This window comes from Pseudomonas sp. ASL3, from assembly GCF_056680425.1.
In genome coordinates this window covers 4051051-4165630 of the sequence record NZ_CM155281.1, presented here as the reverse complement: position 1 = coordinate 4165630, position 114580 = coordinate 4051051, and the positions used below count along the sequence as shown (strand labels likewise).

Annotated in this window: 97 protein-coding genes and 1 pseudogene (2 of these 98 running past the window's edge); 54 read left to right on the top strand and 44 right to left on the bottom strand. The window is 59.7% G+C overall.

The features are described 5' to 3' along the window. The 3 genes from thrC to AC1MEE_RS19295 form a co-directional block, all read left to right on the top strand. On the top strand, nucleotides 1-1055 hold the 3' portion of the coding sequence (gene thrC, locus AC1MEE_RS19305) for a threonine synthase (RefSeq protein ID WP_480411183.1). Its footprint begins 370 nt before the window's first position; only the last 1055 of its 1425 coding nucleotides appear in the window; the start codon falls outside the window, past its left edge; the stop codon is at nucleotides 1053-1055. Nucleotides 1056-1182: 127 nt separating this feature from the next. Beyond that, nucleotides 1183-4767 (top strand): transporter substrate-binding domain-containing protein, encoded by a 3585-nt coding sequence (locus tag AC1MEE_RS19300; RefSeq protein ID WP_480411182.1) that lies wholly within the window; start codon nucleotides 1183-1185, stop codon nucleotides 4765-4767. A gap of 87 nt (nucleotides 4768-4854) precedes the next feature. After that, the gene (locus AC1MEE_RS19295) at nucleotides 4855-6111 is read left to right on the top strand and encodes an EAL domain-containing response regulator (protein ID WP_480411181.1); all 1257 of its coding nucleotides are present in this window, start codon (nucleotides 4855-4857) and stop codon (nucleotides 6109-6111) included. Here AC1MEE_RS19295 and AC1MEE_RS19290 read toward each other — a convergent pair. Continuing rightward, complete coding sequence (locus AC1MEE_RS19290) at nucleotides 6080-6742, bottom strand: response regulator (protein ID WP_480411180.1); 663 nt, start codon at nucleotides 6740-6742, stop codon at nucleotides 6080-6082. The two genes, AC1MEE_RS19295 and AC1MEE_RS19290, sit on opposite strands and share 32 nt — an antisense overlap. 266 nt (nucleotides 6743-7008) lie before the next feature. Between AC1MEE_RS19290 and AC1MEE_RS19285 the strand changes: the two genes are divergently transcribed. Beyond that, nucleotides 7009-7305 carry a DUF3509 domain-containing protein gene (locus AC1MEE_RS19285; protein ID WP_480411179.1) on the top strand — a complete coding sequence of 99 codons (297 nt, stop codon included), beginning with the start codon at nucleotides 7009-7011 and terminating at the stop codon, nucleotides 7303-7305. A gap of 275 nt (nucleotides 7306-7580) precedes the next feature. Here AC1MEE_RS19285 and AC1MEE_RS19280 read toward each other — a convergent pair whose 3' ends face one another. Together AC1MEE_RS19280 and AC1MEE_RS19275 are read right to left on the bottom strand one after the other, a co-directional pair. Beyond that, complete coding sequence (locus AC1MEE_RS19280) at nucleotides 7581-8417, bottom strand: TIGR02285 family protein (RefSeq protein ID WP_480416275.1); 837 nt, start codon at nucleotides 8415-8417, stop codon at nucleotides 7581-7583. Between the two features lie 91 nt (nucleotides 8418-8508). Then, nucleotides 8509-9708 (bottom strand): CaiB/BaiF CoA transferase family protein, encoded by a 1200-nt coding sequence (locus AC1MEE_RS19275; RefSeq protein ID WP_480411178.1) that lies wholly within the window; start codon nucleotides 9706-9708, stop codon nucleotides 8509-8511. A 201-nt stretch (nucleotides 9709-9909) separates the two neighbouring features. Between AC1MEE_RS19275 and AC1MEE_RS19270 the strand changes: the two genes are divergently transcribed. The 3 genes from AC1MEE_RS19270 (at nucleotide 9910) to AC1MEE_RS19260 (ending at nucleotide 13478) form a co-directional block, all read left to right on the top strand. Continuing rightward, complete coding sequence (locus AC1MEE_RS19270; RefSeq protein WP_480411177.1) at nucleotides 9910-10452, top strand: YaeQ family protein; 543 nt, start codon at nucleotides 9910-9912, stop codon at nucleotides 10450-10452. 84 nt (nucleotides 10453-10536) lie between these two features. After that, a complete protein-coding gene (gene recJ / locus AC1MEE_RS19265; RefSeq protein WP_480411176.1) occupies nucleotides 10537-12252 on the top strand; it encodes a single-stranded-DNA-specific exonuclease RecJ in 1716 nt (571 codons plus the stop codon). Nucleotides 12253-12371: 119 nt separating this feature from the next. Next, entirely contained in the window at nucleotides 12372-13478 is a 1107-nt protein-coding gene (locus tag AC1MEE_RS19260) for an NADH:flavin oxidoreductase/NADH oxidase (protein ID WP_480411175.1), read from the top strand. 30 nt (nucleotides 13479-13508) lie between these two features. On the opposite strand, the gene AC1MEE_RS19255 is transcribed toward AC1MEE_RS19260, so the two are convergent. Further along, complete coding sequence (locus AC1MEE_RS19255; RefSeq protein ID WP_480411174.1) at nucleotides 13509-14216, bottom strand: cupin domain-containing protein; 708 nt, start codon at nucleotides 14214-14216, stop codon at nucleotides 13509-13511. A 45-nt stretch (nucleotides 14217-14261) separates the two neighbouring features. Further along, nucleotides 14262-15119 (bottom strand): GNAT family N-acetyltransferase, encoded by an 858-nt coding sequence (locus AC1MEE_RS19250; RefSeq protein WP_480411173.1) that lies wholly within the window; start codon nucleotides 15117-15119, stop codon nucleotides 14262-14264. 253 nt (nucleotides 15120-15372) lie between these two features. Here AC1MEE_RS19250 and AC1MEE_RS19245 point away from each other — a divergent pair, with 253 nt between their 5' ends. From AC1MEE_RS19245 to AC1MEE_RS19185, 13 genes are all read left to right on the top strand, one after another. Beyond that, nucleotides 15373-16848: an aldehyde dehydrogenase family protein gene (locus AC1MEE_RS19245; protein ID WP_480411172.1), complete on the top strand. Its 1476-nt coding sequence runs from the start codon at nucleotides 15373-15375 to the stop codon at nucleotides 16846-16848. Nucleotides 16849-17433: 585 nt separating this feature from the next. Further along, on the top strand, nucleotides 17434-18102 hold the full coding sequence (locus tag AC1MEE_RS19240; RefSeq protein ID WP_480411171.1) for a haloacid dehalogenase type II: 669 nt from the start codon (nucleotides 17434-17436) through the stop codon (nucleotides 18100-18102). A 38-nt stretch (nucleotides 18103-18140) separates the two neighbouring features. Then, entirely contained in the window at nucleotides 18141-19415 is a 1275-nt protein-coding gene (locus tag AC1MEE_RS19235; protein WP_480411170.1) for an NAD(P)/FAD-dependent oxidoreductase, read from the top strand. Between the two features lie 255 nt (nucleotides 19416-19670). Beyond that, nucleotides 19671-21308: an ABC transporter substrate-binding protein gene (locus AC1MEE_RS19230; protein WP_480411169.1), complete on the top strand. Its 1638-nt coding sequence runs from the start codon at nucleotides 19671-19673 to the stop codon at nucleotides 21306-21308. A 33-nt stretch (nucleotides 21309-21341) separates the two neighbouring features. Continuing rightward, nucleotides 21342-22298 carry an ABC transporter permease gene (locus AC1MEE_RS19225; protein ID WP_480411168.1) on the top strand — a complete coding sequence of 319 codons (957 nt, stop codon included), beginning with the start codon at nucleotides 21342-21344 and terminating at the stop codon, nucleotides 22296-22298. After that, entirely contained in the window at nucleotides 22295-23170 is an 876-nt protein-coding gene (locus tag AC1MEE_RS19220; protein WP_480411167.1) for an ABC transporter permease, read from the top strand. The genes AC1MEE_RS19225 and AC1MEE_RS19220 overlap by 4 nt, the downstream gene beginning before the upstream one ends. Nucleotide 23171: 1 nt before the next feature. Further along, complete coding sequence (locus AC1MEE_RS19215) at nucleotides 23172-25013, top strand: ABC transporter ATP-binding protein (protein WP_480411166.1); 1842 nt, start codon at nucleotides 23172-23174, stop codon at nucleotides 25011-25013. Beyond that, the gene (locus AC1MEE_RS19210) at nucleotides 25010-25318 is read left to right on the top strand and encodes a (2Fe-2S)-binding protein (protein WP_480411165.1); all 309 of its coding nucleotides are present in this window, start codon (nucleotides 25010-25012) and stop codon (nucleotides 25316-25318) included. Before AC1MEE_RS19215 ends, AC1MEE_RS19210 begins: the two co-directional genes overlap by 4 nt. Further along, complete coding sequence (locus AC1MEE_RS19205; protein WP_480411164.1) at nucleotides 25300-26676, top strand: FAD/NAD(P)-dependent oxidoreductase; 1377 nt, start codon at nucleotides 25300-25302, stop codon at nucleotides 26674-26676. The genes AC1MEE_RS19210 and AC1MEE_RS19205 overlap by 19 nt, the downstream gene beginning before the upstream one ends. Further along, complete coding sequence (locus AC1MEE_RS19200) at nucleotides 26673-27827, top strand: NAD(P)/FAD-dependent oxidoreductase (protein ID WP_480411163.1); 1155 nt, start codon at nucleotides 26673-26675, stop codon at nucleotides 27825-27827. The genes AC1MEE_RS19205 and AC1MEE_RS19200 overlap by 4 nt, the downstream gene beginning before the upstream one ends. Continuing rightward, nucleotides 27824-28984, top strand: coding sequence for an acetylornithine deacetylase (gene argE, locus AC1MEE_RS19195; protein ID WP_480411162.1), 1161 nt, complete (start codon nucleotides 27824-27826; stop codon nucleotides 28982-28984). The genes AC1MEE_RS19200 and argE overlap by 4 nt, the downstream gene beginning before the upstream one ends. 388 nt (nucleotides 28985-29372) lie before the next feature. Continuing rightward, entirely contained in the window at nucleotides 29373-30830 is a 1458-nt protein-coding gene (locus AC1MEE_RS19190; protein WP_480411161.1) for an NAD-dependent succinate-semialdehyde dehydrogenase, read from the top strand. A gap of 40 nt (nucleotides 30831-30870) precedes the next feature. After that, on the top strand, nucleotides 30871-31950 hold the full coding sequence (locus AC1MEE_RS19185; RefSeq protein ID WP_480411160.1) for a tartrate dehydrogenase: 1080 nt from the start codon (nucleotides 30871-30873) through the stop codon (nucleotides 31948-31950). A 115-nt stretch (nucleotides 31951-32065) separates the two neighbouring features. On the opposite strand, the gene AC1MEE_RS19180 is transcribed toward AC1MEE_RS19185, so the two are convergent. Beyond that, nucleotides 32066-32992, bottom strand: coding sequence for a 2-hydroxyacid dehydrogenase (locus AC1MEE_RS19180; protein ID WP_480411159.1), 927 nt, complete (start codon nucleotides 32990-32992; stop codon nucleotides 32066-32068). Nucleotides 32993-33285: 293 nt separating this feature from the next. On the opposite strand from AC1MEE_RS19180, the gene gabT reads away from it, so the two are divergent. The 3 genes from gabT to AC1MEE_RS19165 all read left to right on the top strand — a co-directional run bounded on the left by gabT (nucleotide 33286) and on the right by AC1MEE_RS19165 (nucleotide 35867). Further along, complete coding sequence (gabT, locus tag AC1MEE_RS19175; protein ID WP_480411158.1) at nucleotides 33286-34578, top strand: 4-aminobutyrate--2-oxoglutarate transaminase; 1293 nt, start codon at nucleotides 33286-33288, stop codon at nucleotides 34576-34578. 96 nt (nucleotides 34579-34674) lie between these two features. Further along, a complete protein-coding gene (locus tag AC1MEE_RS19170; RefSeq protein ID WP_480411157.1) occupies nucleotides 34675-35331 on the top strand; it encodes an HAD family hydrolase in 657 nt (218 codons plus the stop codon). Nucleotides 35332-35378: 47 nt separating this feature from the next. After that, nucleotides 35379-35867, top strand: a complete 489-nt coding sequence (locus AC1MEE_RS19165; protein WP_480411156.1) for an Lrp/AsnC family transcriptional regulator — start codon at nucleotides 35379-35381, stop codon at nucleotides 35865-35867. Nucleotides 35868-35915: 48 nt separating this feature from the next. Here the strand turns inward: AC1MEE_RS19165 and AC1MEE_RS19160 are convergent, their stop codons facing one another. From AC1MEE_RS19160 to AC1MEE_RS19100, 13 genes are all read right to left on the bottom strand, one after another. Then, nucleotides 35916-36248, bottom strand: a complete 333-nt coding sequence (locus tag AC1MEE_RS19160) for a type II toxin-antitoxin system HicB family antitoxin (protein WP_480411155.1) — start codon at nucleotides 36246-36248, stop codon at nucleotides 35916-35918. Continuing rightward, nucleotides 36245-36499 (bottom strand): type II toxin-antitoxin system HicA family toxin, encoded by a 255-nt coding sequence (locus tag AC1MEE_RS19155; protein ID WP_480411154.1) that lies wholly within the window; start codon nucleotides 36497-36499, stop codon nucleotides 36245-36247. Before AC1MEE_RS19155 ends, AC1MEE_RS19160 begins: the two co-directional genes overlap by 4 nt. A gap of 137 nt (nucleotides 36500-36636) precedes the next feature. After that, nucleotides 36637-37851, bottom strand: coding sequence for a type II toxin-antitoxin system HipA family toxin (locus tag AC1MEE_RS19150; RefSeq protein ID WP_480411153.1), 1215 nt, complete (start codon nucleotides 37849-37851; stop codon nucleotides 36637-36639). 21 nt (nucleotides 37852-37872) lie between these two features. Next, nucleotides 37873-38070, bottom strand: a complete 198-nt coding sequence (locus AC1MEE_RS19145; protein ID WP_480411152.1) for a helix-turn-helix domain-containing protein — start codon at nucleotides 38068-38070, stop codon at nucleotides 37873-37875. Nucleotides 38071-38328: 258 nt separating this feature from the next. Further along, a complete protein-coding gene (locus tag AC1MEE_RS19140) occupies nucleotides 38329-39807 on the bottom strand; it encodes an APC family permease (RefSeq protein ID WP_480411151.1) in 1479 nt (492 codons plus the stop codon). Between the two features lie 220 nt (nucleotides 39808-40027). After that, nucleotides 40028-41452: a gamma-aminobutyraldehyde dehydrogenase gene (locus tag AC1MEE_RS19135; RefSeq protein WP_480411150.1), complete on the bottom strand. Its 1425-nt coding sequence runs from the start codon at nucleotides 41450-41452 to the stop codon at nucleotides 40028-40030. A gap of 117 nt (nucleotides 41453-41569) precedes the next feature. Then, entirely contained in the window at nucleotides 41570-42379 is an 810-nt protein-coding gene (locus tag AC1MEE_RS19130; protein WP_480416274.1) for an ABC transporter permease, read from the bottom strand. Between the two features lie 7 nt (nucleotides 42380-42386). Beyond that, nucleotides 42387-43337 (bottom strand): ABC transporter permease, encoded by a 951-nt coding sequence (locus AC1MEE_RS19125; protein WP_480411149.1) that lies wholly within the window; start codon nucleotides 43335-43337, stop codon nucleotides 42387-42389. A gap of 1 nt (nucleotide 43338) precedes the next feature. Continuing rightward, the gene (locus AC1MEE_RS19120; RefSeq protein ID WP_480411148.1) at nucleotides 43339-44379 is read right to left on the bottom strand and encodes an ABC transporter ATP-binding protein; all 1041 of its coding nucleotides are present in this window, start codon (nucleotides 44377-44379) and stop codon (nucleotides 43339-43341) included. Between the two features lie 50 nt (nucleotides 44380-44429). Beyond that, nucleotides 44430-45581: a putative ABC transporter substrate-binding protein YdcS gene (ydcS, locus tag AC1MEE_RS19115; RefSeq protein ID WP_480411147.1), complete on the bottom strand. Its 1152-nt coding sequence runs from the start codon at nucleotides 45579-45581 to the stop codon at nucleotides 44430-44432. Between the two features lie 163 nt (nucleotides 45582-45744). Continuing rightward, complete coding sequence (locus AC1MEE_RS19110) at nucleotides 45745-47205, bottom strand: gamma-aminobutyraldehyde dehydrogenase (RefSeq protein WP_480411146.1); 1461 nt, start codon at nucleotides 47203-47205, stop codon at nucleotides 45745-45747. Between the two features lie 152 nt (nucleotides 47206-47357). After that, the gene (locus AC1MEE_RS19105) at nucleotides 47358-48272 is read right to left on the bottom strand and encodes a LysR family transcriptional regulator (RefSeq protein ID WP_480411145.1); all 915 of its coding nucleotides are present in this window, start codon (nucleotides 48270-48272) and stop codon (nucleotides 47358-47360) included. A 123-nt stretch (nucleotides 48273-48395) separates the two neighbouring features. Further along, entirely contained in the window at nucleotides 48396-50033 is a 1638-nt protein-coding gene (locus AC1MEE_RS19100; protein WP_480411144.1) for a diguanylate cyclase domain-containing protein, read from the bottom strand. A gap of 212 nt (nucleotides 50034-50245) precedes the next feature. On the opposite strand from AC1MEE_RS19100, the gene AC1MEE_RS19095 reads away from it, so the two are divergent. From AC1MEE_RS19095 to AC1MEE_RS19030, 14 genes and pseudogenes are all read left to right on the top strand, one after another. Next, nucleotides 50246-51865 (top strand): methyl-accepting chemotaxis protein, encoded by a 1620-nt coding sequence (locus AC1MEE_RS19095; protein ID WP_480411143.1) that lies wholly within the window; start codon nucleotides 50246-50248, stop codon nucleotides 51863-51865. A gap of 9 nt (nucleotides 51866-51874) precedes the next feature. Then, nucleotides 51875-52411, top strand: a complete 537-nt coding sequence (locus AC1MEE_RS19090) for a chemotaxis protein CheW (protein WP_480411142.1) — start codon at nucleotides 51875-51877, stop codon at nucleotides 52409-52411. Further along, nucleotides 52408-53723: pseudogene (locus AC1MEE_RS19085) on the top strand (CheR family methyltransferase). Before AC1MEE_RS19090 ends, AC1MEE_RS19085 begins: the two are co-directional and overlap by 4 nt. Further along, on the top strand, nucleotides 53720-54409 hold the full coding sequence (locus AC1MEE_RS19080; protein ID WP_480411141.1) for a chemotaxis protein CheW: 690 nt from the start codon (nucleotides 53720-53722) through the stop codon (nucleotides 54407-54409). The pseudogene AC1MEE_RS19085 and the gene AC1MEE_RS19080 overlap by 4 nt, the downstream one beginning before the upstream one ends. Next, nucleotides 54406-56778, top strand: a complete 2373-nt coding sequence (locus AC1MEE_RS19075) for a response regulator (protein ID WP_480411140.1) — start codon at nucleotides 54406-54408, stop codon at nucleotides 56776-56778. The genes AC1MEE_RS19080 and AC1MEE_RS19075 overlap by 4 nt, the downstream gene beginning before the upstream one ends. Beyond that, nucleotides 56775-57785, top strand: coding sequence for a chemotaxis-specific protein-glutamate methyltransferase CheB (gene cheB, locus AC1MEE_RS19070; protein ID WP_480411139.1), 1011 nt, complete (start codon nucleotides 56775-56777; stop codon nucleotides 57783-57785). Before AC1MEE_RS19075 ends, cheB begins: the two co-directional genes overlap by 4 nt. A 45-nt stretch (nucleotides 57786-57830) precedes the next feature. Continuing rightward, nucleotides 57831-58841, top strand: a complete 1011-nt coding sequence (locus AC1MEE_RS19065; protein ID WP_480411138.1) for a diguanylate cyclase domain-containing protein — start codon at nucleotides 57831-57833, stop codon at nucleotides 58839-58841. A gap of 241 nt (nucleotides 58842-59082) precedes the next feature. Continuing rightward, a protein-coding gene (gene prfB / locus AC1MEE_RS19060; RefSeq protein ID WP_480411137.1) for a peptide chain release factor 2 occupies nucleotides 59083-60178 on the top strand; the annotation gives its coding sequence in 2 pieces (ribosomal slippage) (nucleotides 59083-59154 and nucleotides 59156-60178; 1095 coding nt in all). An 85-nt stretch (nucleotides 60179-60263) separates the two neighbouring features. Beyond that, entirely contained in the window at nucleotides 60264-61766 is a 1503-nt protein-coding gene (lysS, locus tag AC1MEE_RS19055) for a lysine--tRNA ligase (protein ID WP_480411136.1), read from the top strand. Between the two features lie 188 nt (nucleotides 61767-61954). After that, the gene (locus tag AC1MEE_RS19050) at nucleotides 61955-62671 is read left to right on the top strand and encodes a TetR/AcrR family transcriptional regulator (protein ID WP_480416273.1); all 717 of its coding nucleotides are present in this window, start codon (nucleotides 61955-61957) and stop codon (nucleotides 62669-62671) included. A 25-nt stretch (nucleotides 62672-62696) separates the two neighbouring features. Continuing rightward, the gene (locus AC1MEE_RS19045) at nucleotides 62697-63242 is read left to right on the top strand and encodes a hypothetical protein (RefSeq protein WP_480411135.1); all 546 of its coding nucleotides are present in this window, start codon (nucleotides 62697-62699) and stop codon (nucleotides 63240-63242) included. 36 nt (nucleotides 63243-63278) lie between these two features. Then, a complete protein-coding gene (locus AC1MEE_RS19040) occupies nucleotides 63279-64589 on the top strand; it encodes a flavohemoglobin expression-modulating QEGLA motif protein (RefSeq protein WP_480411134.1) in 1311 nt (436 codons plus the stop codon). Nucleotides 64590-64696: 107 nt separating this feature from the next. After that, entirely contained in the window at nucleotides 64697-65632 is a 936-nt protein-coding gene (locus AC1MEE_RS19035; protein ID WP_480411133.1) for an alpha/beta hydrolase, read from the top strand. Next, nucleotides 65629-65958, top strand: a complete 330-nt coding sequence (locus AC1MEE_RS19030) for a PA3694 family proteiin (RefSeq protein WP_480411132.1) — start codon at nucleotides 65629-65631, stop codon at nucleotides 65956-65958. The genes AC1MEE_RS19035 and AC1MEE_RS19030 overlap by 4 nt, the downstream gene beginning before the upstream one ends. Nucleotides 65959-66022: 64 nt before the next feature. Here AC1MEE_RS19030 and AC1MEE_RS19025 read toward each other — a convergent pair whose 3' ends face one another. Beyond that, nucleotides 66023-66358 (bottom strand): pilin assembly protein, encoded by a 336-nt coding sequence (locus AC1MEE_RS19025; protein WP_480411131.1) that lies wholly within the window; start codon nucleotides 66356-66358, stop codon nucleotides 66023-66025. Nucleotides 66359-66603: 245 nt separating this feature from the next. Between AC1MEE_RS19025 and ppc the strand changes: the two genes are divergently transcribed. From ppc to AC1MEE_RS18995, 6 genes are all read left to right on the top strand, one after another. Beyond that, entirely contained in the window at nucleotides 66604-69240 is a 2637-nt protein-coding gene (gene ppc / locus AC1MEE_RS19020) for a phosphoenolpyruvate carboxylase (RefSeq protein WP_480411130.1), read from the top strand. Nucleotides 69241-69522: 282 nt separating this feature from the next. Next, nucleotides 69523-70170, top strand: coding sequence for an adenylate kinase (gene adk, locus AC1MEE_RS19015; RefSeq protein WP_480411129.1), 648 nt, complete (start codon nucleotides 69523-69525; stop codon nucleotides 70168-70170). Nucleotides 70171-70271: 101 nt separating this feature from the next. Then, complete coding sequence (tsaB, locus tag AC1MEE_RS19010) at nucleotides 70272-70952, top strand: tRNA (adenosine(37)-N6)-threonylcarbamoyltransferase complex dimerization subunit type 1 TsaB (protein ID WP_480411128.1); 681 nt, start codon at nucleotides 70272-70274, stop codon at nucleotides 70950-70952. A gap of 191 nt (nucleotides 70953-71143) precedes the next feature. Next, nucleotides 71144-71455: a hypothetical protein gene (locus AC1MEE_RS19005; RefSeq protein ID WP_480411127.1), complete on the top strand. Its 312-nt coding sequence runs from the start codon at nucleotides 71144-71146 to the stop codon at nucleotides 71453-71455. Next, nucleotides 71452-72321, top strand: a complete 870-nt coding sequence (locus AC1MEE_RS19000; RefSeq protein ID WP_480411126.1) for a DUF72 domain-containing protein — start codon at nucleotides 71452-71454, stop codon at nucleotides 72319-72321. The genes AC1MEE_RS19005 and AC1MEE_RS19000 overlap by 4 nt, the downstream gene beginning before the upstream one ends. A gap of 48 nt (nucleotides 72322-72369) precedes the next feature. After that, nucleotides 72370-73200 carry an isocitrate lyase/PEP mutase family protein gene (locus AC1MEE_RS18995; RefSeq protein WP_480411125.1) on the top strand — a complete coding sequence of 277 codons (831 nt, stop codon included), beginning with the start codon at nucleotides 72370-72372 and terminating at the stop codon, nucleotides 73198-73200. A 38-nt stretch (nucleotides 73201-73238) separates the two neighbouring features. Here the strand turns inward: AC1MEE_RS18995 and AC1MEE_RS18990 are convergent, their stop codons facing one another. Continuing rightward, a complete protein-coding gene (locus AC1MEE_RS18990; RefSeq protein ID WP_480411124.1) occupies nucleotides 73239-73862 on the bottom strand; it encodes an energy transducer TonB in 624 nt (207 codons plus the stop codon). Between the two features lie 97 nt (nucleotides 73863-73959). On the opposite strand from AC1MEE_RS18990, the gene AC1MEE_RS18985 reads away from it, so the two are divergent. Further along, entirely contained in the window at nucleotides 73960-74742 is a 783-nt protein-coding gene (locus AC1MEE_RS18985) for a class I SAM-dependent methyltransferase (protein WP_480411123.1), read from the top strand. A 149-nt stretch (nucleotides 74743-74891) separates the two neighbouring features. Here AC1MEE_RS18985 and AC1MEE_RS18980 read toward each other — a convergent pair whose 3' ends face one another. Then, nucleotides 74892-75542, bottom strand: a complete 651-nt coding sequence (locus AC1MEE_RS18980; protein WP_480411122.1) for a TetR/AcrR family transcriptional regulator — start codon at nucleotides 75540-75542, stop codon at nucleotides 74892-74894. Between the two features lie 92 nt (nucleotides 75543-75634). On the opposite strand from AC1MEE_RS18980, the gene AC1MEE_RS18975 reads away from it, so the two are divergent. Then, nucleotides 75635-76735, top strand: a complete 1101-nt coding sequence (locus tag AC1MEE_RS18975) for an efflux RND transporter periplasmic adaptor subunit (RefSeq protein WP_480411121.1) — start codon at nucleotides 75635-75637, stop codon at nucleotides 76733-76735. A gap of 6 nt (nucleotides 76736-76741) precedes the next feature. Beyond that, nucleotides 76742-79813 (top strand): efflux RND transporter permease subunit, encoded by a 3072-nt coding sequence (locus tag AC1MEE_RS18970; RefSeq protein WP_480411120.1) that lies wholly within the window; start codon nucleotides 76742-76744, stop codon nucleotides 79811-79813. Nucleotides 79814-79854: 41 nt separating this feature from the next. Here the strand turns inward: AC1MEE_RS18970 and AC1MEE_RS18965 are convergent, their stop codons facing one another. The 3 genes from AC1MEE_RS18965 to plsB all read right to left on the bottom strand — a co-directional run bounded on the left by AC1MEE_RS18965 (nucleotide 79855) and on the right by plsB (nucleotide 83576). Further along, a complete protein-coding gene (locus tag AC1MEE_RS18965) occupies nucleotides 79855-80544 on the bottom strand; it encodes a DUF4197 domain-containing protein (protein ID WP_480411119.1) in 690 nt (229 codons plus the stop codon). Nucleotides 80545-80615: 71 nt separating this feature from the next. Continuing rightward, entirely contained in the window at nucleotides 80616-81020 is a 405-nt protein-coding gene (locus AC1MEE_RS18960) for a YbaY family lipoprotein (RefSeq protein WP_480411118.1), read from the bottom strand. 63 nt (nucleotides 81021-81083) lie between these two features. Then, the gene (gene plsB, locus AC1MEE_RS18955; protein ID WP_480411117.1) at nucleotides 81084-83576 is read right to left on the bottom strand and encodes a glycerol-3-phosphate 1-O-acyltransferase PlsB; all 2493 of its coding nucleotides are present in this window, start codon (nucleotides 83574-83576) and stop codon (nucleotides 81084-81086) included. A gap of 162 nt (nucleotides 83577-83738) precedes the next feature. Here plsB and AC1MEE_RS18950 point away from each other — a divergent pair, with 162 nt between their 5' ends. Then, the gene (locus AC1MEE_RS18950; protein ID WP_480416272.1) at nucleotides 83739-83948 is read left to right on the top strand and encodes a cold-shock protein; all 210 of its coding nucleotides are present in this window, start codon (nucleotides 83739-83741) and stop codon (nucleotides 83946-83948) included. A gap of 127 nt (nucleotides 83949-84075) precedes the next feature. Here AC1MEE_RS18950 and AC1MEE_RS18945 read toward each other — a convergent pair whose 3' ends face one another. From AC1MEE_RS18945 to AC1MEE_RS18930, 4 genes are all read right to left on the bottom strand, one after another. Continuing rightward, nucleotides 84076-84453 (bottom strand): hypothetical protein, encoded by a 378-nt coding sequence (locus AC1MEE_RS18945; RefSeq protein ID WP_480411116.1) that lies wholly within the window; start codon nucleotides 84451-84453, stop codon nucleotides 84076-84078. Between the two features lie 82 nt (nucleotides 84454-84535). After that, nucleotides 84536-85345: a putative RNA methyltransferase gene (locus AC1MEE_RS18940; protein WP_480416271.1), complete on the bottom strand. Its 810-nt coding sequence runs from the start codon at nucleotides 85343-85345 to the stop codon at nucleotides 84536-84538. Further along, on the bottom strand, nucleotides 85345-86496 hold the full coding sequence (gene dapE, locus AC1MEE_RS18935; RefSeq protein WP_480411115.1) for a succinyl-diaminopimelate desuccinylase: 1152 nt from the start codon (nucleotides 86494-86496) through the stop codon (nucleotides 85345-85347). Before dapE ends, AC1MEE_RS18940 begins: the two co-directional genes overlap by 1 nt. Before the next feature lie 176 nt (nucleotides 86497-86672). Further along, nucleotides 86673-89261, bottom strand: coding sequence for a glycosyltransferase (locus tag AC1MEE_RS18930; protein ID WP_480411114.1), 2589 nt, complete (start codon nucleotides 89259-89261; stop codon nucleotides 86673-86675). A gap of 258 nt (nucleotides 89262-89519) precedes the next feature. Between AC1MEE_RS18930 and tcdA the strand changes: the two genes are divergently transcribed. After that, nucleotides 89520-90350 carry a tRNA cyclic N6-threonylcarbamoyladenosine(37) synthase TcdA gene (tcdA, locus tag AC1MEE_RS18925; protein WP_480411113.1) on the top strand — a complete coding sequence of 277 codons (831 nt, stop codon included), beginning with the start codon at nucleotides 89520-89522 and terminating at the stop codon, nucleotides 90348-90350. Here the strand turns inward: tcdA and AC1MEE_RS18920 are convergent. From AC1MEE_RS18920 to AC1MEE_RS18905, 4 genes are all read right to left on the bottom strand, one after another. Then, entirely contained in the window at nucleotides 90326-90739 is a 414-nt protein-coding gene (locus tag AC1MEE_RS18920) for a SufE family protein (protein WP_480416270.1), read from the bottom strand. The genes tcdA and AC1MEE_RS18920 overlap by 25 nt on opposite strands. Nucleotides 90740-90750: 11 nt before the next feature. Continuing rightward, nucleotides 90751-91956: an aminotransferase class V-fold PLP-dependent enzyme gene (locus tag AC1MEE_RS18915; RefSeq protein WP_480411112.1), complete on the bottom strand. Its 1206-nt coding sequence runs from the start codon at nucleotides 91954-91956 to the stop codon at nucleotides 90751-90753. Between the two features lie 75 nt (nucleotides 91957-92031). After that, nucleotides 92032-93066, bottom strand: a complete 1035-nt coding sequence (gene dapD, locus AC1MEE_RS18910) for a 2,3,4,5-tetrahydropyridine-2,6-dicarboxylate N-succinyltransferase (protein ID WP_480411111.1) — start codon at nucleotides 93064-93066, stop codon at nucleotides 92032-92034. Nucleotides 93067-93117: 51 nt separating this feature from the next. Beyond that, a complete protein-coding gene (locus AC1MEE_RS18905) occupies nucleotides 93118-93489 on the bottom strand; it encodes an ArsC family reductase (protein ID WP_480411110.1) in 372 nt (123 codons plus the stop codon). 241 nt (nucleotides 93490-93730) lie between these two features. Between AC1MEE_RS18905 and AC1MEE_RS18900 the strand changes: the two genes are divergently transcribed. Both AC1MEE_RS18900 and AC1MEE_RS18895 read left to right on the top strand, forming a co-directional pair. Further along, complete coding sequence (locus tag AC1MEE_RS18900; protein WP_480416269.1) at nucleotides 93731-95188, top strand: ArnT family glycosyltransferase; 1458 nt, start codon at nucleotides 93731-93733, stop codon at nucleotides 95186-95188. 117 nt (nucleotides 95189-95305) lie between these two features. Continuing rightward, the gene (locus AC1MEE_RS18895; protein ID WP_480411109.1) at nucleotides 95306-96904 is read left to right on the top strand and encodes an ArnT family glycosyltransferase; all 1599 of its coding nucleotides are present in this window, start codon (nucleotides 95306-95308) and stop codon (nucleotides 96902-96904) included. 52 nt (nucleotides 96905-96956) lie between these two features. On the opposite strand, the gene AC1MEE_RS18890 is transcribed toward AC1MEE_RS18895, so the two are convergent. From AC1MEE_RS18890 to map, 11 genes are all read right to left on the bottom strand, one after another. Further along, nucleotides 96957-98345 carry a UDP-glucose dehydrogenase family protein gene (locus AC1MEE_RS18890; RefSeq protein ID WP_480411108.1) on the bottom strand — a complete coding sequence of 463 codons (1389 nt, stop codon included), beginning with the start codon at nucleotides 98343-98345 and terminating at the stop codon, nucleotides 96957-96959. Further along, nucleotides 98342-98755 carry a 4-amino-4-deoxy-L-arabinose-phosphoundecaprenol flippase subunit ArnF gene (gene arnF / locus AC1MEE_RS18885; RefSeq protein WP_480411107.1) on the bottom strand — a complete coding sequence of 138 codons (414 nt, stop codon included), beginning with the start codon at nucleotides 98753-98755 and terminating at the stop codon, nucleotides 98342-98344. The genes AC1MEE_RS18890 and arnF overlap by 4 nt, the downstream gene beginning before the upstream one ends. After that, a complete protein-coding gene (gene arnE / locus AC1MEE_RS18880; protein WP_480411106.1) occupies nucleotides 98752-99096 on the bottom strand; it encodes a 4-amino-4-deoxy-L-arabinose-phosphoundecaprenol flippase subunit ArnE in 345 nt (114 codons plus the stop codon). Before arnE ends, arnF begins: the two co-directional genes overlap by 4 nt. Next, nucleotides 99093-100739 (bottom strand): lipid IV(A) 4-amino-4-deoxy-L-arabinosyltransferase, encoded by a 1647-nt coding sequence (arnT, locus tag AC1MEE_RS18875; RefSeq protein ID WP_480411105.1) that lies wholly within the window; start codon nucleotides 100737-100739, stop codon nucleotides 99093-99095. Before arnT ends, arnE begins: the two co-directional genes overlap by 4 nt. After that, entirely contained in the window at nucleotides 100736-101620 is an 885-nt protein-coding gene (arnD, locus tag AC1MEE_RS18870) for a 4-deoxy-4-formamido-L-arabinose-phosphoundecaprenol deformylase (RefSeq protein WP_480411104.1), read from the bottom strand. Before arnD ends, arnT begins: the two co-directional genes overlap by 4 nt. Further along, entirely contained in the window at nucleotides 101620-103611 is a 1992-nt protein-coding gene (arnA, locus tag AC1MEE_RS18865) for a bifunctional UDP-4-amino-4-deoxy-L-arabinose formyltransferase/UDP-glucuronic acid oxidase ArnA (RefSeq protein WP_480411103.1), read from the bottom strand. The genes arnD and arnA overlap by 1 nt, the downstream gene beginning before the upstream one ends. Continuing rightward, nucleotides 103608-104624 (bottom strand): undecaprenyl-phosphate 4-deoxy-4-formamido-L-arabinose transferase, encoded by a 1017-nt coding sequence (gene arnC, locus AC1MEE_RS18860; RefSeq protein WP_480411102.1) that lies wholly within the window; start codon nucleotides 104622-104624, stop codon nucleotides 103608-103610. The genes arnA and arnC overlap by 4 nt, the downstream gene beginning before the upstream one ends. Further along, nucleotides 104621-105769: a UDP-4-amino-4-deoxy-L-arabinose aminotransferase gene (gene arnB / locus AC1MEE_RS18855; RefSeq protein WP_480411101.1), complete on the bottom strand. Its 1149-nt coding sequence runs from the start codon at nucleotides 105767-105769 to the stop codon at nucleotides 104621-104623. The genes arnC and arnB overlap by 4 nt, the downstream gene beginning before the upstream one ends. A gap of 480 nt (nucleotides 105770-106249) precedes the next feature. Next, on the bottom strand, nucleotides 106250-107446 hold the full coding sequence (gene dapC, locus AC1MEE_RS18850) for a succinyldiaminopimelate transaminase (RefSeq protein WP_480416268.1): 1197 nt from the start codon (nucleotides 107444-107446) through the stop codon (nucleotides 106250-106252). Between the two features lie 81 nt (nucleotides 107447-107527). Then, nucleotides 107528-110227: a [protein-PII] uridylyltransferase gene (locus AC1MEE_RS18845; RefSeq protein ID WP_480411100.1), complete on the bottom strand. Its 2700-nt coding sequence runs from the start codon at nucleotides 110225-110227 to the stop codon at nucleotides 107528-107530. A gap of 61 nt (nucleotides 110228-110288) precedes the next feature. Further along, nucleotides 110289-111071 (bottom strand): type I methionyl aminopeptidase, encoded by a 783-nt coding sequence (gene map, locus AC1MEE_RS18840; protein WP_480411099.1) that lies wholly within the window; start codon nucleotides 111069-111071, stop codon nucleotides 110289-110291. 323 nt (nucleotides 111072-111394) lie between these two features. On the opposite strand from map, the gene rpsB reads away from it, so the two are divergent. The 4 genes from rpsB to frr form a co-directional block, all read left to right on the top strand. Continuing rightward, the gene (gene rpsB / locus AC1MEE_RS18835) at nucleotides 111395-112135 is read left to right on the top strand and encodes a 30S ribosomal protein S2 (RefSeq protein ID WP_480411098.1); all 741 of its coding nucleotides are present in this window, start codon (nucleotides 111395-111397) and stop codon (nucleotides 112133-112135) included. A 182-nt stretch (nucleotides 112136-112317) separates the two neighbouring features. Next, nucleotides 112318-113181, top strand: a complete 864-nt coding sequence (gene tsf / locus AC1MEE_RS18830; RefSeq protein WP_480411097.1) for a translation elongation factor Ts — start codon at nucleotides 112318-112320, stop codon at nucleotides 113179-113181. A gap of 205 nt (nucleotides 113182-113386) precedes the next feature. Further along, nucleotides 113387-114130 (top strand): UMP kinase, encoded by a 744-nt coding sequence (gene pyrH, locus AC1MEE_RS18825; protein WP_480411096.1) that lies wholly within the window; start codon nucleotides 113387-113389, stop codon nucleotides 114128-114130. Beyond that, a protein-coding gene (gene frr / locus AC1MEE_RS18820; protein WP_480411095.1) for a ribosome recycling factor crosses the window boundary here: on the top strand, nucleotides 114127-114580 show its 5' portion. 104 nt of this gene lie beyond the right edge of the window; 454 of the gene's 558 nt are visible here — the first part of the coding sequence; the start codon lies at nucleotides 114127-114129; its stop codon lies off the right edge, out of view. The genes pyrH and frr overlap by 4 nt, the downstream gene beginning before the upstream one ends.

Here is a 114580-nt window from a genome sequence, read left to right as displayed (position 1 = left end):
TCGGGCGTCTGCTCGACTACGTGCTGGCCAAGCGTGGCGAGCGGGTAGTGATTCTGGGCGCGACCTCCGGTGATACCGGTTCGGCCGCCATTGAAGGCTGCCGTCGTTGCGACAACGTCGACATCTTCATCCTGCACCCGAACAACCGCGTCTCGGAAGTTCAGCGTCGGCAGATGACCACCATTTTCGGCGAGAACATCCACAACATCGCCATCGAAGGCAACTTCGATGACTGCCAGGAGATGGTCAAAGCCAGCTTCGCCGATCAGGATTTCCTCAACGGCACGCGTCTGGTTGCGGTCAACTCGATCAACTGGGCGCGGATCATGGCCCAGATCGTCTACTACTTCCATGCAGCCCTGCAGCTCGGCGGCCCGGCACGTTCGATAGCGTTCTCGGTTCCGACCGGCAACTTCGGCGATATTTTCGCCGGTTACCTGGCACGCAACATGGGTTTGCCGATCAGCCAACTGATCGTCGCCACCAACCGCAACGACATCCTGCACCGCTTCATGAGCGGTAATCAGTACACCAAGGAAACCCTGCACGCGACCCTGTCGCCGTCCATGGACATCATGGTGTCGTCGAACTTCGAACGCTTGCTGTTCGATATGCACGGGCGCAACGGCGCGGCCATCGCTGGCTTGATGGACACCTTCAAGCAGGGTGGTGCTTTCAGCGTCGACGCGGACCGCTGGACCGAAACCCGCAAGCTGTTCGATTCCCTGGCCGTCAGCGACGAAGAAACCTGCGCGACCATCGCCGAGGTGTTCGCGCAAACGGGTGAAGTGCTTGATCCGCATACCGCCATTGGTGTCAAGGCCGCCCGCGATTGCCGTCGCAGCCTGGATACACCCATGGTCATTCTGGGGACCGCACATCCGGTCAAATTCCCGGAAGCAGTGGAAAAAGCCGGTGTAGGAAAGGCCCTTGAGCTGCCTGCACACTTGTCTGATTTGTTTGAGCGAAAAGAGAAGTGCACGGTCCTGCCAAATGACCTCAAAGCCATACAGGCCTTTGTCAGCCAGCATGGTAATCGCGGCAAACCTCTCTGACGGTATCGTTGTGTAACAACATAAGGCCCGCCTCTTGGCGGGCTTTCTTATTTTGGCGTGCGACACTTCGGGAGTTTTGGATCCATACGGACGAGAAGATTGCGGTGAAGGAGTCAGCATGCACGGTATGAGTGCCTCAATAAAAAGCGTTTTGCACACAGCCCTGCTGTCGATGCTGTTATGCCACAGTCAGGCCGTACCTGCGGCGCAAAGCTTGCCGTTCAGCCTGGTGGCGCCCTTTGTCAGCCTGCCGCCGTTGACCCTCGATGCTCTGGACCGGCAATGGCTGGATCAGCGCCGCACGCTTCGCGTCGGTATCTCGATTGCCGATTACGAGCCGATCGACATTACCAGCGATCGCAACCGCTATCAGGGCATCAGCGCCGACTACCTGAGCCTGATCAGCAGCAAACTCTCGGTGCCCATGCAGGTGGTTGGCTTTGCTCAACGCGATGAGGCCATCGACGCGCTGCGTAATGGCACCATTGATATTCTCACCAGCGCCAACGGCTTCGAGCGCGGAGTGGCGGAGCTGGCGTTTTCCGGCGATTACATGCCGGACCGCTCGGTGATCGTCGGGCGCGGCAATGACGTTACTCTGCCAGCGGGGTTGAAGAGCAAGAAACTGGTGTTGCTCGATGGCTACGCTGACGCGCAGGTGGTTCACGCGGTTTATCCCGACAGCGAAGTCATCCTCGCCCCCAACCTGTATAGCGCCCTGGAGGCCCTGAGTCAGGGTGACGCCGATGCGTTTATCGGCAACGAAGTCATCGTGCGCTCCTACAGCGCTTTGCGCCCTTACCTGGGCTTGCAGATCAAATCCGAAAGCGCGCTGCCACCCGTAGGATTTGCCTTCGCCACGCGCAAAGGGGACGCAGCGCTGGTCGCGATGATCGACCTCGCGCTCAACAGTCTCGATCAGTCAGTCAGGCGTGAAGTGCTCGCGCGCTGGACCACGGGCCTGGGTTCGGACATCGCCCGGCAGCGCATCAAGTTGAGCACGGCCGAGCAGGGCTGGATTCGCAAGCATCCCCACGTCACTGTGGTTTCGGGTTCGCATCCGCCGTTCTTGTACAAAGACAAGAATGGTCAATGGGTCGGTCTGAACGTGGACATGTTGGCGCGTATCTCACGCATGACCGGTTTGCAGTTCGTGCACAAGGAAGTGATTTCCACCGAGGAAAGCATCAACCTGCTGCGAACCGGTCAGGCCGACATGAGCACCACCCTGGCAGAAAACTCCGAGCGCAAAAAATTCCTCGATTTCACCTATTCGTTTGGTGACAACAGTTGGGTATTCGTCGTGCGCAACAATCGCCCGTCACCCATCACCCTGAATGATCTGTCGGGCCGAGTGCTGGCTCTGCCGGCCAAACATGCCCTGGAAGACCTCATCCGTCGCAATTATCCGGACATCAAGCTTCGCTCGGTCAAAACCTACGAACAAGCCCGCCAATTGGTCGAAGACGGTCAGGCCGATGCGACTATCCAGAATGAGGCCGGGGCCCATCTGTTTCCCCAAGGGTTGCTAAAGGTCGGTCGTAGCGTTGAGGGCCAATGGTCGCCTGATCGTTTTTCAGTGGTCGAGACTGAACCCGAACTGCTGAGCATTCTGAACAAGGCCCTCGAAGAGTTTCCGGTGGCTGAGTTACGCGCCATCCGACTGAAATGGCTGGGTGCAGTCGCGCCTCAACCGCCGGTCTGGCAACGTATTCCGCAGTGGGTTTTTTGGAGCCTTGCCGTCGCGTTGATGCTGGGTCTGGTCTCGCTCATCTGGAACAGCCGCCTGAACGTGCAGATTCGCCAGCGGCTCAGGGCGGAGGAGCAGCTCAACGACCAGTTGGCCTTCAAACGTGCCTTGCTCGACAGCATTCCCAACCCGATTTACGTGCGTGACCTCAATGGTCGGTTGATTTCGTGCAACCGCAGCTACGAAGAAAGCTTCGGCATCAGTTTCGAACAGATGAGCGGACGACGGCTGATCGATGTGGATTTGATCCCGCGCATGAGTGCTGAGCAGATGCATACCGACTACCTGAAATTGCTGGAAACCCGGCAGCCGGTGTTCGCCGATCGGCAGATGGCGTTGTTTGGTCGCTTGATCGATGCCTACCAGTGGACGGTGCCGTTTTATCGAGCCGATGGCCAATTGCAAGGGCTGCTGGGTGGCTGGATTGACATCACCGAACGCAAGCGATTGGAAACCCAGCTCACCGAAGCGCGACAGCAGGCAGAGCAGGCCAACGAGGCCAAAAGCGCGTTTCTGGCGACCATGAGCCATGAGATCCGCACGCCGATGGGCGCCATCATCGGTTTGCTCGAACTTGAGCGTGAACAGATGTTGCTTCGTGGCCAGACGCCATCAGAAGGACTGAATGTCGCTTACCAGTCCGCGCGGGAGTTGATCGCCCTGATGGGTGACAGTCTGGACCTGGCCAAGATCGAATCCGGCAGCCTGCAACTGACGTTGGCGGTCACTCCGTTGCGACCGTTTTTCGAAGGCATCTGCCGACTGTTCGAGGCCAAAGCGCGTGGGAAGGGCCTCGACCTGCGGCTGGATTTCGCCGAACAGGCCGAGGGCGACTACTGGCTCGACCCATTGCGCTTGCGTCAGGTGTTGCACAACCTGCTCGGCAACGCCTTGAAATTTACCTGCGAAGGCTCGGTGCTGATGAGCGTCAGGGCGACAGGCGCGCAGCACCGATCCTGCTTGCAGATCAGCGTCAAGGACAGCGGCATTGGCATCAGCGCCGAGCAGCAGAGTCAGTTGTTCCAGCCCTTTGCCCAAGCCAGCGGCGATATTGCGGCCGAATATGGTGGCACCGGGCTGGGGTTGAGTATCTGCAAGCAACTGGTGGAGTTGATGGGCGGACAAATCAGCCTTGAGAGCGAGCCGGGGGCCGGAACTCGAGTCATGGTCGAACTGGCATTGGCCCGTGTCGCGCAGACGCAAAGCAAAGCACCCGAGGCCCTTGAACAACGAGCGATCGGACCCTCGTTACGCTTGCTGGTGGTCGATGATTTGTCGGCCAATTGCCTGGTCCTGACCCAGCAGCTGGAATTCCTCGGGCATGAAGTGGTGCCGACTCACAGCGCGGAATCGGCCCTGCAACACTGGCGTGAGGGCAACTTCGACGGCGTTATCACCGACTGCAACATGCCCGGCATGAGCGGTTATGCCCTGGCCGAAAGCATTCGGCTGATCGAGACCGAAGAGCAGCTGCACCCTTGTCCGATCATCGGTTGCACGGCTAACGCCATGAGTGACGAACGTCAACGTTGTGAGCAGGCGGGCATGGACCAGCTGCTGGTCAAACCCGTGGCGCTGGAGCAGTTGGCGCAATTGCTCGCCGATATTGCGCTCGTGCAATCGTTCGATATCCAGACCCTGCGCAAAATGACTCAGGCCAACGAAGCTCAGATGCAGCGTCTGTTGTCGGAACTGTGGAAAAATCTGCGACAGGAATGGGAGGTCTTGCAGCCCGCGGTCAGCACGCTCGACTGGAAGGCCCTGAGCGCTTCGCTGCACCGTTTGAAGGGTGTTGCCTGCCTGATCGACGCTTTGCCATTGGCCAAGGCTTGCGCCAGCCTTGACGCCAGCGTGCGCCTGCAGTCGAACGCAATGCTGGCCGAGCAATGGCAGGCGCTGGACAGCGCCATCGAGCAACTGCGCGTCGATATCCAGCAACACTTGCCGGGGCTACCAGTTTAGGACGTGTCTTATGGGTGACAGAGGTCGGCGCCTTTAAAGTACAGATTAATATTGGCTAAAGACTGCTCCGACCCAGGAGGCATAACCGTGCGCTCACTTAATGTTCTGATCCTTGAAGACAATGCCTTTCAACTGATGGCACTGCATCAGATGCTCAACGCCAATCAGGTCTTTAATGTACTGACGGCGCACAGTGTGGAGGCTGCGCAACAATCGTTGGCCAATCGGGGAGGCGTCGATATCGCTATCTGCGATTTGCAGATGGACGGTCCGGACGGGCTCGAACTGATCCGCCACCTGGCCGAGACCCAGCAGGCCCGCGCGGTGATCATTCTTAGCAGTGCTGAGCGAAGCGTCATCGACGGCGTGGCGCATCTGGCGCGACAGCAGGGCGTCTGCGTGCTGGGTGGCCTGCAGAAGCCTGCGTCGGCCATGGCGCTGCGTGAATTGCTGGAGGCTTACCGCGAACGCATCCAGCATGACATCGAGCCCTCGCCGCCAGCGCAGGTGTCAGAACTGTTTTCACTGGAAGAGCTGCATCAGGTGGTTCCCGGTCAACCCATCGGCGATACCGCAGTGTTCGAGCAGTGGATCGCCCACTATCAACCGAAAGTCAGCCTCGAGGGCGAAGTGCTGGGCGTCGAGGCGCTGGTCCGTTGGCAGCATCCTCGGCATGGCGTGTTGTCGCCTGGCAGCTTCATGGCCGCCGTGGAATATGCCGGACTGATCGCACCGCTGACCTGGCGCATGCTGGAATTGGCGCTGAAATTATCATCCGAGGTGTTGCTGACGCGCGGTTACGCGCTGCCGGTGGCGGTGAATATTGCGCCAGTGATGCTCGATCAAGCGGATTTTGCCCAGCAGGTCCTGGCCCTGCTGGCGCGTTTCGGGCTACCGGCAGAGGTGCTCACCCTGGAAATCGTCGAGAGCTCGGCCTTGCAAACCTCGACCTGGCAATTGGAAAGCTTGCTGCGTCTGCGCATGCAAGGCTGCAAATTGTCGATCGACGACTTTGGCACTGGGGCTTCGAATATTCAGCGTCTACTGCAATTGCCGTTCTCTGAGTTGAAAATTCCTGCAGAGTTCGTGCTTGGCATGGCCGGAGACGGGCGCAAGTCGGCAGTGGTGGCCGGGGCGTTGTTCATGGCGCGGCGAATGGCGATGAACGTGGTGGTCGAGGGCGTGGAAACCGTCGAGGACTATCAAGCCTTGCAGGCGCTGGGCAAACCGGCAGTGCAGGGGTATTTCATTGCCCGGCCCATGAGCGAGGCTGACCTGCTGGACTGGATGAATGAACGTACGGACGCCGGTCTCAGGTCAGCCCGTGCTCTTGCAGATAAATGAACAAGGCGGCGTCGTTGGTCAGACCCAGCTTGCGCATGGCGCTGACTTTTTGAGCGCTGACCGTTTGTTTGCTGCGACTGAGGTGCGCGGCGATTTCCCCCACCGAGCGCCCGGCCGCCAGCAAGCGCAGGACTTCCGATTCCTTGGGCGAGAGCTGCTCGTGGGATATCAGCGTGTCCGAGCCATAATCGCCAGCTTCGAGCAGGACCTGGCCGACTGAGTCCGCAATGTAGTCTTTGTGGTGCCTGATGCTCTGGATCGCGGCGGGCAATTCGCCTGCCAGGCTGGCTTTGCTCAATAACGCATTGACGCCGAGTGCGAGAATCGAACGAAACAGTCCGGCGTTATTGAGCATGGTGACCACCACGATCGGCAGGTGTGGATGATCCCTACGCACTCGCTCCAACAGCCGCAGCCCGTCGTTCTGCTGATCGGCCGGCATCATGAAGTCGGTCACCAGCACATCACAGACGTGGGTCTTCAGCATTTCATTGAGCTCGGCCGGGCTACTGGCCTCAGCGACGACCTTCGTGTTGCTGTCCTGCTCGAGCACAACCCGCAACCCGATCAGGAAAATAGGATGATCGTCGGCCAGGATGACGCGCAGTGTTCGATCAGTGGCAGCGCTCAAGGTCGGGCTCCGTTGGTATGGACAAGGTTTTCTGGTCTGTCTTGAAGGTTATCGGCAGGTCGTCGTTCAGACTGACCGCGTATCGCTGACTGACACCGCCACTGTGAGGGGCCGCGTCCGGTTGTTTTTTATCTGTCATCTTCAACAGGCATGCTCAAGCTTCTGGTAGCGGGCAATCACCCAACTCGCGACGGGAAGAATTTTCTCCTCGAGCCAATGGTCATTGATAAGCACCTTTGCATTCAAACTGTTGAGTGGTGATCTAGATGGAAAATATCAGCTTACTGCTAAGCGAAGCCCTGACTCCCTATCATGCAACCCTGGGACCGGCGGGCGCTCAAGGTGAGCGCCTGATCACCCTGAAAAATGCAGCCGGTGCGATTGTGATCGAACGCATGCTGTGTGTAGCGCAGCTTTGCGACAAGCGCCAACTGACTGATGTGGTTGACGGCTTCCATCGGGATTTGTTGGTCGCCGAGGGGCGCATCGAACCCTGCGTGATCACGGCCATGCGTCATGTGGCTCAATCTCGGGTGTTTACGCCGGTTCAGGCTTTTAGTTGATTGCCTGGGGAACCTTCGTCGCATTCAGGGTTCACATTAAGTACGGCAGGTTCAAGCATTGTGCTCCGGTGATTGTTGCTTGCCGTACTGGTCCAATGGGCCACGGTTTGACCCCGAGTTGGTACCCCACTACTCGGGGTTTCTTTTGTCTGCGATTTGGCGGATACCGTCTTCGCGAATGAATTCGCTCCCACAGGAGAACGCGGTCTATCCGTGGGAGCGAATTCATTCGCGAATGGCTTGACGCTGTGGGTCAGGCATACCCCCGCCGACACTCACTCACTTTCAAAAAACGCCTTGGCGTCCTGCAGATATTCCGCGCGGGACTGCGGGTCCAGCCAGTCGGCATAGAAACCGATGAGTGTGCTCTGACGCAAAACGCGCATCTCGCGGTTGATGATTTCCATGGCTTGGCGGCCTTGGTCGGTGTTCGAGCAGCCGACATGGGCGAACTGGTATTTGGCCGTACCCTTGATCGGGTAAAACGCCAGGTCTTCAGGGTCGATGCTCTGTTGCACTGCCAGGTAGCGAGCTTCTGGCCAATAACTGATCAACGCCTGCAAGCGACCCAGTCGCTCCATCTGTAACAGGCTGCCGACGGCATCGTTGCCGTAATGCGGACTCAAGCCAGCGGCTGCGGCGTTATGCACAATCTGGTCGATGACCGGGCCGTAACTGCGTTCGGCAACCACCCCGAGTTTGACTGTCTGGCTCGCCAGCAGCGCCGCGAGGTCGACCTGGCCGTTTTCGATGAAAGGGCTGAAACGGCTGGCGTCTTCACGACGAATGACCATGCCATTGCTGATCACCGCGTAGGTCGGGATCGAGAAAATGATGGTTTTTGCGCGCTCTGCAGTCCAGAGCAACGTCGGGTCGCAGGTGAAGGAGGGCTCATTCAGCATTTGCATGCCCCGTGCGCGATTGACCCGTAATAGCTGGTGTTCGTACTCGGGCATACGGGCGATCAACAACGGCATCAGCCGATCGATGGCGCCCTGGCCCTGCTGCGGGCCGGAAGCGATGGTCAAGGGCGGAAAGTCACGTAGCAACCAGATCAGCGTGTCTTTCGCCATGCTGGTACGTGGCATGCCAAAGAGCATCAGCATGATCAGCATGAGCTTCAGGCAGGACCTGGCAGGCGGCAAGGAGCGATAGGCCATTCGCTGATTTCATCCCCGAAAAGTGGCTGAATTATAGCGTCATTTAGATGGCGCCTTGTTCGCGCAGACGAACAATCTGTTCAGTGTCGTAACCCAGAGCGTTCAGCAACTCTGCATTATGAGCCCCCAGTTCAGGTCCGACCCAGTCCGCTGACCCCGGCGTTTCCGAGAGTTTGGGGACGATTCCGGGCATCTGGAACGATTTTCCATCCGGTAATTTGGCCTGGAGAAACATCTCCCGGGCGAGAAATTGCGGATCGCTGAACATATCCTCGGCTGAGTAGATGCGACTGGCCGGCACCTGCGCTTCGTTCAGCTTGCCGAGCAATTCGTCCAGCGGCAGCGAACCGGCCCAGCGGTCGATCACACCGTACAACTCATCGCGGCGGCTGTCGCGCCCGTCATTGCTGCCCAGCACTGGATCGTTGGCCAGGTCTTCGCGGCCGATGATCAGCATGAAGCGCTTGAAGATCGCATCGCCATTGGCGCCGATCTGTACATGCTTACCGTCGGCGCTGGTGTGAATCGAAGAGGGCGTGATGCCGGGCATGATGTTGCCGGTGCGCTCGCGAATAAACCCGAACACATCGAACTCCGGCACCATGCTTTCCATCATCGCGAAAATCGCCTCGTACAACGCCACATCCACCACCTGGCCCTGGCCGCCGTTGACTTCCCGGTGACGCAGCGCCATCAAGGCGCCAATCACGCCCCACAGCGCGGCAATCGAATCGCCGATGGAAATCCCGGTGCGCACCGGTGGGCGGTCTTCGAAGCCGGTGATGTAGCGCAACCCACCCATGGATTCCCCCACTGCGCCGAACCCCGGCTGATCCTTCATTGGCCCGGTCTGGCCGAAACCGGACAGGCGCACCATCACCAGTTTCGGGTTCAGTGCATGCAAGGTCTCCCACCCCAAGCCAAGCTTTTCCAGCACGCCGGGGCGAAAGTTTTCAATGAGGATATCGGCCTCGCTCAGCAGTTGCTTGAGGATAGCCAAACCTTCGGGATGCTTGAGATTGAGCGTCAGCGACTTTTTATTACGCGACTGGACGAACCACCACAGTGACGTTCCCTCGTACAGCTTGCGCCACTTGCGCAACGGATCGCCGCCATCGGGCGACTCGACCTTGATCACATCGGCGCCGAATTCGGCACAGATGCGCGAAGCGAAAGGGCCGGCGATCAAGGTCCCCAGTTCAACGACTTTGAGACCGGCAAGGGGTTTGGCAGTGAGCGACATGGGGCATCCTGTGGGCAGCGAGTCGCCTTAGCCTATTCGATTCTGTCGACAGATTCTGCTCAAGCTGCGCCACAGCGTTGTTGTGGCCTCGCGCCAATGACTTATTTGCCCTGACCGCCGGGCAGATCGACCTGGTTCGGTCGTTCAACGAGTCAGCATCGGGTAGACTTGCCGCCTTTCTCCGCATCTAGAAGCCCGTTCATGGCCCAGCCGTCCACGACCTACAAATTCGAACTCAACCTCACTGATCTTGATCGTGGGGTGTATGAAAGTGTCAAACAGACGATCGCCCGGCATCCCTCCGAAACCGAAGAACGCATGACCGTGCGCTTACTGGGCTATGCCTTCTGGTACAACGAGCACCTGTCTTTTGGCCGTGGCCTGTCGGAAGTGGACGAGCCCGCGCTCTGGGAAAAAAGCCTGGATGATCGCGTTTTGCACTGGATCGAAGTCGGTCAACCGGACGCTGATCGCCTGACCTGGTGCTCACGCCGTACCGAACGCACCAGCCTGTTGGCTTACGGCAGCTTGCGTGTCTGGGAAACCAAAGTCATCCCGGTGGCGAAAAACCTGAAAAACGTCAACATCGCCGCCGTGCCGCAGGAGATTCTGGAAGTCCTGGCCAAGGACATGCCACGGGTCATCAAGTGGGACGTAATGATCAGCGAAGGGACGATTTTCGTCACCGACGACCGCGGTCAGCACGAAGTTCAGTTGCAATGGCTCACCGGCGAACGCGGCTGATACGCCCCGTCACTGATTGCTTGGCCAGCTCGGTCAGCTCAGTCAATAAAAGAAACGAAAAGAAAGAAAATCAGCGGAAACCGAATGCGCATCGAACCTCGCCTGTTGCCTGACACCTTGCCGTTTCTCGGCGATCTGCCACCTTTGCTGACGCGTCTGTATGCCGCACGCGGCGTGTTGTCCGAGGTCGAGCTGGATAAAAGTCTGGCCCGCCTGATTCCTTATCAGCAACTCAAGGGCATCGATGCGGCGGTGGACCTGCTGGTGACGGCATTGAAGGAGCGTCAGCGCATTTTGATCGTCGGCGATTTCGATGCCGATGGTGCGACCGCCAGTACGGTCGGTGTGCTGGGGTTGCGCCTGCTCGGTGCGGCGCATGTCGATTATCTGGTGCCGAACCGTTTCGAATTTGGCTACGGCCTGACCCCGGAAATCGTTGCTGTCGCCTTGCAGCGCGAGCCGCAATTGCTGATCACCGTGGACAACGGCATTTCCAGCGTCGACGGCGTGGCGGCGGCCAAGGCGGCGGGATTGCAGGTACTGGTCACCGATCACCACTTGCCCGGCCATGAACTGCCGGCAGCCGACGCCATCGTCAACCCGAATCAGCCCGGTTGTGAATTCCCCAGCAAAGCCTTGGCCGGCGTCGGGGTGATCTTCTACGTATTGATGGCGCTGCGCGCGCGTTTGCGCGATACCGGTTGGTTCGAGGCCAATCAACGGGCTCAGCCAAACCTCGGTGAATTACTCGATCTGGTTGCGCTGGGCAGCGTCGCCGACGTGGTGCCGCTGGACGCCAACAACCGCATTCTGGTCCATCAAGGTTTGATGCGCATTCGTGCCGGCAGGGCACGGCCGGGGCTCAAGGCGATTCTTGAAGTCGCGCGCCGGGAACCTGCACGCATCACCTCCACCGACCTGGGGTTTATCCTCGGGCCGCGCTTGAATGCCGCCGGTCGGCTGGATGACATGAGCCTGGGTATCGAATGCCTGCTCTGTGAAGACGAAACCCTGGCCCGCGAAATGGCCGTGCAACTCGACGAGTTGAACCAGGACCGCAAATCCATCGAGCAGGGCATGCAACGCGAAGCACTGGCCCAGCTCAAGGATTTACCGCTGGAGTCGATGCCGTTCGGCTTGTGTCTGTTCGAGGCTGACTGGCACCAGGGCGTGATCGGCATTCTTGCCTCGCGCATGAAAGAGCGCTATCACCGCCCGACTATCGCCTTCGCCAGTGCCGGGGAGGGCGTACTCAAAGGCTCGGCGCGTTCAGTGCCAGGCTTTCATATCCGCGATGCGCTGGACGCGGTGGCCGCCAAACATCCGGAACTGATCAGCAAGTTTGGCGGGCATGCGATGGCGGCTGGCCTGTCGTTGCCAGAGGCGAATTTTCCCGCATTTGCCGAAGCCTTTGATGCCGAAGTGCGTCGCCAGCTGTGTGAAGAAGACCTGACCGGGCGCCTGCTGTCCGACGGCACGCTGGCCGTGGAAGAGTTCCATCTGGAACTTGCCCGTGCGCTGCGGAATGCCGGCCCTTGGGGGCAGCACTTCCCCGAGCCGTTGTTTCATGGCGTGTTCCAGCTGGTCGAGCAGCGTATCGTCGGCGAACGTCATCTGAAGATGGTGCTGAAAAGCGAGTGCGGCTCGCTGAAGCTCGACGGCATCGCGTTCAGCGTCGACCGAGAAATCTGGCCGAACCCGACCATTCGTTGGGTGGAGCTGGCTTACAAGCTCGACTTGAATGAGTTCCGGGGCAATGAGACGGTTCAACTGATGGTTGCGCATATCGCGCCGCGCTAGAAAATCGGCACGAGCTCTCGTCAAGTCAGGTTGTCTACTAGGCTCTTAGCACTGTCCTACGTACGGTTAGACAGATCTTCAGAATCTGGAAGCCCTGACCCTTGACTTGAGAGGTGCCCATGAGCCTGCTGCTTGAACCCTTTACCCTACGCCAACTGACCCTGCTCAACCGAGTCGCGGTGTCGCCGATGTGTCAGTACTCGTGTGTCGATGGCCTGGCCAACGACTGGCATCTGGTCCATCTCGGCTGCCGCGCCGTGGGGGGCGCCGGCCTGATTTTTACCGAAGCCACAGCCGTGACCAAAGACGGTCGCATCACCCTTGAAGACCTGGGGTTGTGGAACGACGAACAGATCGAACCACTGCAACGCATCACTCGATTCATCTCCGCCCAAGGCGCGGTTGCCGGTATCCAACTGGCGCATGCCGGGCGCAAGGCCAGCACCTGGCGGCCATGGCTGGGCAAGCATGGCAGCGTACCGGCCAGCGAAGGCGGCTGGGTGCCGGTGGGTCCGTCACCGATTGCTTTCGATCCGCAACACACAGCGCCCACGCAACTGGATGAAGGTCAGATTCAGGACGTGATCGACGCCTTCGTCGAGGCTGCCAAACGTGCGCTGATCGCCGGCTTCAAAGTGGTCGAGATCCATGCGGCTCATGGTTATCTATTGCACCAATTCCTGTCGCCGATCAGCAATCAGCGCCGAGATCAATACGGTGGCTCGTTCGAAAACCGTATCCGCCTGACCCTGCAAGTCACCGAAGCCGTGCGCGCAATCTGGCCGGAAGAACTGCCGCTGTTCGTGCGCGTCTCTGCCACCGATTGGGTCGAAGATGGTTGGAACCCGGATGAAACCGTCGAGCTGGCGCGGCGGCTAAAAGCCGCGGGAGTGGATTTGATCGACGTGTCTTCCGGCGGTACGGCGGCCAATGCGGAAATTCCGGTCGGGCCGGGTTACCAGACTCGCTTCGCCGAACGGGTGCGCAAGGAATCCGGGATCGCCACCGGCACTGTCGGCCTGATCACCGAGCCCGCTCAGGCGGAACACATCCTGCGGACCGGCCAGGCGGATATGATCCTGCTGGCCCGCGAACTGCTGCGTGACCCGTATTGGGTGCTGCATGCCGATGATGACCTGGGCGGACACAAAGCCATCTGGCCCGCGCAATACCAACGCGCTACCCATCGTGAACAACCGATTCATGAATCGGATTTGCGTGAGTGACCCAACGGGCGGTGTGCCTGGCATACCGCCTTATTTAACCGCGTAGAACTTGCGAACATAAACGGTGCTTTTCCAGGCGCAGGGTGCGCCATGGGGGACGAATACCGTGTCACCGGCATTGACCGTCAGACTCGTCCCGTCTGGCGCCTGGAGCGTGACGCTGCCTTCGACCAGGTGCATTAGCTCATTCAGTTTGTGAGGCCGGCTCTGGCGGTTGTAAGGCGTCGAATCCCAGACCCCCGCGCGAAGGTCGCTTGTGCTGTCTTCGAATGCATTGTGGGACCGGCATTGGGGCGTAGGTCCGACCAGGATCTGTGCCTCCGGTGCCGCAGAAGGGGAGAGTCTGGACCGTGGGTCAAGCACGGTCAGTCCCGAGTGCTGTCCGGCGGCGGCAGGGGTGGCGGCGCAAAAGGCCCAGAGTGTGTTCGGCTGCGCTTCACCTTTGAGCGCTGTACCACGGCCGATCACCGCGCTTGCACCAGGGCTTAATTCGAACGACCGGCCCTCGGCGTGCAGTGTGACGTGCCCGCAGTGGACCACAATCATTTCGGCATAGGGGTACTCGTCGACACTGAATGGCCCGCTCGTGTGTACTAAGCCGGCTGCAATCCCGTCTGGCCCGATATAAGCGATTTTTCGCCCTTGACCAAAGGGATCGCCGGCCCCCAAAGGAGCTGACGTGAAGGGCGTTGCGACGGTGCTGCCATTGGCGCATGCCAACAGTAGAGGTTTCAACATGAAGGTGATTCTCCAGGGAAATGCATGGGTTCAGGGGCGAACTCGTCAGCCAATGGCCTGAGTCACGAGCGCAAATTGCCGAACACCACCGACAGCGAGCGGCGGTGTTCCACGAGCCATTTGTGCGACCTTGTCGACCTGCTTCAGACCTGCCTCTTCAAGCCACGCGGACAGAGCGCTGTCTGCCGGAATATCGATGCGTACGAACGCGTCCGGTACCTTGGCCAATAACACTGCTATCAAGTGTTTGGCTTGCTCGGGGTTTTCGGCGATGACCGGGCCAATGCAGCGGCCACGACCGAAGGGGCGCAGCATGGCGAAGGCTTGCAACTGACCCTCGCGCTCGATACCCACGGCGTGTTCGACGACGTCGAATAGCTCGTTGAGCACGGTTTTTCGGTCCAGACCGCTGCCCGCGTTGGCCAGCTCAAGTTGACGGCCCCGATCAGCTTCACGCAGTGAGCGGCACTGTTCAGCGGCTGGCAGGGCGGCAGGAGCGGGTGCTTGCGCCTGCCCTTGATGCTGTTGAACAAGTCCGAAGTCGATGAACCCTTGGCTTGCGTAAAGCGGAGCGCCCGCCAGCGTCGCGTTGAGCACGGCGGTACGTGGCGCACAGGCTTCAAGCGCCAGCTCCATCAGCTTGCGACCAATCCCTTGGCCCTGATAGTCGTCGCTGACAATCACCAGGCCGATGGTGGCGTAATTGCCCTGCGGACAGGCGAACGCGGTGCCGATCAAACGGCCTTCATCCTCCACGACGAAACCCTCACTGATGCGCTGCAACATGGCCCAGTCCTCCAGGCGATGTGGCCATTTCAACTGGACGGACAAGGCATGGGCCGCTGCGACATCAGTAGCAGTCATGGGGCGATAGAGATAAGCAGGACGTTGCGAGACGGGCATGGAGAGTCTCCGTTGATGGGTGAGCGCTATCGCCAGGTTTTCCCCGGCGATGGTGCCTGTATCCCATCTGCGCCGAGGTGTGACAAGAGGCTGCAGATGATTCGGCAGATTCCGTGAGCGACGAGCTGACAGACCACACTTACTACTTAAATGAGCCATAAGGTCGGCAGCAAATGCTTGGGGTTTTTTTCTAGGATGGAGGCCTGGCTCGTCACTCGCTGAACAAGCCCTTGCCACCTTTCTGGAGTGCTCCATGGATAGCTTTGATCCTCGTCTTGTCGCTGTGCGCAGCGCTCATTTCATTGCCGGGAAATATCGCGATGCTCAGCCGGGGATCGAGGTTTCGCGGCCGTCGGATGGCCAGGTCTATGCCCAATTGCCGATCGCCGATGCGGAGCTGGTGGATGAGGTGGTCAGCAACGCCTGGCAGGCATTTACCCGTAGCGACTGGGCCAGCCGCCCACCACGCGAGCGGGCTCGGGTGATGCGCCGCTGGGCTGATCTGATCGAGGCGGATGGGGCGATCCTGGCACCGCTGGAAGCCGTGGGCTCGACCCGTCCGCACAAAGATGTGCTGGCCTGGGACATCCCGTATGTGGCCGAAGGCATTCGCTTCTTTGCCGAGTTGGCGGACAAGCATGGCGGCCAGGTCGCGGCGACCCAGACCGATCGTTTGGGCATGCAGATCGCTGAGCCCTACGGCGTCATCGCGGCCATCGCTCCATGGAATTTCCCCCTGAGCATGGCCTCCTGGAAAGTGGCTCCAGCGTTGGCAGCAGGAAATGCCGTGGTCCTCAAACCCTCGGAGTTGACGCCGTTTTCCAGCCTGCGCTTTGCCGAGCTGGCGCTGCAAGCGGGGATTCCTGCGGGGATCTTCAACGTGGTCCAGGGCGATGGCCGCGTCACCGGCGATGCCTTGTGCCGCCATCCGCGCGTCGCCAAGGTGACCTTTACCGGATCCACTGCCACGGGTTCGAGCATCATGTCCACCTGCGCCTTGGTCGGCCCGAAGCCGGTCACCCTGGAGCTTGGCGGCAAGAGCCCGCAGTTGGTGTTCGCCGATGTCCCTGATTTGGCGCAGACCGCTCGTACCGTGGCTCTGGCCATCACCGGCAATGCCGGGCAGGTCTGCGTGTCGGGTTCACGGCTGATTATCCAGCGCTCGATCATGGAACCTTTTGTCGCGCATCTGCAGGCCTTTTTCCAGGAACTGCGCCCTGGCCCGACCTGGTCGTCCGAGAGCACCTTGTCGCCGATCATTTCCCGCCTGCAAGCCAGCCGCATCGACGGCATTGTCCAGCGCTCGCGCCAGGCCGGTGCCGAAGTATTGACCGGTGGCGGCTTGTTTGAAGGCTTGGGCGGTGCCTATTACCAACCGACCTTGCTGGGCGGACTGGACAACCAGAACCCGGCGGTTTGTGAAGAGATATTCGGCCCGGTGCTGACCGTTCAGGCATTCGATGATGAAGAGCAGGCGCTGAGCCTGGCCGAGCACGCCACCTACGGCCTGGCCGCAGGCGTACACACCGCCGACATCAACCGCGCCCTGCGCCTGATACGACGCCTGGAAGCCGGCACGGTGTGGGTCAACCGCTACGGTCGCAGTAACGACTACATCCTTCCGACCGGGGGCTATAAACGCTCAGGTATCGGCAAGGACCTGGGCCGCGAAGCGTTCGAAGCCAACTTGCGGTTCAAGAGTGTATTGATCGATATCGCGGGCATGTAGGCGATTCTGTGGGAGTCAAACAAGATGTAACTGATTGAAATATAAGGGTGGGTTTCTACAGTCTGTAGGAGCTGACTTGTCTGCGAAGACCATCCAGCGCGGTGTGTCAGACATACCTCGCCGCATGGCCTTCGCAGACAAGTCAGCTCCTACGCCCTCCGGGCAGAAGCGGGACCGTATTTGCTGCGCGACAGCGCGGAATCTCCCACGGAATTGCGGTGTACGTCAGACCGCGCAGCAGTTCCCGCGCCGAAAAAAACGGGCGCTTCCTCAGGGAAGCGCCCGTTTTCGTTACGCCCGGCGCAGGTTCTGCGGCACCAAGGCGCGCGCTTGAGCCTTATAGGGCTATAAGGGACCATAAAAGCGCACGAATACGGGGGTTGCCCAAGCCTGGAGCGCCCCGCAGCCTCTGCTGAGGCTGGCCTGCAAAACGGTGGTTTGTATCAAGCAGCCCGCGCTTTTAACGCCATCTGCTGATTTCACGGTGTTGTAATGACGGTGTGGTGCAGCGTTGTATCACGGCTCCCGGAACGGAGCGAATGCTCGTCACGCCATGACCTCAACGAACTTTCAGGACCGCACTCAATGAGCTTTCTTCGACCCAAATTCATTACGTTCGACTGCTACGGTACGCTGACCAACTTCCACATGGGGACGATGACACGCGAGCTATTCGCCGATCGCGTTGCTCCCGGGCAGATGGATCAGTTCGTCATGGATTTCTCCGCCTATCGTCTGGACCAAGTGATGGGCGACTGGATGCCTTATGACGAGATCCTCAAGACCGCACTGGCGCGGACCTGCAAGCGTTGGGGTGTCGAGTACCGCGACGAAGGCCAGCTCTACTATGACGCTGTGCCGACCTGGGGCCCACATGCCGATGTGCCCGCCGGCCTGTCGAAAATTGCCGACAAAATCCCGCTGGTGATTTTCTCCAACGCCAGCGACGACCAAATCATGTCCAACGTCGACAAGCTCGGCGCGCCGTTCCATAAAGTGTTCACCGCCCAACAGGCACAAGCCTACAAGCCTCGCCTGGCGGCTTTCGAGTACATGCTCGATAACCTCGGCTGCGGCCCGGACGACATCTTGCATGTGTCTTCGAGCTTCCGTTATGACCTGTTCCCCGCCCATGACATGAAGATCAAGAACAAGGCCTTCGTCGCCCGAGGTCACGAGCAGCCGGCCAACGCCTTCTATGGCTACCAGCAGATCCCGGATATAGGCGGGTTAGCCGCGTTGGTCGGTCTCTGAGTCACAACGGGCACTCTTCAAGGCATAAGGGGTTAGACATGCACAGTGAGTCCTACTGGCTCGATACCGCTCCGGCGTTCACCGGAGCGCAGAGCGGTGCGCTGCCAGATCAGGTGGATGTGGCCATCGTCGGTGGCGGTTTCACCGGTCTGTCGGCGGCCCGTGCGCTGGCCTTGAAGGGCGCCAGTGTGGTGGTGCTGGAAGCCGGTCGGGTGATCGGAGAAGCCTCGGGTCGCAACGGCGGCCAGTGCAACACCGGCGTTGCCCAGGACTATGCGGCTCTTAGTGCCAGCCTTGGTGCCGAGCAGGCGCGTGCTTATTACCTGGCCTACGAGCGCGCCGTGCAGAGCGTGGTCTCGCTGGTGGAGCAGGAGCAGATCGCCTGTGACCTCCAGCGCAACGGCAAGCTCAAGCTGGCGGCCAAGCCTCTGCATTACGAAGGGCTGGCGCTGACCTGCGAATTGATTCGCCGGGAAGTCGATGCCGATGTCGAGTTGCTGTCCGCCGAAGAAACTCGCGCCGAAGTCGACTCAGCCCAATTCCACGGAGGCTTGTTGCAGCGCAACGGTGTGCAAATGCATGTCGGACGTTTCGGCGTCGGGTTGGCAGAAGCGGCCGCCCGGCACGGGGCACTGATTTATCAGGAGACGCCGGTGACGGATTGGAAAGCCAACGCCAACGGCTATCAGGTCAACACCGCCAAAGGCTCGTTGCAAGCCAGGCAGATTCTGCTGGCAACCGGTGCCTGTCAGCACGGTGGGTTGGGTTGGTATCGGCGGCGGATCGTGCCGGTCGGCAGTTTCGTGGTGGTCACCGAAGTGCTGCCCCAGGCCCTGATCAATCAATTGCTGCCGGCCCGACGTTCTTATGTCACCAGCCGCATGATCGGTAACTACTTCCGCCTGACCCCGGATAACCGTCTGCTGTTCGGCGGGCGTGCGCGCTTTGCCATGTCCAACCGCAGCTCCGATGCCAAGAGCGGCAAGGTGCTGCAGGCGGCGATGGTGCAGATGTTCCCGCAGTTGGCCCACGTGAAGATCGATTACTGCTGGGGTGGGTTGGTGGACATGACGTCTGACCGGCTGCCGCGTGCAGGAGAGCATGAAGGGATTTACCACTCCATGGGCTACAGCGGCCATGGGGTGCAGATGTCAGTGCATATGGGCCAGGCCATGGCCGAGGTCATGGATGGCAACGCCGAGGCCAATCCGTGGCGCGAATTGAACTGGCCGGCGATACCCGGACATTTTGGCAAACCGTGGTTTTTGCCGCTGGTGGGGGCCTATTACCGACTCCAGGACCATTTGCACTGAGTTCACGTTGTTGCTTCACCGTCGTTTGTGTTTCCAGGACGCTCCGGACAACCGCGAGCACTGAGTGTCCGGTCTCACCAATAACTGTTCCATTTTGACGGCGTCTGTTGTCGCCATGCTGCGTTGCCGCTCCTCGCCATAGCCAGCTATGACTCGTCGCGGCGCCTTGCCTGACAACAACAGCCACTCGTCAAAATTGGAACGTATTGGTGAGACCGGACACGAACCTTCTTATTATCGACAGGTAGAACTGATATGACTGACAACAAGGTCGAACCCCAGCTGATCACAGGTGAAGAAAGCCTGCGCGTATTCGAAGGACTCAATCGCGGCATGTCGCGACGTAATGCACTGCGCATGCTGGGTGTTGCCGGGGTGGTCGCCACCGGGGCCGGTAACCTTTTCGGCGCGGCCGGCAAACTCTTCGCCGACGAGGCTGCAAGCCCCGGCAAAGGTAAGCCGGGCGGTCGTATCCGGGTCGCCGGCGTGTCCAGTTCCACCGCCGATACCCTTGACCCGGCCAAGGGCGCGTTGTCCACCGACTATGCGCGCCATTACATGTTTTATAACGGCCTGACCCGTTTCGACAGCCACCTGGTGCCGCAACTGGAGCTGGCCGAGCGCATCGACAATACCGACGCCACGCTGTGGATCATCACCCTGCGCAAAGACGTGACGTTCCACAACGGCAAGACCTTGAGCGCGGCCGATGTGGTGTTCTCCCTGTCGCGGCACAAGGACCCGGTCACTGGTTCCAAGGTCATGCCGCTGATGGAACAGTTCGCCGAGATCAAGGCCACCGGCCCCAACGAAGTGCAGATCCGCCTGAGCGCGCCAAACGCCGAATTGCCGTCGATCCTGGCCGTTTCTCACTTGTTGATCGTTCCCGAGGGCACCACCGATTTCAACCTGGGCGTCGGCACCGGGCCGTTCAAGGTCAAGGAGTTCAAGCCGGGCGTGCGTTCGATTGCGGTGCGCAACACTGGTTACTGGAAACCCGGCCTGCCGTACCTGGACGAGATCGAATTCATTGCGATTGCCGACGAACCGTCACGGATCAATGCGCTGTTGTCGGGCGACGTGCACATGATCAACGAGGTCAACCCGCGTTCGACCACCCGAATCAAGGCCAGCGCCAAGCACCGGGTCGTGGATGCGCCGTCGGGCAATTACACTGACCTGATCATTCGTCAGGAACAGATGCCTGGACAAAGCCCGGAATTCACCCAGGCGCTCAAGCACTTGATGGACCGCGAGCAGATCAAATCCGCAGTGTTTCGTGGCTATGCGGTGGTCGGTAACGACCATCCGATTGCCCCCGGTTCGCGCTACTACAACGCCGACCTGCCGCAGACGGTCTACGACCCGGAGAAGGCGCGTTTCCTGTTGAAGAAAGCCGGTCTGGACAACGTCACCCTGTCAGTGGCGGCGTCGCCGGCCGCAACCGGCTCGGTGGACATCGCCGTGCTGCTGCAGCAGTCGGCAAAACAGGCCGGGCTGAAGCTGGACGTCAACCGTCTGCCTAGCGACGGTTACTGGTCCAACCACTGGATGAAGCACCCGTTGAGCTTCGGCAACATCAACCCACGGCCGAATGCCGACGTGATCTTCTCGCAGTTCTTCCAATCGACTGCGCCGTGGAACGAGTCGGGCTGGAAAAACGATCAGTTCGACCAGTTGTTGATGCTGGCCCGAGGCGAAACCGACGACGCCAAGCGCAGCAAAATGTACGCCGACATGCAGACCCTGGTGCACGATCACTGCGGGATCGGCATCCCGGTGTTCATCAGCAACATCGATGGCGTTGACCAGCGTGTCAAAGGCTATGGCAGTAACCCGCTGGGCAGTTTCATGGGTTACATGTTCGCCGAGCAGGTTTGGCTGGACGCTTGATGGGCTGGTGTGGGTTCTTGCGGGAGTAGGGCTATGAATAGCAACACACTGTGGCTGATCGGTCAGCGCCTGGGCGCTGCGGTCGTGACCTTGTTGATCGTGTCCATGGTGGTCTTCGCCATTACGGCGGTGCTGCCCGGAGATGCGGCGCAACAGGCCTTGGGGCAATTCGCCACGCCGGAACAGGTGGCGGCATTGCGTCTGCAATTAGGTCTGGATCAGCCGGGTGTGGTGCGTTACCTGCATTGGTTGATAAATCTGCTCAGCGGCAACCTTGGGCAGTCAGTGTCCAACGCCATGCCCGTCAGCGAACTGATGGCCGGACGGGTGCCTAACACCCTGATGCTGGCGGCTGTCACAACGCTGGTCTCGGTGCCCGTGGCGTTGACCCTGGGCATCGGCTCGGCCATGGGCCGGGGCGGGAGGCTGGACAGTATCCTCAGCTTCACCACCCTGGCGCTGGTAGCGGTGCCGGAGTTTCTGGTGGCGACCCTGGCGGTGCTGATCTTCGCGGTCAATCTGGGCTGGTTGTCGGCGTTGTCCTACGCCAGCGATATCAGTTCGCCGCTGCAATTCATCCGCACCTACGCCTTGCCGGTCATGACCCTGTGCTGCGTGATTGTCGCGCAGATGGCACGCATGACCCGGGCGGCGGTGATCGATCAACTCGACAGCCCTTACGTGGAAATGGCCCGGCTCAAGGGCGTGGGTCCTGTACGGATTGTACTGAGCCATGCCTTGCCCAACGCCATCGGCCCGATTGCCAATGCCGTGGCACTGAGCCTGTCCTACCTGCTGGGCGGGGTGGTGATTGTCGAGACGATCTTCAACTATCCCGGTATCGCCAGCCTGATGGTCGATGCCGTGACCAATCGCGATATGGCGCTGGTCCAGGCCTGCACCATGCTCTTTTGTACGGCCTATCTGGGGTTGGTGTTGATCGCTGACCTGTGTGCGATTCTTTCCAATCCGAGGCTGAGAAACCAATGAACAACCTCATTGCCAAATCGACTCGAGGAGCAAGCGATCCGGCCCCGCGCAAGGCCCGTCGCGGACTGTCCTGGCTCGGCTTGTTGGGCGCGGCGGCCTGCCTTTTCTGGTTATTGATCGCGGTCTTCGGGCCATGGCTGGCACCGCACCCGGTGGGCGAAGTGATCTCCGACAATGTCTTCGACAGCCTCGGCGCGGCCTTTCCGTTTGGCACCGACTATCTGGGCCGCGACATGCTCAGCCGAATCCTCGTCGGGGCGCGTTTCACCGTCGGCCTGGCGTTGATTTCGGCGGTGCTGGCCAGCGGCCTGGGCACCGCCTGCGCATTGCTATCGGTGGTCTCGCCGCGTTGGCTTGATGAACTGATCAGCCGCTTCATGGACGCCTTTATCTCGATCCCGAGCAAGATGCTGGCGCTGATCATGGTCTCGGCGTTCGGCTCCTCGGTGGTGTTGCTGATCAGCACCGCAGTCTTGAGTTTCGCCCCCGGTGCCTTTCGCATTGCGCGCAGCCTGGCGGTCAATATCGAAGCCCTGGAGTACGTGCAGGTAGCACGCACCCGGGGTGAGCGCAGGCTATACATTGCCGCCGTGGAAATTCTGCCAAACATGCTCAACCCGGTCATGGCCGATATGGGCCTGCGGTTTGTTTTCATCGTGCTGCTGCTCAGCGGCATGAGCTTCCTCGGTCTGGGGGTGCAACCACCGGACGCCGACCTCGGCTCACTGGTGCGGGAAAATATCGGCGGCCTCAGTCAGGGCGCACCGGCCATCGTGATTCCGGCGTTGGCCATTGGCACCTTGACCATTGGCGTGAACCTGCTGATCGACAGCCTTTCGTCGCGGCGCAATCGACGTGCAGGAGGTCATTGAGATGAGTGAGTTGATTCGAGTTCAAGACCTGCGGGTGGTCGCCTGCGGTGAGCGCGGCGAGGTGGAAATCGTCAAGGGTGTGAGCTTTTCCCTGGAGAAGGGTGAAGTACTGGCGCTGATCGGTGAGTCCGGCTCTGGCAAAACCACCATCGCGCTCGCGCTGCTGGGCTATGCCCGGCGGGGTTGCCGATTGGCCGGCGGATCGGTGCAGGTCGGCGAACACGACATGCTCGGGTTGAGCGAAAGCCAGTTACAGGGGCTGCGCGGCAACCGGGTGTCCTATATCGCGCAAAGCGCAGCGGCGGCGTTCAACCCGGCGAAAAAACTCCTCGATCAAGTGGTGGAGGGCGCATTGATTCATGGCCTGGGCAGTCGGGCCACGCTTGAGGCCAAGGCGGTCGAGCTGTTCCGTGATTTGTCCCTGCCGGACCCCGAACACATTGGTCAACGCTATCCCCACCAAGTGTCCGGCGGACAACTGCAACGGGTCATGGCGGCCATGGCGCTGATCAGCGATCCGTTGCTGGTGGTGCTTGATGAGCCGACCACGGCCCTCGATGTGACGACCCAGATCGATGTGCTGCGGGCGTTCAAGCGGGTGGTCCGCGAACGCGGGGCGACTGCTGTTTACGTGTCCCATGACCTGGCGGTTGTGGCGCAGATGGCCGATCAGATCGTGGTGCTTAACGGCGGGCAGATACTTGAACAGAGCGCCACCGCGCCGTTGCTCAAGGGCCCGAGCCATGAGTACACCCGGAGTCTGCTGTCGGCGGCGCGGCCGGATGCGACGATGCGCCCGCCCAGCGAGGTGGCCGCAGAGGAACCGCTGCTGACCATCAAGGGCTTGACCGCCGGCTATGGCAAAAAAAACCTGCAAGGGATGCCGATGATCCGCGTCCTGGAAGACATCGACCTGACCGTACGCCGTGGCCAGGCGATTGGTGTGATCGGCGAGTCGGGTTCCGGCAAGTCGACCCTGGCGCGGGTGGTCGCCGGTCTGTTGGACCCGGCGTTGGGCAGCCTGACCTTTGACGGCAAACCCTTGGGTGGCAAGTTGTCCGAGCGCACTGACGAGCAGTTTCGGCGAATCCAGATGGTTTTCCAGAATGCCGACACCGCGCTCAATCCGATGCACAGCGTCAGTGCCATTCTCAGCCGGCCGTTGAAGATGTACCACGGCCTCAAGGGCGCCGCATTACGCCAGCGTATCGATGAACTGCTGGACCTGGTGCGCCTGCCACGGAGCATGGCCGAACGACGCCCCAACGAACTCTCCGGCGGGCAGAAACAGCGGATCAACCTGGCCCGGGCACTGGCGGCCAAACCGGACCTGATTCTCTGCGACGAGGTCACCTCGGCGCTGGATACCGTGGTCGGCGCGGCGATTCTCGAACTGCTGGGCGATCTGCGTCGGGAGCTAGGGGTCTCATACCTGTTTATCAGCCACGACATTTCAACGGTGCGAGCCCTGTGCGATGACATTGTGGTGATGTACAGCGGCCACAAGGTGGAGGCCGGCAGCCGCGAGTCGTTCGTCCAGGCGCCGTTTCATCCCTACACCGACCTGCTGATCCACTCGGTGCCGGAACTGCGCCAAGGCTGGCTGGAAAGCTGCGGCACGACCTGCGGCAAGCTGCCGCCGATCGGCGCGTCGGCCAATGTGCCGGAGCTCTGCACCTTTCTCAATCGCTGCCCGATGCGCGTCGACGGGCTCTGCAATCGCACCGCGCCGAACCGTCGGAACATCGTCGGCGGCAGTGAAATCCTCTGCCATCACGACAGCGCCGAGCTGCTACTGACTCAGCAGAATTTAAACGGCATGACCATGGGAGCCTATGCATGAAGGGGCGTTTCGTAAGGTTGGGTGAACGCGACCGGGCGACCGTCAGCCTGACAGTCGACGGTGCACCCATCGAGGCGTTGCAGGGCGATACGCTGATGGTCGCCTTGTTGACCCAGGGCACGGCGTTACGCCAATCGGAATTCGACTCGGGGCGGCGTGCTGGCTTCTGCCTGATGGGGGCCTGCCAGGACTGCTGGGTCTGGACGCGCAATGGCGAGCGCTTGCGTGCTTGCTCCAACGAGGTCCGCGAAGGCCTGGATATCGTCACCACACAACCGGAGGCGATATGGCCACTGCACGGATAGTTATCGTTGGCGCCGGGCCTGCCGGCGTCCGTTGCGCCGAAACCCTGCTGGCTGCGGGCATTAAACCGATTCTGATCGACGAAAACCGACGCGATGGCGGGCAGATCTATCGTCGCCAACCTGAAGGTTTTACCCGCGATTACGCCACTCTTTACGGCACCGAAGCCGGAAGGGCCAAGGCCCTGCACCAGAGCTTCGATCGCCTGCGCGGGCAGATCGATTACCGTCCGGACACCCTGGTGTGGAACCTGACGCCGGGGCAGCTGTGCTGCGTCAGTCAGGGGAAACACTCGACGGTGGATTACGACGCGCTGATCCTCTGCACGGGTGCCACCGACCGCTTGATGCCGATTGAGGGTTGGCAGTTGGCAGGTACTTACAGTTTGGGCGGGGCGCAGATCGCGCTTAAGGCGCAGTCGGTGTCCATCGGTCATAACGTGGTGTTCATGGGCAGCGGGCCGCTGTTGTACCTAGTGGCCAGCCAGTACCTCAAGGCCGGTGCCCAGGTGGCAGCGGTGCTCGACACCTCGCCGCTCAGCAAGCGGATTGGCGCCTTGCCAAAATTGCTCGCCCGGCCCGGTTTGCTGTTTACCGGGGTGAAATTATTGGCGCAACTCTACCGCGCGAAGATCCCGGTACACCTTGGGATCGAACCCTTGCAAGTGCTGGGGGATCCGGCCAGCGGCGTCAGTGGCGTGCGCGTGCGCACGGCCCGAGGAGACACCTTGCAGGTCGAATGCGATGCACTTGCCTTGGGTTATCACTTGCGCCCGGAAACCCAATTGGCGGATCTGGCGGGTTGTCGCTTGCGCTTCGATGAGGCGTCGAGCCAGTGGTTGCTGGAGACCGATGAAGAGGGCCGGACGTCGGTCAGCGGTGTGTATGCCGCTGGTGACGGTTCGAAAATTCGTGGGGCCGACGCGGCGGAACATGCCGGGCGCCTGGCCGCGCTGGCGCTGTTACAGGACCTGCAACAGCCAGTGGATGCCGGGCTGTACGCCGAGCAGCGTCGTGCCTTGGCAGTGATGGATCAGTTTCGCCTCGGCCTGGCCCAGGCCTTTCCCTGGCCATCTGCCCAAGCCAAAGCGTTGCCGGACGAGGCGATTGTCTGCCGCTGTGAAATGATCAGCGCCGGGGAGTTGCGCCGCACCGTCAGTGAGAAGGGCGCTTGCGAAGTCAATCGTGCCAAGGCGTTCAGCCGGGTCGGCATGGGCCGCTGCCAGGGCCGCTATTGCTCCCAGGCCGGGGCCGAGGTGATTGCTGCCGCCGCTGGCGTCAGCGTGCAACAGGTTGGTCGGCAACGCGGCCAGGCGCCAGTCAAGCCACTTTCGATGCTCACTGAGGAGGTGTCGCCATGACCCCGGAAAAAGCCGATGTATTGATTGTCGGCGGCGGCCTGATGGGCTCGGCGGCGGCGTTTTTCCTGCGCCAGCGCGGGCAGTCGGTGATCCTGCTTGAGCGCGACCAGATCGGTCAGTACGCCAGCGGCGTGAACTTCGGCAATGTACGGCGCCAGGGGCGTTTCCTGGGGCAGCTGGAATTGGCCAATCGCTCCTGGGGGCTATGGAAACGCCTGCCGGAATTGATCGATGACGACCTTGAATTTATTGCCAGCGGGCATATGCGCGTGTGTTACCGCGAGGATGAAATCGCCGAGCTGGAGGCCTACGCCGCTGCTCCCGAAGCCCGGCAACTGGACTTGCAGATCTATCGCGGCCAGGCATTGCACAAGCGCTTTCCGTTTCTCGGCCCGGACGTCAAAGGCGGCTCCTACGCGCCTCACGATGGACATGCCAATCCGCGTCTCGCGGCACCGGCATTTGCCCGTGCCGCGCGCCGCGCCGGGGCTCGAATCGAAGAGCAGACCGAAGTGGCCGAGGTGCAGAAGGTCGGTGGCGCGTTTGCAGTGACCACCACCGATGGTCGCCAATTCAACGCCGAGCGTTTGCTGATAACCGCCGGCGCCTGGGGCCAGAAACTCTCGGCGCAGTTCGGCGAACCGGTGCCGCTGGACACCCACGGCCCGCAGATGGCCGTGACCGAACCGGTGCCCTACGCCTTGCCGACGGTGATCGGCGTGTACACCAAGATTCCCGAAGAGGTGATCTATTTTCGTCAGATCCCGCGCGGCAACATCGTCATTGGTGGCGGCTATCGCAGCAAACCGGACATGACCACGCGCCGGGCCCAGGTCGAGCCGCGCAGCATCCTCAACCAGATGCAGCAGATGCGTCGCTTGCTGCCCGGCGTCGGTAACTTGAACATCATCCGGGTCTGGAGCGGTATCGAAGGTTACCTTCCTGACTCTCTGCCGATCATGGGCCCTAGCGGCACGGTCGATGGCCTGTTCTACGCCTTCGGTTTCTGCGGTCACGGCTTCCAGCTGGGCCCGGGCGTGGGGGATGTGATGGCCGAACTGATCAGTACCGGCAGTACCAGCACCGCCATTGAACCGTTCAGCATCCGCAGGTTCGCCACTTCATCCGAGCAACGGAGCAAAGCTTCATGAAACCCCGTGTACTAGAGATTCTCAAGCGACTGATCGCCTTTGACACCGTCTCTTCGGAGTCGAATCTGGCATTGATCGAGTACGTGCGCGAGCTGCTGCTGAGCAAGGGTATTGAGTCATTGATCGTCAAGGACGAGAGCGGGCGTAAGGCCAATCTGTTCGCCAGCACCGGCCCTCGTGAACTGCCAGGGATTCTGCTGTCCGGGCACACCGACGTGGTGCCCGCGGCCGGTCAGGCCTGGAGCGTTCCGGCGTTCCAGGCGACGGTGCAGGATGGGCGCATCTATGGTCGTGGCAGTTGCGACATGAAAGGCTTTATCGCGCTGGCCATCGACGCCATGCTTGACGCTGCCGATGGCCCGTTGAGCCGGCCGCTGCAACTGGCGTTGTCCCATGATGAAGAGACCGGTTGCGTCGGGGTGCGACGTTTGCTCGACGTGTTGCACCTGGCGCCGTTGCGGCCGTTCTTGTGTCTGATCGGCGAGCCGACACAGATGCAGTTCGTCCTCGGGCACAAGGGCAAGGGCTCTTACCGCACCTATTGTCGTGGTCAGGAAGCCCATTCCTCCCTGGCACCGCTGGCGGTCAACGCTATCCACGTGGCCTGCGACTTCATCGCCGCACTGCGTCAGAGCCAGCAGCACTTGAAAGAACAGGGCGCTCAGGATGCGGACTACGACATTCCCTATAGCACTGTGCATGTCGGGCGTATCGATGGCGGCAAGGCGCTGAACATCGTGCCGAACCTGTGCACCCTGGATTTCGAAGTGCGCAACCTGCCGGCTGACGATCTGGATCAGTTTCTGGAGCAGATGCGCGAGCGTGCAGAGGTCATCGTGCGCGAGGCCAAGCGTTTGTCCAGCGTCGCGGCCATTGAGATTGAAACCCTGAACGTCTACCCCGGCCTTGAAACTCACCCCAGCGTCGAAGCCGTACGCCTGCTCAAGAACTTCGCCGCCCCGGACACCGGCTACGCCAAAGTGTCCTTCGGCACCGAAGGCGGCTTGTTCACCCAGCGACTGGATGTTCCTGTAGTGGTCTGCGGGCCGGGCTCCATCGAGCAGGCGCACAAGCCTGACGAATTTATCGAGATCAGCCAGATGGTCGCCGGGCAGCGGTTTCTTGAAGGGCTGTTGGGGTCATTGAAACGGGTGTAGGAGCAATAGGTGATTGGCCGAGCCCTCTGTGGGAGATTCTATGTTCCCAGGCAATACGCCGAACCCATGTAGGAGCTGCCGAAGGCTGCGATAAGGCCGGAACGGCCTTCAAAAATATCTGCATCTACGACCGGTTCCGTCGGACGCGACCCCGGGGTGATCGCAGCCTTCGGCAGCTCCTACAAGGATTTGTGTTCGACACAGATCCGCTGGGAGCGAATTCAAGGGGAACCCAACACCGTGTTTGCTACAGGGGGCGGTGGCTAACCAGTAGAGCCTGCCGTCGCAGGGTGATTTTCAGCATCCCCCGCTGCTGGTTTGGCGCTTTCAGCATCCTCGCCTGCGGCAGCTGCTTAGACTGGCAGTTGTCTCGGATCAGGACTCGACCATGCTCAAGAATCGTTTGAAAGACCCTAGCCTGCTGGCAGAGCTTGCCTATGTCGACGGGCAGTGGATCGCCGCCGATAACGCAGCGACCCTGGAGGTTATCGACCCGGCCAGCGGTGAATGCCTGGCCCGGGTTCCGGCCATGCAAGGCGCGGAAACCCGACGTGCCATTGAGGCGGCCGAGCGGGCTTGGCCGGCCTGGCGGGCACGTCCCGCTGCCGAGCGCGCGGCGCTGCTGGAGCGCTGGTATCAGGCCATGCTCGATAACCTCGACGACCTGGCCTTGATCATGACCTGCGAGCAGGGCAAACCGCTGAGTGAAGCCAAGGGCGAAATTCGCTATGGCGCCGGGTTCGTCAAATGGTTCGCCGAAGAAGCCCGTCGGGTGTATGGCGAAACCATGCCGGCCCCCAGCGGCGACCGCCGTTTGCTGACCCTCAAGCAACCGGTCGGGGTCTGCGCAGCCATCACCCCGTGGAACTTTCCCAACGCGATGATCACCCGCAAATGCGCTCCGGCCCTGGCGGCCGGCTGCCCGATCATTGTCAAACCCTCGGACCTGACGCCGCTGTCGGCCCTCGCGCTGGCGGTGTTGGCCGAGCGGGTCGGAATCCCCGCTGGGGTGTTCAACGTCCTGACCGGTATGCCGGCCGGGATCGGCGAAGAGCTGACCAGCAACCCGACGGTGCGCAAGATTTCCTTCACCGGCTCGACCGCCGTCGGAAGGCTGCTGATGCGCCAGAGTGCCGAACATATCAAGCGCCTCAGCCTTGAACTGGGCGGTAACGCACCGTTTATCGTGTTTGACGATGCCGACCTGGAGCAGGCGGTGGCCGGGATCATGCTCAGCAAGTTTCGCAACGCCGGACAGACCTGTGTCTGCGCCAACCGTATTTTGGTTCAGGACGGCATCTACGAGCGCTTTGCCCAGCGGCTGGTGGAAGAAGTGGGCAAGCTCAAGGTCGGCAATGGCCTGGACGCCGACGTGACCATCGGCCCGCTGATCAATTCGGCGGCGGTCAGCAAAGTCGCCCGGCATATCGACGATGCCCTGAGCCAGGGTGCCCGTTTACTGTGTGGCGGTGTTCCCGAAGGCGACAGCCAGTTCGTCCAGCCGACGGTCCTTGGCGAGACCCACGCCGGCATGCTGCTGGCCAACGAAGAAACCTTCGGCCCGGTGGCACCGCTGATGCGCTTTACTGATGAAGCACAGGCACTGGCCTTGGCCAATGCCACGCCCTATGGCCTGGGTGCCTACTATTTCACCCAGGATCTGCGCCGCTCATGGCGGTTCGGTGAGGCCCTGGAGTTCGGCATGGTCGGCCTCAATACCGGGATCATTTCCATGGAAGTCGCGCCGTTCGGCGGCATCAAACAGTCGGGCCTGGGCCGTGAAGGCTCCAAGTACGGGCTGGATGAATACCTTGAGGTCAAGGCTTTCCATATCGGCGGGCTGTAACCCGGCTACTGCTTGAACAGACATTGAGGAGGCATGCCCCATGAGCAAAACATTCAGAATCGCTGCGATTGCCGGCGATGGTATCGGCAAGGAAGTATTGCCCGAAGGCCTACGAGTGCTGGAGCAGGCGGCGCAGAAGTGGGGACTGGATCTAAGCATCGAGATCCTCGATTGGGCCCACTGTGATTACTACCTGGAACACGGGCAGATGATGCCCGCTGACTGGTTCGAGCAACTGAAAGGCTTCGATGCTATCTACTTCGGTGCAGTGGGTTGGCCGGACAAGGTGCCGGATCATATTTCCCTGTGGGGCTCGCTGCTCAAGTTCCGCCGCGACTTCGACCAGTATGTGAATATCCGCCCGGTGCGGCTGTTTCCGGGGGTGCCATGCCCCCTGGCTGGACGCAAGCCCGGGGATATCGATTTCGTGGTGATCCGCGAAAACACCGAGGGTGAGTATTCCTCGGTGGGTGGCAAGATGTTCGAAGGCACCGAGCATGAGTTCGTGTTGCAAGAATCGGTCTTTACCCGGCGTGGGGTGGACCGGATTCTCAAGTACGCCTTCGAACTGGCCCAGACCCGGCCGCGCAAGCGCTTGACCGCGGCGACCAAGTCCAATGGCATATCCATCAGCATGCCGTACTGGGATGAGCGCACGGCGTTGATGGCCGAGCAGTACCCGGACATCACCTGGGACAAGCAGCACATCGACATTCTCTGTGCGCGCTTCGTGCTGCAACCGGACCGGTTCGATGTGGTGGTGGCGTCGAACCTGTTCGGCGATATTCTTTCCGATCTGGGACCGGCCTGCGCTGGCACGATCGGCATCGCCCCCTCGGCCAACCTTGACCCGGAACGTCGCTTCCCCTCGCTGTTCGAGCCGGTGCATGGTTCGGCGCCGGATATCTACGGTCGCAACATCGCCAACCCGATTGCCATGATCTGGTCCGGGGCCTTGATGCTGGACTTTCTCGGCAATGGCGATGAGCGCTACCGCGCAGCCCATGACGGGATTCTCAAGGCCATCGAGAACGTCATCGCACACGGCCCGACCACGCCCGATCTGGGCGGCCAGGGCTCGACTCAGGAAGTCGGCAAGGCGATCGCCGAGGCGCTTTGAACTTTTAGGGGGACTGCGTCGACCTCATCGCAGCCTTCGGCAGCTCCTTGGGTGACACGGTCGGAGTAGGAGCTGTCGCAGGCTGCGATCGAGCGCGTAGCGGTCGCAATTCCGATCAATAGCCCTGCTCTCGGTCAATCTGCCCGATCATGGTTTCACCATGCTCATGCCGACGGATGTTCTCCAGCAACCCCCCAAACGCACTGTCTGGTTGGGTCATCGCCGCGATATGCGGGGTCAGCAGAATCTGCGGGTGTTGCCAGAAAGGATGGTCTGGCGCGGCAGGTTCTTGTTGCAGTACATCGAGCACCGCCGCGCTGATTTGCCCACTGACCAGCGCGTCGAGCAAGTCACTCTCCACCAGATGCCCGCCACGTCCCATGTTGATCAGCGCCGCGCCGTGGGGCAGGTGCTGGAACAACTGCCGGTCGAGAATGCCTTGGGTCTGCTCGGTCAGTGGCAAGACACACAGCAGAATGTCGCACTGGCTAAGGAAGGCTGGAAGTTGCCCGGTGCCGGCAAAGCACTCCACGCCGGCGATTCGATGTTCGCTGCGGGCCCAGCCGGACATTGCGAAGCCGAACGTCTGCAAGGTGGCGAGTATCTGCTGCGCCTGCAAACCCAGGCCCATGACACCGACCCGGCGTTTTTGCGCGGGGAGCAACGGGTGCGCCTGCCAGCGCTGTTCAACCTGTTGTTGCCGATAGCGCAGCATGTCCCGGTGAAGGCCGAGCACGGCAAAACTGGCATATTCACACATGCCCTGGGTGATGCCCGGGTCCAGCAACCGCACCACGGGCAGGTTCACTGGCAAGCGTCCAAGGTCCAGTTGATCGACCCCCGCTGATAACGCAAACAACACCTGCAGATTGGGCAGCAGGACGTCGAGATCGTCCGGCGCCTGCCAGGCAGCCAGGTAGTGGATGTCCGCTGGGTCGCCGATATCCGGCCAGGCGCGCCATTCGATATCCGGGGCGTGTTCGGCGAACAGCGCTTTCCACTGTTCGCCGCGCACCGGGTCAGCTTTATAGAGCAGGGCCATGGCAATCTTCTGAGTTGAGTGAACTGAAAAGGGTGAGGTTCATCATGCCTCAACGCCAGAGCAGGATCTGTCGAAAGCCCCGGCGCAAACGCGTTGCGCTGCGCTGAATGGGGCGTTGCCCGGCAGATTCCATGGAGCTGCCCAGGGCTGAAGGATTCTGCCGTTTGTGAGGGTGAAAACAGTCGATCCGAATTTCTCAGGGGCCAAGTTCGGCTTAGATCGTTTCGCTGAAGGCTTAACCTGAACAGCATCGCAGCCGCCTCCAGGTTGCCAGGCTCACTATGGGGAACGCCATGAATAGCAAAGTCGACAAAACACCTCATTTGCTCCGTCAGCGCGATCAGTTCGTGCCTCGAGGCCTGGTCACGGCCCACCCGTTGGTCATCGACCGGGCCCAGGGTTCCGAGCTATGGGATGTGGACGGCAAACGCTACCTGGACTTTGTCGGCGGCATCGGCGTGCTGAATATCGGGCACAATCATCCGAAGGTGGTCGAGGCGGTGCAGGCCCAGTTGCAAAAGGTCTCCCATGCCTGCTTCCAGGTGGTCGCCTATCAGCCTTATCTCGACTTGGCTCAGCGCCTGTGCGAGCTGGTCGGTGGCGGCGAAGCCTATAAGGCGGCGCTGTTTACCTCGGGTGCAGAGGCGGTGGAAAACGCGGTGAAGATCGCCCGCGCCCACACCAATCGCTCGGCAGTCATTGCCTTTCGCGGCGGGTTTCATGGCCGCACCTTGCTCGGCACGACCCTGACCGGCATGAGCCAGCCCTATAAACAGAACTTCGGACCCTTCGCTCCCGAGGTGTTCCATACCCCGTATCCAAATGCCTATCGCGGTGTCAGCAGTGAGATGGCGCTGCAAAGCCTGCACGAATTGCTGGCGACCCAAGTGGCACCGGACCGCGTAGCGGCAATCATCATCGAGCCGGTGCAGGGTGACGGCGGCTTCCTGTCGGCGCCGGTGGAGTTTCTCCAGGCACTGCGGGCGCTGACTGAACAACACGGGATTGTGCTGATTCTCGATGAAATCCAGACGGGCTTCGGTCGCACCGGCAAATGGTTTGGTTTCCAGCACGCCGGGATCCAGCCCGACCTGGTCACTGTCGCCAAAAGCCTGGCCGGTGGCTTGCCGCTGTCGGGTGTCGTCGGCCGTGCCGAGATCATGGACGCACCCTTGCCCGGCGGCCTCGGCGGCACGTACGGTGGCAACGCCCTGGCGTGTGCGGCGGCGCTGGCGGTGATCGAGGCCTACGAGCAGGAACAACTGCTTGCGCGCGGCGAGAAGCTGGGTGAGCGTCTGCGCCAGGGGCTGCTGCGCTTGCAGGCGCGTAATCCGCGAATTGGCGACGTACGCGGTACTGGCTTTATGCTGGCGATCGAGTTGGTCAAGGACGACGCCGCTCGCAGCCCGGATGCCGAGCTGACGCAACAGTTGATCGATCAGGCCCGGGTCGGCGGCCTGCTGGTGATCAAGTGTGGGGTGTACCGTAACGTGCTGCGCTTCCTGGCTCCCCTGGTCACCCGGGAGGAGCAGATCGACGAAGCGCTCGAGATTCTCGAAGTGGCGCTGGCACGAGTCTTGAACTGAACTACGGCCACGGTCGGCGCAACGTAGCAAGGCGGCGACCGTGGGAACTTTTGGGGCATGAATCGATGAAATGCATCATTGGAGGCTGTACACGCCATGGGCCTGACTGATTATCGTGCACTGCTGATCGATTGCGATGAAGTCCTGGTCGATCGGGATTCTGGAGTCTGGACCGCCCTGCAACCGATGCTCGAAAACCGCCCGGCTGCACCGGGAAAGGAACAGGTACTGGCCGAGTACAACGAGGTGGTGCGCACGCTTTATCCACGTTTCGCTGAACTGGGTTTCAGCGGGCTGCTGTGCTTCGCCCATCGTCAGTTGGCCGAGCGCCTGGGGTTCAAGGCCAGTTGGGAGGAGGGCATGAGCTTTGCTCGTTCGGTGCCCAACTGGTCACTGTTCGAAGACGGGCCCGGTGCCATGTTGTACCTGCGCAAGTTTTATCGACTGTTGGTCTATGTTGATCGCGATGCCGAGGATCGAGGGCCGCTCTGTGAGCGTCTGGGGATCGTGCCGGACGACTTGTTGTCCCAGGCCAGCAGCCCTCTGGAGGATCGCGACTGGCTCTTGGCCAACGACCTCGAACCCAAGGATATCCTGCTGGTTTCCAGGCCTCCCGCCGAGCCGCCGATGTCGGCCGGCTTGTGTCTGATCTGCCGTAGTCGTGCCAGGCATGCCCAACCGTGCCCGGCGGATTTCTGCATCAACAGCATGGCTGACCTGGTCGCTCAACATCAGCTGTCTTTACGGCGCTGATTTTGCTAGAAAGACTGCATATCTGGACAGCAATCAAAAGGAACGTAATGGAAGGTTTAGTCAAACTGGACCGGATTGATATCAGCATCTTGGTTGAACTGCAAAAAGACGGTCGCATGACCAACGTCAGTCTGGCCGATGCTGTTGGCCTGTCGGCCAGCCCATGCCTGCAGCGGGTCAAACGGCTGGAATCGGCAGGCTATATTTCCAGCTACAAAGCTCACCTCAATCTGGCCAAAATCACCGACTCGGTCACGGTGTTTACCGAGGTCACGCTCAGCGACCACAAACGGGAAGACTTCGCCAAGTTCGAGTCCAATATTCGCTTGGTCGATGAGGTGCTCGAATGCCATTTGATCAGCGGCGGTTACGATTACCTGGTGCGTTTCATGACCCGAAGCATCCAGCACTATCAGGAAGTGATCGAAAGCCTTCTGGACAAGAACATCGGCATCTCCAAGTACTTCAGCTATATCGTCATCAAATCGCCGGTCATGAAAGATGGCGTACCGCTGCGTAAGCTGTTGCGTCACTGATCGCCACTGAAGGCCGGCGCCGTCGGCCTGTTGCCATCACCTCATCCCTCAAACCCGAGCCTCGCGATTGAGAAGATCGCTCACCCACTGATTGATGCTTTTGTGCGAAAGCTCGGCCTTGGAGGCAATCGTTGCATGTAACGCAGGCTCCAGACGCAGGCTGAGCTTGCCGGAGTAGGTCTTTTGAGGTTCACGCCCGAGTTTGGCGCAAGTGTCCAGGTAGTCGTTTACCGCCTCTTCAAATGCCGTACGCAACTCGGCCACAGATTCGCCGTGGAAGCCCACCACGTCACGAATACCCGCGATGTGGCCTATCAGTAAGCCGTCCTCATCGCTGTACTCAATTCGAGCCGCGTAGCCTTTGTAATTCATGACGTTCATAGGGTCACTCCTGCTTGTTCGAGGAACGCTCGCGCATCGCGGACCTGATAGGGTTTTGCCTCCTTGTCCGGATGAGGGCGATGGAACGTGGCCACCACTCCGTTGAGTTCAAAACGAACCCGAGACCCGTTACCCTCGATTGTTCGGGCACCGACAGCATTGAAAAGGGACTCGATTCGGACCCACTCCAGAGTGCTTGGCACGGGCCTGGAAAATATGGCATTCAGAGTACTTGATTGCTTGTTATTCATGGTATCAGATTATGATACCGTTTAATTTCGCTCAAGCCAGGATTTGTAGGAAAAAGGGACGTGATAACTACGACGAGTCGCTTCGATCTCCACGCGAATTTATTCGTGAATGGCTTGATACTGTGTGCATGACACCCTCAGCCCCTCATGCGCCACGCACCAATGGCTGCTGTTGCCAACGCCCGCTCCGGCTCGGAGAGCAGTTGTTCATAGTGTTCGCGCAACTCATTTTCCCAGCCCGCTACCTCATCCAGAATCGCCTCGGCGGCTCCTCGGCTGAGATCAAAATGTTCGGCATGGCTGAGCAGGTTGGCTCGGGTAATCAACGAACCTTCGCTACCTATCGCCATGGCCAGAGAGGTGGGTGATTCGCCGTCCAGCGTCGGGACCACGTCATACATGGGAGACAAGCGCCAGCCGCCCTCAATCCAAATAATGGCGTGGTTTTTTGGGTGGTCATCGTCGTTGCCTGCAAGGGCGTTAAAGCACATCCGCTTGTACAGTTCTTGCAAGTCACTCTGCGGCACACCGCGACGACGCATCTCGTCAGCCACCGCCGCGTATCGCCACCGGCCTCGGTCGGGCGCAAGCCAGTCACTGTCCAAGAGCGTCAGGGCGCTGAGCATCGGGATTCGTCGAAAGCCGCCTTCGTGTGCCTTACGGTCGAACCGGTCCACCAACAGCACGCTCTTGCTTCCCACATGCAGTTGAGTTCTCGCCACCCGCAACCCTTTGGCGGCGGCAAACGTCATACAGGCGTGCTCCATGGACGGCACGTCGAAGTCATCATGCCGGTCGCGTGGTTTGGCGAGAATCAGTCGCGATTCGTGGCGCAAGGTGCATTTAGGACGGGCGCCACCCAATGACGAGCGCTGGCGGGCTGCTTGCCGTGCGGGTGCATCGATGGGGCGAGGGACGTGCCCTTGAACGCCATCTGCAAAGGCAATGAAATCCTCCAGTGCGGTGATGTCGCCAATGCCAGACTGGCCCACGCCTCTAGGTGGCTTGCGTGTGCTACCCACCATCAACGTGCCGGAGCGATCCTGGTTCGTGGACTTGAGCAGATAGTCGATTGCCGCCAATTCCGCACCCGCTGCTTTAGCCAGCACTCGCTGGCCCCAGCCATCAGGTGTGGCGCCGCGGACAAAGCCAGGAATGCCAGCATTCGTCGTGATCCCCGAGTGAAACTCGCTTCGCAATGGGTAGTGAAAGGAGTCGGGAACCCAGCCACGTCCTTCGACAAACTCCGGGCTGTAAACGAACTCTCCTATGCCGTTCACGATCTCCAGCCGACCGAGAGTTACCACCTCACCGCTGTCAGGAAGCTGCATGTAGATGTAGGCACGTCCCATCAGAATTCCTCCTTTTTGGGTTTACGCAGCCGAACGCGTTGGGCTTCGGTTTCCAGCTTCGGCGGTGCCTTTACCCCCCCCAATGATTTCACCGAGAAGACCCAGCCGCCAAAGCACCAACATGAACGTGCCCAGTTCTACGCCACGCTCCCCAGCCTCGATTTTACCGATGGTCGGACTCGACACGCCGATGCTCTGGGCAAGGTCAGATTGCCGCATTTGCATCTCAAGGCGCTGCTGCTTCACGCGAAGCCCTATGTTCTGCAGGGTTTCGCGGCATTCGAGGGGAAAATAGGGTTGCATAAGATAAATAATCGGTTGTCTTAGACTGGTTTAGCTAAAACATAACAGAGTTTATTGGTTTAACAAGTTGGGTTTTTTCAAACAGCTTTGAAGCAGAGGAGAGGGGGCGCTTCGCAGGCGCGTAGTGTCAAACTGCGTGCCCACGCAGAGCGTGGGCACGATCCAGATTGAAACTTACTTCCCAACCTTCCACGCATCCCCAGCCGGCGCGGTCCCGTGGTCATACGGCTTACCAAGCCACATGTAGATCAACCCCAGGCCGATGACGATAGCGGTGGTCAGGACCATGGCGTAGTTGATGTACCAGGCCGCATCCGGGGTACGGGGCCAGGCCATGTTGATGATGGCCAGCACGCCGTAGACCAGCGCGCCGATGTTGATCGGCAGGCCCCATTTGCCCAGGCTGAATTGGCCGTTTGGCTTCCAGCCGCGAGCGCGGGCGTAGAGGGCGGCGAGGACGATCATCTGGAATGCCAGGTAAATGCCGATGGCGGCGAAGCTGACGATGGTCGCGACCGCATCCTGCAACACGAAGCCCAGACAGATGATCAACGCGGGCAGTACACCGGACACCAACAGTGCAGTGACGGGTACTTGGGTGTTGGGCGACAGGCGTTTGAGCGCGTTGCTGCCGATGATCATTTGGTCCCGTGCGTAGGCGTAGAGCAGGCGGCTGGCGGCGGCTTGCAGGCTGATCACGCAGGAGATGAACGACACCATGACCACGGCCATCACCACTTTCGAGCCCGTGACGCCGAAGGCGTTGTTGAGGATGGTGGTGACCGGGTCTTTGTCGGTGCCGTTGATCACGGCGTTCATGTCCGGTACCGAGAGGATCAGTGCCAGGCAGGCGAACATCGCTGCGATACCGCCGATGTAGATGGTCATGCGCATGGCACGCGGGATCATCTTGCTCGGGTTTGGGGTTTCTTCTGCGACGTCACCGCAGGCCTCGAAGCCGTAGTACAGGAACATCCCCGCCAGTGACGCGGTGAGGAACGCTGGCAGGTACGAGCCGTCGATGCGGATGTCGAAGGTATTGAACAGCACGCTGATCGGCTGATGACGTTCGAAGATCAGCAGGTAAAGGCCCACGATCACCGCACCGATCAGTTCGCAGAGAAAGCCGAACATGGCGATGCGCGCCAGCACTTTGGTGCCACTGAGGTTGACCAGGGTGGCGAACAACGTCAGCACCAGCGCAATCACGATATTGGTGTTGTTGCTGGGTTCGAAACCGAGCATGGCGGCCAGGTACGGCCCGGCACCCACGGCGACGGCGGCGATGGTTACGCACAGGGCGATGGCGTAGATCCAGCCCACCATCCATGCCCATTTCTTGCCCACCAAACGGCGGGCCCACGGGTACACGCCGCCGGAAATCGGGAACTGCGAAACCACTTCACCGAAGATCAGGCACACCAACAATTGCCCGATGCCCACTAGCAGGTAAGCCCAGAACATCGGTGGGCCGCCCGCTGCCAGGCACAGGCCGAACAGGGTGTAGACGCCTACTACGGGCGACAGGTAAGTGAAGCCCAGGGCGAAGTTTTCCCACAGGCTCATGGTGCGGTTGAAGTTGGAGGTGTATCCCAACTTGCGGAGTTGTTCGGCATCGCTGTCCGCGGCCGGTGATAGGGATGTAACGCTCATGTGTTTCTCCAGGAAATCGGCAGATTTTGGATGTTCGAATCCTGAGCTGCGCACTGATGCGCAACCCGATTCGGTCGTTATTGTTTTGATCTCGATTGCGGGTGAAACGGGTGAATCATTGAAGGTCGTACCGACCTTATCGCAGCCTTCGGCAGCTCCTACAGTTGAAACGCGATCCATGTAGGAGCTGCCGAAGGCTGCGATAGAGCGTGAAGCGCTCTCAGTGCTTAAACATCACATGGCGCACGGTGGTGTAATCCTCCAGGCCGTACATGGACAGGTCTTTGCCATAACCGGAAAGCTTCTGCCCACCATGGGGCATTTCGCTGACCAGCATGAAATGGGTGTTGACCCAGGTGCAGCCGTACTGCAAACGCGCCGCCAGCCGATGGGCGCGGCCTACGTCTTGAGTCCAGACCGACGAGGCCAGGCCGTAATCCGAATCGTTGGCCCAGGCCAGTACTTGCGCTTCATCGTCGAACTGCGTGACCGAGACCACCGGTCCGAACACTTCGCGACGGACGATTTCGTCGTCCTGTTGGGCGTCGGCAATTACCGTCGGTTCGAAGAAGAAGCCGTTGCCTTCAACCACCTTGCCACCGGTGATCAGGCGGATGTGCGATTGGGCGAGGGCGCGCTCGACGAAGCCCGCCACCCGGTCGCGGTGCTGTGCGGTGATCAGTGGGCCCAGCTCGGTTTCCGGATCGCCCTGCAAACCGTATTTGATGCTGCTGACCGCTTCACCCAGTTTGGTGACGAACTTTTCGTAGATGCCTTTCTGCGCGTAGACCCGGCACGCGGCGGTGCAATCCTGGCCGGCGTTGTAGAAGCCGAAGGTGCGAATACCCTGAACGGCGGCGTCGATATCGGCGTCGTCGAAAATGATCACCGGCGCCTTGCCGCCCAGTTCCATGTGCATGCGTTTGACGCTGTCGGCGGTGCTGGAAATGATGTGCGAGCCAGTAGCGATGGAGCCGGTCAGCGAGACCATGCGCACTTTCGGGTGGGTCACCAGCGGATTGCCCACGGTCTGCCCGCGACCGAACACCAGGTTGAGTACGCCGGCCGGGAAGATATCGGCCGCCAGTTCCACCAGGCGCAACGCGGTCAGCGGGGTTTGCTCGGAAGGCTTGAGCACCACGGTATTACCGGCCGCCAGCGCTGGCGCGATTTTCCAGGCGACCATCATCAACGGGTAGTTCCACGGTGCGATAGAAGCCACCACGCCCACCGGGTCGCGACGGATCATCGACGTATGCCCCGGCAGGTATTCACCGCCCGCCGAACCACTCATGCAACGGCTGGCGCCGGCGAAGAAACGGAACACATCGGCAATCGCCGGAATTTCATCGTTCAGCGCGGCGCTGTAGGGTTTGCCGCAGTTGTCCGACTCCAGTTTGGCCAGCTCTTCGCCGTGGGCTTCAATGGCGTCGGCCAGTTTGAGCAGAAGCAACGAGCGATCTTTAGGTGAGGTCTGTGACCAGCCTTCAAAGGCGGCATCGGCGGCGCGCACGGCGGCATCGACCTGGGCTTCGCTGGCTTCGTTGATTTCGATCAACACCCGACCCAAGGCTGGGTTGAAGACAGGCTGGCTGGGGCCTTCGCCGACGACCAATTGGCCATTGATCAACAGTTTGGTTTGCATGGTTGACTCCTCTTCAAGCGATTATTGTCGTCGCGCAAAAAACTGTAGGAGCCGCCGAAGGCCGTTCCGGCCTTATCGCAGCCTTCGGCAGCTCCTACATGGGATTGTTCGTGTTCTCTATTTGCCGCCACTGCCGGCCACGCTTTCGCCGCCGCGGGTCAGGTAATAGGCGCCGAGGATCGGCAGCATGGTCACCAGCATCACCAGCATGGCGACGACGTTGGTCACCGGCACATCGCGTGGGCGGCTGAGCTGGTTGAGCAGCCAGATCGGCAAGGTGCGTTCGTGGCCGGCGGTAAAGGTGGTGACGATGATTTCGTCGAACGACAGGGCGAACGCCAGCATCCCGCCCGCCAACAGGGCCGAGCCGAGGTTGGGCATGATGATGTAGCGAAAGGTCTGCCAACCGTCGGCGCCCAGGTCCATCGAGGCTTCGATCAGGCTGTGGGAGGTGCGGCGCAAGCGGGCGATGACGTTGTTGTAGACGATCACCACACAGAAGGTCGCGTGGCCGACGATGATGGTGAACATCCCCGGTTCGATTCCGAGTGTCTTGAAGGCCGAGAGCAGGGCGATACCGGTGATGATCCCTGGCAGGGCGATGGGCAGAATCAGCATCAGCGAGATACCGTCCTTGCCAAAGAAGTCTCGGCGGTACAGCGCGGCCGATGCCAGTGTGCCGAGGACCATGGCGATCAAGGTGGCGATGCAGGCGATCTCCAGCGAGAGCTTGATCGACTCCAGAACGTCGGGTCGCGAGAAGGCCACGCTGAACCACTTCAGGGTGAAGCCCCGGGGCGGAAAGCTGAAGGCGGCGTCTTCGGTGTTGAAGGCGTACATGAAGATGATGAAGATCGGGAAGTGCAAGAACACCAGCCCGCCCCATGCGGCCAACTTCAAGCCAAGGGAGGCTTTTTCCCCACCTATCGAAGGTTTAAAGCGCATCGAAGGCCCCCAGACGTTTGACGATGGACAGGTAAATAGCGATGAGTACGATGGGCACGAGGGTGAAGGCCGCTGCCATGGGCATGTTGCCGATAGCGCCTTGCTGGGCGTAGACCATGCTGCCGATGAAGTAGCCGGGCGGGCCGATCAGTTGTGGCACGATGAAATCACCCAGGGTCAGGGAGAAGGTGAAGATCGAACCGGCGGCAATCCCTGGCACCGTCAGCGGCAGAATCACTTGCATGAAGGTCTGTCGTGGCCGGGCGCCGAGGTCGGCAGAGGCTTGCAGCAGCGATGGCGGCAAACGTTCCAGCGAGGCCTGGATCGGCAGAATCATGAACGGCAGCCAGATGTAGACGAAGACCATGAAGCGCCCCAGCTGCGAGGTCGACAAGGTACTGCCGCCCACGCCGGGAATGCCGAGGATCAACTGCAACACCGGCTCAAGCCCCAGGTGCTGAACGAACCACTGCGCTACGCCGCCCTTGGCCAGCAGCAGGGTCCAGGCGTAAGCCTTGACGATGTAACTGGCCCACATCGGCATCATCACCGCAATGTAGAAAAACGCTTTGGTCTTGCCCGCGGTGTAGCGCGCCATGTAATAGGCGATAGGGAAGGCAACGATGCCACTGGCAATCGACACGGCGACCGCCATGCCCAGGGTGCGCGCGATGATGTCGAAGTTCGCCGGATTGAACAGCGCCGCGAAGTTGGCCAGGGTCAGGTCGGAGGTGACCGCCATGGTGAAGTCGTCGAAGGTGTAGAAACCCTGCCACAACAGGGTCAGCAGCGAGCCGAGGTAGACTGCGCCGAACCACAGCAGCGGCGGGATCAGCAGCAGCGACAGGTACAGATTTGGTCGACGATAGAGCAGGCTGGAGAAGCGCCGCAAGGGCGATTGTCCGGGTTGCGTTGCCGGGTGGTTGATGGCCTGGCTCATGTTACAGGCCCCCGCTCACAGCGGTTTCGTGCAGGGTGACCATCGCTTCACGGGCCCAGCGCGCGGTGATCCGCTGACCGGTCTGGTGCTGCGCTGTGGTGTCCAGCCACTGGTTGTTGGCCTGACTGATGTTCAAGGTCTGGCCGTTGTCGAGCTTGAGTTCATAGCGGGTGGCGCTGCCCTGATACTGAATATCGTGCAGCAGGCCGCTGACCTGAATCTCATGACTCGACGCCTGGCCTTCCGCAAAACGGATGTGTTCCGGGCGAATCGAAAAGGGCAGGGCGGTGCCGCTCAATTGCAGGGCCAGTTCGCCGCGTAGCACGTTGGAAGTGCCGACGAATTCGGCGACAAAGGTGGTGGCCGGTTTCATGTACAGATTGCGCGGGGTGTCGACCTGTTCGATGCGGCCTTTGTTGAACACCGCCACGCGGTCGGACATGGACAGCGCTTCGGTCTGATCGTGGGTGACGAAAATAAAAGTGATGCCCAGTTGGCGCTGCAGCTTCTTCAGCTCGCCCTGCATCTGTTCGCGCAGTTTCAAATCGAGGGCGCCCAGCGGCTCATCGAGCAACAGCACACGGGGGCGATTGACCAGGGCGCGAGCCAAGGCCACGCGTTGACGTTGGCCGCCGGAGAGTTGCACCGGTTTGCGCTCGCCGTAGCCATCCAGCGCGACCATGGCCAAGGCTTCTTCGGCACGCTTGAGGCGTTCGGTTTTGCCGACACCCTTGACCTTCAGGCCATAGGCGACGTTGTCCCGCACGTTCATGTGCGGGAACAGCGCGTAATCCTGAAACACGGTGTTCACATCACGTTCATAGGGCGGCAGGCCAGAGGCCTCTTCGCCGTGAATGCGGATCGAACCTGCGCTCGGCTGCTCGAAACCGGCAATCAAACGCAGACAGGTGGTTTTGCCCGAGCCCGAAGGGCCCAGCATGGAAAAAAACTCGCCGTCCTGGATGTCGATGGAAACCCGGTCAACGGCCTTAACTTCGCCGAACTGACGGGAAACGTGAGTGAATTGGACTGCAAGCGTCATGGTGTGTCGCTCCAAAAAGGCGATAAGGTCCGCAGGACCTTCAGGCGGACTTAGCGCCCGCCCATGATCGCGATGTAGTCTTGGGTCCAGCGGCTGTATGGCACGAACTTGCCGCCTTCAGCTTGCGGGGTTTTCCAGAAAGCGATCTTGTCGAACTGGTCGAAGCCATTGGTGGCGCACCCTTCGGCGCCCAGCAGTTCACTGCCTTTGCAGGCTGCCGGTACCGCTGGTAACGAACCGAACCAGGCCGCTACGTCGCCCTGGACCTTGGGTTGCAGTGACCAATCCATCCACTTGTAGGCACAGTTCGGGTGCTTGGCGTCGGCGTGGAGCATGGTGGTGTCAGCCCAACCGGTGGCGCCCTCTTTGGGAATGGTCGAGGCCACTGGCTGTTTGTCAGTCTGCAAGCCATTGACCATGTAGCCCCACGAACTTGACGCCACGACGCCTTCGTTCTTGACGTCACTCATCTGTACCGTGGCGTCGTGCCAATAGCGGTGGATCAACGGCTGCTGTGCGCGCAGCAGGTTGAGCACGGCCTTGTACTGGGTTTCGGTGAGTTCGTAGGGGTTCTGAATCCCCAGTTCTGGCTTGGTCGATTTCAGGTACAGCGCGGCGTCGGCAATGTAGATCGGGCCGTCATACGCTTGTACCCGGCCTTTGTTGGGTTTGCCATCTGGCAGGTTCTGCGCTTCGAAAACCACGCTCCAGCTGACGGGCGGCGTCTTGAACACGTTGGTGTTGTACAACAGAACGTTCGGGCCCCACTGGTAAGGCGTGCCGTAGGTTTGCTTGTTGACCACGTACCATGGGCCGTTCACCAGACGTGGGTCGATGTTCTTCCAGTTGGGGATCAGCGCGGTATTGATCGGCTGTACACGCTTGCCGCCGATCAGGCGCAGCGAGGCGTCGCCGGAGGCCGTGACCAGGTCATAACCGCCCTTGGCCATCAGACTGACCATCTCATCGGAGGTGGCAGCAGTCTTGACGCTGACCTTGCAGCCGGTCTCCTTCTCGAAGCCTGTCACCCAGTCATACGCCTTGTCGCTTTCACCCCGTTCGATATAGCCCGGCCACGCCACAATATCGAGCTGGCCTTCGCCGGCACCTACGGTTTTGAGCATTTCTGCTGCCGATACACCGCAGCTGGTGAACATACCGGTGACTACAGCGCTGAGTAATACGGTCTTGAGCACTGACATGGGATTCCCTCTTCTTTAATTATGGTCGGGGCAGTTTGGGAGCAGCTGCAAGCTTCAAGCTTCAAGCGGCAAGAGGTTCGTAGCTCTTGCTATTACTTGTAGTCTGAAGATTGCAGGGTGTAGCCATTCTTATTGCTTTTACTTGAAGCTTGCAGCTTGACGCTTAAAGCTGCGCGCCATGCCGCGCCATGACGTGGCGCACCACGCTGTAATCCTGTAACGAGTCGCTGGACAAATCCTTGCCATAACCCGAGCGCTTGAGGCCTCCATGGGGCATTTCGCTGACCAGCATGAAATGGCTGTTGATCCAGGTGCATCCGTATTGCAAGCGCGCGGCCACCTGCATGGCCTTGTCCAGGTTCTGCGTCCAGATTGACGACGCCAGGCCGTATTCCGAGTCGTTGGCCCAGTCCACCGCCTGTTCCAGCTGATCGAAGCGGGTCACGGTCACCACCGGGCCGAACACTTCGCGCTGGACGATCTCGTCGCTCTGTTTGCAACCGGCGAGCAGGGTGGGTTGGTAGAAGAAGCCCGCGCCGGAATGCACCGCCGCGCCGGTAATGCGCTCGATATGCGGCTGGCTCAACGCGCGCTCGACGAAACTGGCGACGCGATCACGCTGGCGGGTGCTGATCAGCGGGCCGATTTCATTGTCGGCATCGCGTTTGCCGGCAAAGCGCAGGCTGCTGACCGCCGCGCCGAGTTCGGCCACCAGACGGTCATGAATCCCCGCCTGGGCGTAAATCCGGCACGCGGCGGTGCAGTCCTGCCCGGCGTTGTAATAGCCGTAGGTGCGCACGCCTTCGACCACGGCCTGGATATCGGCGTCGTTGCAGACAATCACCGGGGCCTTGCCGCCCAATTCCAGATGCGTGCGCTTGAGGGTTTTGGCGGCGGCCTGAAGGATTTTCTGCCCGGTGACGATATCGCCGGTGAGCGACACCATGCGTACTTTTGGGTGGCTGACCAAGTGGCTGCCGACGCCTTCACCGCCACCGCAGACGATGTTGATCACACCGCGCGGTAACAGCTCGGCCAACGCCGGGGCCAACGCGAGAATCGACAGCGGGGTGTGCTCAGAAGGTTTGAACACCAGCGTGTTGCCCGCCGCCAGCGCCGGAGCGATTTTCCAGGCAGCCATCATGATCGGGTAATTCCACGGCGCGATGGACGCCACCACGCCGATCGGATCACGCCGGACCATGCTGGTGTAACCGGGCAGGTATTCACCGGACAGCTGACCAGTCTGGCAGCGTACGGCCCCGGCAAAAAAGCGGAACACATCGACCGTCGCGCTCAAGTCATCCTGACGCGCCAGATGCAGCGGCTTACCGCAGTTCAGCGATTCGAGACGGGCGAGCAGGTCGGCCTGTTTTTCAATGGCGTCGGCAATCGACAGCAGAATGTTCGAGCGTTGTTGCGGCGTGGTTCGTGACCAGCTGGCGAAAGCACGGTGAGCGGCGAGGATCGCTGTTTCGACTTGTTCGGTGCTGGCTTCGGCAATATGCGTCAGCACTTCACCCGTGGCCGGGTTGATGATGGGCTCGACGAAACCCTGGCCTGCGACCAATTCACCGTCGATCAACAGTGCCGTGAACAGTGGGGTCGGGTGCGCGCCAGCCATTTTCGATGTTCTCTTTTTATGTGTAGGCACATTATTGTTAGGCACAGGGTCCATAGGCATGCTCCGTGGCGCGCCCGGCCTTCTCTATAGCCACAGAGACTAGTGCGCGGGCAAGCGGTCGACAAATACTAAATACTGAAAGCAGCGTTCGATTAAATAGATAGCCGGCGTCCGGCGTGCGGTTGCTCGCGTGCGACGGTCAGGAAAGGGTCGACCAGCGCGGGTCTGGCCGTGCCTCGACGCCAGGCCAGGCCGACGTCCAGGGTCTGGCTGAGGTCGGCCAGCGGGCGTGCTTCGATGATGTCGCCTTCGAGTGACCACGGGCGATAGGTCATGTCTGGCTGGATCGAAACCCCAAGTCCGGCTGCTACCAGGCTTCGCACTGCTTCGGTCGAGGCCGTGCGCAGGGTGATGTGCGGTTGCAGCCCGGCGCGTGCCCACATGCGTTGGGCGTTCATGTCCATTTCATCGACATTGAGCTGAATCAAAGGCTCGCGGGCGACGTCCGCTAGATTGATGCTGTCGTGTTCCAGTAGGGGATGCTGGGCCGGCAGCCACAGTCGGTGCGGCGAATGGGTCAGCACTTCGGTTTGCAGGGCGTGACGGTCTTCGAGGTTGGACAGGATCAACACCCCGACATCGATCTCGCCGCTGACCAGCAAATGCTCGATATACGGGCGCTCGTCTTCCATCACGCGGATAGCGACATTGGGGTAGGCGCGCTGGAAGCGGGTCAGCAAATCCGCCAGATAGTAGCCGGCCACCAGGCTGGTCACGCCGATAATCAACTGGCCTGCCACCTGGTCAGTGCTTTGTTGCAGGCTGCGTTTGGCGTTGTCCACCGTGGCCAGAATCAAGTGCGCCTGACGCAAGAACTGGTGACCCTGGTGAGTCAGGGACATGCCCTTGGCGTGGCGGTTGAACAGGTTGACGCCAATTTCCTGCTCCAGTTGCTGGATCGCCAGGGTCAACGTGGATTGGGAAATGAACACCGCCTGCGCGGCTGCCGAGATTGAGCCGGTTTCCGCGACGGCAATGAAGTGACGTATCTGGCGCAGCGTCATCATGGGGGTGCAGTCCTTGCGGGCGCGTTTCCGGTTTTTCGATGTTTTGGAGTGTATATCGTTTTAATAGATGGCTGGGGGCAATCAGAACAGGCCCCTTCGCGAACGCATACGATCAGGCGACACTCAATCCAGCGGGTGCACATGAAAATGCGCCTGTTGCTTGCCCGCATGTTTCGCGCGATACAGCGCCTGATCCGCCAGCCCCAGGACTTCGCCGAGGTCGGGATTGTCCAGTGGCCATAGCGCGCCGCCGATGCTGCAACCGACCCGCGCCTGGCGATGGTCCAGGGTGACCGGCTGGGCCAAGGCTTTGAGTACCCGGTTGGCGATGACCTGCGCCTGCGCCGCCGCCTCGTTGTGGGCCACCTGCAACACCATCAGAAACTCATCGCCACCCAGACGCGCCACCATGTCGCCCTCACGCAGACAACCACGCAAGCGCGCGGCGACTTCGCGCAACAGTTCATCGCCACCGACGTGACCGAACTCATCATTGATCGGTTTGAAACCGTCCAGGTCGAGATACAACAGCGCCAGACAACTGCCCAGACTCTGACTGCGTTGCTGCGCCCGAGGCAGGTATTTTTCCAGTGCAGCACGATTGGGCAGACCGGTGAGGGCGTCATGGTGGGCGAGGGTTTCCATCACTCCGAGCGCTGTCTGTTGATTACTCAGGCTGACCACCAGATGACGAATCGACTGGCTCAGCTGGGCGATCTCCCGCGTACCCTTGATGTCCGGGATTTCCATGATTTCACCGGCGCTGAGGTGGTCGGCTGCCTGCGCGATGCGCCACAACGGCCGGGTAAACCAGGTTGCGAGCAGCCAGCCGATGAGTGCTGCAATCAATGCCAGCGCGATTCCCCAGGCAAGGATGTCGTGTTGCAGCTGCCGCGCCGGGGCGTAGGCCTCCTCCACTGATTGTCGTGCGACCACCGTCCAGCCGAGTCCCGGATATTTGCCATAACCCCGGCTCAGGGCAAGTCCGCTCAAGTATTCCTCGCCATCGGACCAGCGCTGCACGCCCCATTGCGGATGGTCTGTGGCGAGCTTGTCCAGTAAGGGCAGCTCCATCCGTTGCCCCAGCATCTGGTTTGGACCAAGTATTACGCGATGGTCGGAGTCCAGGACAAAGAATTCGACCTTGTGCCGCAGTTGCGTCGGATCGAGCAGGGCCTTGCGTATGCCATCGGCCCAGGTCCAGGACAGGTGTGCGGCCAGTACACCGACCAGTACGTTGTCGGCATTGACCACCGGCAGGCTGATGTCGACGAACTTCATGGTTTCGCCGCCAGGGTTGGGCAGCAGCGTGGACAGTAACTTGGCATCGTGCACATCGCCCACCGACAGGCGCTCGCGACCGTTCAGGAAAACCGGGCGCTGGGCAATGCTGACGCCTTCGAGTACGCCATTGCTGGAGGCCCTCACCAGCCCCCTCAGGTCGGTAAGCCCAATCCAGGAAATGTCCGGAAACTCTTGTTGCAGGTGATTGAGAAGCTGGCGTACCTGAGCGACGTCATCAGGCTGGTGCATCACCTGCAAGTGGCTGAGGACGGTGAGGATATTGGCTCGGTTCGCTATGCCGCGATCCAGTCGGTCGATCATCTGGTAGGAAATTTCAGCGAGATCCATACCGATTTCGCTGCGCATCCGCGTACTTGAGTCATGGCTGATCAGCGTGCCGAACCCCCAGCTGAGCAGACTCACCAGAAGCGCGATCAGTATGGCAAAACGACTGCGTAGACTGGGCAGGGTACGCATGTGGGTACTTCCGCAGATTAAAACAGTTCATGAGAGGGGCGACATATTGTCAGCTTCTTCTGATAAAACCTTAGCAAACTACGGAAAGTATGTCGGAAACATCCATATTTGGCGCAGGAGGCTGGGCTATACTCAGCCGGCTTTGGACCGTCTGTCGGTCCACTTCTTGAACTCGGCGGATACTGCCGATGTTGAACTCTTGAGGGCTGACTGTGAAGAATTGGACGTTGCATCAACGGATTCTGGCGAGTTTCGCTGTGATCATCGCCATTATGTTGTTGATGGTTGTCGTGTCGTACTCCCGGCTGCTTTCGATTGAGTCCAGCGAGGAACAGGTCCGCACCGATTCCCTTCCCGGCCTTTACTACAGTGGCAGGGTCCGCGGTGTGTGGGTCGACAGTTACACGGCCACTTTGCAATTGCTCAGCGAAGAAGGTCGACCGCTCACGGCCGCTGAGGAGGAGCAGTTCAAGGGTTACGAAGATCGCCTGAAAAGCGAGGAGGACAACTACAGGGCGACCATCTTCGATCCAGAAGATCAGGCCCGTTTCGATGCATTCGAAAAGGCGCATCAGGCTTATCAGAAGATACTGGGTGAGGTCCTCATCCTCTTTCAAACCAATGATTTCGTCCACGCTCGCACCCTGGTCAGCACGCAACTGTCTCCCGCCTGGAATGAAGGTCGCGTTCTGGTCACCAAGTTGATCACCGAAAACAAGACAATGGCCGACCAGGCTACCGCGTCGATCGTCGCCGCGGTGACCGCCGCGAAAATCAGCATGGGGATTTCCCTGCTGCTCGCGGTGATTGCCGCTGCGTGCTGCGGTTTGTTGTTGATGCGCGCGATCATGGCGCCAATGCGACTTATCGTGGAGATTCTCGACGTCATGCGCACCGGTGACTTGAGCAAACGCCTGAACCTGGACCGCAAGGACGAGTTTGGCGCAGTCCAGACCGGCTTCAACGACATGATGACTGAGTTGACCGGGCTGGTTTCACAGGCCCAGCGCTCGTCGGTGCAGGTCACCACCTCGGTGACCGAGATTGCCGCGACCTCCAAACAACAGCAGGCGACAGCCACTGAAACAGCGGCCACCACCACGGAAATCGGTGCGACCTCTCGGGAAATCGCTGCGACATCCCGTGATCTGGTGCGGACAATGATCGAGGTCACCACCGCCGCAGATCAGGCGTCTATCCTCGCCGGTTCCGGCCAGCAAGGCCTGGCGCGAATGGAAGAAACCATGAATCAGGTGATGGGCGCGGCCAATCTGGTCAACGCCAAGCTGGCGATCCTCAACGAGAAGGCTGGCAATATCAATCAAGTGGTGGTGACCATCGTCAAGGTGGCCGACCAGACCAACCTGTTGTCGCTCAACGCGGCCATCGAAGCGGAAAAAGCCGGCGAATACGGGCGTGGTTTTGCGGTGGTGGCGACCGAAGTTCGCCGCTTGGCTGATCAGACCGCTGTGGCGACTTACGACATCGAGCAAATGGTCCGTGAGATTCAGTCAGCAGTGTCCGCAGGCGTGATGGGCATGGACAAGTTCTCCGAAGAAGTCCGCCGTGGCATGTTCGAAGTGACCCAGGTCGGCGAACAGCTTTCGCAGATCATTCATCAGGTGCAGGCGCTGGCGCCACGCGTATTGATGGTCAACGAAGGCATGCAGGCGCAGGCCACCGGTGCCGAGCAGATCAATCAGGCGCTGGTGCAGTTGGGCGATGCCAGCAGCCAGACCGTGGAGTCGTTGCGTCAGGCCAGCTTTGCTATCGATGAGTTGAGTCAGGTGGCGGTGGGGCTGCGTAGCGGCGTCTCGCGCTTCAAAGTCTGAGACCGAACGATGATCGAGCTTTCGGCCAAGCGTGGCGCCCCGGCGTTGCCGCAGAACAAGCTGTTTTTGTTGTTTCGCATTGGTGATGAGCGATACGCCCTGGAGGCGGTCGACATCGCCGAAGTGCTGCCGCACTTGCAGCTCAAGCCCATCGCCCAGACGCCGCATTGGGTCGCGGGGGTCTTCGCTCATCGCGGCGTGATGGTGCCGGTGATCGACCTCAGCGCGCTGACGTTTGGCCATCCGGCACGGGCCCGGACCAGTACCCGTCTGGTGCTGGTTCACTATCGGCCCGATGCCGAACGGTCGGCCCAACTGCTCGGCCTGATCCTGGAACAGGCTACCGACACCCTGCGTTGCCTGCCCGCCGAGTTCAAGGAATACGGTCTGGACAACCGAGAGGCGCGCTACCTTGGCCCTGTGCGTGAATACGAACAGGGTTTGCTGCAATGGATTCGGGTGCAAGACCTGCTCAGCGATCCGGTGCGCGAGCTGCTTTATCCCGTGCAACCCTTGAGTGTCGAGCTGTTCGAGGACGCGCCATGAGCAGCGATGCGCGCTTCTTCGCGTTCCTCAAGGAGCGTATCGGTCTGGATGTCACCTCGGTTGGTGAAGCGATCATCGAGCGTGCTGTGCGCCAGCGTTGCACTGCGTCGATGGCGCAGGACAGTGACGACTATTGGCAGTTATTGCTGACCTCGGTCAGCGAGCACTGATCGAGGCGGTGATCGTCCCTGAGACCTGGTTTTTTCGTTATCCAGAATCGTTCGTGACCCTGGGCAAGCTGGCGTCGGCACGGTTGGCGCAGCTCATGGGCTCGCGGCCGTTGCGTATTCTCAGTCTGCCGTGTTCCACGGGGGAAGAACCCTATTCCATCGCCATGGCCCTGTTCGACGCGGGTATTGGCCCGCAGCAGTTTCAGGTCGATGCCGTCGATATCAGCCCTTTGTCCATCGAGCGGGCGAAGCGGGCGATTTACGGCAAAAATTCGTTTCGCGGTGATCAAGTCTCCTTTCGTGACCGGCATTTCAGCACCGACGCCGACGGATATTTACTGAATGAGCGGGTGCGCGATCAGATCAATTTCCAGCCGGGCAATGTGCTCGATCCTGGTCTGTTGGCGGCGCAACCGACCTATGACTTCGTGTTCTGCCGCAATCTGCTGATCTATTTCGATCAGGTAACCCAACAACAGGTCCTCAACGTGCTCAAGCGCCTGACCCGTGAAGAGGGCGTGTTGTTTATCGGCCCGGCCGAAGGCAGCCTGCTGGCGCGTTTGGGCATGCGCTCGATTGGCTTTGCGCAGTCGTTCGCCTTCAGCCGCCAGACGGAAAAAGTCGAAGAGCCACTTTCGAACACCCTTTTCCCGCGCCCCCTTTTTTCGAGCACACCGCTATTGGCTTCGACACGGCCAGTGGCTGATCTGCCGTCGGCTGCCAAGCCTCGGCCGTTTGCCCCAAGCCTGTTGGCCAGCGCAAGCGCCAGAGTGCTCTCCACTGACGCGGTGGCCTCCCATCACGATGTCATACAGCACGATGCCGCCAGCCTGTTGGCCAGCATCGCCAGCCTCGCCAATCAGGGCAAAAGCGCCGAAGCGCGTGCGGCCTGTGAGCGCTACCTGAAACTGTATGAGCCTGTGGCCCAGGTGTTTTATTGGCTGGGGCTGCTCAGTGAACTTGGTGGCCAGGCGGGAGAGGCGCAGGCCTTGTATCGCAAGGCGCTGTATCTGCAACCGCAGCATCCGGAAGCGTTGGCGCAGTTGGCAGCCTTGCTCGCTTCACTGGGCGATACCGCCGGTGCCCGGCGCTTACAGGAACGTGCCGCCCGTGGCCTGAGCAAGGAGGAAAGTAATCGATGAGCGCCTCGCTGAATGAACTGAGTGTGATCCAGCAAGATGCCCAGGCAATCGACGATTGCTGGAACCGTATCGGTATTCACGGCGAGCGCTCCTGCCCGTTGCTGGTTGAACATATTCATTGCCGTAACTGCTCGGTGTATTCCGCCGCCGCCACGCGCCTGCTCGATCGCTATTCCCTGGCTCAGGAACATCGCGTACAGGCTTATGGCAGCGAGGCGCACAGCGAGATTAAAACCCGCTCGATCCTGGTGTTTCGCCTGGGCGAGGAATGGCTGGGGTTGCCTACTCGCTGCCTGGTCGAAGTGGCACCGTTGCAGGTGGTTCACTCCTTGCCGCATCAGCGTTCGCGTGCGTTGCTGGGCGTTGCCAATGTGCGCGGCGCGCTGGTGGCCTGCATGTCGCTGGTCGAGTTGCTGGGCCTGGACAGCGCGCCAGCCGTGACCCAATCGGCGCGGATCATGCCGCGCATGTTGATTGTCGCCGCGCAAGATGGCCCGGTCGTGGTGCCGGTGGACGAGGTCGATGGCATTCATGCCATCGACGAGCGCGTACTGGATTCGGCATCGAGTTCCGGCGATCACGCCAATGCCAAATACACCCGGGGCGTCATGCAGTGGAAGGCGCGCAGCCTACGCCTGCTCGATGAAGATCAACTGCTGTTGGCGGTGACCCGGAGCTTCACATGACTCCAGAACAATTGCGCGATTCATCGCTATTCGAGCTGTTCACGCTGGAGGCCGAAGAGCAAACCCAAGTGCTCAGTGCTGGTCTGTTGGCGCTGGAGCGCAACCCGACGCAAGCCGATCATCTGGAAGCCTGCATGCGTGCCGCCCACTCGCTCAAGGGCGCGGCGCGGATTGTCGGGGTCGATGCCGGAGTCAGCGTGGCCCATGTGATGGAAGATTGCCTGGTCAGCGCCCAGGAATTCCGATTGTCCCTGCGGCCCGAGCATATCGATGCCTTGTTGCTCGGCACCGACTTGCTGATGCGTATCGCGACCCCCGGCAGCGCAGGCGTCAGCCCGGCGGATATCGACGCGTACGTGGTGCAAATGAACCTGTTGCTGGTGTCGGGGGCCGCCACTGTCCGCTCAGCACCGACAACACCGACGCAGCCGTCACTTGAGTCTCTTCTATCTGCGTCAGCGTCTGATCTGACGACTGCTGACTTGATCGCTGCCGCGTTGCGCCTGGATGCACCTGCGCCCGAAGCCGAACCGGAACCTGTTCCAGTCCCAGTCCCAGTCCCAGTCCCAGCCCCTGCAGTGCCCTATGCGCAACGCCGAAACCGGCGGGCCACCGATGGGGGGGAGCGCGTATTGCGGGTGACCGCCGAGCGCCTGAACAGCCTGCTCGACCTGTCGAGTAAAGCGTTGGTCGAAACCCAGCGGCTCAAGCCGTACCTGGCAACGATGCAGCGGGTCAAGCGCCTGCAAAACAACAGCGGTCGTGCTTTGGATAGCCTGGAGGCGAGCCTCAAGGAGGCTGGGGTCAACGTCGAGAGCCACGAGGCGCTGGAAGAGGCCCGGCGCTTGTTGTCCGAAGCCCAGGCGATGCTGACCCAACAGACCACCGAGCTGGACGAGTTCGGTTGGCACGCCAGCCGGCGGGCGCAACAGCTGTACGACACGGCGCTGGCCTGCCGGATGCGCCCCTTTGCCGATGTACTGGGGGGGCAGGCGCGCATGGTCCGCGATCTGGGACGCGAGTTGGGCAAACAAGTGCGCCTGGAGATTGAAGGTGAAAAGACCCAGGTCGATCGCGAGGTGCTGGAAAAACTCGAGGCGCCGCTGACGCATTTATTGCGCAACGCGGTGGATCATGGTGTCGAATCTCCTGAGCAGCGGCTGCTGGCGGGTAAGCCGGCAGAAGGGCTGATCCACCTCAAAGTGTCCCATCAGGCCGGCCTGCTGGTGCTGGAAGTCAGTGATGACGGTGGGGGTGTCGATCTTGACCGTTTGCGCCGCAGTATCGTCGAACGGCAGTTGTCGCCGGCCGAGACGGCCGGGCAATTGAGCGAAGAAGAGCTGCTGAGTTTCCTGTTTTTGCCCGGTTTCAGCCTGCGCGACAAGGTCACCGAAGTGTCCGGGCGTGGCGTCGGCCTGGACGCGGTGCAGCATATGGTCCGTCAACTGCGCGGGGCGATTGAAGTCGAACAGGGCGCGGGGCAGGGCAGCCGTTTCCATCTTGAAGTCCCGCTGACCCTGTCGGTGGTGCGCAGCCTGGTGGTCGAAGTCGGCGGCGAGGCCTACGCTTTCCCATTGGCGCATATCGAACGCATGCGTGACTTGCAGGCCGACGAAATCGTGCAACTGGAAGGTCGCCAGCATTTTTGGCACGAAGAGCGCCATGTCGGTCTGGTGGCCGCCAGTCAGTTACTCCAGCGCCCGCAAAGCCAGACAATCGGGGACGTGCTCAAGGTCGTGGTGATTCGTGAGCGTGATGCGGTGTATGGCGTGGCGGTCGAGCGGTTCATCGGTGAGCGCACGTTGGTGGTGTTGCCCCTTGATCCGCGTCTGGGCAAGGTTCAGGACATTACTGCTGGCGCGTTGCTTGACGACGGTTCGGCGGTGTTGATCATCGATGTCGAAGACATGCTGCGTTCGGTGGAGAAACTGCTCAACACCGGACGTCTGGAGCGCATCGACCGGCGTAGCCTGCACGTCGATACCGTGGCGCGAAAGCGCGTGCTGGTGGTCGACGACTCGTTGACGGTGCGTGAGTTGCAGCGCAAGTTGCTGCTCAATCGCGGTTATGAAGTGGCCGTGGCCGTGGATGGTATGGATGGCTGGAATGCCTTGCGTGCCGAAGACTTCGACTTGTTGATCACCGATATCGACATGCCGCGCATGGACGGTATCGAACTGGTCACGCTGTTGCGACAGGACAGTCGTTTGCAGTCACTGCCGGTGATGGTGGTGTCGTACAAAGATCGTGAAGAAGATCGTCGCCGCGGTCTGGATGCTGGTGCGGACTATTACTTGGCCAAAGCCAGCTTCCATGACGACGCTTTGCTGGATGCCGTGATGGATTTGATAGGGGATGCACAAGGATGAAGATCGCCATCGTCAACGATTTGCCCATGGCTGTGGAAGCCCTGCGTCGAGCCATTGCTTTCGAGCCCGCGCATCAGGTGGTCTGGGTCGCAGCCAATGGTGCCGAAGCGGTCGAGCGCTGCGCTGAGCTGACCCCGGACCTGATCCTGATGGACCTGATCATGCCGGTCATGGACGGTGTCGAGGCCACCCGGCGGATCATGGCGGAGACTCCATGCGCCATTGTCATCGTCACCGTGGATCGAGAGAAAAACGTCCATCGGGTGTTCGAGGCCATGGGTTACGGCGCGTTGGACGTGGTCGACACGCCCGCTCTGGGTGCGGGCAATCCCAAGGATGCGGCGGCACCGTTGTTACGCAAGATCCTCAATATCGGCTGGCTGATCGGTCAGCGTGACAGCCGCGTGAGTACCGTCGCCACGCCCCTGCGCGCGACCGTGCAACGTCACGGATTGGTGGCCATCGGCTCCTCCGCAGGCGGCCCGGCGGCCCTGGAAATACTACTGAAAGGCCTGCCCGCAACGTTTCCGGCGGCTATCGTGCTGGTACAGCATGTCGATCAGGTCTTCGCTGCGGGTATGGCTGAATGGCTGAGCACGGCCTCGGGCTTGCCTGTGCGGCTGGCCCGCGACGGTGAGCCGCCACAAAGCGGCACGGTCTTGCTGGCGGGGACCAATCACCATATTCGCTTAATGAAAAACGGCAATCTGGCGTATACCGCCGAGCCTGTAAACGAAATTTATCGGCCCTCTATCGACGTCTTTTTCGAGAGTGTGGCCCGCTACTGGAGTGGTGATGCGGTGGGTGTGTTGCTGACGGGTATGGGACGCGATGGTGCTCAAGGACTTAAATTGATGCGCCAGCAAGGATTTCTGACTATTGCTCAGGATCAGCACAGTAGTGCGGTGTACGGCATGCCCAAGGCTGCCGCGGCCATTGATGCCGCTGTCGAGATTCGACCGCTGGAAAAAATTGCGCCCAGATTGATGGAGGCGTTCGCCCAATGACTTTTCAGGTGAGTTCACGTCTAGCTGGCGAGCAGGAGGCCCGACATGCGTGATTTGCAGATGGATGATTTCAGGAAAGCCGACGAAAACTCAGCGATGGTGCTGCTGGTCGACGATCAGGCGATGATTGGTGAAGCGGTGCGCCGTGGTCTGGCCAAGGAAGACAACATCGACTTCCATTTTTGCGCTGATCCGCATCAGGCGATTGCCCAGGCCATCCTGATCAAGCCAACGGTGATTCTGCAGGATCTGGTGATGCCGGGTCTCGATGGTCTGACCCTGGTTCGCGAATACCGCAACAATCCGCAGACCCGCGATATCCCGATCATCGTGCTTTCGACCAAAGAAGACCCGCTGATCAAAAGCGCGGCGTTCGCGGCCGGGGCCAACGATTATCTGGTCAAGCTGCCGGACAATATCGAGCTGGTGGCACGCATTCGCTATCACTCACGTTCATACATGACCCTGTTGCAGCGCGACGAAGCCTACCGGGCGTTGCGCGTCAGCCAACAGCAGTTACTCGACACCAACCTGGTGTTGCAGCGCCTGATGAACTCCGATGGCTTGACCGGCTTGTCCAATCGCCGTCATTTCGATGAGTACCTGGAGCTGGAATGGCGCCGGGCGCTTCGTGAGCAAAACCAGTTATCGTTGCTGATGATCGATGTGGACTTCTTCAAGGCCTACAACGACAGTTTCGGTCATCTGGAGGGCGACGAAGCGCTGCGTCAGGTCGCCAACGCGATTCGCGAGAGTTGCAGTCGTCCTTCCGACCTGCCGGCGCGTTACGGCGGTGAAGAGTTCGCCCTGGTGCTGCCCACCACTTCGCCGGGCGGGGCGCGACTGCTGGCCGAGAAACTGCGTCAGACCGTGGCCGGCCTGACCATTCCGCACTCCTCCCCTGCGCCGGGTGCCACCCTGACCATCAGCATCGGCCTGGCCACCATGACCCCGCAGCCGGGTTCCAACAGCCGTCAACTGATTCTGGCCGCCGACAAGGGTTTGTACGCGGCCAAGAACAATGGGCGCAATCAGGTGGTGGTCGGCGTGAGTTAGATCTGTGTAGGAGCGCGCTTGCCCGCGATCGGGTGCGGAGCAGCCGCAAAATCAGCGAACTCGATTCTGACAGCTGAACTGCGCTCAGCATTTTGGGACCGCTTCGCAGTCCATCGCGGGCAAGCGCGCTCCTACAGATATATGCTGTTGATCGCACAAACTCCTGCAGCACCTGCCTTAGCGGTCTCCAGTGGGTTATACTCGTCGGCTTTCAAAAGTTCGCCTACGAGTGCTGCCCACCATGGAAATCAACCCGATCCTAAACAGCATCAAGGACCTGTCCGAGCGTTCCGAAACTATTCGGGGGTATCTTTGACTACGATCAAAAGCATGAGCGCCTGACCGAAGTCAATCGCGAGCTTGAAGATCCGAGTGTCTGGAACAACCCCGAATACGCACAGAACCTGGGCCGCGAGCGTTCCTTGCTGGCGCAGATCGTCGACACCCTGGACGAGATGTCCTCCGGTCTGGTCGACGCCAAAGACCTGCTGCTGATGTCCGCTGAAGAAGAAGATCAGGGCGCCGTGGATGACGTGGCGGCTGAAGTCGAGCGCCTGCGCGAGTCGCTGGAGAAGCTTGAATTCCGTCGGATGTTCAGCGGCGAGATGGACCCCAACAACGCTTATCTGGATATCCAGGCCGGCTCCGGCGGTACGGAGGCTCAGGACTGGGCCAACATCCTGCTGCGCATGTACCTGCGCTGGGCGGATAAACGGGGCTTCGAGGCCACCATCATGGAACTGTCCGCCGGTGAAGTTGCCGGGATCAAGGGCGCGACCGTGCACATCAAGGGTGAATACGCCTTTGGCTGGCTGCGTACCGAGATCGGCGTGCACCGTCTGGTGCGTAAAAGCCCGTTCGACTCCGGTAACCGTCGTCACACCTCGTTCTCGGCGGTGTTCGTGTCGCCGGAAATCGATGACAACATCGAAATCGACATCAACCCGTCGGATCTGCGGATCGATACCTATCGCTCCTCCGGTGCCGGTGGTCAGCACGTTAACACCACTGACTCGGCGGTACGGATCACCCACGTACCCACCAACACCGTGGTCTGCTGCCAGAACGAACGTTCGCAGCACGCGAACAAAGACACCGCGATGAAAATGTTGCGGGCACGCCTGTACGAGCAGGAAGTGCAGAAGCGCAACGCCGCTTCGCAGGCCCTGGAAGACACCAAGTCGGATATCGGCTGGGGTCATCAGATTCGCTCGTATGTGCTCGACCAGTCGCGGATCAAGGATCTGCGTACCAGTGTCGAGAGAAGCGACTGCGTCAACGTGCTCGACGGCGATATCGATGAGTACCTTGTGGCCAGCCTCAAGCAAGGGCTGTAACCCCAAGCCCTGATAAAGCAGCCCCGATTCAAGTCCCTCGTCCTGACGGCGAGGGCAACGAACCCGTGATGGAAAATTTAAAGACATGAGCGACCTACAACTCGACCCGCAAGACCTGCAACAGGAAGAAAACAGCCTGATCGCTCTGCGCAAGGAAAAACTTGCTGCCGAGCGCGCCAAGGGCCAGGCCTTCCCCAACGACTTCCGCCGCGACAGCTACTGCAATGATTTGCAGAAGCAGTATGTCGACAAGACCAAGGAAGAGCTGTTGGCTGCAGCGATTCCGGTCAAGGTCGCGGGTCGTCTCATGCTCAACCGTGGCTCGTTCATGGTGATCCAGGACATGACCGGTCGCATCCAGGTCTACGTCAACCGCAAGACGCTGTCGGAAGAAACCCTGGCCTCGGTCAAAACCTGGGACCTGGGCGACATCATCGCCGCCGAAGGTACCCTGGCGCGTTCCGGCAAGGGCGACCTGTACGTCGAAATGACCAACGTGCGTCTGTTGACCAAGTCCCTGCGTCCGCTGCCGGACAAGCACCACGGCCTGTCCGACACCGAGCAGCGCTACCGTCAGCGTTACGTTGACCTGATCGTCAACGAAGAAGTCCGCGACACCTTCCGCGTGCGTTCGCAAGTGATTGCGCACATCCGCAGCTTCCTGATGAAGCGTGACTTCCTGGAAGTCGAAACGCCGATGCTGCAAACCATTCCCGGTGGCGCGGCGGCCAAGCCGTTCGAAACGCACCACAATGCCCTCGACCTGGACATGTTCCTGCGCATCGCGCCCGAGTTGTTCCTAAAGCGTCTGGTTGTCGGTGGTTTCGAGAAAGTCTTCGAGATTAACCGCAACTTCCGTAACGAAGGTGTTTCGACCCGTCACAACCCTGAATTCACCATGTTGGAGTTCTACCAGGCTTACGCCGACTACGAAGACAACATGGACCTGACCGAAGAACTGTTCCGCGAACTGGCGCAGCTGGTTCTGGGCAGCACCGACGTGCCGTACGGCGACAAGGTATTCCACTTCGGCCAGCCGTTCGTGCGTCTGTCGGTGTTCGACTCGATCCTCAAGTACAACCCTGAGCTGACCGCTGACGACCTGCAAGACATCGACAAGGCCCGCACCATTGCCAAGAAGGCCGGCGCCAAGGTGCTGGGCTTCGAAGGTCTGGGCAAACTGCAGGTGATGATTTTCGAAGAGCTGGTCGAGCACAAGCTGGAGCAGCCGCACTTCATTACCCAGTACCCGTTCGAAGTGTCGCCGCTGGCGCGTCGCAACGACGACAACCCGAACGTCACCGACCGTTTCGAGCTGTTCATTGGTGGCCGTGAAATCGCCAACGCCTACTCCGAGTTGAACGACGCGGAAGACCAGGCCGAGCGTTTCATGGCGCAGGTGGCCGACAAGGACGCCGGCGACGACGAAGCCATGCACTACGACGCCGACTTCGTTCGCGCGCTGGAGTACGGCATGCCGCCGACCGCCGGTGAAGGCATCGGCATCGACCGTCTGGTGATGTTGCTGACGAACTCCCCGTCGATTCGCGACGTGATCCTGTTCCCGCATATGCGCCCACAAGCGTAAATGTTGTGAAAAAGCCGCCTCGTAAGGGCGGCTTTTTTATGTTGAGTTATTTAGCGTCTGGATTGGCCTCATCGCGGGCAAGCCCGCTCCTACAGGGGTACTCGATCAACTGTAGGAGCGGGCTTGCCCGCGATGGCGTCAGTCCAGACAACAACCATTCAAAAGGAAAACCTGTCGTGAACCGTACGATCGCTCAAAAGGGTGCTGCTGGTATTGCCACAGCAGTAGCGCAGAGTGTTCAGTATCAAGGCCGCAAGGCCAGCCGACAGGGCAGTGAACAGCGCCGGCAGGACATTCTCGATGCCGCCATGCGCATCGTCGTACGCGATGGCGTGCGGGGCGTGCGTCATCGTGCGGTGGCTGCCGAAGCGAACGTGCCGCTGGCAGCCACCACCTATTACTTCAAAGACATCGACGACTTGCTCACCGATGCCTTCGCCCAATACGTCGAACGCAGCGCTGCCTACATGGCCAAGCTGTGGGAAAACACCGAAGTGATCCTGCGCGAAATGGTCGCTCGCAGCGATGGCAGTCCCGGTGCCCGAGCCCAACTGGCCGATGAAATTGCCTTGATGGTCATGGAATACCTGCGCCGCCAATTGATGACGCGGCGCGAGCATTTGATCGCCGAACATGCCTTCCACCATGAAGCCTTGCTCAACCCGCGACTGGCCCAGTTGGTCAGCGCGCATCAGCAGATTTTGCTGCAGGGCACCTGTCAGTTTCTGCAGGTCATGGGTTCTTCTCAGTCGCATCAGGACGCTCAAGTGTTGACGGGGATTATCGGCCGGATGGAATATCAGGGCCTGCTCGACGGCCCGCAGCCACACGCAGACGAAGAAATGCTCGGCATCCTTACCCGTTACATGCATTTGGTGTTGGGTGCCGCGAAGCCCTGCGAGTGAGTATGCGTATTTTCAGGAGATCCCAATGAAAGCCTGGCGTGTGGTCATCGCCTTGTCGTTCGTGCTGTTGAGCGGCTGTCTGGTGACCTTCAAGGATCCGATTCCCGCCAACGACGCGGCGCCCGTGGGCCTGCTTGGCAAATGGACCAGCAAAAACGCCTGGGGTGAAGCGCTTGAGCTTGAAGTCACACGCTCGGGTGCCGATGAGTACAAAGCCGTCAGCTACCGTAAGGGTGATCGCAAGAACCGCGATGAGTACGCTTTCACAGTGTCGCGTCACGGCAGCCGCTGGTACCTGTCGGCGGGCTTGCCGAAGAAATACGGGGCCAATTTTGTCATCGCAGGCTTCGAGTTGACCGAAAACCACGAATTGGTGGTCTACAACCTCGACGTCGACCGGATCAATCAGTTGATCGAGCAGAACGTTCTGGCCGGCGACACGCTGGAAACCGAGAAGGGCGCCGGTGTATTGGTCACCAGTCCCCTGGCCCAAGTGTTTACCTGGCTCGACGATCCGGCGAACTCCGATGTTTTCCTCGAAATGGCGCGTTATCAGCGCCTGGCCAAATAGCGGCGCCTCATCCATGGTGAGTCGATAGCGCCGCCAATGGTGACCAGCAACCTTATCAAGGAGTACCGGGTGGACGATTACCAGCAGACTATCCGTGCATTGTCGGACCGCATTGTAGTGGCTCAAACGCCGATTCGTGTACTCGACGCGGTGAAGTGGGACGAGAGTATCCGCAAGGGCTTCCTCCAGGCCAAGGGCAAGGAAATGCCCGCCGTGGACCGTGCCTACTACGAGAATCGGCCGCTGTCTTTTGACTCCAACGCGGTGAAGCTGGAATTCCAGAACATCGAGCGTGACATCACCCGCCAATTGGGCCAGTTCAACCCGGTCGGGCAGATCATGCGGCGCATGTGCAAGGAATACCGCATGGTGATCCGCATGCTCGAAGCGCGGGGTACGCCGGACTTCGGTCTGATCTCTCAGGAACTGTATGGCGCCGCATCCGACGCCTTCCATGCTGGTGACCCGACCCTGTCCGATCTGGGCCTGATGCTTTCCGATTACCTGAACAACATCGCCGGGCGCGGCGATCTCAAGGACGAGCCGAAAATCCTCACCGCCAAAGAGGCGGTCAATATGCTCCAGGGCCGACTGAACAAGGTGTTTGGTGAGGCGGAAGAGACCATTCGTGTGTTCGAGTCCGACGGTATCGTTGCTGACGCGGCGGCGGGTGCCGATTACATCAAGATCCGCTCCGACGCGATGTTCAACGAGCGCGATGTGCGCGCACTGGAAGTGCACGAGGGGCTGGTGCATGTCGGCACCACGCTGAATGGCCAGAATCAGCCGATCTGCACCTTCCTGTCCAAGGGGCCGCCATCGTCCACGGTGACCCAGGAAGGGCTGGCGATCCTGATGGAAGTGATCGCCTTCGCGTCTTACCCAAGCCGTCTGCGCAAACTGACCAACCGCACCCGCGCCATCCACATGGCCGAGGAGGGCGCTGATTTCTTGCAGGTCTTCGAGTTCTATCGCGAACAGGGCTTCGGCATGCCTGAAAGCTACGGCAACGCCAGTCGCGTATTCCGTGGTTCGGTGCCCAATGGCCTGCCATTCACCAAAGACTTGTCCTACCTCAAGGGCTTCATCATGGTTTACAACTACATTCAGTTGGCCGTGCGCAAAGGCAAGCTTGAGCAGGTGCCCTTGTTGTTCTGTGGCAAAACCACCCTTGAAGACATGCGCACATTGCGCCAGTTGGTCGATGAAGGTCTGGTGGTACCGCCCAAATACCTGCCCGAACAATTTCGCGACATGAACGCTTTGTCCGCGTGGATGTGCTTCTCCAACTTCTTGAATCACCTGAGCCTGGATCGGATTGAGGCGGATTACTCGAACATCCTTTAGGCCCTCATCGCGGGCGAGCGCGCTCCTACAGTGATCGCGTTCCCTTGTAGGAGCGCGCTTGCCCGCGATGACGTCAGCCCAGCCACCACACATCAGAAGGAAAACAGGTGAAGATTTTCGGCGCGCTGGCCTTGCTCCTGACCCTCACCGGTTGCAGCTCGCTGCTGTTTTACCCGGAGCCAGGTCTGCCGTTTACCCCCGAAAAAGCGCACCTTCAGTACCGTGATGTCACGCTGACTGCCGCTGACGGCACTCAGTTACATGGCTGGTGGCTGCCAGCCAAGGCCGGGGTGCCGGTCAAGGGCACGGTGCTGCACCTGCACGGCAATGGCGGCAATCTGGCCTGGCATTTGGGCGGGAGTTGGTGGTTGCCCGAAGAGGGCTACCAGGTGCTGCTGCTGGACTATCGCGGTTACGGACTGTCGCAGGGCGAACCGAGCCTCCCGGCGATTTATCAGGACGTCGACGCGGCGTTCGACTGGTTGAGCAAGGCACCTGAAGTGCAGGGCAAGCCACTGGTGGTGCTCGGGCAAAGCCTAGGCGGCGCGATAGCGGTGCATTATCTGGCCGAACATCCGCAACAACGGGCCCGGCTCAAGGCGCTGGTACTCGACGGTGCACCGGCCAGCTACCGCGACGTCGCGCGTTATACCCTTGGCACCTCCTGGTTGACCTGGCCCTTGCAGACCCCGCTGTCGTGGCTGATTCCGGACGCGGACAGCGCAATCAAGGGCCTGCCGCAATTGGCGGGCACGCCGATGCTGATTTTCCAGAGCCTGGATGATTCGCTTGTGCCTCTTTCCAACGGTATCAGTCTGTATCAAGCTGCGCCCCCGCCGCGGGTGCTGCAATTGACGCGGGGCGGACATGTGCAGACCTTCTTTGACCCGACATGGCGTCAGGTGATGCTGCGCTACCTGGAGGATCCGCAGCACTTCAATGGCCTGCGACGTTTGGCCGAAGTGCCGAATTACCCCAGCGCCTCAGCTGCGCAGCCGGCACAACAGAATTCGGAAATTGAACCTTCAGAGAGTCCGCAATGAGCGAAGAACGTAACGCAATCCCCCTGATCATCACCGGCATCTGCTGCATTCTCGGCACCGTAGGCACCCTCTGGTACTACGGATATCTGCATTTCGCGAAGCCTGAAGATGCGCTGTTGCTCAACGAATTCACCATGCTCAAGACCACCCCCGGGCAGGACTACAAGATATCTCTGGATCCGGCCACTGAAGTGGCGCAGTGCATCGACGGTGTGTTGGTGCTGTTCGACACCGAGCAGAAAGGCCTCAGCGGTGTGCTGGTCAACGGCAGCAAACAGGCTGTGCATTGCATGGGCGAAGAGACGCCGCAGCAGTTGCAGCCGTAAAGGCTTTGATCATTCCCGCGTCGGGGCGCCGAACTGTCCGCGTGGGAACGATCAGATCAGTTTGTTACGCGTCAGCCTTTTCGGCCAGATCATGCAGATAACGTCGCGACAGGGCGAGGAAGCGTGGGGTAGGACCGATGTCTTCGTAGAGTGGATCACCCTCTTCGTCAGTGGCCACAACATGGTTCCCTTTGACATATGGGAAGCTGGCTTCGAGTTCTACCAATGCAGCACCAATCAATTCGCCGAGCAGCTCTTCGGGATGATGTTTGGGGTACATCTCGGTAATCGCGGCCAGACGTGCAGCAGATTCGACATCCAAATGAATCGCATAGCCAGTTTTGGTCAGGCGTCCTTTGGAATTCTGTTCCCAGTGTTTGGCGAGCTCACGGATTTTCATATGGACCTCATGGTTTGCCCACTCGTGGCGGGCACAATCGGAGTAGCGAGTCGTTGTACGACTCATTTATGAGATTAGCCCCATCTCCCTGGAATGTAAGCTCGGGACAACAGCAAACGGTTGCGCGCTTGTCAGAACCTGCCGCGCTGTGCACTCTTGATAGATCAGATTTTTGCGCGCTGGTTCAGTCTGGTCTGTGCCAAGGCTGAGCAGCATCCGTCCGGAAACGCTGGAGAGGAGGGTATATGGCCGACATTGATGTACGTTTGCGTGAGGACGTTCACCTGCTGGGTGAATTGCTGGGCAATACCATTCGTGAGCAACGGGGCCCGGAGTTTCTCGACAAGATCGAGCGTATTCGCAAGGGCGCCAAAGCCGGGCGCCGTGGTTCTGCGGCGGGCACCGAGCAGTTGAGTTCAAGCCTGGACGAGCTGGGTGAAGACGAGCTGCTGCCAGTGGCGCGAGCGTTCAACCAGTTTTTGAACCTGGCCAATATCGCCGAGCAGTATCAGCTCATTCACCGCCGCGAAGACCCTCAGCCGCAACCTTTTGAATCCCGCGTATTGCCTGAGTTGCTTGAGCGTCTGAAAAGCGCCGGTCACAGCCCCGAGGCCCTGGCCCGACAGTTGGGCAAGCTGGAAATCGAGCTGGTATTGACCGCTCACCCGACCGAAGTGGCGCGGCGAACCCTGATTCAGAAGTACGACGCCATCGCCGCACAGTTGGCCGCTCTGGATCATCGCGATTTGAGTGCTGCCGAGCGCGAACAAATCACCGTGCGCCTGCAACGGCTGATCGCCGAAGCCTGGCATACCGAAGAAATCCGCCGCACCCGCCCGACGCCTATCGATGAAGCGAAGTGGGGCTTTGCCGTGATCGAGCATTCGCTGTGGCATGCGATCCCCAATTACCTGCGCAAAGCTGATCACGCTTTGTATGCCGCGACCGGGCTGCACTTGCCGCTGGAGGCGGCGCCGATACGCTTTGCCTCGTGGATGGGCGGCGACCGGGATGGCAACCCGAACGTCACCGCCGCAGTTACTCGCGAAGTCTTGCTGCTGGCGCGCTGGATGGCCGCTGATCTTTACCTGCGTGATGTCGATCAATTGGCGGCTGCGCTCTCCATGCAGCAGGCCAGCGCCGAATTGCGTGCAGCGGCGGGTGACAGCGCCGAACCTTACCGAGCGGTACTCAAGCAACTGCGCGAACGCCTGCGAGCGACCCGCAACTGGGCGCAATCGTCGCTGACGATTACGCAACCGGCGCCCGATAACGTTCTGCAGAACAACCGTGACCTGCTGGAGCCGCTGCAACTGTGTTTTCAGTCGCTGCACGAATGCGGTATGGGCGTGATCGCCGACGGGCCGCTGCTGGATTGTCTGCGTCGTGCGGTCACGTTCGGTCTGTTTCTGGTGCGTCTGGACGTGCGTCAGGATTCCAGTCGCCACAGCGCGGCGATGACCGAAATCACCGACTATCTGGGCCTGGGTCGTTATGAGGAATGGGATGAAGAAACCCGCATCGCCTTCCTGCTGCGTGAGCTGAACAACCGTCGGCCATTGCTGCCTGGCCACTTCAAAGCCGCCGCTGACACCGCCGAAGTCCTTGCGACCTGCCGTGAAGTGGCGGCAGCGCCTGCTGCGTCGTTGGGCTCTTACGTGATCTCGATGGCGGGCGCGGCTTCCGATGTGCTGGCCGTTCAGCTACTGCTCAAAGAGGCCGGGCTGCAACGACCGATGCGTGTGGTGCCGCTGTTCGAAACCCTGGCCGATCTGGATAACGCGGGCCCGGCGATCGAACAGTTGCTTGGCCTGCCGGGGTACCGCTTGCGCCTTCAAGGCCCGCAGGAAGTGATGATCGGCTATTCCGACTCGGCCAAGGATGCAGGCACCACGGCGGCTGCCTGGGCCCAATACCGAGCGCAGGAAAAACTGGTGGAGATCTGCCGCGAGCAGCAAGTCGAATTGCTGTTGTTCCATGGTCGCGGCGGGACGGTCGGACGTGGCGGCGGTCCTGCGCACGCGGCGATTCTGTCGCAGCCGCCGGGTTCGGTGGCCGGGCGTTTCCGCACCACCGAGCAGGGCGAGATGATTCGCTTCAAATTCGGTCTGCCGGACATCGCCGAGCAAAATCTCAATCTGTATCTGGCGGCGGTGCTTGAAGCGACCCTGCAACCGCCTCCCATGCCGGAGCCTGCGTGGCGGCAGATGATGGATCAACTGGCCGCCGATGGCGTCAGTGCTTACCGCGCGGTGGTGCGTGAGAATCCGGAGTTCGTTGAGTATTTCCGCCAGGCCACACCGGAGCAGGAGTTGGGCCGCCTGCCATTGGGTAGCCGTCCGGCCAAGCGTCGCGAAGGTGGCGTGGAAAGCCTGCGCGCAATTCCCTGGATCTTCGCCTGGACCCAGACCCGCCTGATGCTGCCCGCCTGGCTCGGCTGGGAAGCGGCGCTGAGCAAGGCGCTGGAGCGAGGCGAGGGCGACCTGTTGGCGCAGATGCGCGAGCAGTGGCCGTTCTTCCGTACGCGCATCGATATGCTGGAAATGGTGCTGGCCAAGGCCGACAGCGATATTGCCCGGATGTACGACGAACGGCTGGTGGAGCCTCGTCTGCAACATTTAGGCGCGCATTTACGCGACCTATTGTCGCAGGCATGCAACGTGGTCCTGGGGCTGACCGGTCAGTCTCAACTACTGGCACATAGCCCTGAAACCCTGGAATTCATCAGTCTGCGTAATACCTATCTCGATCCGCTGCACTTGCTGCAAGCCGAGCTTCTTGCCCGTTCGCGCAAGCGTGAGGCAGCTTTGGATAGTCCTTTGGAACGGGCGCTACTGGTGTCTGTAGCGGGCATCGCCGCCGGGTTGCGCAATACTGGCTGAGGGATGCAGACACTGCCCGACGTGGGCAGCGTCTGTCATGAAATGGCACTATCTCGATCCTAAAAGACGCATCCTCATAAGGTTGCGCCAAGTCGTACCTGCAGACAGGTGTACTTTTGAACGGCGGTTGGCCATGGGTTACTGCTACTTTCGGCGGCTTGTGTGGGATTAGTCTGCTGTGTATCTTGATCAGCCTTTGGCCGATTGGCTAAAACCCTTTTTTGAGATTGGCCCCACGAGGCGAATCTGACGATATCCATATAAAAATTGAGGAGCACATCGATGCGCGTCATTCTGCTGGGAGCTCCCGGGGCCGGTAAAGGTACTCAGGCAAAATTCATCACCGAAAAATTCGGCATCCCGCAAATTTCCACGGGTGACATGCTGCGCGCAGCGGTCAAGGCCGGTACCGACCTTGGCTTGAAGGCCAAGAGCGTCATGGACAGCGGTGGTCTGGTCTCCGATGACTTGATTATCGGCTTGATCAAGGATCGTCTTGCACAGCCTGATTGCGCCAATGGCGTGCTGTTCGACGGCTTTCCCCGCACTATCCCCCAAGCTGAAGCCTTGCTCAAAGCTGGCCTGGAAATCGACAACGTGGTCGAAATCGCGGTCGACGACGAAGAGATCGTCAAACGCATTTCCGGTCGTCGTGTACACGAAGGCTCCGGCCGCGTTTACCACGTGATCTACAACCCGCCAAAGGTTGAAGGCGTGGACGACGTCACCGGCGAGCCACTGGTTCAGCGTAAAGACGACGTCGAAGCCACTGTGCGTCATCGTCTGGAGGTCTACCACGCTCAGACCAAGCCGCTGGTAGCGTTCTATAGCGAACTCAGCACCGAGAATGGCAAGCCAAAGTGCAGCCATATCGAAGGCGTCGGTTCAGTTGAAGAGATCACCGCCAAGGTGTTGGCTGCGTTCAGCTGATACGCTTTTCCGGTGATGAACTACGGCCCGCTTGCGGGCCGTAGTTGTTTATAATGCGGCACTTTTTTCACGCCACCTTTATTCAAAAAATGGAACCATCGATGACCACCTTGCTGGCCCTGGATACCGCCACTGAAGCCTGCTCCGTCGCCTTGCTGCACGATGGCAAGGTGCTGAGTCACTATGAGGTGATTCCGCGTCTGCATGCCCAGCGCCTGCTGCCGATGATCAAGGATCTGCTGGCCGAGGCGGGGATTGCGTTGTCTGCCGTCGATGCCATCGCCTTTGGTCGTGGTCCTGGCGCCTTTACCGGGGTGCGGATCGCGATTGGTGTGGTTCAGGGCTTGGCCTTCGCGCTGGATCGCCCGGTGTTGCCGGTGTCGAATCTGGCGGTGTTGGCGCAACGCGCTTTTCGTGAACACGGCGCCCGACAAGTCGCCGCCGCCATCGATGCGCGCATGGATGAAGTGTATTGGGGCTGCTATCGCGAAGCCGCCGGTGAAATGCGCCTGACCGGTGCTGAAGCGGTATTGCCGCCGGAGCAGGCCGCTTTGCCGGCGGATGCCACCGGCGAATGGTTTGGCGCCGGCACCGGTTGGGGGTATGCCGAGCGGATCAAGGTCAAGCTGGCAGGCCAGGACGCTGGAATGCTGCCCCACGCACAGGATTTACTGACGCTGGCGACCTTCGCCTGGCATCGCGGCGAAGCCATTGTCGCTGACGACGCGCAGCCGGTTTACTTGCGCGATAAAGTAGCGACGCCGAAAGCGCGGCCAGTCTGAAGCAAAGCTTCGCAGGCTTGCCTGCGAATAGATTGACGCTATTTGTCTGACGGAACGCTTCTATCAAATCGCAACATTCAATTGGTGTTTTAAAACCTTTTGTGGGATCTGTGGTCTAGTTAACATTCGGGCATTTGTTAAGTGTTGTCCGTACTGCTAAATTGCCACTACAAGACGCCGAGTACGCATCGATGCGCATAGACGGATCCTCATCACGCTCCTACCCCATAAAGCGCAAGCCTCGCAAAGGCCCTGCGACAGTTGAGGGTTCCTTCGAGGAAGTGGACAGCGAGATCGACGTTCCGTCCCAAGTGCCCGCCAATGCTTCCCGCGCGCAAAGTTCTCAGGCAGGTCCTACGGCCAATGTTCCGGCCCGTCAGCAGGACATGATTTTCCCCCGATCCGTCAGCAATCGCGTCGCCCATGCACTGGCCAGTTATCTCACCACGGCCAGTTTTGTCGATTGGGATATGGAAGTGCTGGGCCTCGACGTTCACATTTGAATTCTCACCGCCTCCCGTATTACCTCGGTTGTCCGTCCTGGAGTGAAAACGCCTGGCGTGAGTCGTTGTACCCCGAAAGTGCCCGGCCCAATGATTTTCTCGGTCTGTACGCGCAGGTGTTCAACGCTGTCGAAGGCAACACCACGTTTTATGCGCGGCCCTCGCCGGTCATCGTCCAGCGCTGGGCACAAAGCCTGCCTGAACACTTTCGCTTCACCGCCAAATTCCACCGCGATATCAGCCATGGCGGTGACCTGCGCCAACAGTTGCACGCCGCTGAAGACTTTATCCAGTTACTCGCGCCGCTGGGCCAGCGAGTAGCACCGCTGTGGTTGCAATTGCCCGCCAGTTTCGCGCCCCTGCGCCTGGCCGAGTTGGCCAGTTTTATCGATGCTCTTGAGCGCCCGCTGGCGGTCGAGGTCCGCCATCCAGCGTTTTTTGCCAAGGGCGATGAAGAGCGGATGCTCAATCGATTGCTTCTGGACCGGGGCGTGGAGCGCATCTGTCTTGATCCCCGGGCGCTGTTCAGTTGCGTCTCGACCGATCCGGCCGTACTGCACGCGCAATCGAAAAAGCCCAAAGTCCCGCCACGCCCGGCAGCCCTGACGCAGTTCCCCCAGGTGCGCTTCATTGGCCATCCACTGTTGGAAGCCAATGATCCGTTTCTCATGCCGTGGGTGGAAAAGGTCGCTGGCTGGATTGAGGAAGGGCGCACGCCTTATGTGTTTCTGCACACCCCCGACAATATCCAGGCCCCCGACCTGGCTCGGCGCTTTCACCAGCAATTGATGGCTCGCCTGCCGGGATTGCCTGAGTTGGCAACCTTGGAAAGAGCCCCTGTCGCGCAGCAACTGGGCTTGCTGTAAGGTCGACAGTCCTGACCGACAACAGGTCAATTTCCAAGGAGTGTGCAAATGGAATCGCAGTTACTTCGTGCCCAACTGTTCAAGTCCCTGCATGAGCGTGAGAGCGCGTTTGTCATCCCCAACCCTTGGGATGCAGGCTCGGCCAAAATGCTTGCCGCGCTGGGATTCGAAGCGTTGGCCACTACCAGCGCCGGTCTGGCCTTCGCGTTGGGTCGTGCCGATGGAGAAGGTGCAATCAGCCGTCAGGAAACATTGGATAACGTTGCCGCGATCGTCAACGCCACGGGATTGCCAGTGGCTGCCGACCTGGAAAATTGTTTTGCCGACAGTCCCGAAGGCTGCGCTGATACCATTCTCAAAGCCGCTGCATTGGGCATCGTCGGTGGCTCGATTGAAGACGCCACTGGCCGCGCTGATGATCCGATTTATGACTTCGAGTTGTCTGTGGAGCGGGTCAAGACCGCCGTCGCAGCAGCGCGCAGTCTGCCATTCCCCTTCATGCTCACCGCTCGCGCCGAGAATTTGCTGCACGGTCGTCTGGACTTTTCTGACACCCTGCGTCGCCTTGAAGCCTACGCCGAAGCCGGTGCCGACGTGTTATTCGCGCCGGGGCTACGTACACGAGAGGAAATCATCGCGGTGGTTCGCGCGGTGGCCCCGAGGCCGGTCAATGTGGTCATGGGGCTGAGCGGCGTGACGCTCTCGGTCGCTGATTTGAGCGCCTGTGGGGTCAAGCGGATCAGTGTCGGCGGGTCCCTGGCGCGTGCGGCCTTGGGTAGCTTTTATCGTGCAGCCGAAGAAATCAGCCGGCAAGGCACCTTCAGCTATAGCGAACAGGCGATGCCCTCGGCTCGACTCAACAATCTGTTCCGAGCGTAACGGTCCGACGAATCAGTGTGCTGGGTGATGGTCGGCGCTTAGGCCGCCATGCGCAGGTTTTGCAGAATCAATGGCCGCGCCCAGCCGTTTTCGTAGTCAAACTGGCGTTGCTGCGCGACGATGGTCGCCGACTCGAGGGGCAGGGCAGGTTTGTCTGCCAGCTCCCACTCGAACTCGGCGATCGGCAGATGCAGCGGACGCGGTTGTGGGCCTTGGTCAGGGTCTGCATTCGGTTGTGGGGGATGGAGCACCAGTGGACGGACCCAGCCGCTGTCGAAATTCAGCTGCCGCTGTTGCGCGATCATGTCGCCGACACTGAACGGCTCGGCCGGCTTGGGCAACAGGTCGAGTTCGAACTCGGCGATCGGCAGGTGCAAGGGCTCGGGCGGGGTGCGACTAACGCCTGCGACCGGTAACTGGCGCTGGTCGACGATCTGGCCAAGAGCGTTGGTGCCACCCAGCGGTTCACCGGTGGTGGGATCTGCCGCAACCGTGCTGAGCTCAGTCGAAGCACTGGGTTTGTCACCGATTTGCTCGGCCATTGCGCGAGCGAACGCATCCGACCAGAGCTGGGTGACGCCGCTCAAGGCTCGGGAGTTTTGAAGGCTGTAGTCGCCTGCGTGCGACAAATAGCCTATCGGTGAGGGTTCAATATCTGACATAGCGCTCAGTTGACCGTCCGGCTCTGGCAAAATGCCGGATATTCTCGTTATCGGCCAATGTCGCCGATCATTAAAAAATAGTTGAGCGTGTGGGCAAATGAGTGAGCAACAAACGGGCAGCCGTATCCGGGTCGAAACCCTGACGAGCAATGGACAAGCGCAAGCGGAGCACTGGGCGCAACGTCTTGGCCTGCCGTTACAGGACGCTGAAGCTGAATTCGCCCTGCAAGTGACTGACGACGGTTTGCAGTTGCAGCAACTGGGCGCCGACACTTCGGGCCCGGTGCGAGTCGATTTTGTCGAAGGCGCTACGGCTCATCGACGTTTGTTCGGCGGCGGTACCGGGCAGATGATCGCCAAAGCGGTCGGCATTCAGCCCGGCGTGCGGCCACGGGTGCTGGATGCGACGGCGGGGTTGGGCAAGGATGCGTTCGTGTTGGCGAGCCTTGGCTGCGAAATAAGCCTGATCGAACGTCAGCCGATCATCGCGGCCTTGCTCGAAGACGGCCTGGCCCGGGGCCTGCGGGATCGTGAGGTCGGGCAGATCATCGCGCAGATGCGCTTGCTCACTGGCAACTCCATCGACCTGATCCGCGCTTGGGAAGGCGAACCGCCGCAGGTGATCTACCTTGACCCGATGTTTCCACACCGGGAAAAAACCGCGCTGGTGAAAAAGGAAATGCGCCTGTTCCGACCGCTGGTGGGCGATGACATGGACGCACCGGCACTGCTCGAAGCCGCGCTGGCGCTTGCCACTCACCGTGTGGTGGTCAAACGCCCGCGCAAGGCACCGTGCATCGAAGGGCTGAAACCGAGCTATGCGCTGGATGGTAAATCCAGCCGCTACGATATCTACCCGAAGAAGGCGTTGAAGGGCTGATAGCGCTTTTCGCAGGCAAGCCTGCCACAAAGGGACTGATTTTATTTTTCGCGCTCTTTGAAAAATCAATCTGTCCCTGGCCTCAGCTCTCTACCTTAAAACCGGGGACGGATTAATTTTCGATGAAGCGCTGAAAACAAATCAGTCCCCTACACCCGATAAGCCCGCATAAAAAAACTCACCACTTCCTGAACGTGCTCCTGAGCGGCCTGTTCATCCGGCTGGGCGCCGCAGCCGATCAGCAGGCGAAAATTACAGGTGCCCTTGAGCAAGCACAAAAAGTGCTCGGCAGCGATGCGTGGGTTGTCGATGCTCAGGCTGCCGGCCTTGTCGATCTGGGTCAGAAAGCGCTCCATCTCTTGCAGGATTCGCTGGGGACCTGCCTCGAAAAAAATCTGCGCCAGCTTGGGATCCTGATTCCCCGACGCGACCATCAGCCGATGCAGCTCCAATGAATCGGGGCTATTGATCAATGCATAAAAGCCAAGGCCGATGTTCGTCAGCATGGCCTTCACGGGTGTGCCGTGGGGTATTTCGAAGAACAGCTCAGGCAGTTGCTCCTCACAGCGCGCCACCACGGCGGCGGAGAACAACGTCTCTTTGTCGTTGAAATGACTGTAAACCGTCAATTTCGAAACCCCGGCCTCAGCTGCTACGGCGTCCATGCTGGTAGTGGCATAGCCATTGCGCAGGAACAGGTTTTTTGCGGCGTCGAGAATGGCCTGGCGTTTTGCCAGATCTTTGGGGCGGCCAGGGCCGGAAGTACTTAATGCGGTGGGGGCTAATGAATTATCAGGCATCTTCGTTTTAATAGTGGACTGGTGAGTTTGGTATTTCTTACTATACGCGTCAGTACAACAATTAAAGCATCCTTTGCCAAAGGTCCATCACCATGTTTCGCGATGCCTTGTCCTTTACCCTGCCGATCAGCCTGGTGTTGTTACTGGCTGCCTGTGGTCATGAAGAGTCGGTTCAGACCAGCGTGCGCCCGGCAATGGTCGTCCAGCCGCAGCCTTCCTCACAGTCGATGGACAGTTATCCTGGTGAAGTGCGCGCGCGGTTCGAGCCGGATCTGGCGTTTCGTATTGCGGGCAAGGTGAGCAAACGGCTGGTGGAGGAGGGTGAGCGGGTCAAGGCCAACCAACCGTTGGCCGAACTGGACCCGCAGGATGTACGCCTGCAACTGGAGGCGACCCGCGCTCAAGTGGCTGCCGCCGAAGCGAATCTGCAAATGGTCCGCGCCGAACGTGATCGCTATAAGACCTTGATGGAACGGCAACTGGTCAGCCGTTCGCAGTTCGACAATGCCGAAAACCTGTTCCGCTCCGGTGAAGCGCGGCTCAAACAGATCAAGGCCGAATTCAGCGTCGCCGATAATCAGGCTGGCTACGCAGTGCTGCGTGCCCCGCAAGACGGCGTGATCGCCCGGCGTCTGGTGGAAGTCGGTCAAGTCGTGGCCGCAGGGCAGACCGTATTCACCTTGGCTGCCGATGGCGAGCGTGAAGTCTCGATTAGCCTGCCGGAACAGAACTTCGGACGTTTCAAGATCGGTCAGCCGGTCGCAGTCGAATTGTGGACGCAACCGGATCAGCGCTTCCCCGGTCGCATCCGCGAGTTGTCACCGTCAGCCGATCCGCGCTCGCGCACCTTCGCTGCGCGGATTGCCTTCGCGGGTGGCAAAGTGCCCGCCGAACTGGGCCAGAGCGCGCGAGTGTTCATTCAGACCGAGCAAACCGTGGCCTTGTCGGTGCCGCTGTCGGCGTTGAGTGCCGAGAACGGCGCCACCTATGTATGGCGGGTCGATGCCGACAACACGCTCAAGCGCACCCCGGTTCGAATCTCGGCCTATGGCCAGGACTCCGTGCCTGTTCTTGAAGGCCTCAAGGCCACGGATTGGGTGGTAGCCGCAGGTGTACATGTGCTGCACGAGGGCGAGAAGATCCGCCCGGTGGATCGCAGCAATCGGGAAGTGAAACTGGCGGCGAAGGAGTAGGCCCGGATGCGTTTCAACCTTTCCGAATGGGCACTGCGCAACCGCCAGATCGTCCTGTTTTTGATGTTGTTGCTGGCGGTTGTCGGCGCACTTTCCTACACCAAGCTCGGCCAGAGTGAAGATCCGCCGTTTACCTTCAAGGCGATGGTCGTTCGCACCCTTTGGCCCGGTGCCAGTGCCGAGGAAGTGGCGCGGCAGGTGACGGATCGCATCGAAAAGAAACTGATGGAAACCGGTGAGTACGAGCGCATCGTCTCGTTCTCGCGCCCCGGCGAGTCTCAGGTGACGTTTATGGCGCGCGACGCTATGCATTCAGCGCAGGTTCCCGATCTCTGGTATCAGGTGCGCAAGAAAATAGGCGACATCCGCCAGACTTTGCCGCCGGGTATTCAGGGGCCGTTCTTCAACGACGAGTTCGGTACCACCTACGGCAATATCTATGCGCTCACTGGCGAAGGCTTCGACTACGCGGTGCTCAAACACTACGCAGATCGCGTGCAGATTCAGCTGCAGCGGGTCAAGGACGTGGGCAAGATCGATCTGCTGGGGTTGCAGGACGAGAAGATCTGGATCGAGCTGTCGAACCTGAAACTGGCGACCCTCGGGCTGCCGTTGCAGGTGGTGCAGCAAGCCCTGGAAGATCAGAACGCGGTGTCCGCCGCAGGTTTTTTCGAGACGCCGAGTGAGCGCATTCAACTGCGCGTGACCGGTCGTTTCCAGTCCGTGGACGAGATCAAGAACTTCTCGATTCGTGTGGGTGATCGCACGTTCCGCATCAGCGACGTGGCCGAGGTTCATCGCGGCTTCAACGACCCGCCCGCGCCGCGTATGCGCTTTATGGGTGAGGATGCGATCGGTCTGGCGGTGGCGATGAAAGACGGCGGCGACATCCTGGTGTTGGGGCACGCTCTTGAAGAAGCGTTTGCCCATGTGCAGGAAAACCTGCCGGCCGGTATGCAGTTGCGCAAGGTGTCGGATCAACCGGCGGCAGTGAAAACCGGAGTCGGCGAGTTCGTTCAGGTACTGACAGAGGCGCTGGGCATCGTGCTGCTGGTGAGCTTTTTCTCCCTCGGCATGCGCACTGGGCTGGTCGTCGCCCTGACGATTCCGCTGGTGCTGGCCATGACCTTCGCCTGCATGTATTACCTGGGGATCGGCCTGCACAAGATCTCCCTCGGCGCGTTGGTGCTGGCGTTGGGCTTGTTGGTGGATGACGCGATCATTGCCGTGGAGATGATGGCGATCAAAATGGAGCAGGGTTATGACCGGTTCAAGGCCGCCAGTTTCGCCTGGACCAGCACCGCGTTCCCGATGCTCACAGGGACGCTGATCACGGCGGCGGGCTTTTTGCCGATTGCCACGGCGCAATCGAGCACTGGGGAATACACCCGCTCGATCTTCCAGGTGGTGACCATCGCCTTGCTGGCGTCCTGGGTCGCAGCGGTGGTGTTCGTGCCCTATCTGGGCGAGCGGCTGCTGCCGGATCTGGCGAAAATCCACGCCGCCAAACATGGCACGGGCGCGGGTGCACCGGACCCTTACGGCACGCCTTTCTATCAACGCGTGCGGCGTTTGGTAGGCTGGTGCGTACGTCGACGTAAAACCGTGCTGGTGCTGACCATTGGCCTGTTCGTGCTGTCGGTGGTGATGTTCCGTTTCGTGCCGCAACAGTTTTTCCCGGCTTCCGGGCGACTGGAGTTGATGGTGGATCTGAAACTGGCCGAAGGCGCATCGCTGAGCAACACCGCCGATCAGGTCAAACGGCTGGAGCAGATGCTCAAGGATCATCCGGGCATCGATAACTATGTGGCCTATGTCGGCACCGGTTCGCCGCGTTTCTACCTGCCGCTGGATCAACAGTTGCCTGCCGCCAGCTTCGCGCAGTTCGTGGTGCTGGCAAAAACCATCGAAGACCGCGAAGTCTTGCGCACCTGGTTGATCGACACCCTCAACGAGCAATTCCCGACCCTGCGCCCCCGGGTTACACGCTTGGAAAACGGCCCCCCCGTGGGCTATCCGGTGCAGTTCAGGGTCTCCGGCGAACACATCGAAGAAGTCCGCGCCCTGGCACGCAAGGTTGCGGACAAGGTTCGCGAAAACCCGCATGTGTCCAACGTTCATCTGGACTGGGAGGAGCCTAGCAAGGTCGTGCACCTCAACGTCGATCAGGATCGGGCGCGGGCGCTGGGTGTGAGTACGGCGGACTTGTCGCGATTCCTGCAAAGCTCGTTGACCGGTTCCAGCGTCAGCCAGTACCGCGAGGACGATGAACTGATCGAGATCCTGTTGCGTGGCACCCAGCAGGAGCGCAAGGATCTTGCGTCGCTGCCAAGCCTGGCGATCCCGACCAGCAACGGTACCAGCGTGGCGTTGTCCCAGGTGGCGACCCTGGAGTACGGCTTCGAAGAAGGCATTATCTGGCACCGCAACCGTCTGCCAAACGTCACCATCCGCGCTGATATCTATGGCAAGGAACAACCGGCGACACTGGTCCAGGAAATCCTGCCGACGCTGGACGGCGTACGCGCCGAATTGCCGGACGGCTATCTGCTGGAAGTCGGTGGTACGGTCGAAGACTCGGCGCGCGGGCAGAACTCGGTCAAAGCCGGCGTGCCGCTGTTCATCGTGGTAGTCCTGACCTTGTTGATGGTGCAACTGCGCAGCTTCTCGCGCACGGCCATGGTCTTCCTCACCGCACCGTTGGGCTTGATTGGCGTGACCTTGTTCCTGATCGTCTTCCGCCAGCCGTTCGGTTTCGTTGCCATGCTTGGCACCATCGCCTTGTCCGGGATGATCATGCGCAACTCGGTGATTCTGGTGGACCAGATCGAACAGGACATCGCCGCCGGGCTGGATCAATGGCAAGCGATCATCGAAGCCACCGTACGCCGCTTCAGACCCATTGTCCTCACCGCACTGGCGGCGGTGCTGGCGATGATCCCGTTGTCACGCAGCGTGTTTTTCGGCCCCATGGCCGTGGCGATCATGGGCGGCCTGATTGTGGCGACAGCGCTGACGCTGCTGTTCCTGCCAGCGCTGTATGCGGCGTGGTTCAGGGTGAAGAAGGTGGAAGGTTGAGTTGACTGTGTTAGGCAACTCTGTTCCGTCTGTTCAGCGACTTACAGCGCCCCAAACACCTTCTTCGCCAAACTGGTCGCGGCGGCTGCGGGGTTCTGGCGGATGTTGGCTTCTTGTTTACCAATCATTTCGAACAGGCCATTCAGAGCCTGTTCGGTCACGTAGCCTTCGATGTTGGCATCTTTGGTGTCGACGACGCCCAGCGAGGCGGCCTGGCCAGCGAAGGCGTTGTATTTTTGCGCGACGCCGACTTTATCGGTGGCTTGCTTGACGATGGGCAGAAATTTGAGACGGATCTGTTCGCGGCTGGTCTTGCTCAGGTATTGGGTGGCTGAATCATTACCGCCGCTGAGGATGCCTTTGGCATCGGCCACGCTCATCTTCTTCACGGCATCGACCAGCAGCGCCTGGGCTTGCGGCACGGCGGCTTCAGCGGCCTGGTTCATGCTGGCTTCCAACTGGTCAACCTGATCCCCCATGCCGAACTGCTTCATCTTCTTCGCGATTTTGCCGAGACTGCCCGGCAGTTCGATGCGCACATCCTTGTTATTGCTGAAGCCGCCTGGAGTGCCCAGTTGCTTGACGGCGATTTGCGCACCTTGGGTCAGTGCATCCTTGAGGCCTCCGGTGGCGTCCGATTGGGACAGATCGCTCAAGGACAGGGCGAACACGTTGGCCGACAACAACAGACCCGCGCACAGGCCGGCAAAGGTAACGGAAGGGCGGAGCATGGCAACATCCTTTTCAAAGAGTTCGGATTGGAAAAGCGGACGGCGCTGGCTGATAAGCCCGCGCCGGTTGATCACTGAACAGAGTCCACTCGAATGCGCAGCGGTTGCGGCTCCTGACCGTCCAACTGTACGCCGTGTTGGGTGGTGCTGATGAACAGGAGCTTGCCTTCCAGTTCGATGTGGGCACTGACCGCATAACGATGACCGGCCTGCACCTGTTTCGGATCGTATGCCAGGTTGAAGGGCAATGGCACCTGGCCTTTGACCGGACCGCTTTGTCTGGCCAGCACCACCACAGGCGCATCGGCGCGGGAGACGTCTTGCAGGCTGACCGTCAAGATCGCTGCGGGTGGCAGGGCCATGCGTTGCAGGTAGAACACTTCGCCGTCGAGGCTGGCTTGAGTGGTAGTGGGTGGGTGCCAGGCACTGCAGGCGCCGAGTAGCGCGGTCAGCAGCAGGAGTGGGAGGTTTTTCATCGGGATCTCCGTAGCGGTGGCGCCAGAAGAAGCCTGGCGCCAACGACGGGGAATTTAACGGATTTAGCCGACAGGGTCAGCCTCTGTTACATCTTCGTTGCGATGCAGGGCCACCTGACGGATCGACAAGCGGATCTCGGCCGGCAAAACACGCTTCGCCGCGCCCTCAGCCAATTCGCCGAGCAACTCGTGATAGCTGAGCTTGCCCGCCAGGTCTTTGCGCAACACGTCGAGGTCAAGCAAGGTCTGGATGAAGTGACGGAACAGGCTTTTATCGAAGAATTCCGGCGCGTTGAGGCCATGCAGAATCGACAGCCGTTGCGCCATGACCGTACACAAATCCTCCAGCTGTTCGGCGCTGATGCTGTTCTGGCCACTGTTGAGCAGCAGCGAGATCGCCATATAGAAGCGTTGCAGCGTCTGGGCGATGGCCCGCGACAGTAGGGTCAGCAAAACGAAGTGACGCGAACTCGGGGCCGGGCGCAGGTAGACATCGTTTTCAAAGCGCAGCAGGCCTTGCTCGACGAAGGCTTCGAGCCACTGATCGATCACCGCATCCAGCTCGTCCAGCGGCCAGCGAATGAACAGCTCCGATTGCAGGTACGGATACAGCGCACGGGTGTAGCGCAGGACCTGTTCACGGCTCATTCGTGATGAACTCTGGAAGAAACTGGCCAGCAGCGAGGGCAGGGCAAAAATGTGCAAGATATTGTTTCTGTAATAAGTCATCAGGACCGCGTTCTGCTCATCCAGAGAGAGGATTTTGCCCAACGCGTCCTTTTGCTCGGACAGCAGGTTCATGCTTTTCACGTACTCGATCAGCGCTTTGCCATCGCCTTCGGGCAGCGTGGTGTGCGGCGAATACGGCACACGGCGCAGCAGGGTCAGGTACAGGTCCAGAACCCGCGCCATGGCTTGATCGTCCAGCGCCAGCTTGTTGGTGGACAGCAAGGCCAGCGCCACCAGATTGACCGGGTTGATCGCCGCTGCTTCGTTCAGGTGCTGGGCCACGCGTTCGCCAAGGCGGTGAGTGGTTTCGTTCAGCCAGCCGGGACGGTATTGCGGGCCCAGCTCCTGCTCGCGCCAGTTCGGTTGTTCGTGGTCAAGGAACTCAGCCAGTTTGATCGGCTCGCCAAAGTTGACCGACACTTGGCCGAAGCGCTGTTTGAGTGCGCCTATCACTTTGAAAATATCGAAGATCGATTCTTTCTTTTTACTTGCGCCGCGCAGTTCGCCCAGATAGGTACGGCCTTCGAGTACCCGTTCGTAACCGATGTACACCGGCACGAATACGATCGGCATCCGCGAGTTGCGCAGGAAGCTGCGCAGGGTGATCGCCAGCATGCCGGTCTTGGGTTGTAGCATCCGCCCGGTGCGCGAGCGGCCGCCTTCGACGAAGTATTCGACCGGGAAACCCTTGGTGAACAGTGTGTGCAGGTACTCGTTGAACACGGCGCTGTACAGCGGGTTGCCCTTGAACGTGCGACGCATGAAGAAAGCGCCGCCGCGGCGCAGCAGGCTGCCGATCACCGGCATGTTCAAGTTGATGCCAGCGGCGACGTGTGGCGGTGTCAGGCCGTTGCGAAACAGCAGGTAGGACAGCAGCAGGTAATCGATGTGGCTGCGATGGCAGGGCACGTAAATCACTTCATGACCCTGGGCGACAGCCTGTACACCTTCGATATGGTTGACCTTGATGCCGTCGTAAATCTTGTTCCAGAACCAGCTCAACACCACTTCGAGAAAGCGGATCGCCGAATAGCTGTAGTCCGACGCGATTTCATTGCCGTAACGCAGGGCCTGAGCCTGGGCTTTGTTCTCCGAAATTTTCTCGCGCTCGGCCTCTTCGATAATCGCTTGCTTCACCAGAGGCTCGTCCAGCAGCCCCTTGACCAGAGTGCGACGGTGCGACAGGTCGGGACCGATCACTGCGGTTTTCAGGTTGCGGAAGTGCACGCGCAAGATGCGTTGGGTCATGCGCAGGGTGCGTTCGTGGCCTTTGTTTTCGTCGATCAGTTCGCGCAGATGCACTGGCGCGGAAAACTGCACGCGGGTCTTGCGGCCCAGAATCAGAATGCTGATCAAGCGGCGTAGGCGCCCGGTCACCGCCCAGCTGTCAGCGAACAACAGCTTCCACGGGCTCGATTCGCTGTCCGGCGACTGACCCCAGAACACGCTGACCGGGATGATCTGCGCATCTTCGCTGGCGTTCTGGCTGATAGCACTGACCAGCCGTTCCAGGGTGGGCGGCGCCCCGCGTTTGTCTTGCCGGCCCAGCCAGTCGGGCTCGGGCGTCAGGTAGAAGAACGCTGCAGGTTCGAGCAAGTTACCCACAGCAACCGGCAGGATCGGCCTTGGCAGCCCGGCTTTGCGGCACTCGGTATCGACCACCGCAAGGTCGCTCAATGAGGGTGATTGCAGTGCGTAGAACACCGGGCGGCTGCGGTCGAGGTTGAGGGTGAAGGACGACTGATTGATGGTTTCCGAACGAACCCAGAGATACAACAGTCGGCGCAAGGTGCCAAACACAAGACGGCGGAATGGAGAACGGGTCATACGGCTTCTGCTGAATAGGGAAAATGAGCGGCTGCCCGGGGCCGACAGTGTGCCGTATATGCTCAGGATCGGCAAAAAACGACGCCGTTTATGTGGATTTCGCAGTTTTTAATGCTGCCCTATACTCGGCCGTTCAATAATAAAACATGGGGCAACGATCCAATGTCAGCACGTGAGACGGGCAATGTGAAGTGGTTCAACGACGCGAAGGGCTACGGCTTCATCCAGCGTGAAAATGGTGGAGACGTATTCGTCCACTACCGCGCGATCCGTGGTGAAGGGCACCGCTCCCTGGCTGAAGGCCAGCAGGTTGAATATGGCCTGGTCGACGGCCAGAAAGGCTTGCAGGCTGAGGATGTGGTGGGGCTTTAAGGACCCACTGTAGGCGTTGGCGCGGTGTGTCAGGCACACCGTCATCGCGGGCAAGCCCGCTCCTACAGGACGGCGCGATTCCTGTGGGAGCGAATTTATTCGCGAATGGCTTGATGCGGTCTGCGACTCAGCTCGTATGCCAGACAATCTCTTCTTCGCCGTCGCTGCTGATGCGTATCCAGCGGTCAGCGGTTTCGTCACTTTCTTCTTCGACCCACGTGCCCGGTGCGCAGCGGACTTCCACGTTCAGCGCGGCAAAGGCGGCGCGGGCGCAGGCGATGTCGTCGTCCCACGGCGTCTTGTCGCTTTCCAGGTACAGGCTGTTCCATTTGCCGACGGCTTTGGGCAGCCAGGTCACGGCAACGCCACCTGCGGTGCATTTGTAGGTTTGACCTTTCTGAACCCAGTCGGTACACGGGCCTAGCGCTGCATTGAGCCAGGCGGCGACGGACTTGTAATCGACGTCGGCGTCTTTGAGGTAAATCTCGATATCAGGTTGGCGCATGGATGCCTCGTTATTCATTGGAAAATCCATTCGCGGATTCATTCGGCTGCTCTACACGGGCAAAGCAGCGTCGATTCGGGGTTTATTGAAGCACGAAATAATCGTAACGCATGGAGACCGTCACTTCGAAGGGCTCCGGCTGTTCGATGACATTGGCCCGCCGTTCGGCGCTGGCCCGCCAGCCGTGGGGTGTCATGGCCAGCAGGTTGGCGCGGGCCTGAGCGTCGATCAGATTGAGGGTGAAGCGCAGGGTCTCGCTGTGCTGCAACTGCATGCCTTCCGGCACCAACGCCAGGTGTTTGTCATCGGCATAATCGCGAACTTCGTCATACAGCCGCTCGCGCAGCTCCATCAAGTGTTCGCTGGTCGGACCGACGCGCATCAAGCCGCCGCCTTTGCTTAGCAGGCGTTTGGCTTCGTTCCAGTCCAACGGGCTGAACACGCTGGCAAGGAACTGGCAGCTGTCGTCGGGCAATGGCACGCGAGCCATGCTGGCGATCAACCAGGTCAGCTTCGGATCGCGCCGGCAGGCGCGTTTGACGGCTTCGCGGGAAATATCCAGCGCGTAGCCGTCAGCGTCGGGCAGGGCCTCGGCAATTTGTGCGGTGTAATAACCCTCGCCACAACCGATATCCAGCCAGCGTGCCGGGGCACGTTCTGCCGCCAGTTCGGCCAGCCGTTTGGCGACCGGTGCGTAATGGCCGGCGTTGAGAAAGTCGCGGCGGGCTTCGACCATGGCCTGATTGTCACCAGGGTCGCGGCTGTTTTTGTGTTGCACCGGCAGCAGGTTCAAATAGCCTTGGCGCGCTCGGTCGAAGCGGTGACCCACGGGGCAGACCACACCGTTATCGACCGCGCTGAGCGCCGCTGTGCAGATCGGGCAGGTCAGCATCATGCGAGCAGTTTGACCAGCGTCTGGTAGTAGATCTCGGTCAGTACATCGAGATCACTGGCCAGCACACGCTCATTGACCTGATGGATCGTGGCGTTGACCGGACCCAGTTCAACCACTTGCGTCCCCATCGTGGCGATAAACCGTCCATCCGAGGTGCCGCCGCTGGTCGATGCCTTGGTTTCGCGGCCGGTGACGGCCTTGATGCTGGCCGAGACCGCGTCCAGCAGATCGCCCGGTTCGGTCAAGAACGGCAGGCCGGACAAGGCCCATTCCACATGCCAGTCCAGGTCATGCTTGTCGAGGATGGTCGCGACCCGCTGCTGCAGGCCTTCGACGGTGGACTCGGTAGAGAAGCGAAAGTTGAACACTGCCAGCAACTCGCCAGGGATGACGTTGGTTGCGCCCGTGCCTGAATTGAGGTTGGAAATCTGAAAGCTGGTTGGCGGGAAGAACGCGTTGCCATCGTCCCAATGCTCGGCGGCCAGTTCGGCCAGCGCGGGGGTGGCCAGATGGATCGGGTTTTTCGCCAGGTGCGGGTAGGCGACATGGCCCTGGACACCGCGTACGGTGAGTTTGGCGCCCAACGAGCCGCGACGGCCATTTTTCACCACATCGCCCACCAGCGTGGTACTCGACGGCTCGCCGACGATGCACCAGTCCAGACGCTCTTTACGCGCGGCCAGACGCTCGACCACCGCCTTGGTGCCGTGATGTGCCGGACCTTCTTCGTCGCTGGTGATCAGGAACGCGACCTTGCCTTTGTGGTCCGGGTGATCGGCGACAAAGCGCTCAGCCGCCACCAGCATTGCCGCGAGGCTGCCTTTCATGTCCGCCGCGCCACGCCCGCAGAGCATGCCGTGTTCATCGATCAACGCATTGAACGGATCGTTCTGCCAGGCCTGTACCGGGCCGGTGGGCACCACGTCGGTGTGTCCGGCGAAGCACAGCACGGGGCCTTCGAGGTTGCCATGGGTGGCCCAGAAGTTATCCACATCCTCGATACGCATCGGCTCCAGAGCAAAGCCGGCATCGCCCAGGCGTTGCATCATCACCGCCTGGCAGTCGGCATCGACCGGCGTGACCGATGGACGACGGATCAAGTCGCAGGCGAGTTGGAGAGTGGGCGAAAGGTCGGCTGGGGCCGTCATGAATAGACTCCGGTAGTGGCGCGTACATACCTGTAGGAGCTGGCTTGCCTGCGATAAGGTCCAAAGGACCTTCCGGCGGAGCCAGCGCGTACAGATTTTTCAGGTGCGGAAAAGGCGCATAGCTTAAAGCAAAACGGCGACCCGAAGGCCGCCGTTTAACGTTATGCAGCAATAGATCAAGCGGCCGCGGGTTCTTCTATGGGCGCTGGTTTGGGCAGCGACGACAGGAAGGCCATGATCAACGCCGCCAGATACGGCAGCGATTGCACGAGCAGCATGGTCACCCAGAAGCGCATGTCCGCACTTGGCAGGCCCTGTACCAGGCAGATGCCCAACGCCGCACCCCATAGCAGCAGCATGATGAACATCTCTTCCCGGGCTTCCGAAATGGCCACCAGCAAACCGTGGCTGGCGGCATTCTTCGGCGTGCGGAAGAACGGAATGCTGCTGGTGAAGAAACCGTACAACACTGCTTTGGCAATGGTATGCGACAACGCCAGCCCGGCCAGCGCAGCGGCAAACGCATCCTTGAGGTTGACCCCCACCGCACGGCGGTACAGGAAGATGATCTTGCCGACCTTGAACACGAACAGCGCCAAAGGCGGGATAGCGAAGATCAACAGCGGCGGATCGACGCGTTGCGGCACGATGATCATCGCCCCCGACCAGAGCAGGGCACCGAGGGTGAAGAAGATATTCATGCCATCGGCGACCCACGGCAGCCAGCCCGCGAGGAAGTGATAACGCTGACCACGGGTCAGTTTAGTGTCCTTGCCACGCAACAGGCTCGAGGTGTGGCGTTTGATGATCTGGATCGCGCCATAGGCCCAGCGGAAACGCTGTTTCTTGAAGTCGATGAAGGTGTCCGGCATCAGACCCTTGCCGTAGCTGTTATGGGCATACGCAGCGGAAAGGCCTTTTTCGAACACGCGCAGACCCAATTCGGCGTCTTCACAGATGCACCAGTCGGCCCAGCCCAGCTCCTCAAGCACAGAACGACGGGTCATGGTCATGGTGCCGTGCTGGATGATCGCGTCACGGTCGTTGCGGGTAACCATGCCGATATGGAAGAAACCTTTGTATTCCGAGTAGCAGAGCTTCTTGAAGGTGCTTTCGTTCTGATCGCGGTAATCCTGCGGTGACTGCACCACAGCGATTTTCGGATCGGCGAAGTGCGGAACCATGTGCTTGAGCCAATTGCGATCGACACAGTAGTCCGAGTCGATCACGGCAATCACTTCGGCGTCTGGCGCGGTGTGCGGAATCAGGTAGTTCAGTGCGCCACCCTTGAAACCGGCCAACGGCGCGACGTGGAAGAACTTGAAGCGCGGGCCAAGCATTTCGCAATGCGCCTTGACCGGTTCCCAGACTGCCGGGTCCTTGGTGTTGTTGTCGATGAGCAGGACTTCGAAGTCCGGGTAATCGAGAGCAGCCAGTGCGTTGAGGGTCTGTTTGACCATCTCTGGCGGCTCGTTGTAGCAGGGCACGTGCACCGAGACTTTCGGTCGATAGGCGTCGTCGGTTTCCACCGGCAGGAATTGACGACGGCGCTTGTGGGTCCAGACTGCTTCGGCCAGTTCATGCGCCTCGGCCATCAGCACGATGAACACGCCCATTGCACCGAGTGCCAGCAAGAAGCCCACGGTCAGACTGAACCAAGTGCTGTATTGCTGACTGTAGTCGTAACCGATCCAGACCAGCACCGAGCCGCACAGGAATGCGGTAAAGGTCAGGAAGGTGCGGCCGCGCTGTCGTAGCGCCGAACCGTCGATCAGCAGCAGTGCAAGCGACAGCAATGCCAACACCCCCGAACCGACGGCCAGCACTCGCCACTGTGGAATCGCGACGACCGGTCCTTCGAAATTGAATTTCTGTTGGCGATCGGCGTTGTACACGCCCCAATAGGCGCCCACCGAGCCTTCATCGCTAGCTTTCCACGGCTGATCGAAGGCCTCGATCACGAAGTAGTTGAAACCCTGACGGTTAAGTTTGTTGACCAGCGTACGCAGGTAAATGGCCTGATCCGCCGGAGTCGCATCAGCACCACCACGCATGCGACCGTTGCTCGGCCAGCCCACTTCGGACAGCAGCAGCGGTTTTTTCGGGAACATTCTCTTCAGTTCGCGGGCGCGATCGAGTACGAACTGACCGGCCTTGTCGACTGGAATGAATTCCCAGTAAGGCAGAATGTGCGCAGCGACCAGGTCAACGTGCTTGGCCAGTTCAGGGTATTTTTCCCAGATGTGCCATTGCTCGGAGGTGGTCACCGGTACTTTCACGGCAGCGCGCACTCGGTCCAGCAGCACGCTCAGTTGCTTGACGGTGATTTCACGACGGAACAGCGCTTCGTTGCCCACTACCACGCGAACCACGCTGCGCGACGTATTGGCAAGCTCGATGGCGCGGGTAATCTCCCGCTCATTGCGCTCCTGGTCGGGGCTGATCCAGATACCCAGGGTCACTCGCAGGCCGAACTCTTCGGCCAGCTTCGGGATGTTCTCCAGAGAGCCGTCGACAGAGTAGGTACGAATGCTGTCGGTCTGCTTACTGATCAACTCCAGGTCCTGACGCATTTCATCGTCGGACGGATAGATACCTTCCTGTGGGCTTTGTCCCTGGCGGAAAGGTGAGTAAGAGAAGCCGGAGATCTGCTCGGGCCAGTCGGGTGCCGTAACCGGGCGATTGATCAGCGCCCAGAAGCCGGTGAATAGTGCGGCAATCGCCACAACGACCACCAGGTTGAGTCCAAATTTACGCGATGACATAAATGTTTCTGGTTCCAAAGGGTGGAACGGGGGATAGCCGACGAGCGCCGGTCGGCGCGCATCCTACTCTGGCCTTTGTATGGCTGTACAGCCAGCCGATTGGCTATTGGTCAACAACGATGCAACTAAGTTCTGTAACAAGATGTCCTGTGGTCGAATTTAAGCACCGGGTTGCCTGCGAATAACGGCTCATCAGGATAAAGATGCTCCAAACCCCACAGCGGCCTATAATGCGCGCCGGTTTTTGGGGTAATGGTCATGAGCACAGAAGATCCGCGGTTTGCTGGCGTCGCCCGTTTGTATGGCATCGAGGGCCTGGAACGGTTGCGCGCGGCGCATGTGGCGATCGTTGGCATCGGCGGTGTCGGCTCGTGGGCGGCGGAAGCGATTGCCCGCTGTGGCGTCGGTGAAATTTCCCTGTTCGATCTGGATGACGTCTGCGTCAGCAACAGCAACCGCCAGTTGCATGCGCTGGATGGCACCATCGGTAGGGCCAAAGTCGACGTGATGGCCGAGCGCCTGCGCGCCATCAACCCGGATTGCACGGTGCATGCGGTGGCTGATTTCGTCACTCGCGAGACCATGGCCGAGTACATCACGCCTGATATCGACTGCGTGCTCGACTGCATCGACAGCGTTAACGCCAAGGCTGCACTGATCGCCTGGTGCAAGCGGCGCAAAATCCAGATCATCACTACCGGTGGTGCCGGCGGGCAGATCGATCCGACGTTGATCCAGGTCTGCGACCTCAACCGCACCTTCAACGATCCGCTGGCCTCCAAGGTGCGCTCGACCCTGCGCCGCGACTACGGTTTCTCGCGCACGGTGACCCGCCATTACAGCGTGCCGTGCGTATTCTCTACCGAACAACTGCGCTATCCCAAGCCGGACGGTAGCATTTGCCTGCAGAAAAGCTTCGTCGGCGACGGGGTCAAGCTCGACTGTGCAGGTGGATTCGGCGCGGTAATGATGGTGACCGCTACCTTCGGTATGGTTGCGGCGACCAAAGCGGTGGACAAGATTGTCGCTGGCGTGAGACGCCCGTCGGATCGGCTCAAGCCTGCTCAGGCGTTGCCTGAGGCCAGCTGACGCATCCGTTGCAGCACCGCGTTCAAGCCGTTGCTGCGTGACGGCGAGAGGTGTCGGCTCAGGCCCAACTGATTGAACCAGTCCGGCAGATCAACCTGCTGCAAGTCTTCAGCCGACAAACCGTTGACCCGTGCCAACAGCAACGCCACCAGCCCACGAATCAAACGCGCGTCACTGGCCGCGCGAAATTGCCAGTGACCGTCCGTCACGCTGCCGAGCAGCCAGACCTGGCTTTCACAGCCATGCACCCGATGCTCTTCGGTTTTTTCGTCTTCACCCAACGTTGGCAGACGTTCGCCCCACTGCATTAGCAGGCGTGCGCGCTGTTCCCAGCTGTGGGACTGGTTGAAGGTTTCCAGCGCAGTTTGCGCATCGTCAGGCACGTTCATCGCAGCGCTACTCATCGCAACAGCTCCAATGCCTGATCCAGGGCGCTGAAAAAGCGCTCGAGATCGTCGGAGTCGTTGTACAGCGCCAGGGAAACCCGGATCGCGCCCGGTAGGCCGAGGCTTTTGAGCAGCGGCATGGCGCAATGATGCCCGGCGCGGACGGCGATGCCCTGTTCGGTCAGCAAGTGCGCCAGATCGGCGTTATGCACGCCTTCGACCACGAAGCTGACCAGCGCCAACTGCGGATCACCCAGTACGCGCACGCCTTCACGGGCCTTCAAGCCGCCCAGCAACAGCCGATGCAATGCCGTTTCATGCCCAAACACAGCCGCGTGGTCGAGACCCGCCAGATAATCGAGGGTCGCGCCCAGGCCGATCACACTGGCAATCGGTGGTGTGCCGGCTTCGAAGCCCAAGGGCGCGGGGCGAAATTTGGCGTTGTGATAATCGGTCGTCAGCACCATCTCGCCACCAAACTGCCAATGATGCAGCCGCGTCAGCGCTTCGTTGCGGCCATACAGCACACCCAGGCCGTCGGGGCCGTACAGTTTATGGCTGGAGAACACATAGAAGTCGCAGCCCAGAGCCTGCACGTCATGCCGACCATGGACCACCCCCTGGGCACCATCCACCACTGTCAGTGCACCGTGGGCCCTGGCCATGTTCAGCAACGCAGGCAGCGGCTGCCAGGCGCCCAGCACATTAGATAGCTGGCTGACTGCCAGCAAGCGGGTGCGTGGGCCGATCAGCTCGGCGGCGGCATCCAGGTCGATCAAGCCACTGGCATTGAATGGCAGGATCACCAACTTCAGATTGCGGCGTTGTGCAAGTTGCTGCCAGGGCAACAGATTGGCGTGGTGCTCCAGCGCACTGATGACGATTTCGTCACCGGCTGAAAACTCATGCTCCAGCCCATAGGCCAACAGGTTCAGCGCCGAGGTCGCGCCGTGGGTGAAGACGATCTGAGCGGATTCGCCCGCATTCAGCCATTGGGCAATCTTGCTGCGGCTGTTTTCGAACGCCTGAGTGGCATTGGCGCCCGGTAGATGCTGCGCCCGATGCACATTGGCCGCGCCGTTGACGTAGTAATGACTTAGCGCGTCGAGCAGTGCCTGGGGTTTTTGTGTTGTCGCGGCGTTGTCCAGATAGGTCTGGCCTTGCCGTTGAAGTACGGCGATGGCTGGAAAATCAGCGCGCCAGGGGGAGGGCAGAAGCATGGTATTCGGGCTCGGTTGAACGGGTGACCGGGTTCGACGCGACTAGCGCACCATCGAACCCGGACGCTGCATCAATCAGTTGTGAGCGTGCAGCGCTTCGTTCAACTCGATGGCCGACTTGTGGGATTTGCATTCCACAGCGCCGGTTTGCGAGTTGCGACGGAACAGCAAGTCTGGCTGACCTGCCAGCTCACGGGCCTTGACCACTTTCACCAGTTCGTTCTTCTCGTCGAGCAGCGCGACCTTGGTCCCGGCGGTCACGTACAGGCCGGCTTCCACGGTATTGCGATCACCCAATGGGAAACCGATGCCCGAGTTGGCGCCGATCAGGCAGCCTTCGCCGACCTTGATCACGATGTTGCCGCCGCCCGACAGGGTGCCCATGGTCGAGCAACCGCCGCCCAGGTCCGAACCCTTGCCAACGAACACGCCAGCCGACACGCGACCTTCGATCATGCCCGGGCCTTCGGTGCCACCATTGAAGTTGACGAAACCTTCGTGCATTACGGTGGTGCCTTCGCCGATGTAGGCGCCCAGACGTACGCGCGCGGTGTCAGCGATACGCACGCCGCTCGGCACAACGTAGTCGGTCATTTTCGGGAACTTGTCGACCGAGAACACTTCCAGCAATTCGCCCTTGAGGCGCGATTCCAGCTGACGCTCAGCCAGTTCGCTCAGGTCCACAGCGCCTTGGCTGGTCCAGGCGACGTTGGGTAGCAGCGGGAAGATGCCGGCCAGGCTCAGACCGTGTGGCTTGGCCAGGCGGTGGGACAACAGGTGCAGTTTCAGGTAGGCCTCAGGCGTAGAGGTCAGCGCGGTGTCTTCGGCGAGCAAGGTGGCGACCAACGGCTTGTGGCTTTCGGCCAGTCGGGTCAGCAAAGCAGCTTGACCGGCGTCGATGGTTTTCAGGGCATCCGCCAGTTGTGAAGCCTGAGTGGTGTTGAAAGCGATGGCCTGGTTGCCGCTGGTGTAACCCAGTGTCGGCGCGATGGCTGCGACCAGTTCGGCGGACGGGTTGATCAAGGGCTGTGCGTAGAACACTTCCAGCCATGCACCTTGACGGTTTTGAGTGCCGATACCAAACGCCAGGCTGAATAGGGTAGTAGACATGTAAATACCTCTTACGAATTCTGGTTAAAGGGGTTCAAGCAGCGCTCAGGCTTACTTGAAGGCCACCGCGTAAAGATCGGGCTTGAAGCCAATCAAGGTTCTATCACCGAGATCAAGCACCGGGCGTTTGATCATCGAAGGTTGCGCGAGCATCAGTTCTATTGCCTTGGCTTGATCGAGATCGGCTTTTTGTCCGTCATCGAGTTTGCGGAAGGTAGTCCCTGCCCGGTTTAAAACGATCTGCCAGCCATGTTCATCGCACCATTGAGTCAGATGCTCGCGGTCGATGCCGACCGTTTTGTAATCATGAAAATCGTAGCGCACGGCTTTTTCATCGAGCCAGGTGCGAGCTTTTTTCATGGTGTCACAGGCTTTGATCCCGTACAGACGCAAGCCCTTGTTTTTGCTGGAGGAATTTTCCATCCCCGAAACTCCCCACTCTGTCCAAAAAATTCAGCGAGTGATTATGCCACGTCCATCTATTTGGCGCTTCGGCTGTCTCTTTCGGGATCCGTTGGCGCTCTTAACGAAATTTCAATATCCGATCGGGTAATCTCTCCCATCGTTTCGGATCGGCGAGTTACCCACTCGCAGGTATCTCGATTTTGGCACACGACTCCGCTTTTTTTGGGACCTATCCTTCCCCTTTGGTGACTTGATGCGTATTCCTCTACCCACTCTTAGTTTGTTTGTCCTGGGTTGTCTGTTGTTTTTCTTCGCTTTGGGCAATCACCAGTTACAAGGTTCGGCTGAGCCTCGTATTGCCGGGATCGCGATGGAGATGCATCTCGATAACGACTGGATAACGCCCAAGCTGAATGGACAGCCATTTCTGGAGAAACCGCCTCTGAGTCTGTGGCTCGATGCCGGAGCCATTGGACTGTTCGGGGCGACGCCGCTGGCTGTGCGACTGGCGTCAGCATTCGCCGGTCTGTTCAGTCTGATGGCGCTTTTCGGCATGCTGCGCAAGCTCGGGCGGCCAGTAACAATTGCCTGGCTCGCCGCAATCCTGATGGCCACCACGGCCAGCTTTTTGAGCAATGCCCGACAGGTGGGCGAAGATACGTTGCTCGCCTTGGGGGTGACCCTGGCACTGCTGGCGTTTTTCCATGCCAGTCGCCAGCAGGCCGAGCATCGACGCCTGGCCATTGGTGCCTGGTTGCTGTTCGCGTCAGGCATTATGATCTCCACCCTCAGCAAGGGGGTACTCGGGCTGGCGATGCCGGGTGTGGTGATTTTTGTTTATCTGATTTGCGAGAGCTTGATCGAAAAACGTTTCAGTTTCTCGAACTGGTCGCGTCCCGCTCTTTTTACACTGCTCGGTTTGATACCGCTGATGGTGTGGTTGGGCCTGCTGTATCAGCAAGGCGGCCTGCAGGCGGTGGGTGAGGTGCTTTGGGCCAACAGTGTCGGCCGTTTCAGTGGCTCGTTCGAGGATGCCGGTCACTTCGAACCGTTCTATTACTATCTGTTGAAGTTGCCGCAAGCCTTCCTGCCATGGAACCTGCTGGTCTATTTCGGTCTCTGGCATTTCCGCAAGTCGCTGTCGAGCAATCGGTACTTGCTGTTCTTCAGCGTATGGATGCTGGCGCAGTTCTTCTTGCTGAGCATTGCCTCCAGTAAACGTATGGTCTATCTGATGTCGCTGACGCCCGCTGCGGCAGTGATTGCCACCGAGTATGGCGCCGTGTTGCTTCAAGGTTTGCGCGAACGTGCTCAGTCTTCGGCCTTCGCGGACAAGCTGTTCCGCAATCAGCGCGCAATAGTGTCTGGCGTGCTCGGTGTGGTGATCTGCGGTTATCTGGCAGCCGCCTTCTGGATAGCGCCACAAGCAGACCGTAAAGAGTCCTTCTTGCCGTTGACCTCGCGGATCGAGGCCATACAAGCCAGCGGACAGCATGTGGCGTTGTTCAACCCGAGTGAGCGGTTGGCAGGCGCCAGCGTGTTCTACAGCCAGAGCCGCCTCGATGCCTTGCGTTCTGAGGAACAGTTGACTCGTTTTCTCAGTGAGTCGCCCGGTAATGTGGCGATCATGGAAAGCGAGACCGAGCCGGCTGCACCGCTGAAGGTCGTGGAAAAATTGGCGGTCGGTAAGCGCGACTATTATTTCGTCGGGCAATAAACTGCGTTAGCGCATGCTTTGTGAGTGATCTTGTCAGGGCCTTCTAAAGGCCCTGTCTTTCTTTGGAGATACGCGTTGGCATCTATACCCTTAGTCCGGTCCTCAACGGTGTCTTTGATGACTGTGCGCCAGCAATCTATTGGCCTGGGAGTCCTGGCTCTACTGCTGTTCATCGCTGGGGGCTATCAGCAAGCGGTGATCGGTTTTGACTCGCGCTTCGTATTGTTTGCCCAGGAAATGTTGCGCCATGGACCCGGCTTCTTTCCTACGACCTATGGCCAGCCGTATGCGGACTATTCCGCAACCTCAACGTTTTTCGTCTATCTGCTCTCATTGCCTTTCGGACGGGTAGTCAGCCTGACGGCCTGGCTGCCCACCGCGATTGCTTCGGCAGTCCTGGTATCGCTTATCTATCGTCTGGTCGCTCCGTACTCTCGCCTATGGGCTTTGCTCAGCATTGCTCTGCTCCTGCTGAGCAATACCTTCATCACTGAAACGCGAGCGGTGTCGCTGGATCAGATGCTCGCGACGGTGTCTTTCGCCGTCTTTTATCTGGGTTATGCCGCGGATCATTTTGACTCGCGCAGACGCATGGGATGGGTCCTGGCTTTGCTGGCGCTGGGGTTTGCCATTCGCGGGCCGATTGGGTTGGTGGTACCGACAGGGATGCTGTGTAGCTACTACGTGCTTAATGGCCAGTGGCGACGAATGTTCATTTTTGGGCTGCAGGCATTGGCACTACTGGCGATCTGTATAGGGGTTCTGTTGCTGCTCGCTGATGTCAGTGGTGGCCCGGATTTCCTGCGTGAAGTGGTGCGTATGCAGTTCACCTCGCGCATGGATGGCACTGAGGGCTCTAGCGACGCGCTGTATTATTTCACCAGCTCTACAGGCAACTACGCGTTTGCCTACCCGCTGGCCATTTTGGTGCTGGCAGTGCTGTTGCTGGCTGGCCGCCAGCATCGAGGCCCCGCGCTGCGGCTGGTGCAGTTCTGCGCTACCGCAGGGCTGATCGTGATGATCGGGTTGTCGATACCGCAGGCTAAAAAAGCACGCTACATGCTACCGATGATACCGATGGCAGCGATTGTCGCGGCCTATCCTTTCCAGGTAGCCGAGGGGCGTCTGTTTGCCTGGTTACGCGGTCTGATGCTTGGGCTTTGGCTGCTGCTGCCGAGTTTGTTGATCGCTGGGTTGCTGGTGGCTCGCCACCGTTTTCCGGAGCAGTTACCGTCGATCGGTGCAATCCTGACTGTGCTGGGGGTGCTACAGGTCGTTGCGCTAGCCCTGTTGTTCAAATCGCAATGGCGGGCTGTCGGCCTGGCGTTTTGTGCAGTGCTGGCGGTGTGGTCGAGCTACATCCTGGTCTTCGAACCGGTGGAGCGTGCGCTGTATGACACTCGTAGTTTTACCCTGGCCGCGCATGATTTTATCCAGCATGATCCAGCGCCTGTGATTCTGTATGGGATGGGTAAGGACGCGAAGGCGATCAAGTTCATGGTCAATGTCCCTGAAGATCTGCGGCCGATTTTCAGCGAGCGTCTGGAGGAGCTGGTCGAGATGAAGGGGCCAGCCTATGTGGTGATGGACGAAACTGATTTCCAGGCCCTGCAAGGCACTCGGCTCGCGGCGTTGCCGATACTGCTAAGCGGTCGTTTTGACAAGAATGACTACGTCCTGTTGCGCCTGCCGCAAGCGCCAGCCAACGCGCCTTGACACCAGGCTTCGCAGGATCAGAGCCTGGCTAAGCCAGGCTCTGATCTTTGGATCATGCTGCGGAGTTATCGTCGGTCGCGCTTTGCCCATTCCATTGCTGGAAGGGGATCGGCAGATTACGAGAGTCGCCACGGCCCATCGGGAAGTAATGGAAACCCTTACGTGCCATACGCTCGGTATCGTAGAGGTTGCGTCCGTCGAAGATGACCGGCGCGTTGAGACGCTCCTGGATCAGTTTGAAGTCGGGAGCCTTGAACTGCTGCCATTCGGTGCAGATGATCAAGGCATCAGCGCCGCCCAATACGGACTCGGGCGTCCCCATGAGGGTCAGGCCAGGGTGGTTACCGTAAATGCGTTGGGTCTCTTGCATGGCTTCAGGGTCGTAGGCGCGGACAGTGGCGCCGGCTTCCCACAGGGCTTCCATCAGCACGCGGCTTGGCGCATCGCGCATGTCATCGGTGTTGGGTTTGAATGCCAGCCCCCACACTGCGAAGGTCTTGCCGCGCAGGTCGCCTTTGAAGAACGCGTTTACACGTTCGAACAGCTTGGTTTTCTGGCGCTGGTTGATCGCTTCCACCGCTTCCAGCAAATCGCTCGAGCAATGAGCTTCCTGCGCGCTGTGGATCAAGGCGCGCATGTCTTTGGGGAAGCACGAGCCGCCGTAACCGGCGCCAGGGTAGATGAAGTGATAGCCGATGCGTGAGTCGGCGCCGATACCCAGACGTATGGATTCAATATCGGCACCGAGGTGCTCGGCCAGTTCTGCAATCTGGTTGATAAAGCTGATCTTGGTCGCCAGCATGCAGTTGGCGGCGTACTTGGTCAGCTCGGCGCTGCGCAGGTCCATGAAAATGATGCGATCGTGGTTGCGGTTGAACGGAGCGTAGAGATCGCGCATGACGTCGCGCACTTCTTCGCGTTCGCAACCGATCACGATGCGATCCGGGCGGCGGCAGTCGGAAACGGCCGAACCTTCTTTAAGGAACTCGGGGTTGGAGACAATATCGAACTGCAACGGACGACCGGCCAGGGCCTTCTCGGTATGCAGACGCAGCGCGTCACCAGTGCCGACGGGCACGGTGGATTTCTCGACCAGAATCAGCGGCTCGACCCGATGGCGTGCGACCATTTCACCGACCGAGAACACCGCGCGCAGGTCTGCCGAACCGTCATCGCTGGAAGGTGTACCGACCGCGATGAACAATACCTGGCCGTGTTCGATGGCCAGCTTCTCGTCGCTGGTGAAGTGCAGGCGTCCGCTTTCCAGGTTTTCCCGCACCAGGGTCGCCAGGCCAGGTTCGAAGATGCTGACATGGCCCTGCTTGAGCTGTTTCACTTTCTCTTCGTCAATGTCCATGCAGATCACATCGTGGCCGACTTCAGCCAGAACGGTTGCTTGTACAAGGCCTACATAACCACTACCAAATACGCTGATTTTCATGCGGAATTCCTGGACCGTGTCACTGAATTGCGTTGTGAGTTGATTGTGATGACGCCCAGGATAACCAGGGTCACACCGATTGTTTTGGATAAGCTGAAATGTTCGTTGAAGAACGGCAGGCTGGCGGCCAGCAGATAGACCAACGCGTAACTGATGCTTAGCAACGAGTAGGCGCGGCCCAATGGCAGGTCTCGCAAGGCGAGAAGCCAGCAAAGCATGGAAAGGGCATAGGCAAGGATCGAGGCCGAGACAAGGCCCACGGCCAGCAAATCGATGCTGCCACTGCCCAGGGCGTCCAGCCACTGCGTGGGGGAGGGCAGGCGTGTCATGCTCCAGCGCATGCCCAGTTGTGCACCGCTGACCAGCAGCACACTGCCCATGGCAAAGGTGATACCGCGTTGCAGGTTCATGTTTGCTGTCCCAGCAGGACGACGCCTGCAATCACCAAGGCGACTCCCAGCCAGTGGCGGCGATCAATGGATTCTTTGAACAGGTAGTGCGCCACCAAGGTGATCAGCACGAAGTTCAAGCTCAGCATCGGGTACGCGATACCTACTTCCAGCCGTTGCAGAACCAGCAACCACAACAACAATCCAAGGCCGAGGCTGGCAAGCGCCAGCCATAACCATGCAGAGCGCACAGCGAGGGCAATACCAACGGTTTGCCCTCGCCAACTTTCCACGGCGAACTTCTGGGCAACCTGGCCCAGACAGCTCAACATGCAGGCAGAAAGCAAGAGTAACAGAGTCATGGCTGGGATTGCGCGAAGATCAGGATCACGATATCCCCTTCCTCGTAACGCTTGCCATCCTTGGGCAGCAACTCAACCTCATGCACTTCGTCGGCGCTTTTCACCCGCATGACGACCCCCACCGAGCCTTCGCGCCGAGCCTGGGTCATCCATTGCTCGATACTGGGAAGGTCGACGTCACGGCCATCGGCGTCAGGATAGGACAGGCCGTACTTGAGCTCGCCGATTGTGTTGTAGAGCACGATGTCGGGTCGCTGCACACGCCACGCCAGGGAGGAGGCAGCGCCCAGATCATTGCTGAGCAAGTGTTTGGATTGATTGAGTTCCTGCGCATGCCGGGCAATGAACGAGTCGGGTATTTTGTTGTAAACAATGCTGTTAGGCATGGCCGCCGGCAGTACTGCAATCAGCAGCCAAATGCCGAGCGCTGGTGTGGCCCACAAGGCCAGGGGTCTTAGCGCTTGCAAGGTGTTGGCAACGATCCAGCCAACCAGGACGATAACCCCCAGCCACAAATGTAGCGGTTCGTTTTCGTAGACGGGTCGTTTGAGTTGCAGGTACACCAAGGCAAGCAATCCGATCACACCGATCGTCAGATTGAGCAGACCATTGATACGGATGGCCCGAACCTTGGCCTGCTCCACCCGGTCTATCAGTGCATGCCCCATGAGCAGGGCCAGCGGTAACAGGCAGGGCATGATATAGGTCGGCAGCTTGCCTTTGCTCAGGCTTAAAAAGGCCAGCGGCAGTAACATCCAGAGCAGCAGGAAACCGGTTTTCGCCTGGCCTTTCGCTTGCCACGCCTGTTTGAAGGTTGTTGGCAGCAGCGCGGCCCAAGGAAGGCAGGCGGCGACCAGTATCGGTAGATAGAACCACCAGGGCTGAGGGTGCTGCGCATCTTCGCCGGCGAAACGGCGGATGTGCTCGTGCCAGAAGAAGAAACTCCAGAAATCCGGCTCGCGCGCTTGCACCGCCAGTATCCAGGGCAGGGACACCAGAATCGCTACTACAACGGCCAGCGGACCGTACTTCAACAGTTCGCGCAAGCGCTTTTGCCAGAGCATGTAGGGCAGGGCGATCAGCGCGGGCAGCGCCCAGGCGAGGAAACCTTTGGTCATGAACCCCATGCCACATGCGAGGCCAAGCAGGGTCCAGTAAGCCAGGCGCTCCCGGCCCGTGCTGTGGACTGCGAACCAGAACGCAACCATGGTCAGGTTGACCCATAGGGTGAATTGCGGATCGAGATTGGCATAGCCGGCTTGCCCGGCGATCAAACCAAAGCTCATGAAAAGCAGGGCGCAGGTAAAGCTCTTGCGCGGGTCGTTCCACAATCGGCGTGCGATCAGGTACGTCAGCACGACGCTAAGCCCGGTGCTGAGTGCCGAGGCAACGCGCACGCCAAATAAATTGTCACCAAATACGGCCTGACCAATAGCAATCAGCCAGTAACCGGCGATGGGTTTTTCAAAGTAACGGAGCCCCATGAAGTGAGGTGAAACCCAGTTACCGCTGAGGAGCATCTCCTGACTGATTTGCGCATAGCGGCTTTCGTCTGGAATCCACAGGCCGTGAGAGGTCAGTGGCAGCAGAAAAGCCAGGCAGAAGGCAAGCAGCAGGAGAGGTAGTGTCCAGCGTCCGGTCATGAACGTTGTACTCCAAGCCAGCCCTCACGGCCGCTCAGGGTGCCACGTACCAGTTGCCCTTCAGGCAGGGTATTGACCTGGGCTGGCAACAAGTTGCCAAGGGGTTGGAAGAGGATGTTGCGCAAGCGGGCCTGGGTCAGCAATTGACGAAAGTCATTAGCCATTAGAATCCCTTCTACTTCTGCATGAATGGTATAGACATTCAATTTCTCGGGGCTGAACCGATCGAGAATGAATGCATTGAAATCGCTGCTATTCAGGTCTGGACCGACCACTTCATCGAACGTGGGTAAGTCCACCGGGATTTGTGGCGTGCCCAGGCTGCCATCCGTAAGTCTGGGTTGAAAGACACTGTGCCCGCGACAATCACTGTTGTAGCGGAAGCCGAAACGCTGCTTGGCCTCCACCACACGCTCATCGGCGCGCCAGCCGGCCGTGGCCGAACATTCGACGCGCTGACCGGTGATGTCGCTGAGACAGTCCACTCCACGACGTATCTGCTCGATCAACTCGGCCTCGCTCCAACGCCCGGCATTGGCTTGCCAGCCATGGTGATCCCAGGCGTGCAAGCCGACTTCATGACCGGCATCGAGGGCTTGGCGCATCAAGTGACCCAGGTCGCGTCCGATGGGTTTCCCCGGCCACGCGGTACCGGCCAGGAGAATATCCCAACCGTACAGACTGGCCGCCTTCGAACGCAGCATTTTCCAGAAGAACTGAGGGCGGATGAGACGCCATAAATGGCGCCCCATGTTGTCCGGTCCCACGCTGAAAAAGAACGTCGCTTTTACCTGGGCTTCATCGAGCATCTCCAGTAACCGCGGCACCCCCTCCCGGGTGCCACGGTAGGTGTCAACATCGATTCGAAGTCCTGCCTGCATCAGCGTTTATCCGCGATTTCAGCCATGGCTTCGCGCAGGAAAAAGTCCAGGGTGTTGCCGATGGTTTCACTCATTTCTACCGTCGGTGTCCAATCCAGCAGGCGCTTGGCGTTCTCGATGCTTGGTTTGCGGTGAGACACATCCTGGTAGCCCGTGCCGTAGAACGCCTTGCTTTCAACGTCGCGGAAACCGGCGAACGGAGGGAAGTTGGCGCGCAGCGGGTGAGCTTCGAACTGACGCAGCAGCTCTTCGCCCAACTGACGGATGCTGGCTTCGTTGTCTGGGTTGCCGATGTTGATGACTTGACCGTTACAGGCGTTGTTATCGTTGTCGATAATGCGTGCCAGGGCTTCGATGCCGTCAGCAATGTCGGTGAAGCAGCGTTTTTGTTCGCCACCGTCGAACAGACGGATTGGCGTGCCTTCCACCAGGTTCAGGATCAGCTGGGTGATTGCACGGGAGCTGCCGATACGGGCCGAATCCAGACGGTCCAGGCGCGGGCCCATCCAGTTGAACGGACGGAACAGGGTGAAGTTCAGGCCTTTCTGGCCGTAAGCCCAGATCACGCGATCCAGCAGCTGCTTGGAAACCGAGTAGATCCAGCGTTGCTTGTTGATCGGACCGACGACCAGGTTAGAGGTGTCTTCATCGAAGTTCGCGTCCTGGCACATGCCGTAGACTTCGGAAGTCGACGGGAAGATCACGCGCTTGTTGTACTTCACGCAGTAACGAACCAGTTTCAGGTTCTCTTCGAAGTCCAGTTCGAATACGCGCAGAGGATTGCGGGTGTACTCGATTGGCGTGGCGATGGCCACCAGCGGCAGGACCACGTCGCACTTCTTGATGTGATATTCGATCCACTCGGAGTGAATGCTGATATCGCCTTCGACGAAGTGGAAGTTCGGATGGCTGCGCAGGCGTTCGACGGCGTCGGAACCGATGTCCAGGCCGTAGACGTCATATTTGTCGTCGCGCAGCAGGCGCTCGGACAGGTGGTTGCCGATGAAGCCGTTGACGCCGAGGATCAGCACGCGGGTGCGACGTGGGGCACGGCCCGACTCGGCACCGCGCAGTACGGAGCCGTCGACCAGGCCCAGTTCGTTGGCCAGTTGCGGGCCGCTCAGGTACAGGCCGTTTTCGTTACGCTGACCGGCGTTGATCACAAGGGAGTCTTCGCCACAGGCGATACGCAATGGATCGACGCTGATCACGCGGCCTGGCGCCAGGCCTTCGTTGCCCTTGGCGACTTCAGCGGTCCAGACGATCAGTTTGTGCTCGCCCACTGCGCAGAAAGCGCCCGGGTAAGGCTGGGTCACGGCGCGAACCAGGTTGAACAGCTCTTCAGCCGGGCGTTTCCAGACCAGCTTGCCATCTTCCGGGGTACGACGACCGAAATAAGTCGCCTTGGATTCATCCTGGGCGGTTTCGCTCAGTTTGCCCAGGGCCAGTTGAGGCAGAGTTTCGCTCAGCAGGTTGGCAGCGGATTCACGCAGTTTGCCGTGCAGGCTCAATGCGGTATCGGAACGTTCGATGGCAACGCGCTGCTGGGCCAGAATGCCACCGGCATCGGCGCGTTTGACCATGCGGTGCAGGGTGACGCCGGTTTCGGTTTCGCCGTTGACCAGCACCCAGTTGGCCGGTGCACGACCGCGGTAGCTCGGTAGCAGCGAGCCGTGCAGGTTGAACGCGCCCTTGCCGGCACAGGCCAGCAGGTCGTCGTTCAGCAGGTTGCGGTAGTAGAACGAGAAAATGTAGTCCGGGCTGAGCTTGGCGATGCGCTCGATCCACAGCGGGTGGTTGACATCTTCAGGCGCGTGAACCGGGATACCTTTGCGTGCACACAATTGCGCAACTGAACCGTAGAAGGTGTTTTCCTTCGGGTCGTCAGCGTGGGTAAACACGGCGGCGATTTCATAACCTGCGTTCAGCAAGGCTTCGATGCCAGTGCAGCCAATATCGTGGTAGGCAAAGACGACAGCTTTCGGATTCATAACGTAACCTGAGTAGAAGATGAAGACGGGTGTGAGCTGTTAGGGCTAACAGAAGACGACGCGGGTTGGCTGCGTAGCACTTTTTCGATGAAAAAACGTGGGCGGGCCCTTACATCGCTGTACATGCGACCCAGGTATTCGCCCAGTAGCCCCATACCAATGAACTGGCCACCGGTGAACACGAAAAGCACGGCAAACAACACGAAGGTGCCATGACCGGCCCACGTTGCCCCGAATAGCAGGCGCAAGCCGATCAACAGAACGGCGAACAGCACGCCCAGGAATGCCATGCTGAAGCCTAGGATGCTCAGCAAGCGCAATGGGGTGGTGGTCATGCAGGTGATCAAATCGAACATCAAGTTGATCAGGCGCATAGGGCTGTATTTCGAGTCGCCGTGTTCACGCTCGGCGTGTTGGACGACCACTTCGGTTGTGTGGCGCGCGAAGCTGTTGGCCAGAATCGGGATAAATGTACTGCGCTCGCGACAGGCGAGCATGGCGTCGACGATCGTGCGTCGATAAGCCCGCAGCATGCAACCATAGTCACTCATGGCAACGCCGGTGGAGCGCTGCACGGCCAGATTGATGAGCCGCGATGGCCAGCGACGCCAGGCAGAGTCCTGACGGTTGCTGCGTACCGTGCCCACTACGTCGTAGCCGAGTTCGGCCTGTTCTACCAGGCGCGGAATTTCTTCCGGCGGGTTTTGCAGGTCGGCGTCAAGGGTGATGATCACGTCGCCTTTGCACTGCTCGAAGCCCGCCATGATTGCGGCATGTTGGCCATAGTTGCGATTGAGAATCACCGCGACTATGGAGCTGCCTTCGCGTTCAGCGGCATCCTGGAGGATTTGCGCGGAGTCGTCGCGGCTGCCGTCGTCGACCAGTACGATCTCGAACTCATGATGCAACTTGGCGCAGGCTGCCTCGGTACGACGCAGCAGCTCAGGCAGGCTTTGCTCTTCGTTGTAGACCGGGATAACGATCGACACACAGTTAATCGGATAGGGTCTCAAAGGCTTCGTTCCAGAGTAGTTTCAATTGCGCTGGCGACCCGCTCGACATCGTCAAGGGTCATGTCAGGAAACAGCGGGATCGAGCACAGACGCGCGGAGTTCCACTCGGTATCAGGCAAGTGGACATCCGGGAAGCGTTGACGGTAATAGGTGTGCATGTGGGTGGCGACAAAGTGAATGCCGCTGCCGATATTCTGTTCCTGCAGGCCTTTCATGAAGGCTTCGCGATCGATACCGCACTGCTCGGCGTCGATACGTACGATGAACAGGTGCCAGGCGTGTTGCTGAGGATACCGGGGCAGGTGCAGCGGCTGTACCGGCAAGTGGGCCAGGCGCTTCAGATAGGCCTGCGCCAGGACTTCACGTTTGGCATTGATCTCGTCCAGGCGCTGAAGTTGAACCAGGGCAATCGCAGCGTTGATGTCGGCCAGGTTGTACTTGAAGCCCGGCTCAATGACCATCGCCTGCGGTTTGCGGCCATGGGTCATGCGGTCGTAGGCGTCTACGCCAAGCCCGTGAAACTTGAGCATCCGTACCCGGTTGGCAAGATTTTCATCATCGCTGACGAACATCGCACCTTCGGCGCAGGTCATGTTCTTGATCGCGTGGAACGAGAAAATGGCGGTGCCTTTCGCACCAACCGGGCGGCCACGGTAAAGCGTACCGGCGGCGTGGGCGGCATCTTCGATCACGGTGATGCCGTGACGTTCGGCCAACGCATACAGTGGGTCCAGATCAAAGGCGGCCCCTGCGTAATGCACCGGGATGATCGCTTTGGTCCGCGGTGTGATCGCCGCTTCTATGGCCGCGATGTCACTCATCAGCGTATCGCGATCAACATCGACGAAGACCGGCGTTGCACCGAGCAGGCAGATCATGTTTGCGGTGGATACCCACGTCTGCGACGGGGTGATCACCTCGTCGCCCGGGCCAATTCCCAGCGCGAGCAACGTGACATGCATGCCGCCCGTGGCAGAGGAGAGCGCCACGGCGTGACGACAGCCCACTCGTTCGGCAAACTGTTGTTCGAGTTCCTGACTTTTCGGGCCGGTGGTAATCCATCCAGAACGAAGAACCTGCTCTACGGCGGCTATTTCCTCATCACCAATACTCGGACGGGAAAAGGGAAGGAAACTTTGGTTCATGGGATCCTCTGGTGCAGGAAGGCATTGCGGCTTTAGAGTCATGCCGTGCGCAATACCCAGTGATCAACTGTCTATTTTTGAAAAAAAACGAGACCTGCGTTAACCGCAATCGGTAACGGGCCCTCGAAATGTGGCTATATTGAAGCATAGTTCAGCAAGAGTGAAAAATACGTTTACGTTCAACGTGATCGAGTGTGCCCGTTTACAGGATAGTTTTAGGGTGGGGCGGGTCAAGGCAAGGGGTTTGCAGCGGCCATGAACGCGCTAAGTTGCTGCTCGAGAGCCAGTTTGCCATTTAGCAGGCCCTGTCGTCGATATCTTGGGTATCCCGCATGTGCGTGCTGATTTGGTTAACAGGCTCGTTATTCCTCGTTATTCAATGAGGGAAAAGAGACTCGTTCTTATTTGATTCGTTTTGTTGTGTCTTCAGGCCAGGCCGCCCCATGACACGTTGCGGGTCATGGAGCGTGTAGCCGTGGCTTATCGGGCCTTGATGAAGTCGCGAATGCGCTCGGCTGCTTCGACACATTCGGCCAATGGCGCAACCAGGGCCATGCGCACGCGTCCGGCGCCGGGGTTGAAGCCGTCGACTTCTCGGGACAGATAAGAGCCTGGCACCACGGTCACGTGCTCGGCGACGTACAGGTCGCGGCAAAACTCAGTGTCGTCGGTTCCGACATTCGGCCACAGATAAAAGCCGCCATCCGGGCGTTGTACGTCGAGCACCGGGGCGAGGATCTTCAGCACTGCGTCGAACTTCTCCCGATACAGCGTGCGGTTGGCGCGGACATGCACTTCGTCGTTCCACGCGGCAATGCTCGCCAGTTGGGTTTGAACGGGCATCGCGCAGCCGTGGTAGGTGCGATACAGCAAGAACGCCTTGAGGATGTCGGCATCGCCGGCCACAAAACCGGAGCGCAAACCTGGCAGGTTCGAACGTTTGGACAGGCTGTGGAAGACTACGCAACGCTTGAAATCCTTGCGACCCAGCGCCACACAGGCACTGAGCAAGCCGGCTGGCGGTGTCGCCTCGTCGAAGTACAGCTCGCTGTAGCACTCGTCGGCGGCGATCACAAAATCATGTTCATCGGCCAGCGCGATCAGTTTTTTCAGAGTTTCCAGCGGCACTAGCGCGCCAGTCGGGTTGCCCGGCGAGCACAGGAACAGGATCTGGCAGCGCTTCCAGACGTCAGCCGGTACTGCATCGAAATCCGGGTTGAAGCCGTTTTCAGCCAGGCATGGCAGGTAGTGCGGTTGTGCGCCGGCCAGGAAGGCTGCACCTTCGTAGATTTGGTAGAACGGGTTGGGGCTGATCACCAGACCATCGTCGCTGCGGTTGACCACGGTCTGGGTAAACGCGAACAGCGCTTCGCGAGTGCCATTGACCGGCAACACGTTGCGCGCCGGGTCGAGCCATCCGGCGGGTACGCTGAAACGCCGCTCGCACCAGGCGGTGATGGCTTCGCGCAGGGCCGGGATGCCGAGCGTCGTCGGATAGACCGCCATCTGATCGAGATTGGCGGCCAGCGCTTCGGCAACGAAGGAGGGGGAGCGGTGTTTCGGCTCGCCGATGGACAACGCAACGGGGCGCTTGTCGGCATTGGGTGTCACGCTGCCGAGCAAGGCGCGGAGCTTTTCGAAAGGGTAAGGCTGGAGCTGTTGCAAGGCGTTATTCATGGGCATTGTGTCTCAATAAGCATGGCGCCCGGGAGGGCGCCGTTGAGTCGAATCGTAAGGGCGGCTGTGCCATGGTGTTATTCAGATGCTGAGCCGCATGTCACCGTTGGGTTCGTAATTGACGCTAAGTTGTTCGACGATGGCATCCCGAAGCCGACTGCACAGTTGCGGGTCGGACAGTGGCTGATTATGCGCATCGGTAATGAAGAACACGTCTTCTACCCGCTCGCCGAGGGTGGCAATTTTGGCGTTCTGTAGCGACAGGTCGAACTCCAGGAAGATCTTGCCGATTCGCGCCAGCAGGCCGGGGCGATCCGGTGCGCTCAGCTCCAGAATGGTCACCGGACGTTGTGCGTCGGTGAGGATGGTGACTTGGGGTGCGAAGGCAAAATGCTTGAGCTGGCGCGGTACCCGGCGCTGGATGATGGTCGGGTAGTCATCCGGGTTGCGTAGCGCTTCGGTCAGGCCCTCGCGGATCTGTTTGATCCGTTGAGGGTTATCGCCAATCGAGCCGCCATCGGTGTCGAGCACGATGTAGGTGTCGAGGGTGAACTGGCTGCTGGAAGTGATCACGCGGGCGTCGTGAATGTTCAGGTTGAGCTGATCCATGGCGGCTACGGTCACGGCAAAGAAATCATGCTGGTCGGGGGCGTAGATGAAGATTTGCGTGCCGCCTTCGAACTCGCGCTGAGTGGTTTCCTTGATCAGTACCAGTGGGCCGCCATCCATAGGTTGCTGCAGGATCGCATCGCTGTGCCAGGCCACGTCGCCGGCGGTGTGGCGCAGGAAATAATCATCCCCAAGTTGCGACCAGAGTTGCTCGACGTCATCCGGGTCGGTGCCGCTGCGAACCAGAATGTCCAGGGCCGCATTTTGCGTCCGACGTATCTGCTCTTCGCGATCGACCGGGTTTTCCAGGCCGCGACGAAGGGCGCGTTTGGTCTCGGTATACAGCTGGCGCAACAGGCTGGCGCGCCAGGAGTTCCAGAGGGTCGGATTGGTGGCGTTGATGTCGGCCACGGTCAGCACGTAGAGGTAATCCAGATGGGTTTCATCGCCAACGAATTGGGCGAAATCATGGATGACTTGCGGGTCGGACAGATCCTTGCGTTGGGCGGTGGTCGACATCACCAGGTGATTCTGCACCAGCCAGACGATCAGGCGTGTGTCCCAGATCGGCAGTTGGTGACGTTGAGCAAAGGCTTCGGCATCCATGGCGCCCAGTTCCGAGTGATCGCCACCACGGCCTTTGCCGATGTCGTGATACAGACCGGCCAGATAGATCAGCTCGGGCTTGGGTAGCTTGCCCATGAGCTTGCTTGCCAGCGGAAACTTGTCTGAAGCCTGGGTGTATTGCAGCTTACGCAGGTGCTTGATCAGGTTCAGGGTGTGCGCATCGACCGTATAGATGTGGAACAGGTCGTGTTGCATTTGCCCGATGATATGGCCGAATTCGGGTAGATACAGGCCGAGAATGCCGTAACGGTTCATCCGTCGCAGGTTGCGATGGATGCCGATCTCGCACTTGAACAGCTCGATAAACAGGCTGGTGTTGCGAATATCGTTACGGAAGTCGTCGTTGATCAGGTGTCGGTGTTCGCGCAGCAGGCGAATGGTGTCGGCGCGCACGCCTTTGATTTCCGGGTGCTGGGCCATCAGCACGAAAATCTCCAGCATCGCGAATGGCGTGCGTTTGAAAACGTTGGGGCGGGTGGCTTCGATGTAGCCATCGTGCAACTGGAAGCGCGAGTTGATCGGCTGGGTATTGCCGCTTTCATCTGCCGAGAGAATGACTTCCTCGAAGTGCTGAATGATCAGGTCGCTGAGTTCGGCGATGCTCATCACCACGCGATAATACTTCTGCATGAAGCGTTCGATGGCCAGTTTGGCATCGCTGTCTTCGTAGCCGAGCAAGCCGGCGATGCTGCTTTGATGATCGAACAGCAGGCGATCTTCCGAGCGGCCGGCGAGCATGTGCAGGGCATAGCGCACTTTCCACAGGAACTCCTGGGAAGAGGCCAGCAGATTGTTTTCGCTTTCCAGCAGAAAACCTTCGCCCGCCAGGGCATGCAGATTCAAGGTGCCGTACTGGCGGCGAGCGACCCAGAGAATGGTCTGGATATCGCGCAGGCCACCGGGGGAGCCTTTGACGTTGGGCTCCAGGTTGTATTCGGTGTCGTTGTACTTGTGATGACGTGCCTTCTGTTCAGCGCGTTTGGCCAGGAAAAACTCCTTGCTCGGCCACATCTTGTCGGTGCTGGTGACCTCAAGCATGCGCTGACGCAGGCGTTCAGGGCCGGCAATGGTGCGGCTTTCCATCAGGTTGGTGATGATGGTCAGATCGGCCAGAGCTTCCTGGGCACACTCGTCCACTGAGCGAACGCTCTGGCCGACTTCAAGGCCGATGTCCCACAGCAGTGTCAGAAAGCGCTCGATGGGCTCGCGAAAAACTTCATGGTCGGCGCTGTCCAGCAGGATCAGCAGGTCGATGTCCGAATACGGATGCAGCTCGCCACGACCGTAGCCACCGACCGCCAGCAGGGCGATATCGGCTTCTTCGCTCCAGTCGAACTGTTCCCAGGCCTGTTGCAGGATATTGTCGATGAACCAGGCACGGTCTTCGATCAGACGTCGGATTTCACGACCCGAGCGGAAACGCCCGTCGAGCACTTCGCGGGCCTGACGGATGGCTTTCTTGAAGGCGGCGATGGGGCTCGCTTTCAACGCCAGTTCGGCCTGGAACTGGCCGCGGTCGAATAATTCTGGATCCACCTGCGGCATTGAACAGCTTTCCTTCTATCTATCGGGCCAAATGTTTACCGACGTGCTTTTGCCGACGAACTTACGCCGATGTGCGCGCGATGGTGTCATCGCTGCGCAGGGTAAAGATTTCATACCCGTCGGCGGTGACCAGAATGGTGTGTTCCCACTGCGCGGACAGCTTGCGATCCTTGGTGATCGCGGTCCAGCCATCGCCCAGCAGGCGGGTTTCAGCGCGGCCCTGGTTGATCATCGGCTCAATGGTGAAGGTCATGCCTTCCTTGAGCTCCATGCCAGTGCCGGCACGGCCATAGTGCAGCACTTGCGGCTCTTCGTGGAAGACCTTGCCAATGCCGTGACCGCAGTATTCACGCACCACGGAAAAGCCGTTCTTTTCTGCGTGTTTCTGGATCACTTCGCCGATATCGCCAAGGCGGGTACCTGGACGGACCAGTTCGATGCCTTTATACATGCACTCTTGTGTGATTTTCGACAGGCGCTCAGCCCACTCTGGCACTTTGCCGACATGGAACATCTTGCTGGTGTCGCCGTGGTAGCCATCCTTGATCACCGTGACGTCGATGTTCAGCACGTCGCCATCCTTGAGTGGCTTCTCGTTTGGAATGCCGTGGCACACCACATGGTTGATCGAGGTGCAGATCGACTTGGGGAAGCCTTTGTAGTTCAGCGGGGCAGGGATTGCCTTTTGCTCGTTGACGATGAAGTCATGGCAGATCCGGTCCAGCTCGTCGGTGGTCACGCCAGGCTTGACGTAGGCACCGATCATTTCCAGCACGTCGGCAGCCAGACGGCCGGCGATACGCATCTTCTCGATGTCCTCGGGGGTTTTGATGGTGACAGTCATAAGGTTCTCTCGGCGCGGCGCGGCGCGGCTAAACACGGAAAAACGCGATTCTAACAGACCGTCAGGCCCCTGGTGATCATCGCGTCTTCATATATGGGCTGCAGGGCCCGGAACAGTCGTCGCAAAGCACGTTTGCACCGGTTCGTATTTCTGGTTTCGTTATCTGGTCGTTTGTGGTATAAAATGCGCCGCTTTCCGGGGTATGCCCCAGAAGCTTGAACCCACACACGTGTCGACACGATGACCTGGGTGCCCTCAGCTTGAAGCTGTTGGTTGGTCATTGGGATGCGTGGAGGCCTAACCCGACTTATCAAGGAACTATCATGTCCCAAGTCAACATGCGCGATATGCTGAAGGCCGGTGTCCACTTCGGTCACCAAACCCGTTACTGGAACCCGAAAATGGGTAAATACATTTTCGGCGCGCGTAACAAGATTCACATCATCAACCTTGAAAAAACCCTGCCTATGTTCAACGAAGCTCTGACTTTCGTTGAGAAACTGGCTTCGGGCAAAAACAAGATTCTGTTCGTCGGCACCAAGCGTTCCGCTGGCAAGATCGTCGCCGAAGAAGCTGCACGTTGCGGCTCGCCTTACGTCGATCACCGCTGGTTGGGCGGCATGCTGACCAACTTCAAAACCATCCGTGCATCGATCAAGCGTCTGCGTGAGCTTGAAATCCAGGCAGAAGACGGCACTTTCACCAAGCTGACCAAGAAAGAGGCGCTGATGCGTACTCGCGATCTGGAAAAGCTGGATCGTAGCCTGGGTGGTATCAAGGACATGGGCGGTCTGCCAGACGCACTGTTCGTTATCGACGTTGATCACGAGCGCATCGCGATCACCGAAGCCAACAAGCTGGGCATCCCGGTTATCGGCGTAGTCGATACCAACAGCAGTCCGGAAGGCGTTGACTACATCATCCCAGGCAACGATGACGCCATTCGCGCCATTCAGCTGTACATGGGTTCGATGGCTGACGCTGTTATCCGTGGTCGCAACAACGTTGCTGGCGGCACCGACGTATTCGTCGAAGAGGCTCCAGCAGCGGTAGTAGAAGGCTGAGTAGCTGACGCCTAGCGTTTACTCAGTACGCAAAAAGGGGGCTTAGCCCCCTTTTTGCCACCTCGAAAACCATGTTGGCGCCGCCTTGTAGTCATGTGCCGCAGCCAGCAGCGGTTTTCAAGAATTTGAACGCCCGTTCGGTCGGGTGGAATGGTTTAAGACCTATCCAAGAGGAATTTGAAATGGCAGAGATTACTGCAGCGTTGGTCAAAGAACTGCGTGAGCGCACTGGCGAAGGCATGATGGATTGCAAGAAGGCCTTGACCAAGGCTGACGGCGACATCGAAAAAGCAATCGACGATATGCGCGCCTCCGGTGCCATCAAAGCCGCCAAGAAAGCAGGCAACATTGCTGCTGAAGGCGCGATCAGCATCAAAGACGACGGCAAGGCTGCCGTGATCATCGAAGTGAACTCGCAGACCGACTTCCTGGCTCTGCAGGATGACTTCAAGAACTTCGTCGCCAGCAGCCTGGAAAAAGCATTCGCTGACAAACTGACAGATGTTGCTCCGCTGATCGCTGCGCAAGAACCGGCTCGTGAGACTCTGGTCGGTAAAGTGGGCGAAAACGTCAACATTCGTCGTCTGGCCCGTATCGAAGCTGACGTCGTAGGTTCTTACCTGCACGGCAACAAAATCGGCGTTGTTGTCGCTCTGAAGGGCGGTAATGTCGAGCTGGCTAAAGATATCGCCATGCATGTGGCTGCAAGCAACCCTGAATTCCTGCTGCCTGGCCAGGTTTCCGCTGAAGCCATTGAGCGCGAGAAAGGCGTGTTCATGAGCCTCAACGAAGACAAGATCAAAGGCAAGCCAGCTGAAATCGTTGAAAAAATGGTTGCTGGTCGCATCAGCAAGTTCCTCGCCGAAGCCAGTCTGGTTAACCAGCCATTCGTGAAGAACCCAGAAATTACAGTCGGCGACCTGGCCAAGAAAGGCGGCGCTGAAATCGTTTCCTTCACTCGCTTCCAGGTAGGCGAAGGCATCGAGAAGCCAGTCGACAACTTCGCAGAAGAAGTGGCTGCGCAGTTGGCTGCAAGCAAGCAATAAGACAGTTTTTACACTGTCGCCACGAAGAGGCTGCCCGCTCACGCGCGCAGCCTCTTCGTCAAATCGGTAGCAAAATTTGTTTTCCTTGGGGAAGTGGCTTACAAGGCTGCATTCTCCTGACGCTGTAGCAGCGTCAGCTAGAGTAACGGCAGGCTGAAAACAGCTCGCAGAGAATTTTTTAAAAACGCCGCAGGAGAGATTCGCAATGGCTCAGCAGGGCAGTGGTTATCAGGCTCGCTATAAACGCATTCTACTCAAGCTTAGCGGCGAGGCCCTGATGGGCTCGGAAGAGTTCGGCATCGACCCGAAGGTTCTGGATCGCATGGCCCTTGAAGTCGGCCAGCTGGTCGGTATCGGGGTTCAGGTCGGACTGGTCATTGGCGGTGGCAATCTGTTTCGTGGGGCAGCCTTGAGCGCTGCCGGCATGGATCGGGTAACAGGCGATCATATGGGTATGCTGGCCACTGTAATGAATGCCTTGGCCATGCGTGACGCGCTGGAACGTGCCAATATTTCGGCCATCGTGATGTCGGCGATCTCCATGGTGGGCGTGACCGATCACTACGATCGTCGCAAAGCCATGCGTCACCTCAATGCCAAGGAAGTGGTGATCTTTGCCGCGGGTACTGGCAATCCATTCTTTACCACGGATTCGGCCGCCTGCCTGCGAGCGATTGAAATCGACGCAGACGTGGTGCTCAAAGCAACCAAGGTCGATGGCGTTTACACTGCAGATCCATTCAAAGACCCGCATGCCGAGAAGTTCGATCATCTGACTTACGATGAAGTACTGGATCGCAAGCTGGGCGTGATGGATCTGACGGCCATCTGCTTGTGTCGCGATCACAAGATGCCATTGCGCGTATTTAACATGAACAAGCCCGGCGCCCTGCTGAATATCGTACACGGCGGCGCTGAAGGAACCCTGATCGAGGAAGGCGTACAATGATCAACGAAATCAAGAAAGACGCTCAGGTGCGTATGCAGAAAACTCTGGAGTCTCTGGCTCACGCATTCAGCCGAATCCGTACTGGCCAGGCCCATCCCAGCATTCTGGGTGGTGTGATGGTGCCTTATTATGGCAGCGACACCCCTCTGAATCAGGTCGCGAACGTGACCGTCAAGGACTCCCGTACCCTGCAAGTCGTGGCTTTCGAGCGGAACATGCTCGGGGCAGTCGACAAGGCGATTCAGAGTTCCGGCCTGGGGTTCAACCCAACGAACCTGGGTGAGCTTCTTCTTATATCGATGCCTGCTTTGACTGAAGAGACCCGCAAGGGCTTCACCAAACAGGCTCGTGACGCAGCGGAAGATGCTCGTGTGGCGGTGCGTAACATCCGTCGCGATGCGCTGAGTCAGTTCAAGGATCTGGTCAAAGAGAAAGAAGTCAGCGAAGACG

What these genes read in the sequence shown, in the direction of transcription:
- AC1MEE_RS19300 (WP_480411182.1), top strand. Translation starts at nt 1,183, where the DNA reads ATGAGTGCCTCAATAAAAAGCGTTTTGCACACAGCCCTGCTGTCGATG.
- AC1MEE_RS19285 (WP_480411179.1), top strand. Translation starts at nt 7,009, where the DNA reads ATGGAAAATATCAGCTTACTGCTAAGCGAAGCCCTGACTCCCTATCAT.
- AC1MEE_RS19275 (WP_480411178.1), bottom strand. Translation starts at nt 9,708, where the DNA reads ATGTCGCTCACTGCCAAACCCCTTGCCGGTCTCAAAGTCGTTGAACTG.
- AC1MEE_RS19270 (WP_480411177.1), top strand. Translation starts at nt 9,910, where the DNA reads ATGGCCCAGCCGTCCACGACCTACAAATTCGAACTCAACCTCACTGAT.
- recJ (WP_480411176.1), top strand. Translation starts at nt 10,537, where the DNA reads ATGCGCATCGAACCTCGCCTGTTGCCTGACACCTTGCCGTTTCTCGGC.
- AC1MEE_RS19260 (WP_480411175.1), top strand. Translation starts at nt 12,372, where the DNA reads ATGAGCCTGCTGCTTGAACCCTTTACCCTACGCCAACTGACCCTGCTC.
- AC1MEE_RS19255 (WP_480411174.1), bottom strand. Translation starts at nt 14,216, where the DNA reads ATGTTGAAACCTCTACTGTTGGCATGCGCCAATGGCAGCACCGTCGCA.
- AC1MEE_RS19250 (WP_480411173.1), bottom strand. Translation starts at nt 15,119, where the DNA reads ATGCCCGTCTCGCAACGTCCTGCTTATCTCTATCGCCCCATGACTGCT.
- AC1MEE_RS19245 (WP_480411172.1), top strand. Translation starts at nt 15,373, where the DNA reads ATGGATAGCTTTGATCCTCGTCTTGTCGCTGTGCGCAGCGCTCATTTC.
- AC1MEE_RS19240 (WP_480411171.1), top strand. Translation starts at nt 17,434, where the DNA reads ATGAGCTTTCTTCGACCCAAATTCATTACGTTCGACTGCTACGGTACG.
- AC1MEE_RS19235 (WP_480411170.1), top strand. Translation starts at nt 18,141, where the DNA reads ATGCACAGTGAGTCCTACTGGCTCGATACCGCTCCGGCGTTCACCGGA.
- AC1MEE_RS19230 (WP_480411169.1), top strand. Translation starts at nt 19,671, where the DNA reads ATGACTGACAACAAGGTCGAACCCCAGCTGATCACAGGTGAAGAAAGC.
- AC1MEE_RS19225 (WP_480411168.1), top strand. Translation starts at nt 21,342, where the DNA reads ATGAATAGCAACACACTGTGGCTGATCGGTCAGCGCCTGGGCGCTGCG.
- AC1MEE_RS19220 (WP_480411167.1), top strand. Translation starts at nt 22,295, where the DNA reads ATGAACAACCTCATTGCCAAATCGACTCGAGGAGCAAGCGATCCGGCC.
- AC1MEE_RS19215 (WP_480411166.1), top strand. Translation starts at nt 23,172, where the DNA reads ATGAGTGAGTTGATTCGAGTTCAAGACCTGCGGGTGGTCGCCTGCGGT.
- AC1MEE_RS19210 (WP_480411165.1), top strand. Translation starts at nt 25,010, where the DNA reads ATGAAGGGGCGTTTCGTAAGGTTGGGTGAACGCGACCGGGCGACCGTC.
- AC1MEE_RS19205 (WP_480411164.1), top strand. Translation starts at nt 25,300, where the DNA reads ATGGCCACTGCACGGATAGTTATCGTTGGCGCCGGGCCTGCCGGCGTC.
- AC1MEE_RS19200 (WP_480411163.1), top strand. Translation starts at nt 26,673, where the DNA reads ATGACCCCGGAAAAAGCCGATGTATTGATTGTCGGCGGCGGCCTGATG.
- argE (WP_480411162.1), top strand. Translation starts at nt 27,824, where the DNA reads ATGAAACCCCGTGTACTAGAGATTCTCAAGCGACTGATCGCCTTTGAC.
- AC1MEE_RS19190 (WP_480411161.1), top strand. Translation starts at nt 29,373, where the DNA reads ATGCTCAAGAATCGTTTGAAAGACCCTAGCCTGCTGGCAGAGCTTGCC.
- AC1MEE_RS19185 (WP_480411160.1), top strand. Translation starts at nt 30,871, where the DNA reads ATGAGCAAAACATTCAGAATCGCTGCGATTGCCGGCGATGGTATCGGC.
- AC1MEE_RS19180 (WP_480411159.1), bottom strand. Translation starts at nt 32,992, where the DNA reads ATGGCCCTGCTCTATAAAGCTGACCCGGTGCGCGGCGAACAGTGGAAA.
- gabT (WP_480411158.1), top strand. Translation starts at nt 33,286, where the DNA reads ATGAATAGCAAAGTCGACAAAACACCTCATTTGCTCCGTCAGCGCGAT.
- AC1MEE_RS19170 (WP_480411157.1), top strand. Translation starts at nt 34,675, where the DNA reads ATGGGCCTGACTGATTATCGTGCACTGCTGATCGATTGCGATGAAGTC.
- AC1MEE_RS19165 (WP_480411156.1), top strand. Translation starts at nt 35,379, where the DNA reads ATGGAAGGTTTAGTCAAACTGGACCGGATTGATATCAGCATCTTGGTT.
- AC1MEE_RS19160 (WP_480411155.1), bottom strand. Translation starts at nt 36,248, where the DNA reads ATGAACGTCATGAATTACAAAGGCTACGCGGCTCGAATTGAGTACAGC.
- AC1MEE_RS19155 (WP_480411154.1), bottom strand. Translation starts at nt 36,499, where the DNA reads ATGAATAACAAGCAATCAAGTACTCTGAATGCCATATTTTCCAGGCCC.
- AC1MEE_RS19150 (WP_480411153.1), bottom strand. Translation starts at nt 37,851, where the DNA reads ATGGGACGTGCCTACATCTACATGCAGCTTCCTGACAGCGGTGAGGTG.
- AC1MEE_RS19145 (WP_480411152.1), bottom strand. Translation starts at nt 38,070, where the DNA reads ATGCGGCAATCTGACCTTGCCCAGAGCATCGGCGTGTCGAGTCCGACC.
- AC1MEE_RS19140 (WP_480411151.1), bottom strand. Translation starts at nt 39,807, where the DNA reads ATGAGCGTTACATCCCTATCACCGGCCGCGGACAGCGATGCCGAACAA.
- AC1MEE_RS19135 (WP_480411150.1), bottom strand. Translation starts at nt 41,452, where the DNA reads ATGCAAACCAAACTGTTGATCAATGGCCAATTGGTCGTCGGCGAAGGC.
- AC1MEE_RS19125 (WP_480411149.1), bottom strand. Translation starts at nt 43,337, where the DNA reads ATGAGCCAGGCCATCAACCACCCGGCAACGCAACCCGGACAATCGCCC.
- AC1MEE_RS19120 (WP_480411148.1), bottom strand. Translation starts at nt 44,379, where the DNA reads ATGACGCTTGCAGTCCAATTCACTCACGTTTCCCGTCAGTTCGGCGAA.
- ydcS (WP_480411147.1), bottom strand. Translation starts at nt 45,581, where the DNA reads ATGTCAGTGCTCAAGACCGTATTACTCAGCGCTGTAGTCACCGGTATG.
- AC1MEE_RS19110 (WP_480411146.1), bottom strand. Translation starts at nt 47,205, where the DNA reads ATGGCTGGCGCGCACCCGACCCCACTGTTCACGGCACTGTTGATCGAC.
- AC1MEE_RS19105 (WP_480411145.1), bottom strand. Translation starts at nt 48,272, where the DNA reads ATGATGACGCTGCGCCAGATACGTCACTTCATTGCCGTCGCGGAAACC.
- AC1MEE_RS19100 (WP_480411144.1), bottom strand. Translation starts at nt 50,033, where the DNA reads ATGCGTACCCTGCCCAGTCTACGCAGTCGTTTTGCCATACTGATCGCG.
- AC1MEE_RS19090 (WP_480411142.1), top strand. Translation starts at nt 51,875, where the DNA reads ATGATCGAGCTTTCGGCCAAGCGTGGCGCCCCGGCGTTGCCGCAGAAC.
- AC1MEE_RS19080 (WP_480411141.1), top strand. Translation starts at nt 53,720, where the DNA reads ATGAGCGCCTCGCTGAATGAACTGAGTGTGATCCAGCAAGATGCCCAG.
- AC1MEE_RS19075 (WP_480411140.1), top strand. Translation starts at nt 54,406, where the DNA reads ATGACTCCAGAACAATTGCGCGATTCATCGCTATTCGAGCTGTTCACG.
- cheB (WP_480411139.1), top strand. Translation starts at nt 56,775, where the DNA reads ATGAAGATCGCCATCGTCAACGATTTGCCCATGGCTGTGGAAGCCCTG.
- AC1MEE_RS19065 (WP_480411138.1), top strand. Translation starts at nt 57,831, where the DNA reads ATGCGTGATTTGCAGATGGATGATTTCAGGAAAGCCGACGAAAACTCA.
- lysS (WP_480411136.1), top strand. Translation starts at nt 60,264, where the DNA reads ATGAGCGACCTACAACTCGACCCGCAAGACCTGCAACAGGAAGAAAAC.
- AC1MEE_RS19045 (WP_480411135.1), top strand. Translation starts at nt 62,697, where the DNA reads ATGAAAGCCTGGCGTGTGGTCATCGCCTTGTCGTTCGTGCTGTTGAGC.
- AC1MEE_RS19040 (WP_480411134.1), top strand. Translation starts at nt 63,279, where the DNA reads ATGGTGACCAGCAACCTTATCAAGGAGTACCGGGTGGACGATTACCAG.
- AC1MEE_RS19030 (WP_480411132.1), top strand. Translation starts at nt 65,629, where the DNA reads ATGAGCGAAGAACGTAACGCAATCCCCCTGATCATCACCGGCATCTGC.
- AC1MEE_RS19025 (WP_480411131.1), bottom strand. Translation starts at nt 66,358, where the DNA reads ATGAAAATCCGTGAGCTCGCCAAACACTGGGAACAGAATTCCAAAGGA.
- ppc (WP_480411130.1), top strand. Translation starts at nt 66,604, where the DNA reads ATGGCCGACATTGATGTACGTTTGCGTGAGGACGTTCACCTGCTGGGT.
- adk (WP_480411129.1), top strand. Translation starts at nt 69,523, where the DNA reads ATGCGCGTCATTCTGCTGGGAGCTCCCGGGGCCGGTAAAGGTACTCAG.
- tsaB (WP_480411128.1), top strand. Translation starts at nt 70,272, where the DNA reads ATGACCACCTTGCTGGCCCTGGATACCGCCACTGAAGCCTGCTCCGTC.
- AC1MEE_RS19005 (WP_480411127.1), top strand. Translation starts at nt 71,144, where the DNA reads ATGCGCATAGACGGATCCTCATCACGCTCCTACCCCATAAAGCGCAAG.
- AC1MEE_RS18995 (WP_480411125.1), top strand. Translation starts at nt 72,370, where the DNA reads ATGGAATCGCAGTTACTTCGTGCCCAACTGTTCAAGTCCCTGCATGAG.
- AC1MEE_RS18990 (WP_480411124.1), bottom strand. Translation starts at nt 73,862, where the DNA reads ATGTCAGATATTGAACCCTCACCGATAGGCTATTTGTCGCACGCAGGC.
- AC1MEE_RS18985 (WP_480411123.1), top strand. Translation starts at nt 73,960, where the DNA reads ATGAGTGAGCAACAAACGGGCAGCCGTATCCGGGTCGAAACCCTGACG.
- AC1MEE_RS18980 (WP_480411122.1), bottom strand. Translation starts at nt 75,542, where the DNA reads ATGCCTGATAATTCATTAGCCCCCACCGCATTAAGTACTTCCGGCCCT.
- AC1MEE_RS18975 (WP_480411121.1), top strand. Translation starts at nt 75,635, where the DNA reads ATGTTTCGCGATGCCTTGTCCTTTACCCTGCCGATCAGCCTGGTGTTG.
- AC1MEE_RS18970 (WP_480411120.1), top strand. Translation starts at nt 76,742, where the DNA reads ATGCGTTTCAACCTTTCCGAATGGGCACTGCGCAACCGCCAGATCGTC.
- AC1MEE_RS18965 (WP_480411119.1), bottom strand. Translation starts at nt 80,544, where the DNA reads ATGCTCCGCCCTTCCGTTACCTTTGCCGGCCTGTGCGCGGGTCTGTTG.
- AC1MEE_RS18960 (WP_480411118.1), bottom strand. Translation starts at nt 81,020, where the DNA reads ATGAAAAACCTCCCACTCCTGCTGCTGACCGCGCTACTCGGCGCCTGC.
- plsB (WP_480411117.1), bottom strand. Translation starts at nt 83,576, where the DNA reads ATGACCCGTTCTCCATTCCGCCGTCTTGTGTTTGGCACCTTGCGCCGA.
- AC1MEE_RS18950 (WP_480416272.1), top strand. Translation starts at nt 83,739, where the DNA reads ATGTCAGCACGTGAGACGGGCAATGTGAAGTGGTTCAACGACGCGAAG.
- AC1MEE_RS18945 (WP_480411116.1), bottom strand. Translation starts at nt 84,453, where the DNA reads ATGCGCCAACCTGATATCGAGATTTACCTCAAAGACGCCGACGTCGAT.
- AC1MEE_RS18940 (WP_480416271.1), bottom strand. Translation starts at nt 85,345, where the DNA reads ATGCTGACCTGCCCGATCTGCACAGCGGCGCTCAGCGCGGTCGATAAC.
- dapE (WP_480411115.1), bottom strand. Translation starts at nt 86,496, where the DNA reads ATGACGGCCCCAGCCGACCTTTCGCCCACTCTCCAACTCGCCTGCGAC.
- AC1MEE_RS18930 (WP_480411114.1), bottom strand. Translation starts at nt 89,261, where the DNA reads ATGTCATCGCGTAAATTTGGACTCAACCTGGTGGTCGTTGTGGCGATT.
- tcdA (WP_480411113.1), top strand. Translation starts at nt 89,520, where the DNA reads ATGAGCACAGAAGATCCGCGGTTTGCTGGCGTCGCCCGTTTGTATGGC.
- AC1MEE_RS18920 (WP_480416270.1), bottom strand. Translation starts at nt 90,739, where the DNA reads ATGAACGTGCCTGACGATGCGCAAACTGCGCTGGAAACCTTCAACCAG.
- AC1MEE_RS18915 (WP_480411112.1), bottom strand. Translation starts at nt 91,956, where the DNA reads ATGCTTCTGCCCTCCCCCTGGCGCGCTGATTTTCCAGCCATCGCCGTA.
- dapD (WP_480411111.1), bottom strand. Translation starts at nt 93,066, where the DNA reads ATGTCTACTACCCTATTCAGCCTGGCGTTTGGTATCGGCACTCAAAAC.
- AC1MEE_RS18905 (WP_480411110.1), bottom strand. Translation starts at nt 93,489, where the DNA reads ATGGAAAATTCCTCCAGCAAAAACAAGGGCTTGCGTCTGTACGGGATC.
- AC1MEE_RS18895 (WP_480411109.1), top strand. Translation starts at nt 95,306, where the DNA reads ATGACTGTGCGCCAGCAATCTATTGGCCTGGGAGTCCTGGCTCTACTG.
- AC1MEE_RS18890 (WP_480411108.1), bottom strand. Translation starts at nt 98,345, where the DNA reads ATGAAAATCAGCGTATTTGGTAGTGGTTATGTAGGCCTTGTACAAGCA.
- arnF (WP_480411107.1), bottom strand. Translation starts at nt 98,755, where the DNA reads ATGAACCTGCAACGCGGTATCACCTTTGCCATGGGCAGTGTGCTGCTG.
- arnE (WP_480411106.1), bottom strand. Translation starts at nt 99,096, where the DNA reads ATGACTCTGTTACTCTTGCTTTCTGCCTGCATGTTGAGCTGTCTGGGC.
- arnT (WP_480411105.1), bottom strand. Translation starts at nt 100,739, where the DNA reads ATGACCGGACGCTGGACACTACCTCTCCTGCTGCTTGCCTTCTGCCTG.
- arnD (WP_480411104.1), bottom strand. Translation starts at nt 101,620, where the DNA reads ATGCAGGCAGGACTTCGAATCGATGTTGACACCTACCGTGGCACCCGG.
- arnA (WP_480411103.1), bottom strand. Translation starts at nt 103,611, where the DNA reads ATGAATCCGAAAGCTGTCGTCTTTGCCTACCACGATATTGGCTGCACT.
- arnB (WP_480411101.1), bottom strand. Translation starts at nt 105,769, where the DNA reads ATGAACCAAAGTTTCCTTCCCTTTTCCCGTCCGAGTATTGGTGATGAG.
- dapC (WP_480416268.1), bottom strand. Translation starts at nt 107,446, where the DNA reads ATGAATAACGCCTTGCAACAGCTCCAGCCTTACCCTTTCGAAAAGCTC.
- AC1MEE_RS18845 (WP_480411100.1), bottom strand. Translation starts at nt 110,227, where the DNA reads ATGCCGCAGGTGGATCCAGAATTATTCGACCGCGGCCAGTTCCAGGCC.
- map (WP_480411099.1), bottom strand. Translation starts at nt 111,071, where the DNA reads ATGACTGTCACCATCAAAACCCCCGAGGACATCGAGAAGATGCGTATC.
- rpsB (WP_480411098.1), top strand. Translation starts at nt 111,395, where the DNA reads ATGTCCCAAGTCAACATGCGCGATATGCTGAAGGCCGGTGTCCACTTC.
- tsf (WP_480411097.1), top strand. Translation starts at nt 112,318, where the DNA reads ATGGCAGAGATTACTGCAGCGTTGGTCAAAGAACTGCGTGAGCGCACT.
- pyrH (WP_480411096.1), top strand. Translation starts at nt 113,387, where the DNA reads ATGGCTCAGCAGGGCAGTGGTTATCAGGCTCGCTATAAACGCATTCTA.